Consider the following 115,343-nt stretch of genomic DNA (forward strand, 5'->3'; position numbering starts at 1 on the left):
TTTGCTCTTCTTTCATAGGCATTTAAATACAAGGCCTTTGTGCGTTCCAATTCGCCTTCGGTGAAACCATAGCGTCTCACCCTTTCATTCTCCACCATTGCGGCATGAAGGCCTTCTTTGAACATTCCGTCCTTCACACTTACATAAATGTTATACTCTCTTTTGTACTTACCAATAGCACTTCCGTAGCCGCTATAACTATATAAATAAGGTGGATTGGCGGATCTTACTTTCTCGTTCAAACGCTGGTTAATCATTTGTGAAAAAAGGCCGTTCATCAAGGTTTTTCGATAAGCTGTTTCGGTATTTTGAGGCTTTTCAGTGCCTGGAGTAATGAAACTTACATCAATGGAGTTGCCTGTGGCCTCATCATCAGAAGCGATGGCAATTCGAGTTTCTTTAAAAGAAGGAAGATCATAGTACTGTCGTTCTCTCGGTTTTGATGGGTTTTTAATTCCTCCGAAAAAATCCTTCACCTTCAATTCCATTTCGGCTACATCAAAATCACCTACCGCAATGAGCGCCATCAAATCTGGGCGATACCAATCGCGATAAAATCTTTTAGCAGCATCATATTTGAAGCTTTTTAAAATCGCTTCCTTCCCAATAGGAAGTCTTTCTGCATAATGCGAACCTCTTAAAACGATTGGCCAAGTTTTTTGGCGCATGCGTTCGCTTGCTCCGAGTCTAAGCCTCCATTCTTCCAAAACAACTCCTCGCTCCTTGTCAATCTCCTCATTATCGAAAGTGGCATTATGGGCCCAATCGCTCAACACGGTTAAGGCTTTATCCACATTCTCCTTATCTTCTGTTGGGATGGGCAACATGTATACTGTTTCGTCAAAGCTGGTATAGGCATTCAAATCGCCCCCAAATTCCAATCCCATTTTCTGAAGAAAGCTAACCAGCTCGTTCTTTTCGAAATTCTTGGTTCCGTTAAAAAGCATATGCTCTGTAAAGTGAGCCAAACCTTGCTGGTCTTCATCTTCTAAAATTGAACCTGCATTTACAGCCAACCTGAATTCGATTCTGTTTGCTGGTAGAGGATTACTTCTTAAATAATAGGTAAAACCATTGCTGAGTTTTCCGATTTTAACTGAAGGATCTGTCTCCAATTGTTGAAAGCTGAAGACTGAGAGCGGCAAAAAAATAAGAGCTGCCAGTACTAAGACCTTTTTCATAGCATTTTATTTTGAGTTAGAATTAACTATTGAGATAGTTAATATACCCATTAATATTAAAATACTATTTAAAATTTAAATTTTTCTACTATTAATTTCTGTTAATGTGGCGGAATACGGAAAAATCCGTTACTCAACAGTTGAGATTCTGGCCCTTCTGGTTAAGAAGCGTTTCTGAAAAACTAAAATTAGAGCCACTCCTATGAAAATGCAGGCATCGGCAAAATTGAAAATTGGCCAGAGCGCAATTTGTCTTCCTCCCCAATGAGGAACCCAGTCGGCTATATAGCCTTCCCAAACATCGAGGTAAAACATATCTACCACCTTTCCATGAAACCAAGGAGTTACAGCTCCGTAAGGTGCGTTGTTCAGAAAAACACCGTAAAAAATACTATCGATCACATTGCCTATGGCGCCCCCGAGAATCAAGGCAATGCTCCAAAGCAGGCCAGGGTGAAAATGCTTTTTTGCCATTTTATAGAGATAATAGCTTATGAAAATCATCGCTATCATTCTGAAAATAGTAAGGCCTAGCTTGCCGTAACTAGACCCAAATCGAAGGCCAAAAGCCATGCCTTCATTTAAAATATAATGGAGTTTAAACCAGTCGCCAAAAACTTTGATCTCCCCACGCTCGCCCATTACCATATTGAAATGAACCCAGAGCTTTATTCCCTGATCCACCAGAATTGCAGCTAGCGTGAGGAGGAAGTATTTATAGTACTGAAACTTCAAAGCATTAAGCAACAGTGATTTTCAGTTCAAGTTGCCATTCATCGATTTCGATGCTCTGCGCATCAGAAACGTTGGCCTCAATTTCTAAACTCAAAGCTTGAGTTTCTTCACAGATGTAGGCTTTATTAGCTACCAAAGCTCCATCTACAAAGGCATCCGAAGATTTAACAACGACATTGATTTTATCTTGAACGTCAAGTCCCATGTCTTTTCTCAAGTTCTGCACACGATTAACAAAATCACGCGCTAAGCCTTCTTGACGAAGTTCGTCTGTCAATGAAATATCCAAGGCCACAGTTACTTTACCTTCAGAAGCTACAGACCAACCTGGAATATCTTCGCTGCTGATTTCCACATCTTCTAAAAGAAGGTTTACGGTTTCATTTTCAATGGCAATGTCAATGCTTCCATTTCTTTCAACCTGAGCGATTTGTTCTGGCCCCCAACCCGCTATCGCAGCCGATACAAGTTTTACTTTAGGGCCAAACTTCTTCCCAATGGTTCTAAAGTTCGGTTTTACTTTCTTCACCAAAATGCCTGAAGCATCATCGATATATTCCACAGCTTTTACATTCACTTCCGTCATGATTAAATCCTGAACGGCTTCAATGTATTGCTTCGTTTTTTCGTCTAAAACAGGCACCATCACCTTAGTCAATGGCTGGCGAACCTTGATTTTCTCTTTCTTACGGATTGAGTGTGTAAGCGAAGAAATAGTTTGCGCCAATATCATTTGCTGCTCCAAATCCTTGTTGATGAAAGCCTCATCGGCCACAGGGAAATCGGCCAAATGCACAGACTCCAAATTTTCCTTTCCAGAAACTTCATTCAAGTCTTTATATAGCCTTTCCATGTAGAATGGCGCTACAGGAGCTCCCAATTTAGCCACGGTCAACAAACAAGTGTAAAGCGTTTGGTAAGCCGCCTTTTTCCCTTGGTCGTAATCGCCCTTCCAGAAACGTTTTCTGTTCAAACGCACATACCAGTTACTCAATTCATCGGTTACAAAATCCATCACCATACGCGAAGCTCTGGTTGGTTCGTAATCCGCATAGGCTTGATCAACATCTTGGATCAAACTGTTAAGGCGAGATAGAATCCAGCGGTCACTTTCTGGTCTCTGGCTCAATGGAATTTCTTCACCTTCGAAAGTGAAGCCATCCAAATTGGCATAAAGCGCAAAGAAAGCGTAAGTGTTTTGAAGTGTTCCGAAGAACCTTCTTTGTACTTCGCCTACACCATCAATATTGAATTTCAGGTTGTCCCATGGATTCGCGTTGGAAATCATATACCAACGTGTGGCATCCGGGCCATACTGAGCAATGGTTTCGAATGGATTGATGGCATTGCCCAATCGCTTGGACATTTTATTGCCGTTTTTATCGAGCACCAAGCCATTTGCAATTACGTTTTTGAAGGCCACTTTGCCTTCTAACATAACCGCTAAAGCGTGAAGCGTAAAGAACCATCCGCGGGTTTGGTCTACACCTTCAGCAATGAAATCGGCTGGGAAATTACTTTTGAAAATATCTTGATTTTCGAACGGATAATGCCACTGCGCATAAGGCATGGCTCCGGAATCGAACCAAACATCGATCAAATCCGGCTCACGGAACATTTTCTGACCCGATTCGCTCACCAAAACCACATCGTCTACGAATGGTCGGTGTAAGTCGAAATCATCACCGATGGATTCGGTCATGTAACCAGCCTCGATTGATTTTTCTACTTCAGCTTTAAGTTCAGCCAAAGAGCCAATGCATTTTTGCTCCTTTTTATCTTCTGAAACCCAAATCGGAAGCGGAGTTCCCCAATAGCGAGAACGGCTCAAATTCCAGTCCACAAGGTTTTCTAACCAGTTACCAAAACGACCTTCACCAGTAGAAGCCGGTTTCCAGTTGATGGTTTTGTTCAGCTCAACAAGTTTATCCTTGTAAGCTGTGGTTTTGATAAACCAAGAATCCAATGGATAGTAAAGAATTGGCTTATCGGTTCTCCAACAATGTGGATATGAGTGTTCGTATTTCTCTACTTTAAAAGCCCTGTTTTCTTCTTTCAACTTAATTGAAATTAAAACATCAAGCGATTTTTCAGGTCTTTCTTCGTCAGAGTAATATTCGTTTTTCACGTACATTCCGGCAAAGTCCGTGATCTCTTTCACGTACTTGCCTTCTTTATTCACGATAGGCACATCATTGCCTTCTTCGTCTTTCACAAAAACACCTGGCATGTTGTTTTGCACAGAAGTTCTGTAGTCATCCGCACCAAAGGTTTTGGAAATGTGCACGATTCCCGTACCGTCTTCAGTGGTCACAAAATCGCCCACAACTACGGTAAAGGCAGGTTTTTCCAACGGAATATAAGGCATCAGCTGCTCATAGCTCATGCCTGCTAAATCCTTGCCTTTATAGCTTTCAAGCACTTGGTAAGGAATCAACTTATCACCTGGTTTGTAATCTTCCAGCTTGATGTCCTTAGCCTTAGCGTTGAAGTAGTAAGAGATTCTATCTTTGGCTAAAATGACATTGATTGGCTCAAAAGTGTATTGGTTAAAGGTTTTCACTTTAACATATTCCACACCAGCGCCAACGGCCAAACCGTTATTGGCAGGCAAAGTCCATGGCGTTGTAGTCCAAGCTAAGAAGAAGTCGTTTTCAGTTCCTTCTATTTTGAACATGGCCGTCATGGAAGTGTCCTTCACATCTTGATAAGTGCCAGGCTGATTCAACTCGTGAGAACTAAGGCCAGTACCAGCAGCTGGTGAGTAAGGCTGAATTGTATAGCCTTTGTAGAGCAAGCCTTGATCGTAAAGCCTTTTGAGCAACGACCAAAGGGTTTCGATATATTCCTTTTCAAAAGTGATATAAGGGTCGTCAAGATCTACCCAATAGCCCATTTTCTCGGTAAGATCGTCCCACTCGTGTTTGAACTTCATTACCGCCTCACGGCACTTTTGATTGTAATCTTCAACCGAAATCTTCTTCCCGATATCATCTTTTTTGATACCCAATTCCTTTTCAACCTGAAGCTCAACAGGCAAACCATGGGTGTCCCAACCACCTTTACGTTTTACCTGAAAACCTTTTTGGGTTTTGTAACGGCAGAAAATATCCTTAACCGTACGCGCCATTACGTGGTGAATACCTGGGGTTCCGTTGGCCGATGGAGGCCCTTCATAAAAGGTGAAAGTTGGTTGACCCTCTCTGTCGTTCACAGATTTTTCGAAAATGCCATTCTCTTTCCAGAATTGGAGCATTTCCTCTCCTATTTCGGCATAATTCGGGTTTTTGTATTCGTTGTACTTCTTCACTTTTACTCCTTTGTTATAGGGTTAAGGTGGACTTAACGGTTAGGAATTATTTTCATTTTTGTCTGTTGAACCCAAGAATGGATCGTTGGTTTTGATCAACAGATTTTGAGTGTCAATTTCTTCGTCTTCATCTTCGATATAGAACTCATAATGCTCAATCAAAGGATGGCTGTTTTCGTTCCTCTTACCGCTATCAAAAACCATCAACAGCGCTGGCAGCACGGTTAGGTTGGTAATCATAGCAAAAAACAAGGTCATGGAGGTTAGCAAACCTAAGGCTACCGTACCGCCAAAATCGGAGAAAACGAAAATGATAAACCCAAAGAAAAGGACAATGGAGGTATAGAGCATACTTGCTCCAGTTTCTTTAATACTATTGCTTATGGCAATGGGCACAAAGAATTTATGACTGAACAATTCTTGACGATATTTGGCCAAGAAGTGGATAGAATCATCGACTGAAATTCCAAAGGCGATACTGAAGATAAGTGCTGTACTCGGCTTTAATGGAATTCCCCAATAGCCCATTATTCCTGCTGTAACCAGTAACGGAATAAAGTTAGGGACTAGTGAAATAATGATCATTCGCACATTGGCGAACAGAATGGCCATGATGATAGCAATAATTACAAAGGCCAGTACCAAAGACATTTGAAGGTTTTCTATCAAAAACTTATTTCCTTTTACAAAAAGAAGCGTTGAGCCTGTTACACTGGTTTTAACATCTTCATCTTCACCAAAAACCTGATCGATTTTAGGTTCAATTACCTGCGTAATTAATGAGTCCATTTTTACCGAACCCAAGTCCCAGGTTTTAAGCGAAACTCGCATTACTTGCCCCGTAGAATCTACAAAACTGCTCAGTAGATTATTGCTGTCCTTTTGGTTGCTCAGGTAACCAAGAATCGCAGTTCTGTCACTTGGGCTTGGCAAGCTGTAACGCCTTGGGTCACCATTATAATAGGCCTGACGAACAGCTTTAGCAAAACTCACGATAGAAATAGGCTGCGAAACAAACTCTATCGAATCCAAACCATCTTGAAGTCTCTCAACCTTTCTCAGGTTTCGGGCATTGATACTGGAACGCGGTTTGCCGAAATCGATGATGATTTCCAATGGCATAACTCCACTGAAGTTCTCTTCGAAAAAGTAAAGGTCTTGCTTCAATCTAGATTCTTCAGGAATATCATCGACCATGTAGGCCACAGAATAGAGTTTCGAAATACCTATAACTGAAATAACTACGATGGCAAGCGTAACCACAAAAACACGATATCGGTGTCTGTGAACAAGTAAATCCAAGAGTACAAGGAATTTACCCATCATTTTAAACTCAAGGTGTTTAAGCTGTTTCGGTTTTGGCGCTGGTAAGTATGAGAAAATACCAGGAATTAGCACCATACTCACAATGAAGGTTGCCAGAATGTTGATGCCGGCTACAAGTCCAAATTCCTTCAACAAAGAAATATCGGTAGTTACCAAAACCAAGAAACCAATAGCTGTTGTAGAATTGGTGATTAAAGTAACCAAACCAATTTTTCTGATCATCAAGCTTAGGGCACGCATTTTATTGCCGTGCTTGGCAAATTCTTGATGGTATTTATTCAGCAGATAGATGGAGTTCGGGATTCCGATTACAATTATAATGGAAGGAATAAGCCCAGTTAGAATTGTAATGTTGTAGCCCAATATGCCGACCGTTCCTAGTACCCAGGTAACCACTACTCCAATAATAATTAGAGGGAAAACCACGGCCGTCCAAGAACGGAAAAACAGGAACAGAATTAGTGCTGTAATACCGATGGAAAGCACAATGAATAGCTTCAGCTCTTTGGCTGTGAGCTCTTGCATCACGGTTCTTACATAAGGCATTCCAGAATAATGAAGCTCTATGCCCGTATCGTTCGTGAACTTTGAACCAATATTTTGGATATGCCCAACTACATCATTTCGAAGTTTGGAGTTGAGCACTTCTCTATCCATAGTGATTAAAATGAGTGTAGCGCCATTCTCTACATTCATCATTTGCCCACTATAATATTTTAGGTTGAGCGCATCGGCCAAAATGGAATCGAGCTGGTTTTGATTCTCCGGCCTCGACTTTATCAAGTCTTCAAGCTCAAAACTTCTATCATCCGTGTTTTTGACAATCTTTTTTAATGTGGCTAAGGAAATTACATTGGTAATACCCTCCACAGCCGCTAATTCATTATTCAGATCGATGTATTCCTGAAAATTCTTGAGCTCGTAAAGAGCACTATCTTTAACTCCTAGCACCAGAATGTTTCCATCCTCACCAAAGTTCTTCTTAAAATCCATGAAGTACTTATAGTTCTCATCAGTGCTTGGAACTGCAGTATTAAAGTTGAATGCCATTTTTACATTTCGTGCCATGAAGCCCATGAACACGGTAAAAATGAACAGCGAAATCATCAGGAGGAGCCTGTATTTCAGTACGATATGGGGAAGTTTAGACCACATTTTTAAACAAGACCACAAAGGTAATAGAAATCCGTTCTTAGCGAGATGATTATGACCATTTTATGCCATTCGATCATCTTGCTCCGGGCAGCGAAATGCCCATAATTTTTCGATAAAGGTTAAGCGCGTTGGTGTCTGTCATGCCTGCTACATAATCGAGCACAGCACGAAGCGCCAAATATAAGGAAGAAGCTTCTTTAATTTCGTGTTGAGTCTCTAAAGGAAGTAACCTGAAGTAGGTTTTGTCTCTAGGCTGAAGTTGACCTTGAAAAGAAGCGATTGTAGCCGGAATAAATACGGCCAGCAATCCATTCAAAACTTTGTAACCCGCAGCTTCGGTTTCAACCACCGCTCGGCTTCGGTAAATTTTCTCAACAGAAACGCCAATAATTTCGGCCAAAGCCGCTTTTGAAGGAATTTCATCCGTCAATGAAATATCGAATTCAGCGGAAAGTAATTCCGTTTCTTTCTCCATAAATAGTTTCACACACTCGTCAATCAGTTGATTGATGGCTAAAGCACGTAAAACGCCAATTCTTTCTTTGATTGAAGGGATGGATTCCAGCTTCTCTGGTTGAAATCTATCGCCAATGATATTCGCCAGAAGTGAAACGGTTTGTGAATAATCGACCAAACCCAGATTGCAGCCATCTTCCAAATCAATAATATGGTAGCAGATATCATCAGCGGCCTCTACCAAAAAAGCTAATGGGTGGCGGCACCATTGCTCATCGGCTAGCTTTACAAGCCCTAATTCTTCGGCCAAGGCCTGAAATTCCTCTTTTTCCGAAGTATAAAAACCGAACTTCTTTTGGCTTCTTCTGGCCTTATCTCGATGAGGAATTTTGGCAGGACGTGGGTATTTTGTAAAAGCGGCCAATGTAGGAGCCGTCAACTTTAGCCCTTGATAACCCGATTTGCTCAATAAACGAAAGCCCTGAGCATTACCTTCAAAGTTGATCAAGTCCTCCCACTCGGCTTCATTAAATAAAGGCCTAAAATCTTGTTCATGGATTTTGAAAAAGTCTGAAATGCTTGATTCACCAGAGTGGCCAAAAGGAGGATTGCCAATATCGTGAGCCAAAGAGGCCGCAGCCACTATGGCGCCAAAATCGTGAGGGGTTAGAATTTCCGAAAGATCTTTGTACTTCTCCAACAATTTTGCACCCACCAATCTTCCAAGCGATCGGCCAACACTCGAAACTTCTAAACTATGCGTAAGGCGAGTATGAACAAAGTCTTGTTCGGGCAACGGATGAACCTGAGTTTTATCCTGCAACTTTCTAAAAGGGTGTGAAAATATAATTCTATCAAAATCACGATCGAATACCGTTCGTGTTTGATTTTGTTGAAAATTAGGCGATCCCTGTGCTAAAAGTTGTGTCCATTCCATTGCCGTAAAGCTACACTTTCAAGGTTTTAGTTAAAAGTCAAAAAAACCATCAAAATTCAACTAAGGGTTTCTTCAAGGTATGGTTGTACAATTTTGTGAAGTAGAGCTTTCAAAACTTTACATTTCAAATGTTTTTCAAAACCGAATTATAATCGGATTTCATTGAACAATTACAAATTTTCACTGAATTGATGTGGTCGATAAACAAATAACATTCGATAAAACATGCGAATTTGCAATCGTTTGCGTACATTTTGTTTTGTAGAATACTTGAAAGAAAATCTATAATTGTACTTTGTGCATTCGATTGCACTTTCTGGCCCTTTGCGGGGCTATGAACCGTTAAAATTAAAAATGATTGTATGAAAAAGTTTTTACTAGTGTTGCTAGTGCTATTAGTGGGTTTGCAAGGCTCACTAATGGCACAGCAAAAGACCGTTACTGGAAAAGTAACGGGAGGGGATGATGGCTTAGGCATCCCGCGTGTAAACGTCATGGTAAAAGGCACCACAAGAGGTACCCCTACCGACATTGACGGAAAGTATACCATACAGGTGAGTAACACCGATGTATTGGTATTTTCATTTATTGGTTACATTTCTCAAGAAGTAACCGTTGGTTCCCAAACTACTATTGATGTAACCTTACAACCAGACGTTACATCTTTGGATGAAGTAATTGTTGTTGGTTATGGCCAAGTAGAGGCTAAAGATGCTACGGGTGCTGTTCAGTCTATTAAAGCAGAAGACTTTAATGGAGGTGTTATTGCTTCTCCAGAACAACTAATCCAAGGTAAGTCTGCTGGTGTTCAAATTACTTCAGCCAGTGGTGAACCTGGTTCTGGTGTAAACATCCGTATTAGAGGTACTTCATCTGTAAGAAACGGAAACAACCCTCTTTTCGTGGTTGATGGTATTCCGTTGTCTGGCGGTGATGTAACTCCTGGTGGAGCCAATTTTGGTTCCGGAGGTAGCTCTGCTCGAAATCCATTAAACTTTATTAACCCTAATGATATTGCAAGTATTGACATCCTTAAAGATGCCTCTGCAACTGCTATTTATGGATCTAGGGGAGCAAACGGTGTGGTAATCATTACTACTAAAAGTGGTAAAGGTGCAGCTGCTAAAGTGGAATATTCTAGTTCTTTAAGTATTGGCCAAATTGCAAGAAGATTCGATCTTTTAAAAAGAGATGAATTTTTAGAGAATGTGGAAAGATTTGGAGGAGACCCAAATGCAGTTGATTTTGGTGCTAATACAGATTGGCAAGATTTAGTTTTCAGAACGGCTGCCTCTCATAAGCATGACCTTTCTTATGCAAATAGCTACAACCACGGTGACTTTAGAGTGTCACTTGGCTACAACGACCAAGAAGGTATTATTAACAATTCCAGCATGGAGAGATATAATGCTCGTTTAAACTGGAATCACAAAATGCTTGACGACAAGTTAACTTTAGGTGCGCAGGTTACTATATCAAGAATTAATGATAGAGGTGTAGCCGTAACCAATGATGCAGGATTTGAAGGTGACCTTTTGGGTGCTACTTATTTCTCTAACCCAACTATTCCAGGGTTTGCCGACACTCAAATTTCAGGAGTTGCTAACCCTCTTGCCTTTTTGAAATACGTTGGTGATAAATCTGAAACTGACAGAAGTTTAATTAACCTTTCTGCAGGATATGACATCACTTCAGATTTGAACTTTAAAGTCAATGTAGGTCTTGACGATGCTACTGGTGTTAGAAGACAAGCTTATTCACCAAGATTGAATACGGGTACTTCTGGTGTATTTGGCAACGGTAGAGCTGCCATCAATACTCAAGAGACTTATAGCAGACTTTTGGAAGCTTTCTTTAACTACAGTAAAGAAATTGGAAATGGAAAATTCAGTGCTTTAGCTGGTTACTCTTATCAAAAATTCCATTATCAGAATTCTTATGTACAAGGCTTTGGTTTCTCTGACCCAAGTGCAGACGCTATGATCAACGATCTTCAAAGATCTGCAGATAATGCAAGAGCGGCTATCACTCAACCTTATCAGAATTTTGGTTATGACAATGATGAGTTCTTCATTAATCAACTTTTCCCAACACCACAAACTTTGAATGTTGATGGCTCACCAACCAAATATGTAACTTCTCTTTCTGAAGGTCTTTCAGAAAATGAAGATGAACTTCAATCTTATTTCTTCAGAGCTAATTATAACATTGCCGAAAAGTACCTTCTAACAGCAACTTTCCGTGCTGATGGTTCTACCAAATTTGGTTCTGATAACAAATATGGTTATTTCCCTTCTGTAGCAGCAGCTTGGAGACTTTCTGAAGAAGACTTTATCCCTGAAGCATTCTCTAACTTGAAATTAAGATTAGGATATGGTGTTACTGGTAATCAAGAAATCCCTCACAATGTTCACCAAAACAGACAGCGTTATGGTGGGGTTGGAATTGGAGATGACGGAAATATTCAAAACCGTCCAGCTTTAGACAACGTTGCGAATGCAAACGGAGATCTTCAGTGGGAACAAACTAGCCAAATTAATGTGGGTCTTGACTTCGGTTTCTTCGATGGCAGATTATCAGGAACTGTTGATTACTATAATAAAAATACTACCGACTTGTTGATGTTGGTTATTTATGCCCAACCAGCATCTCAAGCCTTTATCTATAGAAACCTAGACGCGAACGTAATTAATAAAGGAGTAGAGTTAACTCTTGATTATTTACTCATCGATCAAGCTGATGTTTCTTGGAATGTTAATGCCAATGTTTCTTATAATAAGAACATGGTTGAAAACTACAAGGGTGCTGATCTAAATACAGGAGCTATTAGAGGTCAAGGCCTTTCTGGAGCATTCGCTCAACGTGTAGCCAATAACCAGCCTTTATTCGCTTACTACTTAAGAGACTTTATCGGTTATGATCAAAATGGTCTTTCTCAGTATGAAGGCGGTGATGTTCAGCAATTCTTGGGCAAATCACCGATTCCTAAGTATAATGTAGGTTTCTCTACAAGTTTCAAATACAAAAACTTTGATATGGCTGTGTATATGAATGGACAATTTGGTCATTATGTATACAACAATACCGCTAACGCATTCTTTACAGCAGGTGCTCTATCAAATGGTAAAAATGTAACTACTAGTGTTCCTTATACTGGTGAGGCTCCAGTAAATGCACCTGATGTATCTACTAGATTTCTTGAAAAAGGAGATTTCATGAGAGTGCAAAACCTTTCTGCAGGTTATAATTTCAACTTGGGAGCTTCTTCATTCCTTAAGACTGTTAGACTTTCAGTAATTGCTCAAAACTTATTCCTAATCACAGGTTATTCAGGCTTAGACCCTGAAGTAAACACCGATGGAAGTATCAATGGTGTTCCTTCTTTAGGTATTGACTATACTTCTTACCCAAGAGCAAGAACTTTCACTTTAGGTCTTAACGCAACATTTTAATTGATATGAAAATGAAAAAAATAACTTCATTACTTTTGGTAATGCCTCTTTTCTTCTGGGCATGTACCGATTTAGAAGTAGAAGAATTGGATTCTGTTATCATTGAATCATCTTCAGGTGAGTTTAGTGGCGTAGACCCTTCGGAAGGGATTACTTCAGCCTATAACAGAATCAATGGGTTTGGCGATCAAGCTAATTTATACGCTTTATTAGAGGTAACTTCTGACGAGCTTCTTGTTCCTACTAGGGGAACTGACTGGGGTGATAACGGAGTTTGGAGAACTTTACATCAGCATACTTGGGATGCAACCCATGCCCACGTTCTTAGCACTTGGAATAACCTGAACTCTAACGTATTCCAGCTAAACCAAGTATTAGCTCCAGCTAGTGGCGCTAATACTGAACAAATTGCTGCTGCTAAATTCCTAAGAGCATATAATATGTTTTTGATCCTGGATTTGTGGGGTCAAATTCCTTACAGAGATGTTAATGATGGCGTGGATTTCAATCCGATTGTTTATTCGGGACAGGAAGCATTCGATTTTATTCTTAGTGACCTGAATGATGCAATTCCAAATTTACCTTCAGTAGGGCCAAGTGATCAAACAAGATTTGCGTCTAAAGCTTCTGCTCAATTCCTATTAGCCAAGTTATACTTGAATAAAAATGTTTACTTAGGTGGCGAACCTCAAGCGGCAGACATGACCAAAGTAGTTGATGCCGTTGATGCTATTCAGGATGAAGGATTTGGTCTTCATGACGGTTTCTTCGACATTTTTGCTCCAGATGTAAACTCAGAAACAATTTTCTGGGCGGCAACATCTGTAGGTAATAGAATTTGGAACAGCTTGCACTACAATGTGAGACCTCCAGATAACACTGGTGGTGGATGGAATGGATTCAGTACCACTGCAGAATTCTATAACCTATTTGAAGGCCCTTCAGATTCAAATGCTCCAGGAATGGGTCAGGAAGAAAGAAGAGGATTTGTGCCAACGGATAATCTTGGATATGGATTCCTTGTAGGATTACAGTACGATATCAATGGAACAGGTAATCCCTTGACAGATAGATCTGGTAATCCTTTAGTGTACACCAAGACTTTCCCTGGTTTAGCAGGTAATAATGAGAGAAATGGTATTCGTCTTATCAAATACCACCCAGATAATGGTTCTTATGCTTCTCACTTAATTCTATTTAGATATGCTGATGCACACCTTATGAAAGCTGAAGCTATTGCCCGTGGCGGATCAAGTTCTGAAACCGCTTTAGCTTTAGTTAATGAATTAAGAGTATTGAGAGATGCTACGCCTCTTCCAAGCGTAACAATGCAAGATCTTCTTGATGAAAGAGGTAGAGAACTTTACATCGAAGGATGGAGAAGAAATGACCAAATCAGATTTGGTGTATTCGCTGACACTTGGCCAATGAAAGACGTAACAGAGACTTTCAGAACCAAATTCCCAATTCCTTCTGTAGCTGTTAGTACCAATCCTAACCTTGTACAGAACGAAGGATACTAAAAGCGTAATCCTTTAGAAAATTTAATAAAGGTAGTCCAATTGGACTACCTTTATTTTTGCTCTTAGCACCTAGTTTTAATAACTTCAACAGAATCTAAATACCAAAAAATGAGGCTCAAAACTGGATTTTTAATTTGGCCATTACTTTTTGTTTTCTCTTGTCAAAATCAACCCGAAAAGGAAGACACTTCACTTAAACTTTTTGATGTCCTGTCAGAAAAGGACACTGGGGTTGACTTCTCAAACGATATTGAAAACAAAGCCAAATTCAACATTTTTAGCTATAGAAATTTTTATAATGGCGGAGGCGTAGCGATTGGAGATGTAAATAATGATGGACTGCCTGACATCTACCTCACAGGAAATCAAAAACCTAACAAGCTTTACTTAAATAAGGGTAATCTTGAATTTCAAGACATTACTAACAATGCCAAAGTTCAAGGATCAAAAGCATGGAGTACCGGGGTTTCTATGGTAGATATAAACCAAGATGGCTATTTGGATATTTACGTAAGCAACTCTGGTTTTACCGAAGACGGAGACTTAGAAAATGAACTTTTTATTAATAATGGAGATCTCACCTTTACTGAAAAAGCAAAAGAATATGGTTTAAACGACAACGGCCTCACCACACACGCAGCATTTTTTGACTATGATTTAGATGGAGATTTAGATGCCTACATACTGAACAATAGCTTTATTCCCGTAAATACTCTGAATTACCAAAACAAAAGAAATTTATATGCTGAAGATTGGGACGTTAAGGATTTCGTTAAAGGTGGTGGAGATAAACTTATGAGAAATGACAACGGCAAGTTCGTTGATGTAAGTAAAGAAGCTGGTATTTATGGAAGCCTGATCGGTTTCGGTTTAGGCATAACCATAGGAGACGTGAATGAGGACCAATGGCCTGACATTTACATTTCTAATGATTTTTTTGAAAGAGATTACCTCTATATCAATCAACAAAACGGGACTTTTAAGGAAGACATTAAGGAAAGGGTTGGCCATATCAGCTTAGCGTCTATGGGAGCCGACATGGCCGACATTAACAATGATGGACACCCTGAAATATTTGTAACGGAGATGTTGCCCGAAACAGATAAACGACTGAAAACCAAAAGCCTTTTCGATGGATATAATGTTCACCAACTCAAACTTCAGCGAGATTTCTACTATCAATTCATGCAAAACACGCTTCAATTAAATAATAACGATGGCACGTTTAGCGAAATAGCATGGATGAGTGGAGTTGCAGCATCAGACTGGAGCTGGGGAGCTTTACTTTTTGATGCAGACAATGACGGCTACAGAGATATTTATATCAGTAATGGTGTTTATCAGGACCAAACAGACCAAGACTTTATGGACTTCTTTGCAAATGACGTAGTTCAGAAAATGGTTCTCACTGGGGTGAAAGAGAAAATGGAGAACGTTCTTGAAAAAATTCCGTCTAACCCACAACTCAACAAGTTTTACATCAACAATCACGACTTGACCTTTACTTCTCAAGAAGAGAGTCAAGGTTTAGATGTTCCTAGCTTTTCCAATGGAGCAGCATATGCGGACCTTGACAATGATGGCGACTTGGATTTAGTGGTGAACAACCTAAACCAAAAGTCATTTGTAATAAAAAACAACAGTGACCTTTCAGGTAATCACTACTTGAAACTTAAAATTAAGGGTGAAAAACCTAATCTTAATGCCGTAGGAACTAAGGTCTATCTTTATTCTTCAGAAGGAGTCCAATTCAGTCAACTTATTCCAAACCGTGGGTTTCAGTCTTCAGTAGATTTTCCAGTTCTTTTTGGACTTGGTAAAAATCCAAAAGTGGATTCACTTGTATTCATTTGGCCTAATCAAACACAGAGCACCCTGCTTTCCCCTCCTACCGATTCCACTTTGACTATCAATTATGCGTCACTCGAAAAACAAGCACTAAAATCTGCTCCTGCTCATAAAAGTGATCCATTATTTACTGAAGTCAATAATGGTATTGACAAGCACACCGAAGACACTCAAATTGACTTCTATAATGAAGGTTTAATCATAAAAATGCTCTCTAAAGAGGGACCAAAAGTTAGTAAAGGAGATATTAATGGTGATGGTCTGGAAGATTTAGTAATCGCTGGTGCAAATAAACAATTCACCAAAGTTTACTTTCAAAATAGTAAGGGTTTCACTGCTAATTCAGCCATTGAATTACCAGGAAGTGACCTATATGAAGACACAGCCATAACACTTTTCGATGCTGATGGAGATGGAGATTTGGATATTTTTGTAGGCTCTGGGGGAAATCATTTTCAAGAAAACAGCCCACAACTTGAAGATCGACTTTACATCAATAACAAAGGAAGCTTCTCACAAAGAAAAAACACTTTTACCGAAGATAAAGTCAACACAGCTGTTGCCATTGCGCTCGATTACGATGAAGATGGAGATCTCGATCTATTTATTGGTAGCAGAAGCGTTCCTATCAAATATGGAGTAACACCGCGAAGCTATCTATACGAAAACGATGGAAAAGGAAACTTTACAGACGTAACCGTAAGAAGAGCCTCTGAATTTAAAGATCTGGGAATGGTAACGGATGCTACATTCGCAGATATTGATGGCGATAATAAAAATGAACTGATCATTATTGGTGAATGGATGTCTCCTAAAGTATTCAAAGTAGAAGGGAAACAGATTACGTCAGTCCAATCTAACCTAAACGATTATCATGGTTGGTGGTACAGTATTAAAACTGTAGATGTTGATAATGATGGAGATTTGGATTTAGTAATGGGAAATAGAGGTGAGAACTTCTTCTTTACTGCTTCTAAAGATGAGCCTGCTAAATTATGGGTGTCGGACTTTGATGGAAATGGAACCACTGAGAAAATTATGACCAGAACGATTGATGGTAAAGACATGCCATTAACGTTGAAAAAGGAGTTGACCGATCAACTGCCTTTGTTAAAAAAGCAGAATCTTAAGCACGAAGAATATGCTACCAAATCTATTCAAGATTTATTTACCGAAGAGGCTATCAGCAAAGCTGATGTTAAAACTGCCAATTATTTCAAATCAGCCATAGCCATAAATAATGGTAATAATCAATTTACTGTAAAAGCCCTACCAGCACAAACTCAAATATCCAATGTTCAAGCCATTCATTCAGGCGACTTGAATGATGATGGATTACCTGACTTGGTACTTGGCGGCAATTTTACAGATTTTCTTCCTCAGTATTCCAAGCTTGATGCGAGCTACGGACAAGTTCTCATCAATCAAGGAGGAGGTAAGTTTAAATTGATTTCTTCCAATGAATCAGGAATAAAAATAAGAGGGGATATTAAGCAAATTCTCCCTTTAGAGATAAATGGAAACCTACACTTGCTCTTCTCTATTAACGACAAAGAGCCGGTTCTTTTAAAGAAAACTACTAAAATATTGAAAAACGAATAATGGTAAACAACCTTAAAAAAGCTTCAATAGCCCTATGTGCGGCATTTGTACTGGGTTGTAGCACTGATAAGGATGCTCAGTTTGAGATGTTAACATCAAGCAAAACTCACCTGAGCTTTATCAATGAACCCAAACAATCCGGAGAGCTTAATGTGCTTAATTACATGTATTTTTTTAACGGTGGAGGATTGGCTGCGGGCGATTTTAATAATGATGGCCTGATAGACCTCTACTTTACCGCCAATATGGGTGAAAACAAAATGTTCCTGAACAAAGGCAACATGGAGTTTGATGATATAACGGAAAAAGCAGGAGTAAAAGGCACCAACAATTGGACTACGGGCGCTTCAGTAATCGACATCAACAATGATGGTCTTTTAGACATATATGTTTCTGAAATTGGAGACTACGAAATACTTACAAGCGTAAACCAACTTTATGTGTGCACCGGAATAGAAAATGGTATTCCTAAATATGAAAATCAAGCTATTCAATATGGCTTGGATTTGGTCGGTTTTTCAACTCAAGCCACTTTTTTTGATTATGATGGAGACGGAGATTTAGATATGTTCCAACTCAATCATTCCCTTCATCAAAACGGTACTTTCGGGCAAAGAGCAAGTTTCGAAGGTAAAGTTGATCCTAAATCAGGAGATAAATTGCTGCGAAATGACAATGGCAATTTTGTTGATGTTACAACCGAAGCAGGTATTAAAAGTACCGTAATTGGCTATGGACTTGGAGTTGTTACAGGCGATATTAACAACGATGGATGGCCAGATATTTACATTGGCAATGATTTTCACGAGAATGATTACCTATACATAAATCAACAAGACGGGACATTTAAAGAAGTTCTTACCGATCAGATGATGCACACCAGCAGGTTTTCGATGGGTGTAGATATGGGCGATATCAATAATGACGGTCAAACCGAAGTTGTTTCTTTAGACATGTTACCCTCAGACCGTGACATCCTGAAAAAATCTCTCGGAGAAGATGGCTACGATATTTTCCAATTTAAAGTGAGGTTTGGCTATAATCGCCAGTTTGCCAGAAATAATCTCCAACTCAACAATGGGGATGGCACGTTTAGCGAAATAGCCATGTTTTCGGGGGTATATGCTACCGACTGGTCGTGGGCTCCCCTTTTTGCCGACTTTGATAACGATGGCTACAAAGATCTATTTATTAGCAATGGTATTCCTAGAAGGATGAACGACATCGATTATGCAAACTTTCAACTCAGTAATCAAGAAGCTCAAATGAAGAGTCAAACCGGAGAAGCCCTGAATGATGAAGATTTGAAGGTTATTGAGAAAATGCCACAGATTAAAATCCCGAATAAATTCTTCCATAATCAAGGTAATTTGAAGTTTAAAGATATTGCCAATCACATTGCAGGTAATGAGGATAGTTATTCTAATGGAGCCATTTTTGCCGATTTAGACAACGATGGCGACTTAGATATTGTGGTGAATAATATTGATGAGGAACCTTTTGTATACAGAAACCTAAGCAATAAAAAAGAAGGAAATAAAGGCGAAAGTATAATCCTTAACCTAAAAGGATCGGCCAAAAACCTCAATGCTATTGGTGCCCGATTGGTAGTTGTAAAAAAAGACGGTCAAATTCTAAACAGCGAAAACTATGCGGTTAGAGGTTTTCAATCAAGTTCACTAGGATCACTCCACTTAGGAGTTGGCCAAAGCTCTGATGTAGAAAAAGTATATTTAATCTGGCCTGATAGAACTTATCAAGAAATTAAGCCAGAATATAATAAACCTTCATCTTTGGTTTGGAAGGCTGGACTCCCACAATTCGACTTCAGCATTTTCAATTCAAGAGCTAATAGTACTTTTAAATTTGATGATTTAACCGCTAATACAAACCTTAATTTCGAACACAAGGAAAATGATTTTGTAGAGTTCAACAGAGAACCTCTCATTCCTTATATGGTATCCAAAGAAGGCCCTGCTCTAGCAGTTGGCGATATAAATGGAGATGGTACCGAGGACGTTTTCTTTGGTGGAGCAAAAAGAGAAAGAGCTGTATTTTATACTCAAGAAAAAAACGGAACCTTTACTCATCACAACCAAGAATTCTATAAAACGGACAGCATATACGAAGATGTTGATGCCAAATTAGTTGATGTGGACAATGATGGTGATTTGGACTTAGTAATAGCCTCTGGCGGTAACGAATACAGTGGTAAAAGTGAATATTTGCTTCAAAGACTTTACTTAAACGATGGCAAAGGCAACTTTTCACGATCTCAAGATGCCTTTCCAAACGCATATATCACAGCTTCCTGTGTTCTACCAACCGATATCAATAATGATGGACTGGTCGACTTTTTCTTTGGAGGGAGGGCAACTCCTAATACATTTGGTGAAATCCCAAATTCTTACATTTTCATTAACAAAGGAAATGGTAAGTTCGAAGATCAAACAGCCCAAATTGCTTCTGATTTGTCCAATATAGGGATGGTTACTGGTGGCAGTTGGGTAGATGTTGATAATGATGGAGACAATGATTTGATCTTGGCCATGGATTGGGATCATATCAAGCTTTTCACCAATAATGAAGGTAAACTTTCACAGTCGAATATTTCGCTCTCTAAGGGCTGGTGGAACTTTGTAGCTCCAAACGACTATGACCAAGACGGAGACATTGATATTCTGGTAGGCAACATTGGAAACAATAATCGTTTCAACCCCGATAAAGACCATCCTGTAAAAATGTATGTCAATGACTTTGATGGTGATGGTAGAAAAGAGCAAATCATTACTTATTTAATTGATGGAGTAGAAACACCATTTGCCACACATGCCGACCTAACCAAAAGACTGGTTTCACTAAAGAAGAAATACCTATATGCCAAGGACATGGCATCGGCCAGTTTGGAAGAACTTTTCGGAAAAGAAAAGTTAGAAAGTGCCATCAAATATTCCGTTGATAATTCTCAAAGTGTACTACTAGTAAATAATGGTGATGGCACTTTTGAAGAAAAATCTCTACCCGATCAACTTCAATTCTCATCTATAGAAACTTCAGCTTTTGGAGATTTCGATGGCGATGGCAAACCTGAAGTTTTTACAGCAGGGAATTTTTATCCAAACAATATAGAGATGGGAACATACGATGCCGACTTCGGTCATATGTTAAGCATCAACAAGCAGGGTGATATGGCAACTTCTTCTTTAGGTAATTTGAGCATTAGAGGAGAAGTTAGAAAAGTAGCCAAGATTATTATAAATGGAAGAGTTTGTTACATTCTCGCCAAAAACAACGATTTGGCTCAAGTAATTAGTTATAAGGACAAAACTGTTCCGTTGACAGAAGTTAAATAATATAATTTTTTGAAAATCAATTCCTTACACTTGATCTTCTAAGATTGAAAAAGGAAATTTAAATCACAGAATCAAAACCAAGTAGAAATGAAGAAGATATGGATTTTTGTGTTGGTCGCTTGCATTCAAATGGGTTGTTCTGAAGGGAAAAAAGAAGTTTCCGTAGATGCCAATGTTATGCACGACACCATGCAACAAATTACAGATGTAATTGTGCATGATATTTTTTCACCGCCCATAGCGAGCCGTATTTATACTTATTCCAGCATTGCAGGATATGAAATATTGGCCTTAAACAACCCCAATTATAAGTCTTTAGCAGGCCAGCTTCATGGCTTAACAGCTATTCCTAAACCTGAAAAAGAAATCAGCTATGATTTAGCTGCTATTCAAGCAACCATTAAAGTAGGAACCAATCTAATTTTTTCTGAAGAGAAGATGGAAACTTACAGGGACGAGCTTTATAAAGAACTGAAAAAGGGTGTGGACACTGAGTTCTTTGATGCTTCCATAGAATATGGAAATCAAGTTGCAGCTCATATTATGAAATGGTCTTCAGGAGACAATTATAAGGAAACAAGAACATTCCAAAAGTTTTCTGTTCGCGATGAGACTGGTCGCTGGCAGCCAACTCCACCAGCCTATATGGATGCCATTGAGCCACATTGGAGTGAAATAAGAACCTTTGCTATTGACTCGGCATCTCAATTTGCTCCAGAAAAGCCTACAATCTACAGCATGGACAAAAACAGCCAGTTTTATAAGGAGGCTTACGAAGTGTATGAAACAGGCAAAAATCTATCGGACGAACAAGCTGAAATTGCAAGTTTTTGGGATTGTAACCCCTATGTGATGAATGTAACAGGTCACGTGATGTTCGCATCCAAAAAAGTAACCCCTGGTGGGCACTGGATTGGGATTGTTAAAATTGCATCGCAAAAAGCAAATGCCGATTTGGCCAAATCCGCCCAAGCTTATGCATTAACTTCCGTAGCATTGGCCGATGGATTTATCAGCTGTTGGGACGAAAAATACCGTAGCAACCTCATTCGCCCTGAAACGGTAATCAATAAGTACATTGATGAGGAATGGTTGCCTAAATTACAGACCCCTCCATTTCCAGAATATACCAGCGGTCATAGCGTAATCTCAAGTGCCGCTGCGGTAGCTTTAACTTCCATTTATGGCGATAACTTTAGTTTCCACGATGATTCTGAAGAAAAATACGGCTTACCTCCACGCGATTTCACTTCATTCATTCAAGCTTCGGAAGAAGCCGCAATTAGCAGGCTATATGGTGGAATTCACTATCGCCCTGCGATTGAAAACGGAGTGACCCAAGGCCGTGCTATAGGACACTTTATTGTGGACAAAATCAAAATGACGGACACTCAACTCTCGATGAATGAAAATTAAAAATATTCAAACTTACTTAGGGCTCGCGGTCATACTGCTAGCCCTTTTTTCATGTAATTCGCCAAAGGCACCCAAAGCTCCTGACTTTGCCAAGTTCTATGCTTCTGATATGTTTCACGACATTCAGATGGCAAGGATTTTTCCCAACTCAAAAACCTTTGTAGATTGCCGACCAAAAAGTGATTTAGAAGAAATTGAAAAGGCCTATAATGAAGAAAAAGAAAAGGCTGATTTCGATCTGAAAGCTTTTGTCAACGAACACTTTGAATCACCCTATACGTATTCAAAAGACTTTGCTTCGGACACTACAAAATCCATGAAACAACATATTCTGGATTTGTGGCCGGTGCTGACCCGAAAAGCTTCAGATGCTCAATTGCGTTCATCGCTCATTCCTTTACCCAACGATTTCATTGTTCCGGGAGGTCGATTCCGTGAAATTTATTACTGGGATAGCTACTTTACTTTGGAAGGTTTAATGGTTTCCAACCAAGAAGACATGGCCTTAAACATGGTTAAGAACTTTGCTTTTCTTATCGATTCTATTGGCTTTGTACCTAACGGAAACCGTGCCTACTATCTGGGCCGATCGCAACCTCCATTTTTCTCAGTAATGGTGGCCAGAGTAGCCGATAAAGATAGAACTCGCTTCGAAGAATTTCTTCCTGCATTGGTCAAAGAATATGAATTCTGGATGACAGGCTCGGAAGGGCTAGAGCCGGGAAAAGCAGAAAAGAGGGTAGTGAAAATGGAAGATGGTAGCTTGCTCAATCGCTATTGGGATAATTACGCACTACCAAGGCCAGAGTCCTATAAAGAAGATTATGAATTGGCAGAAAAACTGGGCGGAGATAAAGAAATAATCTATCGCCATTTGAGAGCTGGAGCAGAATCAGGTTGGGATTACTCAAGCCGCTGGTTCAGAGATGGCCAAACCATTGAAAGCATCCACACCACTGACATCATTCCTGTAGATTTGAATACACTCCTTTATCATTTAGAAGTTAAAATCGCTCAAGGCTACAACTGGGCAGAGCAATTGGATAAAGCCCAAGAATTTATGGAAAAGGCAACGCAGCGCAAAAATGCCATCATGAAATATCTTTGGGATGAAAACGATGGTTTCTTTGTCGATTACGACTTTGTGGCTCAGCAACCTACGGGTGTGCTTTCTCTTGCAGGCGCCTATCCCCTCTTTTTTAAAATGGCCGATAAAGCTCAAGCGAAAAAAGTAGCTGAACGCCTCGAAAAGGAATTTTTGAAAGATGGCGGTTTCGTAACCACCAATAATGCGACTGGCCAGCAATGGGACGCTCCGAATGGTTGGGCTCCCCTTCAATGGATCACCGTGAATGGCTTATTCTACTATGGCTATGGAAATTTGGGTAATCTGGCGGGCAAACATTGGCTCGATAGAAACAAAGAAGTTTATAAAGCTACGGGCAAAATGGTTGAGAAATACAATGTAATGGACGTCTCTCTTTTAGCCGGTGGAGGTGAATATGCTCTACAAGATGGTTTTGGATGGACTAACGGAGTTGCCGTAGCTTTTCAAAAAATCTTTGAAGATGAAATGAAAGTTGAAGAAATGAAGCGGTAACTTTGCCCAAGGGAGAAGGGACAATACACTAAAATTAGATCACATTATGTACCCTTATATTGGCATTTTACTTTTTGCAATTGGCGCTTTCGCGTTTTTCAGAGCCCTTTTAAAAAAAGGCCCACAAAAAAACGATGGCCGAGCTTCAATCAATAAAACTAGAGATATGGTAGGAGGCTTCTGCTTAATGGCAGCAGGCCTCCTTATGGTTTTGGGCTATTAGCATCCGTCTGAATCTCACCGCTTCTCACTATGAATTCACCCCAATTCTGATTATCATTATACTGAATAGAAATCAACTGAATGTGGCTAAAACAGCCATTTTCAAGTCATTTCAACCCCAGTATTATGAGCCAGCAGAAATTTATCATTGCCCTGGATCAAGGCACAACCAGTTCGCGATCCGTACTTTTTAATGAAAAGGGCCAAATTGTAGATATCGCCCAGAAAGAATTCACTCAAATCTTTCCAAAATCGGGCTGGGTAGAACACGACCCAAAAGAAATTCTTTCAAGTCAAATGGATACACTTTCTGAGCTGATTGCCAAGAATAAGGTAAAAGCAGAATCCATTGCGGGCATAGGTATCACCAATCAACGCGAAACGACAATTGTTTGGGATAAAAATAGTGGCGAGCCAATTTACAATGCCATTGTTTGGCAAAACAAACGCACGGCCAAAATTTGTGAGGAACTAAAAAACCAAGGGCTGGAATCATACATTCGAAATAATACTGGCCTTGTGGCCGATAGTTATTTTTCAGGAACCAAAGTGAAATGGATTCTGGACAATGTTGAAGGCGCAAGAGAGAAAGCCGACAAAGATGAACTGCTATTTGGCACAGTAGATTCTTGGCTGGTTTGGAACCTCACCAAAGGAAAAGTTCACGCTACGGACTACAGCAATGCATCGCGAACCTTAATGTTCAACATCAAAACTTTAAAGTGGGACGATAAAATGCTGAAGGCGCTAGATGTTCCTAAATCCATGCTGCCCGATGTAAAACCCAATGTCAGTGACTTTGGAAGCTATGAATTGGATGGCGTTTCGATTCCCATTGCAGGCATTGCGGGCGATCAGCAGGCAGCGCTTTTTGGGCAAGCCTGTTTTGAACCCGGTATGGCCAAAAACACCTATGGCACAGGCTGTTTTATGCTGATGAATACGGGAGAAGATTTACAACTTTCATACAACGGATTGCTCAGCACCATCGCTTGGGGTTTGGATGGTAAAATATATTATGCACTAGAAGGCAGCATTTTTATAGCCGGAGCGGCCGTGCAATGGCTCAGGGATGCGCTGGAAATTATCGACCATGCCAGTGATTCTCAAGCCATAGCCGAAAAGTTGAAAGATAGCCATGAAGTGGTTGTAGTGCCAGCGTTCGCAGGCTTGGGTGCTCCATATTGGGACATGTACGCGCGCGGGGCCATCTTCGGCCTTACCCGTGATACGGGCAAAGAACACATCACCAAAGCCACCTTGGATTCACTGGCTTTCCAAACCCGCGACATTCTTCAGGCCATGCAAAAAGATGCAGGTTTGGCTTTAAAAGAACTGAAAGTAGACGGTGGCGCAGCAGCCAATAACTACCTCATGCAATTTCAGGCCGATATTTTGGGAACCGATGTAGAACGGCCAGAAGTCATAGAATCCACAGCGCAAGGAGCAGCTTATCTTGCTGGTATTTCAGTAGGCCTTTGGAAGCAAGAAGACATTATTGAAAACCGAAAAGTTGAGCAACTATTTGAACCGAAAATGGGTTCTGAACTCAGAGAAAAGCTTTATGCTACTTGGCAAAAAGCCGTCAAAAGATCTATGCACTGGGTAGAAGAATAATATGAATACAGAATTTCTTTCTTCTCACAAACGAGCAGATTTAATCCATTCCATCAGCTCTCAAACCTTTGATTTATTGGTCATTGGAGGCGGCATTACTGGCGCTGGAATTGCTCTCGATGCTGCTTCGCGAGGCTTAAAAACTGTTTTGGTTGAAAAGAATGATTTCGCTTCTGGCACCAGCAGTAAATCCACCAAACTGATTCATGGTGGCTTGCGCTACTTAAAGCAGTTCGAAATTGCGCTAGTGCGTGAAGTCGGAAGAGAAAGAGCAACGGTTCATCGCTTGATTCCGAATTTGGTCACTTCTGAAAAAATGCTTCTGCCATTGATCAAAGATGGCACTTTTGGCAAGTTGATGACATCTATTGAACTCATGGTTTACGATGTTTTGGCAGGAGTCGAAAAGGTGGATCAGCGTAAAATGCTCAATATTGAAGAAACGCTGGAGAAAGAACCTTTGCTTAGCGAAGACAATATAGAAGGCGGTGGTATTTATGCCGAATACCGCACAGATGACGCGAGGCTTACCATCGAAATTATAAAAACAGCGTCAAAATATGGCGCGCAGTGCATCAATTATGTGCAGGCCGATGAATTCATATACGAAAACGGAATAGTAGTTGGCATAGAGGCCACCGACTTTATCGGCCAGCAGAAGATTTTCATTAGGGCGAAAAACACTATCAGTGCAGCCGGGCCTTGGGTTGACGATTTGAGGAATCTCAACCATTCCATGAACCAAAAACATCTTCACCTTACCAAGGGTGTGCACATTGTAATTCCGCATTATAAGTTCCCTCTAAAACAAGCCATCTATTTCGATTTTCCTGACAAGCGAATGGTTTTTGCCATTCCGCGAGGAAAAATAACTTACATAGGCACAACCGATACGGATTATTTTGGAGATAAGGACCATATTCTAACCTTAAAAGAGGACGTGGAATACCTTATTAACGGAACGAACCATGCTTTTCCGAAGCTGCACTTAAAGGTAGAAGATGTGGAATCGAGCTGGGCTGGCGTTAGGCCTTTGATTCACGAAGAAGGAAAATCAGCTTCAGAGATTTCGCGTAAAGATGAGATTTTCGAGTCGGAAACAGGTCTTATTTCCATTGCTGGCGGTAAGCTCACTGGCTATCGCAAAATGTCAGAAAAGGTTTTGGACAAGCTTTACAAAAGACTTCATGAAGAAGATGGACAGGCCATAATCCATTCCAAAACAGAGCATATTGATTTGGATGGTGGCGCTTTTGAAAACGCAAAAGCCGTTAAGAAATATCGCAAGCAAATTAAAGCTCGCTTAGAAGCCTTCGGTTTGGAAAAATACTACGCCTTCTATTTGGTAAGCAACTATGGCAAAGCCACGGACAGCATAGTAAATGGAATGGAGAAGTATGAAAATGAAGATCCAAAATTGCGATTAATCCGCGCTGAACTAGCCTATTGTTTAGAAAACGAAATGGTTTTCACTCTTCAGGATTTCTATATCCGAAGAACAGGTCGATTGTATTTCGATATCAAGAGCATTCCTGAAACCTTGGATATCGTGATTGCAGATTTTCAAGCCTATTTCGGTTGGAATGATCAACGCATCCACCAAGAAAAACAAGAAATTGCCACAGCAATCCGAGAGGTTTCGGTGTTTGGTTGATTGCTCTTTTCAGTCTTAGCAACAAAGTAAGACATGAAAGAAGTAAACAAGAACTTTTGGAAAGTTCTAAACTTTCCAAAAGCTAACCATTAGATTATTAGACTATTTTTATTCATCAAACTTGAAATTCAAACTGTATCTTAGAAGAAGTTATGAGCCTTTGGTTGCTCATTTCCCTTTGTTGTGATTTGCTTTCAAACTGTATCTTAGAAGAAGAACCAGATCTACTGTAGTAGTGGCGGATGGGTTGTGATTTGCTTTCAAACTGTATCTTAGAAGAAGAGCCAAAGCCTTGATCTTCCCATTCAATCCGTTGTGATTTGCTTTCAAACTGTATCTTAGAAGAAGCAGCCTCAAACCCCAACGGGTATATAAGTGGTTGTGATTTGCTTTCAAACTGTATCTTAGAAGAAGATACCATTTGAGCACAAGCCCTAACCTGGAGTTGTGATTTGCTTTCAAACTGTATCTTAGAAGAAGACACCAAGCCAATACAAGACCGTCACGACCGTTGTGATTTGCTTTCAAACTGTATCTTAGAAGAAGCAGGGGAAAGAAGGCAAAGGAGGTTTGCCCGTTGTGATTTGCTTTCAAACTGTATCTTAGAAGAAGAAATGAAGCCTATCCCTAATATCTCTCACCGTTGTGATTTGCTTTCAAACTGTATCTTAGAAGAAGAATCATTGCAGCAAAACAATATAGAAGAGGGTTGTGATTTGCTTTCAAACTGTATCTTAGAAGAAGATTCTTTCTGCAATCCCATTGCATATGTTAGTTGTGATTTGCTTTCAAACTGTATCTTAGAAGAAGCATGTAATTCTTTACTAAATCAGTATCTACGTTGTGATTTGCTTTCAAACTGTATCTTAGAAGAAGAACATCATAGCCGCTGCCTGCCCCTTCTGTGTTGTGATTTGCTTTCAAACTGTATCTTAGAAGAAGTTGGTTTTGTTTAGCAATGCAACGGCAAAAGTTGTGATTTGCTTTCAAACTGTATCTTAGAAGAAGGATTAAAACGGTATGTTCACTTTGGTAAGTGTTGTGATTTGCTTTCAAACTGTATCTTAGAAGAAGAGTGTTGGTAACTCAACTATCACACAAGATGTTGTGATTTGCTTTCAAACTGTATCTTAGAAGAAGTCAGTTGTCGCTGTTAATCCAAGGTTCTTTGTTGTGATTTGCTTTCAAACTGTATCTTAGAAGAAGTCGGCTATAGTTCAAAAAAGCAGGGGCAGAGTTGTGATTTGCTTTCAAACTGTATCTTAGAAGAAGCTTAGGATCGATATTGGTAAGGTAAGAATCGTTGTGATTTGCTTTCAAACTGTATCTTAGAAGAAGATGTGTTACAGTGTAGGCCTTACCTGCTCTGTTGTGATTTGCTTTCAAACTGTATCTTAGAAGAAGTCCTAAAGGCACTATATGGGTATTGGATAAGTTGTGATTTGCTTTCAAACTGTATCTTAGAAGAAGCAACCTTGCTGAAACTTCTGTGGTGTCCGAGTTGTGATTTGCTTTCAAACTGTATCTTAGAAGAAGTAAAGGGGCTGAACACTGAAAAACTTACAAGTTGTGATTTGCTTTCAAACTGTATCTTAGAAGAAGAGGGAAGGTAACTTGGAAGCTTCTGAACTTGTTGTGATTTGCTTTCAAACTGTATCTTAGAAGAAGGATTAGTATTGGGTTAATATAAGTCCCACCGTTGTGATTTGCTTTCAAACTGTATCTTAGAAGAAGTTTTCCCATTTTATTAGTTTTGTTTTAATTGTTGTGATTTGCTTTCAAACTGTATCTTAGAAGAAGAGGTGGAAGTTCAATTGATCTCACTAGTGAGTTGTGATTTGCTTTCAAACTGTATCTTAGAAGAAGGTTTACGTTATGAAGTATTCCTATTTTAATGTTGTGATTTGCTTTCAAACTGTATCTTAGAAGAAGCTTCTTTGGCTTTTCTGTCAGCCTCTTCTGTTGTGATTTGCTTTCAAACTGTATCTTAGAAGAAGTTTTCCCATTTTATTAGTTTTGTTTTAATTGTTGTGATTTGCTTTCAAACTGTATCTTAGAAGAAGCGTGTAAATCAATTCCTTTAAATCAGGCATGTTGTGATTTGCTTTCAAACTGTATCTTAGAAGAAGTTTCCGAATTTAAACATAATTATATTTTTAGTTGTGATTTGCTTTCAAACTGTATCTTAGAAGAAGTGGTTATGTGATGAATGCACTGATAGCCTTGTTGTGATTTGCTTTCAAACTGTATCTTAGAAGAAGTAAGCTGGCCCTTTGTAGAAGTCCGCAACCGTTGTGATTTGCTTTCAAACTGTATCTTAGAAGAAGATACCTCTCTATAATCCACTGAAAAACTGCGGGTTATAGGGTTAAACCCTGATTGTTTTTTATAAATAATCAGGGTTTTTCTTTGTTCAATACTAAAACCCAAGTGGTTATAATGAGCATTTGATTCTTAAAACAGTTCCAATTGTTGAACAGGTTGAGGAATTTCTTCGGGCTTGGCAGAAATAAATACTTCCATCATACCAAACTGTTTGTCCGTAATATGAATGATTCCCACATGGCCTTTGGGCGGAAGGTTCTGTTTAATTCTTTTGATATGCACCTTTGCATTTTCCATGCTAGGACAATGCCTTAGAAAAATGGAAAATTGAAATCGGCTAAAACCATCCTTTTCCAACACATCTACAAATTTCCTGTAGTTCTTGGTGTCCTTTTTGGTTTCCGTAGGCAAATCGAAAAACACCATCACCCACATAACTCTATATTGATTAAATCTTTCAAAACTGCTCAAAACTCAGGAAACTTAATGCTCTTCTTTTCCTTAGCATAGCACTGGTATAGACTGGCTGTAGTTTGTTGAACCGCCAACATTAAAGGGCTTCTTTGGCCGTTAATGGTCACATCCAAAACAGGTATTTGAAGCAGCTTCTGTTTTAAAGCAGGAGTCAGTTCGGAATAGTCATCATGAGACCTTACAAGCTCTAGAACAAGCTCATCTACAAAAGGACGATAAGGCTCCATTACATCATCTGCTAAGCAATAAGCATTGTATTGGTTGCTATGATGATAACCCAAAGTTGGTAACAGTCCAGAGCCCATAAGCGATCTGGCTACAATAGCACGAAGTATAGAGTAACCATAATTGAGCAAGTTGTTGGGTTCGCCTTCATATCTACCTCGTTTAAAGCTGCTTACCAAATCAGTAAAAATGCACTTCCAATAATAGGCCGCTGCTCGGGCTTCAAAGTTATCAGGATCGCCATTTTGAACTTTATCAGCCCAACGGTTCATATTTTCTACAGCTATGTCGTTTTGAGCCAAAAGTGCAGCTTGGTTCTTGATTTTTGCCTTTATGGTCTGTTTCCACAATCTATCTTTAGCCGCTTGGCTTGCTTCAATTTGAACCCTAAAATGGCCTTGTTGAGTATGGTGAGCATTAAGGTTCAGCATCATGCCTTGAGGCAAATGTTGTGCATCGCAGGTAACTATCGCTACATTATTTCCCAGTAGCAGATGGATCAAATAATGGCTTAAGGTGATTTGATGACTTTCTAAAAGAAGAAGACCTATATCTTCTATGGGCACACTTTTCTCTACTTCTGAATCCGGATATTTAACAATCAATTGTTGCTTTCTGGCACTGAGATATGCTGGCTTAGAAAAAAATAAAGTGCGTTTTATCATGGTTTTTGGGGTTTAATAAAGGTTTCCGAAACCGATAGGTCTATGTAGAGTAGAAAGAATCATCTTTATCATATAAAATTTGAGAATAGGAATTATGGAAATCGGTGTAGGCTTCATTTCCTCCAAACCAAAGAAGAACCTTTTCCTTATCTATTAAAGAAGGTTTTTGAGAGGTAATGGTCGTATAACTTGAAAAAGGCCATTGCTCCAAATTCTGGCAAAAGCCATGGTGAATTGGGTTTGTATGGATATATGCAATGGCATTAGAAATGTATTCAGAAGAGACGATCTCCTTTTTCTTGAAGTTAGACCTAAAAAGATTGCCCTTACGCTGATATTTTTTGTTGAAGGCTTGTGTATAGCTACTGAAAGTATTCGCAAACTGCTTACTGATATGGTACTCTAGCTTTTGGAAAGTTTGAAACTTTCCAAAAGTTCGCTCTATCTCTTCTTCCTGTTTAATTTCAATAAGGAAATGAAAATGGTTGGGCATTAAGGAGTAGGCCAAAGTATGAGCAATTGGTTCTATATATTTCTGCCACTGTTTTAAGAAATACCTATAATTCTCACTTTCAATAAAGAGATTCTCCGAACCATTCGCATGATTATAAATATGGTAGAGTTTCTCTGGTTGCATGGATTAGTATTTATTCGGTTTCAATTGGTTATCAACTTTAGGAAAGCACGGAACTCTAATTAGAGCTGTTTCAAATCCATGCAAGGCACATTTATTAATACCTTGAACCAAGTCATTCATATAGAAATTGATCAAGGCGATACAGAATTCTTCCACAATCAACTTTAGGAAAGTTTCGAACTTTCCTAAAGATCAGTCAGTCCTTTTCACAAAAGCTAATAACCAGATCTTCCCTACAGCATTTTTTCAATTCGACCAAGCTAGAATTCTAAGACTCCATGTTTTCTTACTACCTATCTTCAAACTCTTTATTCAACACATGTTGAGGTTTTAAACACTTCCAAGGTTTAGGCCTCCGCTTTTAATCAAAGCATGTGCTTTACATTAACTTTAGGAAAGTTTCGAACTTTCCTAAAGGCGAGTTAGAGGATGTAACCATTCTATTTTATCCATGAAATACTTCCATCAATTTTTATTTCAAAATCTTCTCCGTCAATAGCAAAATTCCATTGAGATTTCGTTAACCTTAAAAGCGGTTTATATTTGCTAAACGAGAGGCTAGAGACTTCAGGATAAATCTTTTTAGCTTGTGTCAAGTCTCCAGCTAATAGATGATGACGAAACCTTATTCGTCCATCGGATTCAAATTGATACGCTCTATAGAGCCTTTGTAAAAGAACCTCTTTATCTAAATCCCTTAACTCGTCTAAAGAGTCCTTATAAAAAATTACCTTATCTCCACTTTTCAAAACTGTCTTCAGTGGCAAAACACCCTTTCTCAATTCCAGTGTAGCATAGTAAGGAATCTGATAGAAATCTCTTGAGCTTTTTAATCCCAATTTGGAGAGTTCAAAAAGACTAATAATTAAGATTGATCTTTCCGTTTTATTCTTAATTGTTCCTTCATAGAAGAGACAGCATGCATTTTGTTCATTTTTAGAAAAAGTATGTGTTTTATATTCAAACTTGGATGAGAATGAATGTTCATGAACTTCAATAGCAGATTTATGCTTTAGGTTGGTCTCGAAACATCTTACTCTTCTTATTCGATTAACAGGCTTACCTGTTTTGTCCAACATATAGATACCACTCTCTAAAGCATCCTTAAACCCTGTGTCTCCTATTTGTAACTGAATTTGTTCGAATAGAGCTTTATCTACAATTACCTTTTCAAGGTCATCTAAACTCTTAAATCCATCGGTGTCATTAGGGCCTTTAAATTTCAGGTCTCTTCTTTTAACAAGTCTGATTTCATTGTCCAAAACCATTCTATTGCTTTCATCGAAAATGATTTTATTGTGCTGATCTCTTATGGGCTGTTTAACGGCTCCATAAAAAGATTCGCTGTGCAGTTGACCTCGAATGGTATCTCCTTTATCCCATTTAATCCTTCCGTCTAAAGATTTGACAATCTTTCCCCTTCTTCTCGCCTTTTTAAAAGTTGAAGTAAGTGTTCTGTCATCAACAAGGTTGTTAGCCAAGACCTCATTCTCAATATTGATAATATATGAAGCATTGAAATCCTTCCAATTGGCAGGTTTTATATGGTACTTCAGATTCTTCTCTTTTGCCAAATTGTATGCTTCGAGAATTTTTTCTCTCTGATAGCTGCCAGGTATCAGAGTCAGAATAGCGGCATCTACCGCATGATGGGAGTGCTTATTTCGATCTTTTTTCTGATCTAACTGAACTTGAAAAATGTATTTAAAATCATTTACGACCATACCCTTCTCTACACTTACTTTTTTAAATATGGTCTTTAGGTAAGGGAGAGCATATTTTGTTACCGTTTGTGTATCACGCAACTGACTATTTCTCCATTGAGGCTTATACTCCTCTCGAATGAATGTATATAATTTTGCTTTCCAGTAGGCTAAATCAAACTTTATTAAGTGCCTTTTTTGAACTAAAATATCTTTTTGAGCTTTGTCCGTAATGCTTTTGGAAACATGTAAATTTCTTCTCAAAGCTTGGTCTAACTCATCAACCTTGACTTCCATGAATTTGATGTTTCTTTTTACATCATCATAATTAGGTAGTTGTGAGGGCAGTCTTTTTTTCTTGATGTTCCGGTTGAACTCAGAGTTTGCCAATGTTAAGTTTTTTAGCTCAGAGTCAAAACATAAACTAACAGGTATAGTATGTTCTAAATCATACTTATTCCCGTCTAACACATCACAAATTCCAATGGACTCTCCAGTGTATAGACATTTTCGTTTTTGCTCTTCCCAAAGCCTAATCTTGTCTAAAAGCGTTCTGTCCTTTGGATCAAAATCGGTTCCACACTCCTTATTAATCTCTTCAATCTGTTTAGAATATTCTGTGTTCTCTCGTTCTCTTTGATTTTGATAAGTTCTAATAGCCGCACGCATATTATTATCATTAAGTTCTCGCGCGATTTCAACAACAACATGGGTGTCTTCATCTATCTTACCTATCTCAAGTAGATAGTTCAGCAATTGTTTAAGCTTGTGAAGAGATTTAAGAGCCATAGGATTTTTAAAACCTTTGCTTATCGGTTCTGGACTTCCCAAAAGCTTTAGAGAGAGATACTCATTTTGAGCATCTGGATTCCTTTTTTCAAAGGATGGAGTGCTTTTTTCACTAATAAGTACTTCTTGGCCTCTTAGTATGTATTTGTTAAATATCTCTGCATTTGGGTATTTTTCTTGTTCAGAAGGGTGCCACAAATGCTTTATATTTTCATCTGGCAGGTCATATTTAATTTGTAAAGCATTAAACAGTTCCTCGTGAAGTCTAGGTGTCCTAAGAAAAATATGCCGCTTGTTGTGAATAGGTATCTTTAAAAAAGAAAGAAAGTGTTCAGATACATAAGCCAGGTTTGCTTCTCTTTCCTCATCACTTAGGCTCTCCCAATTACGTTCTCCTATGTGTAATTTTAGTTTTTCTAAAATTTTGTTCTTTTCACTTTCATCTAGATCACGATCGTTTTCAATAAAATATCGGTGATCCTCTTCCAAATGCTCTTTTATAAGCCCATTAACTACAGTAATTAGTTGCTTGTCTCTGCTATTACTTGCGGTTAGTTCGTTTAATTCCTCAATAAAATAATCTATGTCACTATCTGAAATTTCAGTAAGGCCTAGAACTTTGGGCATATTGGCTAAGTAAACAGCAGTACTGTAAATAATTCCCTTCTTTAAATAAGGTAGAATTCGTTTTACAGCTGATAAGCCTAAAGTAGCATAGCCGCTCGTCAGTCTTATCTCTGAAAATCTTTTGGCCCCATTTTCATCTAGCCTAAGCTTTATGGAGGCAAACTCATAAAGCTTCTCCTTACTATCGAATGTCAATAAAACATGCCAGAGATCTTCAATTGAATAGCCATTACCTTGCTTAACTTTTGGCTGAGATGGTCTGTCATACAGATCTTCAAATTGTAGTACTTGTCTCCAATCTTTACCAAAGATTTGTTCAAAATCATAGAAGTTGTCTAGCGATACTACTTTAACCTTGTGCATTTTGGGCAAAGCATACTTTGAGTGCATTGAAGCACCATCTTTTTCTAGTTGATCAATAATATGCCTTACTTCAAAGTCCGACTTTCTTATAAAAAGGGGATAGATTTTCTCTTGTAGATATTCAGTCTGATCAATCCCTATCGGTGATTCTATCTTAAGGTTGTTAATAAAAACCCAAGTTTTATATTCTTGATAAAGAGGGTGACTGAGCGCAACTCTTCTTTTATTTTTCTCATAAGTACAAAGACCAATCTGCCCCTTCTGAGTTCTTAAAGGACGCTGCCAAATTATAGCCTTTTGAAGCCGAGAAAACTTGCTTTCATTTAGATTCTGGACTCTACAAATCTCCTTAAGTTCTGCATCATAGTCTTTTCTAAGGTTATATCGTTGTCTAATTCTTCCGCCCTTTTCTTTTTGAAAATGATAAAGTGCAGCACCAAGTGTCTTGTACTCATTAATAAAGTCAGCAATTGAATCTCTTCCAGGCGTATTATTCTTCTTAGAGCCCTCCAACATAGTCTTAGCTTCTTCTTCATCTCTACCCTTAAAGCCTCTACGCTGAACTAGTTGGTAAAACACTCGGCCCAATAGAAGAGGATTATCCTGATAAACCTTTTTATAAGCTTCATTAGCCGCAAATGCTCTAAAAGCATAATAGCTTTCATGCTTCGATTTACCTAATAAGTGGAAATCTGGCTTACCATCACCATCAAAATCAAATCTGATCCAATTAATGAATGCTTCAGAATTAGGATATTGCCGTTTTTCTCCTTTGGTATATTTTCTCCATTTATTCAGCTCTTCGATTGAAAGAGGGCACATTCCTTCTGAAATCAAGAATTCGAGAAGCTCAAATTTTCTATATTTTTCTGCTTGATAATTTCTTCGCTTGCCACGGCTTTCAGTACGCTTTTGAACCTTTGGAAATTCATTTCCCTTTTCTGAAGCTACCCCCTTATCGAAAAGCAACACTCCTTTATCGACTATTTGGTTTCCTTTTTTATGCTCATTTCGTAAAGCGAATCCAATACTGTTTGTACCAAGGTCAATTCCTAAAATCATGATATACTGTTTTTTATAAAAAAATAGGCTGTAAACTAACTTAATAAAATAAATCTAGTATTTTTGTTCAAAGAGAAAAAGAAAATGGTGCACCATTTTTCGAAATAGATGTCCAAAGTCTCTTTCTGGCATTTGCTTATCTCTTTTAAATTTTTAATCAACTACTAAGTTAGTTTGTTGTGATTTGATTTTATTTCTTATCTTTAGATTGAAAGCAAATCATAATAAGGCTATAAGCCGAAGAAAAATCTTAAACCCTGCGTACTCCGTGGGGTTTTCTTTTTTTGGTGTAGATGAGCCTGCAGCTAATTAAAAAATCAAGCTCCTTCAATATAAAAATTATTACTGTTTAATAACTAAAAAATCACATTGAGATGATAGATGGTTTGTTGGCAAACTATTTTAAGAATGCCTTTTTATAAGCTCTAATACTTAAAACAAGGTAGAATAGTGTCTCTGCGGGTGCGTTTTACGATTTTTCCAAAGTTTAAGGTAAAGCTGAATTCGTGTGCCCCACCTGTTGAACCTGCTAATTGAGACACCGTAAAATCATAGCTATAACCGAAGGAAATATTTTGGTTTAGTTCCATACCCAATAGCGCAATTACCGATTCATTTTTTACCAAATTGGAAACCTTCTGAATGGGAATACCGCGATACCACATACCCAACACCAAAGGCTGAAAATAAAACTGCATACCGGCATCTAACTGATTATATCCAGCCTGCTTTTTATAGTTCACCGCAAAGGTTACCGAACGCTGTTGAAACTGATAGGAAACGGTTCTGAGCCTGCGGCCATCGCCAAGGTTGATTTTATAGCCCGCATGAACCGAGTATTTTCTGGATAGCTTGCTTTCTCCCCCAATAAAAGACTGATCGGGCTCATTGATATGATGCACCGCAGCACCAATCCACATATCGTTGGTGTAAATGAGAGTACCAGCAGAAGCACTTATAAAACTCACCATTGCTCCTTTTTCGAAAACTTCACCCGAAGGGCCAACTACTTGCCCATTCGCTATGTCGATTTGGTTTCCAAACACGAGTTTCTCGAAATCAACATCTTTATGAAAGTATGAAAGCTGTATACCCGTACGCATTACCAGCCCATCGGCAATGCGCATTTTATAGCTATAAATACCGCCAATTTCGGTGGACTGATAATTGAGAAAGCTTTCCCGATTCTGGTTTACTATCAGGCCTACACCGCTTTCAATGTCCTTTACAAAATAGTCGACATAAGCTGAAAGTGTAGTAAAGCTGTGCGCAAGCGAAGGCCATTGATTGCGATAGTTTATACCAACCCGGCCCCTATCCATTGCTCCGGTTAAGGCCGGATTTAGATAAATAGGCGAGGCATAAAATTGGGAAAATTGTGGGTCTTGGGCTTGAGCATTGGGGCTTGCCAACAGCCAAAGCCCAAAAATCAGTGCTAGAGGTGAAAGCTTTTTCATGTGGGTAAAGGTTAAGCCTGAGTTTATTTGATCAGCGCAAAAACCCCATCTCTACTTACCGTGAGGCCATTTTGCGTCAATCCTGAAATTTTATATACATAGTTGCCATTTTCGGCAGGAATGCCATTTACCATGCCATCCCAACCTTTGGTGTCCTTGTCTTGCGTACTGAAAACCACTTCTCCCCAAGTGTTGAATATGGAGAACTGAACCGTTGTTAAGCCCAAGAATTCTGGACGGAAGAAGTCGTTTTTACCATCGTTATTTGGCGAGAAGGCGTTCGGCACCATAATGCGGTAGCCTTCTGTAATTTCGATTACCTGAATTTTAGAAGTGGTACAACCACTTTCATCGGTTGCAATAAGCGTTACATTGTAAACGCCTGGCGCATCGAAGGTGTGAATTGGGTCAATTTCTTTTGAATCGAAACCATCGCCAAAGTCCCAACTCCAATCGATGATTTTGCCCAGCGATTCGTCATAGAAATTGATAGGCTCATTGGCTGCTGGTTCTCCGAAATCGCGAATAGATTGAGAATTGTAGCTATAGTCGGCCGTGCCAATATCTGGAATATCGATATCAATGGCTTTGGATTGAAGACAGCCATGGTCGTCTAGCACAACCAAGTTTAGTCTACCCGGTTCCGTTAAGAAAATCTCATTGTTAACGCTACTTCCACGGCTCCACTGATATTCATAATCTCCAAAACCTCCCGTTACACTGGCTTTCACTTTGATGCCCGCCATACGGTTTTCGCAGTCGATAACGCGCTCTGAAGAAAGCCCAATACGCAATGGCTCTGGCTGGTCTACCGAATATGTGCCTTGAACTTCGCAGCCATATTTATCGGTTACGATAACCACATACGTTCCTGGCAACACATTGGTAATTTCAGAAGTGGTAGCTCCATTGCTCCAACGATACTTGTAAGGTTCTCTTCCTCCTGTTACGATTACATTGATTCTGCCACTTTCGGGGTCGTTGCAGCGAATGGCATCTTCTATATACGCATCGAGCATAAGTGGTAATGGCTCAATAATATTGAAGGTTTGTTGAATGGTACAGCCTTTGGCATCGGTAATGAGCACATTGTACTGGCCTGGTTCCAAATCGGTGATTACTTCGCTTGAAGCACCAGTATTCCACTGGATGGACAATGGCTTTACGCCTCCTTCAATATTGAGGGAAATGGAAGCATCATTGGCGCCACGACAGCTGATTTCAGAAACGAACGGATCGGATACAAATCTTTCTGGCGTAGCCAAAGTATAAGTAGCTTCTACTTGGCAACCTTGGGCATCGGTAATTTGAACGGAGTAGGTTCCTGAAGAAATACCAATCAAGTTTTTGGTGGTGGCTCCGTTGCTCCATTGGTAGGTATAAGGGAAGGTTCCGCCTCTTACATCAAGGTCGATAGAGCCATTTCTATCATCAAAACATTGGCTTTCGTTCACTTCCGCATTCGCAATTACCAAGGGTTCTGGTTCTTCAATGGAGAAGAGCCTTTCGGTAACACAACCTTTGGCGTCTACCACCCGAACGGTGTATTCACCAGCTCTCAGATCGGTAATTTTGTTCGAAACACTACCCGTACTCCACAGGTAGGTATAAGGAGCGGTTCCGCCTTCGGCTTCAATTTCGATAGAACCATTATTAGCACCAGCGCATGCAAGTTGCAACACGCCAATAGCATTGATAGAAACTGGTTTTTCTGGCTGAGTAATCTCGAAAGTATGCTGAACCAAACAACCATTGGCATCGGTAATGCTTACTGTATAAGAACCTGCCTTTAAATTCTCTATCTCAGGGGTTCGGGCACCAGTGCTCCAGAGATAAGTATAAGGGGCGGTTCCTCCAGAAGGTTTTGCTTTCGCGAAGCCAGAGTCTTCACCATAACAAGCAAATGAAAGCGTGTGATCTACTTCCACCGCTAAGGCTTTGGTTGGTTCAGAAATCACCACGGTAGCAGTGGTCGTACACCCTTTGGCATCGGAAATCGAAACATTATAAACACCTGCCGGAACGTTTTCCAAAACAGGTTTATCCGAGCCATTGTCCCACATATAGGTATACGAACCACTACCTCCTGTGACAGCCAGCACGATTGCTCCGCTGGCGTCTCCCTTACACAACACGTCCGTTTTCTGAACTGCTACATTCAGGTTTCCTGAATCATTCACTTCTATTGAAGTGGTGATTGAACAATTATTAGCATCTGTAATGGTGAGGTTATATACCCCGGCCGATACATCTGCAAGATCTTTACTGGTAGCACCATTGCTCCATACATAAGAATAAGGAACCGTTCCACCTTTAGGGGTTACCTGAATTTCGCCATCGGCATCTCCAAAACATGAAGCCTGAGAAACGGTGTAATCCAAGTCCAAAAGTTCTGGCTGCTCTACGGTATAAAGCGCGGTAAACTGACATCCTTTAGCATCGGTTATGGTGACTCTATAATCGCCAGCATACATATTGGTAAGGTCGCGCTGTCTAGAACCATTGCTCCAGAGGTAGGTGTAAGGAGCCGTGCCACCCGTTACATTAAGGCGAATGCTTCCGTTAGATTCTCCATAACAAGTGACATTTTCGATGGTTTCTGTGGCTAAAAGCGCTGCCGATGGAGCATCAATCACGATATCTGCTTTGGTGATACAACCATTGGCATCTGTTATGGTAAGGCTGTAGGTTCCTCCTGCCAATCCTGAAAGGTTTTCAGATAATGCGCCATTGGACCATTGATAAGTGTATGGTGCAGTTCCTCCTGAAATTTGTGTAACAATCTTTCCGTCATCGGCTCCAAAACATGTCACATCTACCGCTGTATAGTTGATTTTAAGTTCTAGAGGTTGAGTGATTTGGAAAGATTCTGAAATATTACAGCCATTGGCATCGGTAATGGTCAGTTTGTAGTTTCCTACATCGAGATTCTGAAGGTCTTTAGTGGTTTCGCCATTAGACCAACTATAAGTGTAAGGTGACGTTCCCCCGACCACACTGATGTTAATTTGTCCGTCAGCTGAACCAAAACAGCTTATTTGACGGACAACACTGGTTGAGGTAAGTGGATCGGGGGACGCCACAGTGTATGTTTGCACCACTGAACAACCTTGGGCATCGGTGATGGTAACCTCGTAAGTTCCTGCTTTCAGGTTATACTGATCTTTAGCCGTAGACCCATTGTTCCATTTAAAGTTGTAAGGTGCTGTACCTCCCGTAACAGAAAGTTCGACAGAGCCATCATTGGCTTCGTTACAACTCAGATTATCAATGCTTTCCGTTACAGATAACGCTGCCAACGGCTGAGTAATATTGACAGATAGAGATTCTTTACAGCCTTTAGCATCCATCACCAAAACGGTATAATTTCCCGATGGAAGGTTGAACCTGTCTTTCGTAGAAACTCCCCCGCCCCAATTGAAAGTGTAAGGAGCTGTACCGCCTGAAACCGTAAGCTCAATGGAGCCTGAGCTTTCTCCGAAACATGAAACATCGGTATGGGTGTAGCTAAGCACAAGTGCATCTGGTTCAGAAAGCGTAAAAGTTTGGCTGACTTTGCACCCGTTGGCATCAGTTACTTCCACCGCATAGGTTCCACCGCTAAGCCCACTTCTGTCATCCAAAGAAATTCCACCACCCCAATCGTAAGTATAAGGTGCTGTACCGCCAGTTACAGTAATATCGATATTTCCATCTGCCGCGCCATTGCAGCTAATATTATTTGAAATGGCAGAAAGCTGAAGTTCTTGTGGCTGAGTAATGGTATACTGTTTCGTTATGGCACAACCATTGGCGTCTTCAATCCTAACCTCATAATTTCCAGCTGGCAAATTATAGCGCTTCGCTAAAGAAATTCCACCACCCCAATCATAGGTATAAGGAGCGGTTCCGCCAGTTACAGATAATTCGATGCTACCATTATTCGCATTGTAGCAGTCTAAATGAACAACATCCTCAGTTACCGTCAATGCCGATGCTGGTTCAGAAATAGTAATAATCGCACTATCATTACAGCCATTCACGTCTGTCACCATAACGGTGTAAGTGTCCGCAACAAGATTTTCTCGGTATTTCTCTGTGTTTCCATCGTTCCATACATAGCTGTAAGGGGCAGTGCCACCAGTTACTGTTAGGTCAATGGTTCCAGTGGCATCGCCAAAACATTTCACATCGGTTTGGATGTATGAAACGCTTAATAGATCAGGTTCTGTAATTACCCAATTGTCAGATTTTTCATCGCCATGGGCATCCGTAACCTTCAGGCTATATGAGCCAGCTGGCAAGCCAGAACGGTCTTCCAAAGTGGACCCATCTGACCACAGATAGGCGTAAGGTCCCGTGCCTCCAGTTACCGTAATGTCAATCGATCCATTATTTGCTCCATAACAAGTTAGGTTTGTTTTTATAGAGGAAAGAACCAAGGCATCAGGCTGAGAAATGGTGTATTGAAGATCGATAGAACAGCCATTCGCATCAGTTACCGTTACTTCATAAATGCCCGCTTGAAGATTAGAAATGTCCTCGGTGATTTTTCCATTACTCCATTTAAAAGTATATGGAGAAGTGCCGCCAGAAACCGTCACTCCTATACTGCCGTCAGATGCTCCGTAAACCGTGGCATCATCGGTAATAGCCGTTGCAGAAAGCGCGGCAGACGGTTGGTTGATTGTGATGGTCTCGGGAAAGCTACAGCCGTTCTTGTCGGTAACGGTAACAGAATAGGTCCCCGCCAAAAGGTTCTCCCTGTTGGTGTCCGTGCTCCCATCGTTCCAAAGGTAGCTGTAAGGTGCCGTGCCCCCTGTTACCGTTAGGGTGATCTTGCCTACGGCCTCGCCATAGCATTTTACATCCTCATGGACATAAGCAACACTAAGAACATCAGGTTCGGTAACCGTGAAGGTATCACTTACCGGACATCCATTTTGGTCGGTAACGGTAACGGTATAACTGCCAGCAGTAGCGTTTTCTAAATCTTCCGAGGCGGAGCCTCCAGTCCAGCTAAAGGTATAAGGCCCTGTTCCACCAGTTACCGTAATATCAACTTTGCCGTCCGCATTACTATTGCAGCTCACATCTGTTACAATCCCAGTTATCTTAAGTTCATCCGGCTGGGCAACCGTAAAGGTCTCCGGGAACGTACAGCCGTTCTTGTCGGTGACCGAGACACTGTAGGTTCCTGCCGAAAGGCTGGTCCTGTTGGCATCGGTGGTGCCATCGTTCCAAAGGTAGGTATAAGGTGCCGTGCCGCCTGTTACCGTTAGGGTGATGGAACCGTCACCGGCATTGTAGCAGCTAAGGTCGGTAGGGACACCAGTCACCGAAAGCGCGGCAGATGGTTCGGTGATGGTGATGGTCTGGCTGACACTGCAACTGTTGACGTCAGTGGCCGTTACCGTGTACGTCCCCGCCCCTAGGTTGGAAAGGTTCCTTGAAGTGCTTGTCGTGTCGCCCGTCCAGCTGTAGGTATACCCGCCAACCCCGCCAGTTACGGTTATCCCGATCTCACCTGTGGCATCGCCATAACATTTTACATCCGCCTTGGTGTAGGACAGGCTCAGGGCAATAGGCTCTGTTACCTCGTAGGATGCTGTGGTCAGGCAACCGTTGCCGTCCCTGATCTCAACCCTGTAAGTGCCAGGGCCAAGGTCTTTGATGTCCCTGGTGGTCTCCCCGTTGGACCATAGGTAGGTGTAGGAACCCGTTCCCCCGGTAACCGTGAGGGCGACAGAACCGTTGGCCGCTCCGTTGCAGGTCACATTGCCGATGGCTCCGCTGACCTCGACCTGGGCAGGGCTGCCAACGGTAAACGGCAATATGATCTTGCAGCCCCTTTGATCGGTTACTATTACTTGATAGTTACCGGCAGATAAACCCGTGGCGTCTTCAACGTTCAGGCCGTTGTTCCATTGGTAAATATAGGGAGCTGTTCCACCAGTTACGGTCAGCTCCACCTTTCCGTCAGTTCCTCCAAAGCAAGAAACATCAGTCACCGTTCCCGTGGCCGCCAGGGCAGAGGAAGGCTCATCGATGGTAACCACGACAGGTTCGGTACAGCCGTTGGCATCGGTGATGGTAAGGGTGTAGGTACCGCCAGAAAGGTTGGCCAGGTCCTTGGTGGTCGGGCCATGGGCCCACTTATAGCTCAGCGGGGCTGTGCCTCCCGTTGCCGCAATATTGATCTTGCCATCGGAAGAACCGTAGCAGGTAACATCCGTTTTTGTGAGTGTGACACTGATCGCCAGCGGTTCCACTACCGTGATGTCCTTGACGATCGGGCAGTTTTTCGAATCGGTAATCGTAACCCTGTAGCTTCCTCCCGAAAGGCCCGTCCTGATGGCACCGGTACCCCCGTCACTCCAAAGGTAGCTGTAAGGGGCGGTGCCTCCGATCACGTTGACCTCTATCCTGCCATCGGCACTGCCGTTGCAGGTAACATCGTCAACGGTATAAGTGGCCTCCAGAAGGTCCGGCTGGGCAACCGTAAAGGTCTCAGGGAACGTACAGCCGTTCGTATCGGTGACCGTGACACTGTAGGTTCCTGCCGAAAGGCTGGTCCTGTTGGCATCGGTGGTGCCATCGTTCCAGAGGTAGGTATAAGGTGCCGTACCGCCTGTTACCGTTAGGGTGATGGAACCGTCACCGGCATTGTAGCAGCTAAGGTCGGTAGGGACACCAGTCACCGAAAGCACAGCAGACGGTTGGTTGATTGTGATGGTCTCGGGAAAGCTACAGCCGTTCTTGTCGGTAACCGTAACAGAGTAGGTTCCCGCCAAAAGGTTCTCCCTGTTGGCGTCCGTGCTCCCATCGTTCCAAAGGTAGCTGTAAGGTGCAGTGCCCCCTGTTACCGTTAGGGTGATCTTGCCTACGGCCTCGCCATAGCATTTTACATCCTCATGGACATAAGCAACACTAAGAACATCAGGTTCGGTAACCGTGAAGGTATCACTTACCGGACATCCATTTTGGTCGGTAACGGTAACGGTATAACTGCCAGCAGTAGCGTTTTCTAAATCTTCCGAGGCGGAGCCTCCAGTCCAGCTAAAGGTGTAAGGCCCTGTTCCACCAGTTACCGTAATATCAACTTTGCCGTCCGCATTACCATTGCAGCTCACATCTGTTACAATCCCAGTTATCTTAAGTTCATCCGGCTGGGCAACCGTAAAGGTCTCCGGGAACGTACAGCCGTTCTTGTCGGTGACAGTGACACTGTAGGTCCCTGCCGAAAGGCTGGTCCTGTTGGCATCGGTAGTGCCATCGTTCCAAAGATAGGTATAAGGTGCAGTGCCGCCTGTTACCGTTAGGGTGATGGAACCGTCACCGGCATTGTAGCAGCTAAGGTCGGTAGGGACACCAGTCACCGAAAGCGCGGCAGATGGTTCGGTGATGGTAACTGTCTCGGGGAAGCTACAGCCGTTCTTGTCGGTAACGGTAACAGAATAGGTCCCCGCCAAAAGGTTCTCCCTGTTGGCGTCCGTGCTCCCATCGTTCCAAAGGTAGCTGTAAGGTGCCGTGCCCCCTGTTACCGTTAGGGTGATCTTGCCTACGGCCTCGCCATAGCATTTTACATCCTCATGGACATAAGCAACACTAAGAACATCTGGTTCGGTAACCGTGAAGGTATCACTTACCGGACATCCATTTTGGTCTGTAACGGTAACGGTATAACTGCCAGCAGTAGCGTTTTCTAAATCTTCCGTGGCGGAGCCACCTGTCCAGCTAAAGGAGTAAGGCCCTGTTCCTCCAGTTACCGTAATATCTACTTTGCCGTCCGCATTACCATTGCAGCTCACATCTGTTACAATCCCAGTTATCTTAAGTTCATCCGGCTGGGCAACCGTAAAGGTCTCAGGGAACGTACAGCCGTTATTGTCGGTGACCGTGACACTGTAGATCCCTGCCGAGAGGCTGGTCCTGTTGGCATTGGTGGTGCCATCGTTCCAAAGGTAGGTGTAAGGTGCAGTGCCGCCAGTCACCGCTAGGGTGATGGAACCGTCACCGGCATTGTAGCAGCTAAGGTCGGTGGGGACACCAGTCACCGAAAGCACAGCAGACGGTTGGTTGATTGTGATGGTCTCGGGAAAGCTACAGCCGTTCTTGTCGGTAACCGTAACAGAGTAGCTCCCCGCCAAAAGGTTCTCCCTGTTGGCGTCCGTGCTCCCATCGTTCCAAAGGTAGCTGTAAGGTGCCGTGCCGCCAGTTACCGTTAGAGTGATCTTGCCTACGGCCTCTCCATAGCATTTTACATCCTCATGGACATAAGCAACACTAAGAACATCCGGTTCGGTAACCGTGAAGGTGTCGGTCTTTTTATCGCCATGGGCATCTGTAACCTCTACACTGTACGTACCCGCGGCCAGGCCGGAACGGTCTTCCAAAGTCGATCCATCGGACCAAAGGTAGGTATAGGCTGTGGTGCCTCCGGTCACGGTAATTTCAATACTCCCATCTCTCGCCCCGTTGCAGCTCAGGTCGGAGGCCGCTCCCGTCAGCACAAGCTCATCGGGCTGGGATACGGTATAGCTACCGGCAGCCGTACAGCCATTTGCATCAGTGATCAGCACTTCGTAAGTGCCCGCTGGAAGCCCTGTCCTATCCTCATCGGTACTGCCATCGCCCCATGAATAGGTATATGGGGAAGTGCCGCCAGAAACCGTCACTCCTATACTGCCGTCAGATGCTCCGTAAACGGTGGCATCATCGGTAATGGCCGTTGCAGAAAGCGCGGCAGATGGCTCGGTGATGGTAACTGATGTAGTTCCTTTACATCCATTTACATCCGAAACCTCAACAGAATAGGTGCCAGGAGATAAAGAACTTAAATCTTGAGTGCTTTCACCGTTAGACCAGCTGTAGGTATACCCGCCAACCCCGCCAGTTATGGTCAGGTCGATAGAGCCGTTATTTCCTCCGAAACAGGTGACATCAATCTTTGAAACGCTAAGAACAATGGCTGCTGGCTCTTTAACTTGATAAGTTCCCGAACTTATGGAACAGCTATTATCGTCCCAAATCTGAACAGAGTAATTTCCTGGGGTCAAGCCGCTTATATCTTTGGTAGTTTCACCATTAGACCATAAGTAGGTATAGGAGCCTGTACCACCCGAAACAGCAAGGTTAATGGCACCATTGTTATCACCATTGCAAGTTATACCCGTTACAGTAGCGGTGACCTGAATTTGAGTCGGGCTGCCAATGGTAAAAGAAACCACATCGATACAACCTCTTGAATCTTTAACTTCTACCTGATAATTGCCCGCTGTAAGTCCAGTGACATCTTTGAAGTTGCTTCCCTGATTCCATTTATAAGTATAAGGGGCTGTTCCTCCGGTTACGGTCAGTTCAATCTTACCATCATTGCCTCCAAAACAGGAAACATCAGTTGGTACTCCAGAGGCCGAAAGAGGCGCAGTTGGTTCATCAACAACCTCAGTAACCACTTTAGTACAACCGTTAGCATCGGTAATCGTAAGAATGTATGTTCCTCCTGAAATATTAGGTAGGTTTTTTGTAATTGCTCCATTATCCCATGAATAAGTGTACGGAGCAACACCGCCTGAAACGGATATATTAATCGCGCCATCAGATTCGCCAAAACAAGTAACATCACTTTTGCTTACCGCGGCCACAATGGCTAGTGGTTCAACTACGGTAAAGGTTTTATTTTGAGTACAGCCTCTCGAATCTGTAACATACACCTCATAAGTTCCTCCTGAAATGTTTTCAAGATCTTGAGTCGTTTCTCCGTTATTCCAGCTATAACTGTAGGGAGCTGTTCCTCCGGTTACTGTTAAATCGATTTTACCACTTAAAGCTCCATTACAATTTAGATCCGTTTTAGTGCCTGATAATACCAGAGGATCTGGCATATCGATCGTATAACTGTCGGTTATTGTACAATCATTCGCATCCTTAATGGTGACCACATAAGTACCGGGCACCAGCCCAAAAATATCTCTGGTATTCTTACCATTGCTCCAAACGTAAGTGTAGGGTGCAGTTCCACCAGAAACAGTTAGCTGAACAGAGCCATCGTTTGAGCCGTAGCAACTTAAATCTTTAACAACATCTACCGCACTTAATGGAGCTGAAGGTTGATTTACTATAATATCTTGAAATTCTGAGCAGCCTTTGGCATCGGTAACGGTAATTCTGTACGTTTGTGCTGTTAGGTCAGAAATATCGTCTATCACCTCACCATTGCTCCAACTGTAGGTGTAAGGTGCTGTTCCTCCTGTCACCGAGACTGCAATACTTCCATCGTTTCCACCAAAACATTTAACATCTACAGTGGTGTAAGCAATATTGAGTGCGCTAGGCTGAGTGATTTCAAAGCTCGCGGTTTTAACACAGCCACGACTATCTTGTACTGTTACCGTATGCGTTCCCGGAGCAAGGCCTGAAACATCCTCCGTATTATCTCCCGTGGTCCAAGTGAAAGTATATGGCCCTTCACCTCCTGTTACCGTTAAATCAACCGAGCCATTATCCGCTCCAAAGCATGTAATATCTGTATCAATACCTGAAACAGAAAGCACAGGAGGGTCGGTAATGGTATATGAGCCCGTTACGGCACATAAATTGGCATCTCTAATCGTTACGGAATAGGTTCCGGGCGCTAATCCTGACAAATCTTTGGTATTTTTTCCATTCGACCAAGAATAAGTGTAGGGGCTAACTCCTCCTGAAACATTTAAACTGATTGCTCCATCTGCTTCTCCATTACAAGTAATTTGACCAACACTTGGCGTAAAAGATAAGGCCGAAGCAGGCTCTGTGATGGTGATTGTTTTGCTATCTGTACAAGACTTGGAATCAGTAATATCAACTGTGTAAGTGCCGGCTGGTACGTTATTCAGATCCTCACTAGTTTCACCATTCGACCATAAAAAAGAATAAGGTGCATTTCCTCCTGAAACGGTAATGTTGATTACACCCGTAGATTCACCAAAACACTTTACATCGCTTGTTACATAAGTAGTAGAAAGAACATCTGGTTCTTTTATGGTAACAAATTGCACATTAGGACAACCATTGGCATCGGTAACGGTAACTGTATAATTTCCTGCGGAAAGGTTAGTTCTGTCACTGTCAGTACTTCCATCATTCCACGAATAAGTATAAGGAGATGTACCTCCACTAACACTCAAAGAAATTGAACCATCATTTTCTCCATTACAAGTAATATCTGTTCCAGAAGCATTTACCGAAAGGGCAGCAGGTTCTGTTATGGTGAAGGATTTGAACTTTTCGCACCCATTGGCATCGGTTACTTTTACAGTATAAACACCAGGCCCAATATTGATGAGATCATCGTTTATGTCGCCTGTGTTCCATTCATAAGTATAAGGACCATCACCACCTGTAACCGACAAGTCAATGCTTCCATTGGCAGAACCATTACAGGTTACATCCGTGGATATGCCACTCAATTCTAAAACCGTAGCGGGTTCATCAATCACAATGGTTCTTTTAATCCAACAGTTTGATGCATCTGTAATGCGAACGGTATATGAACCTGCTGGAATGTTAATTCTATCTTCAGAAGTAATACCGGGATTATCGGACCAAATAAAAGTATAAGGAGCCGTTCCATCAAAAGGAGTCAAGTGAATCGAACCAGTGGATTGGCCTTTACAGAATACATCTTGAGAATTAATTGTAACCTGAAGAGGGTCTGGTTCGGTAATGGTAAATGAAGTGTATACTTCACAACCGCTGCCATCCTTTATTTTAACACCATAACTACCTGCCGTTAAGCCTGAAATATCTTTGGTTGTTGGGCCATGATCCCAAACGTAGGTATAGCCTCCAGTTCCACCTGTTGGTGCTAATGAAATACTTCCATCAATTTCACCATTACAGCTAATATCATTCACCACAGCGTTTGAAACGATCAAAGTCGGTTCAGAAAGTGAGATGAATTCCTCCACAACACAGCCCAAATTATCGGTTACCGTTACCTTGTAAACGCCAGCCGGAACATTGCTCAAAGTTGGTCCCGAAGCACCTGTGTCCCAATCATAGGTGTAAGGAGCTGTTCCGTTTGAAGCACTAACCGTTAAGCTTCCATCTGCCATTCCATTACAGGAAGGTTCCGTGGAAGAAACCGTAGTAACGGCAATTTTAGGTGGATCGGTAACCGTAAAGGATTGTGTAAAATCGCAATTCTTATCGTCCTTAACAGTCAAAATGTAAGTTCCTGCAGAAAGTCCAGAAGCTGTAGAAGAATTGGAACCACTTCCCGCCCAAGAATAAGTATAGGGAGCTGTTCCTCCCTGCATTACAACACTGATAATACCATCATTACCCCCATAACAAGTTGGGCTTATGTTAGTAGAGCTTTGAATGGAAATAGCAGAAGGTTGATTGATAGTATAAGTTCCGGTTTGTGTACAGCCGTTTTTATCTGTTACGGTGACCATGTAAGTTCCCGCTACAACGCCATTTAAATCCTGAGTTTTTTCGCCCGAACTCCAAGAATACTTATAAGGTTTTTTACCTCCAGAAACACTTATGTTAACTGAGCCAGAATTATCACCAAAGCAATCCACATCAGTAATCGTAGAAGAAATAGAAAGCGCGTTGGGTTCATCAACAGTATATGAAGCAGTAGCCGTACAACCTGCAGCATCGGTAATGGTAACGTTGTATGTTCCTGCAGAAAGGCCAGTCAAGTCTGATGAGGTTCCATATGCTCCCCAATCGTAAGAATAGCCTCCTGTACCCCCTGTTACTGTTAATTCAATAGAACCGTCATTACCGCCATTACAAGATACATCCTCAAGTTTTCTCGAAATAGAGATGGGTGTGGGTGAATCCACGGTAAAAATTGGTGAAACCACACAACCATTTTTATCAGTGATATAAACACGATAATCACCAGGAAGTAGATTGGTTATAGCAGCTGTATTGCCGATATAAGTACCACCTGGGAAAGTATACCACTGGTAAGCATAATCTCCCCAGCCTCCAGTTCCTGTAACCTCTAAACTTCCACTTGCTGTATCGCTACATGTGGCATCAGTACTAGAAACCAAGCTGGAACCCAAATAGTCCGCAGGTTCTGTAACAGAAAAATATATAGTTCCAGTACAGGTATAGGTATCTTCTACTCTTAACTCATAATCATTAACACCAAGACCATTAATAGTAATTCTTGTGCCTGTAACACTACCTGATGAAACCGCACTACCCCCAGTAGTATATAGCTGCCAATTAAAACCTGCTTTTCCATTCGCCATGTCAATTATAACTTGGGCATTACTATCTCCTTTACAGGTTACGTCATTTACGGTAACCAATCCTACTAGGTCTGGCGGATCGGTTATCGTATTTGTAGAACTAGCTGAATCTCCGTTTTTGTCAGTAACTACGACCGTATAAACTCCTGGCGGGGCATTTTCCAAGGTAGTTTCATCGTATTCAACTAGATTTCCATCACTATCAAACCATTCATAGGTCAAAGGGAGAACTGATACATCGGCAGAAGCTGAAATCGAAATTTCGCCAATACAGCTATTAACAGAGACGGAGGTAATTGTAGGTCCTTGAGAAAACGCAGTGACGTTAAGGCAAAAAATAGCTACGAATAATATAATTATTCTAATTAACCACTTTTTACTAACAGTGACCTGCATTTTTCTTGGTGTATAGGTTGAAATCCCGAATTATCGCTAATTCAGACCGAAAATATGGGCTTATTTTCTAAAAACAAAGGTCATTAGCGTAAACCACTCTCTTGAAAAAGTACAAAATAAGCAAAACACGTAGATAGGTAAATCTCTTAGAAATATAATTATTTTAATATGTTTGACAGAAGGAGAAATGTCAAGTGCAGAATGTCGTATCTAAGTAGATTATTAAAAATTGAGGTTAGACTTTGACAGATTTTACAAATGCACTTGAAAAAAATTTTCTTTGCGGTTAATTATTGTTAAAAGCCTCTGCCTAGGCTGCTATAAAGTGATAAATGACCGATATTCGCTTCATTAGACCAACGCTGGAAAACTTTCTCATCTCGTGTGAGTATTAAAGCCAGTAATTGATCAAAATTTCTAATTTAGAGCCCTTTAAATAAATTAAAGTTGACAATGGAAGCGGTATCAGCAGAATTGGCGAAAGAACATCAGGAAAAAATCAGCAGAGTTGCCTCTGAAGTAAGCAAAATTGTAGTAGGCCAGGAATATATGGTGAACAGGCTAATGATTGGCTTATTTACCAACGGACACATTCTTTTGGAAGGTGTACCTGGAATTGCAAAAACCCTGACCGTAAACACATTGGCCAATGTGCTTCACCTCGATTTTCAAAGGGTTCAGTTTACGCCCGACCTTCTACCAGCCGATTTGATCGGTACCATGATTTACAATCAGAAAAAAGCAGAATTTGAGGTAAAGAAAGGTCCAATTTTCACCAACGTGGTTTTGGCCGATGAAATTAACCGTGCACCAGCCAAGGTTCAATCTGCTTTGCTAGAAGCCATGCAGGAAAAAACAGTAACCATTGGCGAAACCAGTTACAAACTCGATAGACCTTTCCTTGTTTTGGCCACTCAGAACCCAGTAGATCAAGAAGGAACTTATAGCCTACCAGAAGCTCAGATTGACCGTTTTATGCTGAAGGTTAAGGTGGACTACCCTACTAAGGATGAAGAGCTGGAGGTAATGCGTAGAATGTCTAACATGAGCTTTAAACCCGAACTTGAAACGCTTTTGACCAAAGAAGATATTTTCAGCATTAGAAATGAAGTAAACCAAGTGACCATATCTGAGTCGCTTGAGAAATATATCATAGAATTGGTTTTTGCTACCCGTAATCCAAAAGATTTTGGCTTAGATGAGGAAGCATACTATATGCAATTTGGAGCTTCTCCAAGGGCTAGTATTAACCTTAATTTGGCTTCTAAAGCGCTAGCGTTTATGAATGGCCGTGATTATGTATTGCCAGAAGATATTAAAGAAATTGGCAAGGATGTATTGAACCACAGAATCATTCTGAACTACGAAGCAGAAGCTGACGGTATTACCACAGAACATATTATTGATAAGCTCTTGAAGAAAATCCCAATCAATCACTAATCAATACATTAGCTAAAAAATAAGAAAGGAGCCAAATGGCTCCTTTTTTTATGCTTAATCTTTAAAAGGAAAAGGCGTAAAAAAAGGCGCCCCTTGCTGAGGGCGCCTCCGTATGAGATATGCTTAAATTCAACTATTAGTTGAAAGAAAAGCCAGTCCAAGAAAAGATGCTTGTATCTACAGAAGGAGTAGTACCAGCAGTCAAAGTTACAGTACCAGCACTTGTAGCATTGGTTCCTACGTATTTGATGTCACTAATATCTAATCCGTTAGCAGTATTAGCAGTACCTGTAATTGAGGTAGCATCAATAGCCACACCTTTGTCATCTGTTAAGTCAACTACATCACCAACTGTTGCACCAGCCCCAAGAGCCATATATAGGTTGGTAATTACTGCCCCAGAACCTCTTCTGATTTTCACAAGGTCAGAAAGCTCAACAGCAGCATTGTGAATAATAGTGATACCGTCAATTTTTGGGTTAGATTGACCAGAATCATCAGGAGAGTTACCATCAAGGTTACCATCAGCTTCGATACCTCTTGGGTCTTCAGTTACTGCCGTGAAACCAGAAGTTCTGATACCATAGAAGTTAGTATTAGCTTGGCCAGTCCATCCTTGAGTCCAGTCGAACATATCATCTTTAGCATTTACAACCAAAAGGTTAGTAACACTTACAGCACCACCGAAGAATTCAACAGCGTCATCATCACCGTACAATACAGCAAGATTCTTAACAGAAGTTCCAGAACCTACACCGTAGAAAGTAACACCGTTAAATTCTTTATCACCGTTGATTCTAGCACCTGTGTACTCAACGATCATATAATCGATATCTCCTGAGTCATCACCAGCCTCAGTTCCACCGTAAGTGAAGTCAACAACTTCAGTAGTAGCGGTTCCACCACCAGAAATAGGAGCTTTACCGATCAACAATAATCCACCCCAGTCACCAGAAGCAGGGCTAGCAGCGTTAGAAGTCAATTTAATTGGAGAAGAAGCAGTACCTACAGCTTTGATTTTCGCACCTTGGTCGATAGCAATGAATACGTTAGTTCCACCAGCAGTAGCTTTAATAGTAGTACCTGGCTCGATAGTCAAAGTAGCTCCAGAGCTAACGCTCAAAGGACCAGTCAAAATCCAGTTTTCGTCTGCAGACAAAGTGATGCTTGCAGTAACTTCACCTTTAAGGTCAGTAGGGTCTAAATCGATATCGCTTTGAGAAGAAATAACGCCATCCTTAGTTTGTGGAGGAGTATCATCATCGTTAGAGCAGCTGAAGATAGCGGCACAAAGGGCAGCCATCATAAAATAATTCTTAATTGTTTTCATAATGTGAAATGGGTTTTTGATTAGGTTTTACTTTTTAAAATGTATAGTTAATTCCGAAGGAAACATTTAAGCCTTTTTGATAGCTTCGGATGATGGCCTTGCTACCATCGTTAAGTTCTTTTGTTAATTGGAACTCAGGGTTGAGAAGGTTTCTTACGCTTAGGTTTACGCCCAAATGCTCACCAATTTTTGTTCTTGTTACAAAATCCAAGGTTGGAATTCCTTTTTCAACAATATTTTGGCTCCCTGCTGTACCTAAAGAGAAGATTCTTTCACTGAAGTAATTCAATACTACTGAGCTGGTAAGGTTAAATCCGCCATTGTCTATTTCGTAGCTCAAATCACTGTTGATCAAAATTGGAGAAGCGCCTTCAAGTTTATCTTCAGTGTTCGTAAAACGCACTGTTAAAGCATCGTTTGGATTATCCACCAACTTTTGGTTTGAGTATAAGTAAGATAGGTTGAAGCCAAAGTTCAAGTTTCTAGCGTTGTCGTTTTCATCATAATTCTGGAAAAGAGACTTTCTGAATTCTAACTCGATTCCGCTTACGTGCGCATCGCCAGTATTTACATAAGAAAGTTCGTTAGCTGCTGAGTTTATTTGAACTCTGTTCAATGCATTCTGAACGATTTTATAGAAACCAGTAACAGATATTAACTCTGAATTGCTAAAGAACCAATCGTATTTTAAGTCAATATTGTAGTTGTCTGAAGACTTTAAGTAAGGGTTACCCTGACTCGCAAAGTTTACTTCTTCATAAAGGAAAGGTGCAACTTCTTTAAACTGAGGCAAGGTGTAAGTTTTGCTTGCTGCAAATCTTAAGATTTTATCATCAGTGAAGTTATACTTCAAGTTGAAACTTGGAAGCACAAAGAAGTCATCAATAGTGATGATGTTATTTCCAAAAGTGTTTGGATCAAGGTTAGTATCCCAAATAACTTCTTGATTATAATATTCACCTCTTACTCCTAGATTTAATAATAAATCCGGAGTTAATTCAGCGGTGTAATTCCCAAAAGCAGCTCCAATTGTTCTCTTTCCATTATAGGTTTGCGGAATAAATGCATTTGAACCACTAGAACCTCGGCTGGTTATTAATTTGAAAACTCCATTATCTAAAGACTGTTGATTGAATAAAGCATCTGGGTTGTTAATATCTACCACAGTTGGGCTTGCAAAGTCGAAGTTGAATTGAATGGCTTCGAAATCTCTTTGAGTATTTCTGAAGTTACCACCAAACTGCAATTGACTTAATGACTCAGCACCGTTCAATTTTAAAGTTCCTAAAACTCTTGCTGCAATATCATTCTCGCTAAGTTCAGAGAAAAATCTGTGGTTGTAAGAAGCAGAACCTGAAACCGCTCTGTAATCTGTACCTTTAAAAGAGTAGCTGTTCGTTCTTCTATCTGGCTCGTTTCCACGAATCATATTGTAAGAAACATCTGCATTCAATTTGAAGCTTGGGCTAATTTCAAACTGAGAAAGCAACTGATTAACGTACAGCTTGTTATTGTTCTCCTGCTGTCTTCTGATAAATGACTTTCTAGAATCCGGATCCGTTCCATCATCATTGATGCTTTGGCTAAACCCATGATAATCGGCAACACCTTGGTTGTTATCGTGGATGTACATTCCGTTGTAGGTAATGTAGTTGTTGTCAAAATCTAATCTCAAGTTGGCCATTGCCGACTGAGAAACGGTATATTCTGATTTTTGGAAAGCTAAATCTTGTCCTGCACCACCTTCTGGAGTTACTTGGCGAGAAACACCTTCTTGATAAAAGAACTTAGAGCTATGATTTGCCACCACAAAGGCACTTAGTGTATTGCCATTTGAAAGCTCAAACATTTTACCTCCGTTCAAATTCAAACCGAAGTTTAATGGTGTTCCTAGGGTATTTGGCTTGAAGCCACTATTGAAAGAATATTTTGAAAGATCAGTGATTGGGTCTTTTGAATCACCAATAGTTCCCATTCTGTTTGTGCCGTCAGCACTTAAAAGATCTTCTGAAAGGGCTTGGCTATTGAAACCAGAGGTTAAACCGATCTGTAGGTAATCCTCATTGCCTTGTTGTTTAGAAATGATGTTGATATTAGCTCCACCAAGGTCACCATATAAATCGGCACCGAAAGCTTTGTTTACATCGATGCTGTTGATAACATTTGAAGAGAAGAAGCTAAGTGAAATGTTTTTGTACTCAGGATCTTCAGAAGGAAGAGGCAAACTATTAAGAGAAGTACTGTTGTATCTATCTCCTAAACCACGAACAAAAACGTTTTTCGCTCCTTCTTGCTTACTTACACCGGTTACTTTTGTAACAGCGCCTTCTGCATTGGTAACGCCTTTTTTGTTCAATTCTTTAGATCCAATAGACTGAAGCATTTGAAGCGATTCTCTTTGCGCCATGATTAAGGCAATTTCTGAATCACGTTCTGCTTTTGCAGTTACTACTACATCTTCTAAGCTCGTTGCGCCAGCGCTAAGGCCAGCAGTAATTTCAGTTACTTTACCAGCTTCAACTACAATGTTTGGAAGCTCCAAAGTTTCATAACCTACAAACCTTACCTCTAAAGTGTAAGTGCCAGGGGTTACGTTGTCAATTCTAAAAAGACCGTCAAAATCCGTGTTGGCTCCTTTTTGAGTTCCTTTAATAAGAACGGTAGCGAAAGGAAGCGGATCGTTGTTCGAGTCCTTGTCTGTAATCTTACCGGCAATGATACCAGTATCTTGTGCCATCGTTATAAACGACAACCCTAAACCAAATAAAAGCAATAATAATCTCATACGTACTGTGCTATAAATTCACAGTGCAAAGAACGCTTTCTAGGGTCAAGTGTAAGTTACATCTGTATTAAACGTTTATGAGACATATGTTATATTCCCGTGTTAAAAGTTAACATTGGCTTAACGCATATTGGCAAACAATTGGGGAGTTTTCAAAACTCAATAATTGGCCTAAAGGCCTGATTAGCAAAGATTATTCTGAATGATGAAAACAAACCAAAGTAGCTTCAAACCATTCCTTTTATACATTGGTTCTTTATTCTGGTATATTGAAATCGTCATTTCCGATTTATTCATTTGAAAAAGCGCATAATGCCTAAAAACATATTAATAACAGGAGGAACAGGTTTAGTAGGTTCCGAGCTTATTCCGGAGTTGCAAAAGGAGCAACATCAAGTAAAATTGTTGAGCCGATCGAAGGGAGAGAAAAACGGAGTAAGAGCTTATGAATGGGATTACCACAATGACTATATAGAAGAAGGAGCCTTTGATAATGTCGACACGCTGGTTCATTTGGCTGGAGCAGGAGTTGCCGATAAACGCTGGACCCACGATCGCAAAGAAGAAATACTAAACAGCAGAACCAAAACTTCGCATGTTTTATTCGAAACCCTGAAAAAGGGAAACCATCAGGTTAAAACTTTGGTGGCGGCTTCGGCCATTGGCTATTATGGCTTAGATACGGGAAATGCCATTATGAAAGAAGGTTCGCCCGTAGGGCATGATTTTCTAGCGCATGTAGTAGACGCATGGGAAGCCTCAACCCGCAGGTTTGAACAATTAGGCATTCGCGTTGTGCAGATTCGAATCGGGATAGTGCTGAGCAAAGAAGGAGGTGCTTTGGAAAAATTGCTAGAGCCTCCTGTTGCAGCACCTTTATCCAAAGGAAATCAATACATGAGCTGGATTCATTTAGATGATGTTATAGGCATTTTAAAAAAGGGCATTGAAGATGAGGCAATGAAAGGTGTATATAATGCTGTGGCGCCTTATCCTAAAACCAATAAAGAACTCACCAAAGCTGCTGCCAAAGCCTATGAAAAACCATTTGTGCCAGTGCCAGTGCCTAAATTGGCTTTGAAACTCCTTTTAGGCGAAATGGCTGGAATTGTAACGGGAGGCAATCGCGTGAGCTGTGAAAAAATAATGAGCGAAGGCTATACCTTTAAATACCCTAAACTAGAGCCCGCTCTTCAAGACTTGGCAAATAAAAACTAAACCATAACTTCACATTTGTCAGAAATATTAAATAAACCTTCAAGTACGTGAATCGTAAAACGTATTTCTGGGTTTTAAATTCGTGTCCGTTCTATCAAAATGGAATTTCTCTACTAACGGACACATAAATTATGTAAGCTATGACCAACGAGGACAGAATTAAGCAAGCGTTCCAAGACAGAAACTGGAACGAGATAAAAACCAATGACTCTTGGGTAATTTTTAAAGTGATGGCCGAATTTGTAGACGGCTTCGAAAAACTAGCAAAAATTGGCCCTTGCGTTTCAATTTTCGGTTCGGCCAGAACCAAGCCAGACAATAAGTATTACGAAATGGCCGAAGAAATAGCGGCCAAATTGGTTCGCCATGGCTACGGTGTAATTACAGGTGGTGGCCCTGGAATTATGGAAGCCGGAAATAAAGGCGCTAAAAAACAAAACGGTAAATCGGTTGGATTGAACATTGAGCTTCCACACGAACAAGGCAGCAACATTTATATAGATCCTGATAAGCTCATCACCTTCGATTACTTCTTTGTAAGAAAAGTGATGTTCGTAAAATACTCTCAAGGATTTGTAGTGTTGCCTGGCGGTTTTGGAACGCTAGACGAACTCTTTGAGGCGATTACACTGATTCAAACCAATAAGATTGGCAAATTCCCGATCGTTTTGGTAGGTAAAGATTTCTGGTCGGGCCTAATTGGCTGGATCAAAGATGTAATGCTTCACGCGAAAAACATTAGCGAACCCGATTTGGATTTGATCAGCTTGGTAGATACGCCTACCGAAGCCGTTCAAGTGATTGACGATTTCTATTCTAAATACTTGCTTTCACCTAATTTCTAATGGCACAACACATTATTTTCGACTGCGATGGTGTTTTAATCGACACCGAAATTGTGGCGGCTGAAGTTGTTACCAACTGGATGCAATCTGAAGGCGTCAATGTTTCGGCAGAAGAATTCATCAAAGTTTTCACAGGAAAGACTTTTACCGACATTATCGGTATTCTGAAAGCTGAAGGAAGAATGCGCGCAGACTTGGACACCGTGAGCATTGTGCCTGAGCTTGACGATGAAATTCGCAAACAAGTTAGGCCTATAGCAGGTGTTCAGGAAATGCTGGAATCCATTCCCTTACCGAAATCTGTCGTTTCCAATAGTGCTGCAGATTACGTAGCTGAAGCCTTGGAAAAGCTCAACATCAGTCATCATTTTGAAGGCAGAATCTTTTCTTCGGAAATGGTGGAAAAGGCCAAACCAAGCCCAATGGTTTATCAATTGGCGCTAGACACCATTAAAATTCCGAAAGAACAGGTGATTACGATTGAAGACAGCTTAACAGGCGTTTTGGCTTCTACTGGAGCTGGCATTCGCACCCTAGGTTTTTTAGGAGGAAGCCACATTATGGATGGACATGGAGAAAAGCTTAGAAACCTTGGCGTTTTCGATTTGGCCAATAGTCACAAAGAATTAAGCGAGAAACTAGGTTTGGTGGCGAGCTATTAAATAAAGAATAGCGAGTCAAGCTTTAAAATAACACCCTCCAAATCCTTCTTAAAAGAAGAGTTTGGAGGGTTAACATAGTCTGAAGCTGATTACTAAGGTTATTTTTCCTTCTGAGTTACTTTAAAATCGTAGTTGATTCTTCGTTTCAGATAATCTTTCAAAGGTTCTAAGCCAATTGCCTTCCTTCGTTGATCTACGTATTCAGGGTTTTCAATTTCGATGGGCTCTAATTCCCGATTTTCATTGTATTGAAATTGCATGCCATAAAGCTGAGGCTTTCCATCATTCACCAAAATCCGATCGTGAATTTTGGCATATTCCACACAACTACCCTCTCCTGCTTCACATGCCTCTTTGATCATCGACAAATAATCCTTTCTCACCTGATCGTCTGGGTGATGATTGATTACCAAAAGTGGTGCATCAGCAGCCAATTCGCCCACCATTGAATAGGTTGGCCAACCATGTTTAGCAATCAGGTTCTTCATTTCCTGAAAATTTTCATTCACAATAAATTCCCCTTTCAAAAAACTCAAAGGGTAGAAATAATGCGGAACATGGCCATTTTTGCTGAAATCCGCTCTCGCTAAATCGATGTAGTAATCCAGCGATTGATCTTTCATAATCATTGCCAGAAGGGCTTTGGCATATGTTGGGTTTTTGAGTTGACCATGGGCTCGTTGAAATTTTTCCATTTGCATATCCTCAATTTGCTTCCATTTTGGGCTACGGCTCATCATATACAAATTGAAGTCTGCTAACCGATCTAGACTGTTGTCATCCTTCAGCGCCACTTTTAGAAAAAAGAAGGCCGTATCCACCTGATTCATTAAGGCAAGGGTTTTGGTCAATTGATAGGCACTTTCCGTATCGCTCGGATTTGCCATAAACGCCTGCCCGAAAGCTGCCATTGCGCCATCGAGATTACCCTCTTTCAAAAATTTCTCCCCTTCATTTTGCGCAAAGCCTGCTGAAGCAAAGAAGATTAAGAGCAGAAGTACTTTTAAAACTTTCATGTGATTGTTGTTAATTTTTGCTCAAGTTGAAGGCTAGTTTTTAGAACCTTTTCGAAAGCTCAGCATTCAACCAAAACAGAATCGGCTATGACACAGCCGTTGCCCATTTTGGTCAAATCCCGTCATTTTTTGGTGAAAAGCGACATGCATTGGATTTAGAAGTAAGATATTAACAGATTGCGTTACGATTAATTTCGCTAGTCATGGAATCAAGCATTCATCAGAAAAGCAGCTTCAACTTCTACCTCATTTTTGGGGCAGTGGTATGGCTATTCTTTGCCTTGATTTTCAGCCTTGGCACTGACGGCATCTTGTTTCCATTTTCGTTTGCTGGCCTATTTGCGCTCATGGCGGTTTTCACGCTTTGGTTGTTCGTTCAGTTTTCACTGCCCCATTTATTAGAAAATCAATCCACATTAAGCTTCGTCAAAAGTGCAGGTTTACTGGTATTTGGCAGCGCCATTGCCGTTTTACTGATCAATATTCTCAGCATTGGTTTTATTCCCGGAATGAGGGCTGAAACTATGCCTATGATCTTGAGAAGCTTTTACGCAACCTTCTTTCTGTTTTTGCTGGCTCTGGCTTGCGGAGCCTTTGTCAGAATATTGCAACATCAGCTTTATGCTCAAAAGCAACTTCAACAATTCAAAGAAGGAGAGTTGGAAAAGCAGGTGAACGCGAAATCTCAGGAATTGAATTACCTGAAATCTCAAATTCAGCCACATTTCCTTTTCAATACCTTGAATACGATTTATGGCATGTCGCTCACCAAATCGGAAAAGGCTCCGGAAACGATTCTGAAGCTTTCATCTCTACTCGATTACATTTTGTATAGCGTAAACAAAGAAAAAGTGCCTTTGGCTAACGAGCTGAAACATATTGAACAGTACATCAGCCTGGAGCAAATTCGCTTTGCTGATAGTTTAAAAATTGAGGCTGATTTTGCCTCTATTGACGAAAATCTAATGGTTCCACCCATGCTGTTTCTTCCCTTTGTAGAAAACGCTTTCAAACATGGAACTAGAGAAAATGGAGTTCTTTCGGTACGAATGAGTGTGAATATTATGGCAAATCAAATTCATTTTTACAGCGAAAATTCCGCAAAGCAAGCAGCCGAAAACCAAAACGGTATCGGCCTAAAAAACATCAAAAGCCGATTGAATTTGCTTTATGCTGATGCTCATGAATTGACGCATGCTTTTGAAAACGGAAAGTATATCGTAAACTTAAAACTGGACAGAAATTAAAAGCGAATGGTGAATTGTGCCATACTTGATGACGAACCTACGGCAAGGCAAATTATGGAAATCCATATTCAGGAAATCCCAGTTTTGAAGTTGGTTGGCCAATGCAGAAATGCAGTAGAATTACTCAATTTAATGGCCAAACAACCGATAGATCTGCTCTTTTTGGACATCAACATGCCCGATATTTCTGGCATTTCGCTGGCCAAGAGTTTAAGCAAAGATGTGAAGGTGATTTTCACAACCGCACATCGCGAATATGCTGTTGAAGGCTTTGACTTACAGGCGGTAGATTATTTGCTGAAGCCCATTTCGCCTGAGCGATTGAAGCAAGGAGTTGAAAAATTTTTGAGAGAGCATCAGAATTCCAAAGAGCAAACTCAGTCGATACCAGAATTTTTGGATGTAATGTCCAATCGGGTCAATGTCAGAATTCCCTTTGATGAAATTCTCTACATTGAAAGTTTGAACGAGCAGTTGATCATTAAAACCGAAAAGGATCAAATTCCTTCGCGTAGCAATATTTCAGCAATAGAAAAGGCTTTAGAGCGTGGAGATTTTCTGAGAATTCACCGTTCCTTTATTATTGCGAGGCAAAAAGTCAGTTCTTATACCAAAGAATATGTTGTGATTGAGGGAGAACAAATCCCGATCAGCAGATCTTACAAAGCCCAAACCGCCAATGCGCTGGCGAATAAATAGAGCTCCAAGATTTTAAAACTTTAGAGCTCTAATAAGTTACAGATAGTACTTTTTCTTCAGCCAAAAGGCTACTTTAACTAAAAGAATTAAGGCAGGAACTTCTACCAAAGGCCCAACAACTCCGGCAAATGCCTGACCTGAATTCAGTCCAAACACCGCAATGGCTACAGCAATGGCCAATTCGAAATTGTTGCCTGCTGCAGTAAAGGCAATTGAAGCGTTTTTGTCATATTCTGCACCCATGGCTCTGCTAAAAAAGAAGCCAATAATGAACATTAAACCAAAATAGATAAGAAGGGGAATGGCAATCCTCAATACATCTAAAGGAATGGTAACGATCAATTCTCCTTTTAATGAAAACATGACCACAATGGTAAATAGCAAGGCGATTAAAGTTAAAGGTGAGATTGTGGGTATGAATTTCTCTTTATACCAATCTTCTCCTTTCAATCTCACGAGTATCGCTCTGCTTAACATGCCCGCTAAAAACGGAATTCCTAAATAAATGAACACGCTTTCGGCAATTGTAGCAATTGAAATATCCACAATAGCTCCTTCAAAACCGAAATACGGAGGCAATACTGTAATGAAAATCCAAGCATAAAAACTGTAAGCAAAAACTTGGAAGACGCTATTTAAGGCCACCAAGCCTGCACCATATTCACTACTTCCTTCTGCAAGATCATTCCACACCAAAACCATGGCTATGCATCGGGCTAAACCAATTAAAATCAAGCCAACCAAATATTCAGGATAATCCTGAAGGAAGATCAGCGCCAAAACAAACATAAGAATTGGACCAATAATCCAGTTGAGAATTAGCGAAACTGAAAGCACTTTTACATTTCTGAAAACTGCTGGTAACAGTTTGTAATTCACTTTAGCCAAAGGCGGATACATCATCAAAATCAAGCCAATAGCAATAGGAATATTGGTTGATCCGTGACTGAACGAATTGATAAAATCTCCGCTGGAAGGAATAAAGTAGCCGATAGCTACTCCTGTAAGCATTGCTAGAAAAATCCAGAGGGTAAGATACTGATCTAAAAAACCCAGTTTTTTAATTTTCTTGGCCATGCTTATTTCACTTTAGAAAAAACATAGAACATTTCCGTAGCGATTTCTAAAGAACGTTTGTCATACATGGTTTTTTCTAAAGGTGAATCATCGTATTCCTTGGGGTCGTTATAACGAACAGGTAGACGAACTTCCGCACCAGGAATATACGGGCAGTTTTCATCGGCATGGCTGCAAGTCATGATGGCAGCAAAACCAGAGGCCAAAGTTTTGTCGTGGTCAAAAAGCTTGGAAAATGCGATAACAGGTTCTGCATCTTCAGCAAAACGAACCAATACCTGAGGATTTTCTCCTTCACCAACGGAAACCTGAAAGCCCATTCTTTGAATTGATTCAACCGCTCTTGCATTGAAAGCGGTCACTTCCACACCTCCTGAATAGCATTTTGCATCTATGCCATAATAATAAGCTGCAGTTTGGGCCCAAATCTGTGAAAATTGGCTTCTGCGGGAATTGTGAGTGCAAATAAAGTTTAGCCTTGGAATTGCTTTTTCCTTCAGCTTCCTTCGTACATAGTCGATAAACGGTCGAAGAACATCCTTTCTTTCAGCAGAAATGGTCTCGAAATTGAGTTGTTCAACGGTTTGTTGTAATGGATTGATGAGTTCCATGCTTTTGATTAGGTTTTTGAATGAGAAATTGACTTAACAACAACCAGAACCTGGCGCACAACTAGGAGCAGAATTCGACCCTAAAGTCGCCAATTTTACTTTGGGTTTTTGCGCTGGAATTTCGCAGTTATCTTTAGCTAAGCAATCGGTGAATTTTGAAGCAAGGAAAAACTCCGTTCCGTTAAAATCAAGTCCGTATTTGCCGATGGTTTCGCCTTGATATTCAACTTCTACCTCGTGATTTCCCAAAGCCAATTTATCTTCAGAAAGCTTAATAATCTTCAGTAGTTTTTCCACGCTCAAGCGGTGGTCGTGATCATCGGCAGTAAAAAGCTGAAAACTGATTACAGATTCATTGCGAAGTGTACCTCCGCAATCAATAAAATGCTTGTTGATTTGCCCAATTTCGGTAACATGAAAATGAGAAGCTACTTTTTGGCCCGATGGCAAAACAAAATTCACCTGATCGACTTGGGTAAGGGCTTGTTTAATGTCAGAAAGTTTCATTGCAATATTACGATTAATGGTTTCAAATTTTTTTAACAGCAAGAAGAGGGAGACTTGTAGCGATCGAAAATACCCAAAAACTGATTTTTTAAAGCTTCCCAACGATCGGGATTAATGCAGTAGCTCATGCTGGTGCCTTCAATAGTGCCTTGGATCAAACCAATTTCTTTCAACTCACGCAAATGCTGACTGATCGTAGCCTGTGCCAAACCTAATTCCTGAACCAAATCGCTGTTGATACAGGCTTTTGCGCTTAGCAAATGTTCTAAAATGGCGATACGTGCAGGGTGGGCTAAAGCCTTTGCCGCCATGGCCAGTGCATTTTGTTCGTCAGTAAATAAATCGGTTTTGGTAATTCCCATTCTCCAAACACTATATCGCAATATTACGATTAATAAAATCATATACAAAATTTAAGTTGAAGCAGGCTATGCCTCCCCATTGGTAAGATATGCTGTATAGGCAATGAAACTTGCTAATAAAAACCCGACTTCACAGCGATCAAGTCATTTTCGCTTACCCATAAACATGACAACAAAAATGCGACATGGTTCCAGCCCCCAACAAATAGAGGTCTTAATTAAAAATAGGATTGTAAAGAATTGGGTGAATAAATGGACTGACAGCCAGAACAAGAAAAATATTGAAGATGTTGGAACCTATGATATTGCCAAATCGCTATACCGCTGTTTTTTCTGAAGGCAGCCACAACAGAAGTAGTGAGCTCGGGCAATGGGGTACCGGCTGCAATAATGGTCAATCCAATTACTTTTTTACTTACGTCAAAAGAGGTCGCAATTTCTACCGCTTGGCCATCATCAATCGACCGCCAAAAACCAATCCTGCCAAACCTAACAGAATAAACAGCCAAATCTTTCCATTCGACATTCCCTCCACCTTGATGGCTTCAAGCGAAGGTTCAGGCCGCAGTTGCTTATACACATAGTATAAAAAGCCAGCAAAAAGGGTGATTAATACCAGTCCATCCCAGCAATTGATAGTAACGCTTTCTCTGAAGAAATTATCCGCGAGAAAATAAAGGGCAAGAACGGCCAAAAACGAGATGGGAATTTCCTTCCAAACATACATTAGGAGAAATAAGCCCAACAATGCCTAAAATCATAAACAAGTTAAAATTGTTGCTCCCGATAATGTTACCAAAAACGATATCGGCATGACCTTGATAAGAGGCAATGGAATTGACCACCAACTCAGGTGCGGAAGTACCAAAGGCCACAATGGTTAAGCCAATGGCAAAATCGGAGATATTATTTTTTTGGTCAGGGCCGAAGCTCCCGTTACAAGCCAGTCCGCACCTTTGATTAACAGTGCAAAGCCTAAGAGAATCAGAAAAACAGAAAAGGTCATTTCATTAATTGGAATTCAAATTTGTAAAGAGTTGAGGAAAAATGAGCACGGCAACTACCATTCACAGATTCCTGATTTTCTCTCATTGAGGTAGGTACGGCTGGAAGAATTAAAAAGATCCATCACGCTTTTATCGAAGCGAGTAAGTTCAGGAGGCATGTCGTCTAAACAAGTAATGATCAATTTATCATTGACATAAAGACTTTTGGTAATGCCATCACATATAGTACGAAAGCGAAATTCATGCGGTAGTCTTTCTATTTCTACGCTGCTGGAAATGTCGTTATAAATTTGGGGAGAAATCTCAAACATATGATTGATGAACCAATACACGGCTCCTTCAGTACTTACTTCAAAAAACCTTTCACCAATTATGAAGGTTTGGCTTCCATGATTGAAAGAATGGTGATAACGGAATATAAGCTTTTCATTCTTCATCTTTAATTTTCTCTATGGTTTTATCTGGTAACCATTTAATCATTTCTTCAATTCTCTTTTTATCGTCCTCATGATTTGTCCAACCGAAATTGTTGACCATTTCAGTAATAATAAATGGATCATATACCTTTTTTAGTTGCCAATTTTTGATATAACTCGCTTGAGTTACCACCCTTATCATTGACTTACGCTTTCTTGGCTTTCCTATAACTTGTATATTTTCATAACCGTCACCTCATTGCATAGGAAAACAATAAACCTTTGTATCCGGAGCAAATTGTTTAGTACCGCGAACAACCCCTAAATCCTTTCCTACCACATGTTTGTCTACAATATTGCCGACCAAGCAATAAATAAACTCCATATTATAAGGACTGGCAGGGCGCAAAAAGGCCAATTGAAATCTGGTAATCATTTCATCAACCTCCTTTTTGGACCAATTATCACCCGGTGAAGTAGAAGATAATTACCGCCAGATAAAACGGAGGTGAGGGAGATTATTGAACGGGAGATGGAACTCATTTACAACAGCCCTGAACTAGGGCATTTGATCATTGAAGCTGAGTAGCGGTAAATCTTCAGCTTAATATACGTTTTACGGAAGTATAGGTATAGTATCTAGACATTCGCTTTGCTGTATAATATCAGCCATAATCTCCAGGATTACTAAGTAATAAAATTGAATATCAGAGCACTTTTCTTGACCTTCTTTCCAACTATAATTGCGACTATTTAGAAAATAAAAACACAAAAAAGATTGTGTTTTAAAATATTAATTAGTTAATTAAAAATTAGATATTATACATAAAAAATTATATTATTAAATTTTTACAAAAAAATAAATATCCTAAACAACTTTAATTATTAAGTATTACAATCTATTAATTCATATAATTAAAAACTTCAAAGATTTTTTAAATCTGTTTCATACTATTTAAATACTTTGTATGTCTTGGATTATTATCCTTTTAAATAAAAATTCAACTTAAAGGGGCAACTGCTGAAAACCTTATAGAGTAGGCAACTTATTAAAACAATAAAACCATGAGAAAAAAAGTCATGAATTACTTGAGCGCTTTTATGCTGCTGTTATTCGGTCTCACACTAGCCAACAACGTTGCAATATCACAGACGGGGCCCTGTCATACATCTGAGGATGGAACCTTTGTTATCTTTTGTGAAAAAAAGAAAAAATGGTTCAGTTCCAATTGTAAAGACAAGCCGGGAGCTACCTGCAAAGTGCAACAAAGCACTTGGCCCGACCTTCCGGATATCAATTTAGAGTAATACTAAAAATAAGTGAAGTCAAAGTGTGCTGAGTGTAAAGGCTCAGCACTTACTTAAAATCTATGAAAAAATATCCCCCATTGACAATGATACTTTTGTGGCTAGGTTGTCAAAGCACTCCTGAAACATTAAATATACCCACCATCCAAGTGAGCGATAATGGTCAGAAGGTAGCCTATAATCAGGTTATTGACAGCCTCATTGTTCTTCCTCTCGACCATCCGGACACTGTCTACTTTGGAAATATTGATGTAATCAAAGTGTATCAAGGGGAATACTACCTGATGGATGCTTATCAAACAGGAACCATCACCGTTTTTAACAAAAACGGTTTTTTTGTCAAACAACTTAATAACAAAGGAATAGGCCCTAAAGAGTACAAAAGTCTGGAAAGCTTTTGTATAGACACAAAAAGCAGGGAACTAATTGTAAACGACAGAGGTAAGATGCAATATGTATATTATGATCTGGAGAATTTTAATTTTCTAAGGGCACAGCGCATGGAAGGTGTGGCAATGAATATTGAAATGATAAATAATAGCCAGAACCTACTTGTCTTTAGCGATAAACAAACCTCGGAAGACGAATATGGAGGTTTTCAGATCAAGGATAAGTCATTGAATACCCTGGCCAACTTTTTTAAATCCCCCATTTCTGCTATGGAACTCTCTTTTCCTGAAACCCTGAGCAAAGTGGAAAAAGAAAGCTATTATGCCCGCCCTTTGGAAGATATAGTATATAAAATAAGCGGTCAGGACATGAAACCTTTTGTAGCCATTGATTTCGGAGATAAGCGTGTTCCAGAAAGCCTTTGGCCGGCCACTGAAGCTGAGAAATTTGAAACAGAGGTGATAAAAAACCAATATTATATGGGACCACATCTATACGATCGCCAAGAAGGGTTGCAAAGTTTTTGGTACAGAAAAGCAGGCTTAAAGAAACAACTTGTCCTATATACCAATGAATCTGAGCAAAGCAATAATATTACGGAACTGACCACAGATTTTGGATCTGGTTTGTTAATCCCACCTCTAACCTTAAACGATCATTTTTACATCAGCTATTATTCAAATGAAGAATTGGCGTTACCGGAGGGACACATACTGAACAAAGGTGTTTCTTGGCCTTCCAGAACGTCTGATGAAACCCCTGTATTATTACTTTATAGGTTTGGGAGGATGGGAGGTCAAAATGATTAAGAAAATATTTACCTGGGCGGCCTTGTTGCTCATCATAATTATGGCCGTATTGTACTTAAAAATGAAAAATGAGACAGAAGCTTTAGATATTCATTTGAAAAATAATCAAGCCCAAGTAGAGAATCTTAGATACCTGTTGACAGAGGCCTATGACCTACAACAATATAGTTGGTCTCTGGTGGGCACTCAGATTGGTGGTATCACCATAAAGAACAAAAACAGGGAAGAACTACAAATTAATGAGATAATAAGTGATAAAAGCCTGATCTACTTTTTTGAGCAAGAAAGTTGCTGGGACTGTATTCACCGGGATTTAGAGTTTTTGAATGAACTTACCACAGTGATTGGAAAACAGAATATCATAATCCTTGGGAAGGATATTAAGCCCGGATATCTATATGGAGACAAGAACCTAACCCAATGGCAAGATCAAGCGTACTATACTAGTGAAGACCTCTATGGAGGCACCCAGCAAGTACTCTACCACTCTTCTTACGTAATGGTCGATAGGGATGGTACAATAAAGATTGCCCTGTACTCCTCGAAAAACGTGGACAAAAACAACAAAAATTTATTAAGGCATTTAAAGACCTATGGACTCTGACCAGAGAAAACTCTCCTTTATAAAATTTTTAGCCGTGACTGCCTTTTTTCTGACTGTCACAAACCTTAGTGCGTTTGAGCAAAATCAAATACGGGGTAGGCTCTTAGGTTTGAATGACAAAGCGCCAATCACCAATGCATCCGTTCTAAATATAACCAGTAAAAAACAAGGTACCACAACAGCTGAGGATGGTAGCTTTATGTTGAAGCTAGATAGTATTCCTCTGAATCATAAAATTCTTTTTTCATCCCTGGGGTTCCATGATACTACTGTCGTGTTGTCCGAACTGGTGAATAAAAACATAACATTATATTTAAGAGAGAAAATCTATGTATTACCTGATTATGTGATAAGTGAAGAGGGTGAAAGGCAAGGAAAGATCGGAGATGAAACCATACCCGTACGAAGCGAAATATCTGGAGCAAGTGTGTCATCACCAGGCTATGCACACGGGGTATATATACAACCCGAAGGTAAGAAAGAGCAAGGGGTTTTACAGTCACTAAAGGTTTACGTAACAGGTGAGTTATACAACACTCCTTTCTACCTTAGAATACTGCAACCTCAAAAGAAAGGACAGATTAGGGAAACTAAACTCTACGCAATTAGTAGCTTTTCCGATCTTCTTACAGAAGAGGAGCTTCATATACCAGCAAAACAGGGTTGGTACGATATTGACCTAAGTAGATACAAAATCCCCATAGAAAAAGAAGGCCTTTTCGTTCTATTTGTCCAGATTGACAAAGGTGAAAAGTTCTATAGAAAAAGCAACTGGAGCACATCACCCAATGAGAGCATTTCCTATCGCTTGTACGGTCATGAGATTGCTTCACAGAAACTGGAAAAGGAAAAGATATTCACTGCAATTTATACAGGAACCTCGCTCGGAATAATTGAAAAAAGTGATTTCTCTTTAGCGGTTGTGGTAAATTACATTTATTGATCTATTCATTAGGGGTCAGACATTCCCGAAAAAGTAGAAGAGGCTAGTCACAAACTGGCTCTTTTCATTGAACTCAATACAATTCTTTTTTATTCTGATGACCAAAGGTATACACCTGTTTATGTTCTCTAAACCATTCAGCCAACAAGTGGTAGCGCTGAAGCTGTAACTCAGAAGGTCTTACACCCGATCCATAATGAATTTATATGGCATTGTCTTTAGCCATGGCCGTAATCATAGTAAACCAATCAACTACTTCTTCCAATATGGGAGCATATGATTTAAAGGTATTCAAAACTAGATTAAAACCATTTAGCATTCGGAAAATCAGACTTTATCAAAACCTGCCGAATTTCACTGTAATGCCTCCTGTCCAGCCATTTAGGGTTCCTGTAGATAGGATTGGATCGCCAGATTGCTGATAGTTTAAGTTTGAATTGCTGACGAAACGGTACGTACCATCTAACGAAACTTTCATAAACTTTAGAATATTGACTTCTACACCAAAGCCAGGTTCGGCCACAAAAACGAGTTGTGAATCTTCCGCAACAGGATCAAAAGTTCCGATGTTTGAAATGTCAAATTTCTGGGCATATCGCATTTCCCCTCCACCAAGCATCAACGGAAAGCGCACATGAATCATTTTATCGGGAAAGGCAATGTATTCCATTTTAATGCCTCCATAGCCTCCCGCAATGCGATAATTAGCCGACAGGACTTGATCCATTTTTGGTGAATTTTGAATGGCATAACCAGAAACGCCCAAACCAATCGACTTGGATTTGAGCCACATTACACTTCCGCCCATTTGTATACCTGAACGGTCATCCAATGGCGTATAGGCCGTTTTAGAACTTCCGTAGAAACGAAAACGCTTGTCTTCTTCCTCCTCCTTTTTGTTCTTTTTCATTTTAGGCCTTTTACTCGTCTGTTTCATAGTAGGCGGCACATAAACCACCGAATCCATGCGAGGCATTGCCGGAAAATCTACCAAAGTCGTTACCAACTCAGCAGATATAGGATACTTGAAAAATCTATTCTCTGAGAAAATCAATTCAGGAATGGGCTCGCGGGTTTTGATTTCCAACTGCGCATCATCTTTAGAATAGCTAGAAAGCAACTCTATATAATTTCCTCCTTGAGCTGCTACTGGTTCACTTTCTGTTATTGTCGAAGTCTCCTTTGCTTCTTCTCTTACTGTTTTGGTTCTCTCTGCCTTTTTTGGCGTTGATTGTGGCTTTAGCGCTTTTGGTTGATCAGCTTTGGATTGCTGATTTTCAGGGATTTGGCTACTTTCTTTAACTTCTGTTGTTTTCGAAATTTCTGTTCCTTTTGGTCGTTTCTTTTTAATGTAGATGCGGTCATCCAACTCTTGAAACTCCAATCCTTGATCTTCAAAAATCAGTTCCAAAATTCTCTTTACAGATTTTTCTTTCAATCGGAAATAGACTTTTCTATTCACATTAAAAGTTTCGGGAGAATAAACGAAAACAAATCCACCAGCTTCCTCCTCAATTCTTTCCAGCGCCTTTTCCACCGGAACATTGTCCAGAGTAACCGTGATTTTTTTCTGAAGCCATTGTTCATCGGCCTGTAAAAGCATTGTGCTTAAAAAGGTGATCAGAAGAGTTTGGAACAATGGCTTCATTACTATGGGAAACTAATTATGAATTCTCGCTTCTATTCAAATTTACGCAATGCATTAGTTCTTTTACTCGGATTTCTAAGAAGTAATGCATTGATAATAAGTTATTTAATCTAGAATTTACCGAATTTAAAAGTGATTCCACCGGAAAAGCCTCGCAGTACATCGCTGCTCACAATGGATTGTTGATTGTCGTAATATTCTAAATCGATATTTGAGGTATAGCGATAACTAACTCCAAAAGCCAAACGCATAATTTTAATCACGTTCACTTCTAGTTCAACACCCGGTTCTACCACAAAAAACGCTTGAGAATCTTCGTTGAATAAGTCATAATTCGGGCCGTTTACAAAGCCGCGTTTTACATAAGACATTCCTCCTGCGCCCACAGTTACGGGAAAACTAAGGTGAATTGGGCTTTTAGGCATGGCGATAAATTCGAACATAAGCCCACCATAACCCCCGGCCAGTTGATAGTCAGCTCCTAGAGATTCATCTAACTTAAATTCTGAAAGAAACCCATGACCAGCGAGTCCCAAACCGAAAGAATGATTAATGAGCCAAGCGCCTCTACCTCCAATTAAGATGGCGTCTCGGTCGCCAATTTTGGTATATCCCGTGCTAACTGCTCCATAACCACCATTGGATCGTGGTGCACTATTTCCGAAAAGAGTTTTTATTTCATTGTCTTGCTCTTGACCAAAAGCAGAAACGGTTGCGATGAGCAGAATGATAAGAATTGCTGTTTTTTTCATGACTTTTAATTTTTGTTGTTTGAGGCGAGCCTCGATATAGATTGAGTTTAATTTTTTATAGATTGAAAGACTTGAGTTTCTATAGACCAAGCTGGTGAAGAGGTGAACTTTTCCCTGAGTAAAGGCCCCACTTCTATGATAATAAGTCCGACAGAAATGAGCATAGCTATGGCTGTAAGTGTTGTTTTGAACTGCATATTTTCTTGAGTTTTTAAGCTTTGGGCTTCTTGCTATTGGACCATTTAGCAACCCTGCGCATCGATAATATATGTGTCGTTTACTTTTTCAATTGTTGCGTTGAATAGTGTTTTGAAAGCTTTGAGAACATCATCTAAGTTTTCGTTTTCAAAAGTTGTGGTAATAGGGCATGTCGCGAATTCTGCATTTTTAATTTCAATTTTCACTCCATATAGCGATTCTACATCTTGAATTGCCTGAGTCATTGGCGTGTTTCTGAATTCTAACTTCCCTGTCTTCCACGATAAAAAGTTTCGGTTTTCGTTTGGCTGCTTGGTAAGATTACCCGAACCATCCAGCTTAACCGTCTCTCCTGGCAACATAATCACCTTCTGTTCACCAGCAGAAAAACTGACCTTTCCCGTAACCAAAACCAATTCCAGGGCCGAAGCTTCCATTTCACTTAGGTTGAAGGATGTCCCTAAAACCTCAGTGAATGTACCATCAGCTTCAACTTTAAAAGGTTTTGAAGGATCGTGAGCCACTTCAAAAAAAGCTTCTCCTTTCAAAGAAACATTCCTGCCTCCGCCAACAAATGTCTCTGGATAGCTAAGTGTTGCTCCTTTGTTGAGCCAAACCTGAGAACCATCCGGCAAGTCAACCTTAAGCTCTTCTGCCAAAGCAGTGACTTCAATCATTTCAGGCTGAGCTAAAAACTGGAGTGCCAAATATCCAACCGCTGATATCAGTATCACTGCTGCCGCGTAACGCCAAATTGCAGGTCGCCAAAAATGCTGTTTTGCTTTTGGAGCATCGAGTTGAAGCTTTTGCTTAAGCTGCTGCCAGTTCGCTTCCACATCAATGGCTTCAAAATCGGCCACGGCATCTGAATGAAACCAAGCACTTTTAAGTTTTTCAAAATCCTTCTGATTTTGTTCGCTACATGACAGCCACAACTCTACCTGCTCAATTTGAGATTGATCGGCTTCTCCTTTCAGGTAAGCAATCAGTAGGCTGTCTTCTATGGTGTGCTGGTTATCCATGCTTTCAATTTAATGACGGGTGGGCATCAAAACACACGTAGGTGGTTTGAAAAAAATTATGAAATATTTTTTAACGCAATCATAATCAGCACTTTGAGATAAAGAAAAATATCCTTTCTCAAGCGCTTCAAGGCATTGCTAATCTGCGTTTCGACAGTTCTTTTTGAAATATTGAGTGCTTCGGCAATCTCCTGATTTTTCATTCCATCAATGCGGCTCATTTTAAAAATGAGTTGACACTGTTCAGGTAAATCGGCAATGGCCTGGTAAATTTTTTCTTCCAGCTCGGTTTGTTCCACCCAATCGGTATGATCTTCATCTTGGCCTAAAGAAGCATTCAAGATTTGCTCGTGGTGTTCCGAACGTGTTTTCTGGCTTCTCAAATAATCCAAACAACGATTACGCACCGCCTGATAGAGCAAGGCTTTTAGAGAAGTATGTACATGAAGCTTTTCACGCTGTTCGTAAAACTTAACGAAAACCTCTTGCACAATATCCTGAGCAAGATCTAAGTCATTTAGAAATCGCTTAGCGTAAACAGAAAGCACTTTGAAATACTGTTTAAACAGCGACTCAAAGGCTTGATGATTACCCGTCTGAATTTGTTCGATAAGAATTGAATCGGTCAAAAAAAATACGCTTTAAAGTGATGAGCTTTCTATCACGTTCCAACAATTCTTTCCTCAAGCCCTAAAATCGCAGCAAAGCTATGACAAATTTTTCTGAGCCAAGCGTTGTATTCTCAGTTTTGCTGATCTAATTCCGAAGTAGCCTCATTCAATAAAGCACCTTTGGTTTCTTCCAAAGGGTGCGAGCTAATGCCACGAATTGCTTTTGGCCACCAGAAATATTCACTCCTTCCTTAACTAAGATGTTATTTCGAAGCCCCATTAGAATAGTCGTCTAATACTTCGATATGAAACGAAGGAAACAAGAATCATTATAAACAAGAAAAAAATTAGTAGAATCATCTTAATAATACCTTTTTCTGTTTGGAAACTCGAATAGTTATTAATCAACCAGATTAAAACAAATATTACTGATAGGTTTAGTAGACCTATCAGTAATATTAAAATCATGCGAAAGTCCTTGCTTCTCATTTTAGTTCTTATTAAGGCAGCCTTCAAGCATTCCAGCTCCTACACCTATGCCAATACCGGCAATACCAGCTCCAATATAATTTGCAGCAAACGTTCCCCATCCCCATGCGGCAACAACAGCGACTATGTCAGCGATAATTGATGCAGCTAAAATAGCACCTCCAAGGAGCGCCATTCTCAGCAGAAACCCATCTGCGATACAATCACTATCAACGTGTACATTCTCCATCTTCTCTAAAGTTAAACTTTTCATTTTTGTGAAATTTTAATATTAAACTCAACGCCAGCCTCAAATGTAGAGTAGCTTCTTATGGACAAGTTTAGCGTTGCTAACTGAAATATGATTGTGGTGCATAATGATTTATAGAGAAAATACAATTCTCCTTAATCGTAGACATGGCATATTCTTTCAAAGATGAAAACCCATATTCCATACAAATTCATGTTGATAATGGTAAGAGTGTAAGATAATGAAATATTGTGCTTTTCAAGATCAATTGAATAAATTTTAGAGTTGAAATATTCTATTTTAATCACTACTTCATCATAAATGAATTCGGACATGGGTAATTTGTTTTCGGGGTTGACGGAATAAAGTTTGGTCCTTATAATCAGTCTACCATATGTCTCTTTTTTCGGCTGAATGCTGGGATTTCGATGGACAAAATGGTCGAACCTTCAGTGTATTTATCCTCAGGCATATAGAGAACAATCTGCATTTGCTCTGCTATGTTGATAGTATAATTAGATTTTCGAACTAGATTCCTTACTCTGTATGGTTTAGCCTTTCTGTTGGCAAGAGTTAAGACAACCGTTTCATGAGCCCTTGTTTTTTGTGTGAGATATATGGTATTGTTAAGAATGGAATCTCTTATAAAAACAGCGTGGCTTCCATAATTTACGTGGCTCACGGTGATAGAATCAGATCCAGAGATTTCGAAGCTTCCGTCAAAGTCAGAATAGGGGAAGCCACCATTATCTCCTACAATTGTGGCATAGGTTATTGGCTCTTTGCTTTCGCCATCCTTAAGAATTAAGTGGAAGTGCTGAGCCAAAGACGACTCTGCAAAAAAAGCAGAAAGCAAATAATTGGAAATACGGGTATGAATGTCCTATACATTAATTCCTCCTAATCTCGTTCAAACCCTCTCTAATCAACTCAGTATTTGAGTTATTCTTGACCCTTACATGCCCAGTGTATATGCTAAGCCTGAACTAATCCAAAGTCTTTATAAAAATCACTATAAAAATTGTCAAACTCAAGGAGTGCATTGGGATTCCCGAAATTGGTGATTTCACCTTCTTCTAAAATATAGATTTTGTCAGCTTGAGAAGCTGTGGTGATTCTATGAGTGACTAAAAGGATGGACATCTCTGCTTTTAGGCTTTGAAGGAGGTTCAGTACGAATTTCTCGGTTTTTCGATCTAAGGCCGAAGTAGCCTCATCCAATAAAAGCACCTTTGGTTTTTTCCACAAGGCACGAGCCAGAGCGACCAATTGCTTTTGCCCACCAGAAATATTGACTCCTTCTTCACCTAGAATCGTAGCATAACCTTGCGGAAAATTTCTAAAGAAAGGATCGAGCCCGTAAGACTCAAAAAAGGCTTGCAGCTTTTCTGGAACAACTTCTGTTTCCCCTAGTAAAATATTATCCAATAATGAACCATTGAAAATCTTGGTTTCTTGCGGTACAATTCCAATAGAATCCCTGAGGGTCTTAGGATGAACTTTTGCCCAAGGCTGCTCATCTACCATTATTTCTCCTGATTCGAACCCATAAAACTTTTGAAGTACCTGAATAAAAGTACTTTTTCCACTACCGCTTTCGCCCAACAAACAAACCATTTCTCCTTTGTTGATTTCAAGGCTAATGGACTTAAGCAATTGCTTTCTTCCAGGAAAGCGAAAAGACAGATTTTTGACTTTAATTGAACGGATATCCAAAGCTTCAGACTCCGTTTCAAAAGGAGAATACTCAGACTCAATGGATGTAAATTCATACATTCTATCAAAAGCAATTTTGGCCTCCCTAATTTGAATATTCGCTCTTGCGATGGCTTCTATTGCTGGAAATAAACCTCCCGCCATAGATAGAATGGCAACTAATTCACCTACCTGAAGTACCTCTTGCAAAACCAAATACGAAGTAAAAGATAGAACGGAAACAATGGCCAATACTCCGGTAATCTGTGCCCATACTCCATACTTAGTACCAATAAGCCCTAATCCATATGCTTTTTCTTGAAAATGACCGTAGATCACTTCCGTAGCTTTACCAAAAATGGCCTCTTTGTTTTGGTTCTTAATAACCTCAACCCCTTGGATGGTGTCTACATAATTACTTTCATTCATTGCATAGGCTTGCATAGCTTCTTTTTGGCCCGCAGTAATGGGTTTGTTAAAGCGCAAGACTACCCATACATAAATGGGCACGAAACCTAGTAATATAAGCCCAACCCGCCATGAATATGTAAACACAAAAACCAAAGAGGTAACTCCCACCAAGAATTGAATAACAATATCTCCTAAAACAAAGCTAATGGTGCGTTGTATCCGACCTGTATCATTCATTCTTGCTATCAGCTCTCCTGTTTTTCGTGAGTCAAAAAATCGCTTTGGCAAGTGCAGCAGTGCATCGTAAAACTTTTTAATGATGCGATTGTTAAAATCTTTTGATTGCCTTAAGAGTAATAGCGTGCGTAAGTAGCCAATGCCTGAACGTGCCATAAGTAGTATGGCTAAAAGTACCAACCCTAAAACCAGCCGTTGCATGTCTTTTTCTGGAAGAATTACATCAATAAGTTTTTGAGAGAAAATAGCAGTACTGATGCCTAAGACAGAAATAACGATGCCTAAAAATGTAGCAATTCCTAATAAACCAAAATCTTCCCTGGCGATATCAACCAACCATTGCTTTTGCTTACCTTTTTTAACTTGTTTGAGCTCCAGTTTATCAGTAGGCTTTACTAAAAGTAGTGCCTTTGATTTCCAAATTTCTTCTAGCTCAGCTTCTTTAAGTTTTAATAAGCCCAGAGCAGGATCACTGATGATAAAATGATCATTCTCGAATGCATATAGAATTACGTAATGCTGTAGTTTTCCCTCCAAGATTACATGTAGAATGGCAGGATATTCTAAATTCTTAAGGTGTTTGATTTCTGCCTCAAAACCTTCTGCATTGAGACCAATTTCATTAGCAGCTTGGTATAAACCCAGAAGTGTGGTGCCTTCCTTTGACGTGCCACTTACTTCCCTAAGCCTTTCTAATGAAATATCACTACCAAAATACTTTATTAATGAAGCCAGACAGGCGACACCACAATCTGATTGATCTTGTTGCTGAATATGGTATTGTTGATATATGTCCTTTTTGGCCATTGAATTTTAACTTGGATTTTTATAAGAAGAGGATTTTGCAAGTTTTGATTTGACAAAAAACAGCGATAAGCAACATTGCAAAGCCCAATACATACAAGACTGAGGAATCATTCTGTAAAATATTTATGGCAACCCAAGTGAGCATAAGGGATATAAGCTCTAAGTAGACAATAAGAATGATATGTCTTTTACTCTTAGTCATATAATGAGAGTAATACTTCTGGTTTAGTAATCCCGACAAATTTCTGAAGCAACGCTCCATTTTTATAAGCGAGAAAGGTTGGGAATTTTACATTGCCATACCTTTCAAGCATCACTTCAATCTCCATATAAGAGAAATGAATATTTTCATAGCTATTGAGCTCATAGGTTTTGGAGAATTGATCAATGGAATCTTTATCATCGTAACTCAACCAGATTAAATCTATATTTTTGAACAGGTCAATGTGCTCCTTTACCATTTTAGCATCAGCTTGGCAGAAGTCACAGGAAGGGTGGAAAAGGGCAATGATAGCATTTTTCTTCTCTGGTAAAGAAGCACTTAAATATTCTACACCATTTAAATTGATGGCTTGCTGCTTCTTTTCTAAACTATCTTTCTGCTTGAGTTTTGAGATAAGGCCAATAACCAAAATGGTCGTGACTAAAACTAAAGCTCCGATAATCAACTTTAAAATCACTTTCTTACTCATCGCTAACTGTTTGACACTAAAAAGAAAGTAACGGCAACTAGCCAAAGTGCGAAAGCTGGGATATAGGAACTTACCACTATTTTAAGCCCATCATTGAAGGTGCCTTTAAGTTCTTTTGAAAGGAAATAGGCTAATAAAAACCAATAGGCTACTTCAAAGAGGTTTAGAGATTGAAGTAAAAAGCTCCAGTATCCCGGAATATTTTCAGTGTCAAAAAGTCCCGCTAATGACAGTGGGTGAAATGTTTGTAAGTGGTCTAAATTGAAATCTGAAGTAAAAATTAATTTGACCATTAGAATGTAGCTTTTCAAAGCGAATATTGCTTGAGCTACTATTGTAACTTTCCAAATTTTTTGAAATGATTGTCGCTCATTCGAGAGATAAATGCCAAGCCAAATGAAACATGAAATAATTAGTGTTTTAAATATTATGATCAAAACCGTAATTAGATAAGCTAACCACTTCCATTTTAATGATTCTTTAACAAAATCATCAAGAATGTCAGCGGGTAATCTTTTTGCAAAATAGTTTATATAGTCGGTTTCGCTAATAACCAGTAAGTCTAATACTAAAGATGGTAATAAGAAAATAATTAGTATTAAACCCAGAGTGGCATAAACTTTCATTTCGAAATAATTATTTTTTATCGTTTGCTAGGGTTTATTGCCTCTCAAAATTTTTCATAAAGAAAAGTGCTTATCATCTTTTTCAAAACAGCAGTACATCATATGAAAGAATCATTTACAGCATTAATTATATTTCTTTTTAATATGAGGGAAAACTATAATATACAAAAATACTAGGATTGGAATCATCCGCTCGGCATAGTACAACTCCTTAAAGCCTACTGCATAACATCTATATATAAAAATTATAATAGAGACAAGCATTGTAAATGATAACAACCTTAGTATTTTATATTTGCACATTTTATTTTCAATCTAAAATGATAAATAAATTTTACATCAGGAATATCCACCTCCAATAGCAAAAACTGTACACCCGACATTCATGACTGTTGCTGCCGTACCCGTTATCGGATTAGAATATGCTATTAAATTGATTATTTGAGCAGCGCCCCAACCTGCACATACACCGCCAATGAAGGATGTAAACCATCCTTCAGCTGCTATTAACTGCATTTCTTTTGGTTCTAATTTTTTCATAGTATTTTAATTTAATCCATACAAGCAACAACTGTCGCAGCAGAGCCAATCCAAGCCCATGCTAAACCTGCAACGGCAAAGGCTATTCCCCCTGTTAATGCACCGGCTACGACTAAACCAACAGCAATTCCGCCAGAGAACGCCATTTTCTCCGTTAAGCAGTCTCCACCTTCAACTTGCTCCATCTTCTCTAAACTCAAACTTTTCATTTTTGTGAAATTTTAATGTTAAACTAAAACTCAAAGCCAGTCCCAAATATAGAGTAGCTTCTTAGAAACAAGTTTAGTAGCGTTCACTGAAATATAGTTGCAGTTGACAATAGTTTATAAAAAAAATTCCATTTGCTTTTATTTTAGCCATTGAATTCTCTCCTAAAGATGAAAAACCCATACTCCATGTAACTTCATATTCATAATGGTAAGAGCACAAAGTAATAGAGTAAACTATCGGAGCGCCTAACTCTTTCATTAAGTCCAGCAGGTTATAGAGATGTCTTTCGCTAATGCTTAAACGAGAGGCTAGCTCTTTTGGGGAGCCAGTAGCCTTTCTTTTGATTAACTCATGGATTCTCTGAATCCGCTCTGCTTGTTTTAACATTATATGATTATCTAGAAATAATTAATTACAAATACATACATGGCAATTATAAATATAATTTTTGATTTATAATTAATAATTTATAAAAGAAATCTGATTAGAGGGGATTTTTTTCGAAAGAGTGTTGCACCATCAAAACAAACTAATTACTTTGCATCACAAAGTACTTTTATAATGGAAAAAGATTACTTAAAAGATCTGTCAGAGATTCGCTCCATTATGGAGAAGTCCTCGCGCTTTATTTCGCTGAGCGGATTATCTGGAGTTTTGGCAGGTATATATGCACTTATTGGTGCGGCTGTAGCTTATAGACTCATTTATGTGAGTGACGAGTTGATTTACGACTTGGTAAGCAAAAGGCAAATCGCTCAAAACCTTAATTTACTCATTCTGGACTTGGTTTTGGTATTTGTTTTAGCTGTGGGTACAGGCGTGCTTTTCACTACCAAAAAGGCGCGGAAGCATGGTGTTAAATTCTGGGACGAAAGCGCCAAAAGAGTGGTTTATAATCTTATGATTCCATTGGTGATAGGTGGTATCTTTGTAATCATTCTGTATACTCGCGGTAATATTTCGCTAATGGCGCCCTCAACGCTAATCTTTTACGGTTTGGCTTTGGTTAACGCCAGCAAATATACCTTCCGTGATATTCGCTATTTGGGATTAACCGAAGCTGGACTTGGTCTTTTGGCTTGCGCTGTTCCAGGTTATGGTTTAATCATTTGGGCTGCAGGCTTTGGCGTAATGCACATTGTATACGGAGCATTGATGTACTTTAGATACGAACGTTGAAAGTAAACATACATAAACTTAATAAGGCCTTTGAAAACAGGGTTCGCCTAGGCATTATGTCTGCTTTGATTGCCGGTGAAGAAATGGACTTCAACCGGTTAAAGGAGGTTTTGGATGTTACTGACGGAAACTTGGCAAGCCATTTAAAAGCCTTGGAAAAAGAAGTATATATAGAAGTAGAAAAAACATTTGTGGGCAGAAAACCCAATACTAAATATATGGCAACTAAAGTAGGAAAACAGGCCTTTGCAGAGCATATAGATGCTTTGGAAGCCCTAATTAAAGAACAAACAGGGAGAGGGTAATATTTTTTTATTCTTTCACTTTGAAATACAAAGTACTTTTAAAAATCAATTATGGAAAACAGAGAAGAAACGGTGTTCGAACGCATCAACAACAGTTTCAAAAATTCGGTAAGCATAAAGTTGCTCTCCATGGGCTTTCTTATAGCTATTTTGCTCATTCCCAATTCAATGATTAAGTCATTGATAGCTGAAAGGCAGCTCAATCAATCCGAGGCCATTCGAGAAGTATCGGAAAAGTGGGGTGCACCGCTTGAAATAGCAGGCCCAATTCTTACCATTCCCTTTGAGCGAACATTGAAAGATGAGGGCAAAGTATACACTACAAAGCATTTTGCTCATTTCTTGCCCACTACGCTGAAAATCGATGGAAATCTAAATTCAGACCTGCGCAAAAGAGGCATTTATGAAGTCATTGTTTATAACTCAGAACTCAAATTAGAGGGCAATTTCGATGAAATAAGTTTTGAAGATTTCCATATAGATGAAAACAGAATTCTTTGGAATGAAGCTTTCGTTTCTCTCGGAATCCCAGACATGTCGGCCATTCAAGCAGATATTCCCATTACTTTCGGAGATAAAACCTATAGAACTGAATCTGGTATTCCAACTTCTGACATTATAAACTCGGGGGTAAATGCCAAAGTGAAAATAGATAAGTCAAACAAGCCAATCCCCTTCTCTCTTAAAATCAATGTAAACGGAACAAAGTCATTGAGCTTTCTTCCCTTAGGCAAGCGAACAACAATTCAATTAACATCCAACTGGCCACACCCAAGTTTCGATGGCCAATTTTTGCCCGATACTTATGAAATTCAAAATGATGGCTTTCAAGCGAAATGGTCTGTTTTCGATCTAAACAGAAACTATCCACAGCATTGGGAAGGCAAAACGCATAAAGTTCATGCGTCAAGCTTTGGTGTGGAGCTTTACCAACCTGTCGATAACTATCAGCGCAATACGCGTTCAGCGAAGTATGCTGTGCTTATTCTGTTTCTCACCTTTATCACTTTCTTCTTTGTTGAAATCCTAAATAAAAAGAGAATTCACCCTGTTCAATACATTCTAGTAGGTTTGGCCCTTACTGTTTTCTATACATTACTTCTTTCCCTTTCAGAACAAGTTGGCTTCAACTGGGCCTATTTAATTGCCTCCGTCATCATTGTGGGAATGATTTCGCTATATGCCAAGTCCATTTTGGACAGCAATAAATTAGCCTTCGTCCTCTTCGCTTTCTTCTCCCTGATATACACATTCATTTTCGTCATTCTTCAGCTTGAAGACTTTGCTCTTCTGGTAGGCAGTTTTGGCTTAGTTCTGGTACTCGGCCTTTGTATGTATTTATCTCGAAGAGTGGATTGGTATGGTATTAAACCCAAACAGACAGTTGAACATGCGTGATCGAAAACTCAAATTTATACTGAAAACAGGGCTCTTAATCTTAAGAGCCTACTGCTTATTTCGGCAGCGAAAAAATCAGGAGCGTATTATCGCTGCTTTTCTTCTCATACCCGCTTTGCTGCTTCTGGTGCCTACCTATAGTTTCAAATTGACGCTGCTGCAATCCTTTCTTTTTCAAGCACTTTTGGTTTACGGAAGCCTGAGTGTCTTCTGGATTGTGCGTTATCATTATAGGCTTTCGGGTATCAATTTTATGATTTTCATTCTGCTTTTGGCCAAAGTCAATGGCCCAATTGACATGAGCTATCAAATACAGCAGGGTCAAGAAGAATTGAAAGTTCTTCAATTTAATGTTTTGGCTACGAATGAAGCCTACCAACCCACTATTGAAAGGGTTCTTCAGCTCGATCCTGATTTTGTTTCTTTTCAGGAAGTAAGTGAAGCCTGGGCCGATTCATTGGAAGCTGGCCTTTCGGAAGCTTTTCCTTATTCCAGAGTGGTAAGGCAAAAAGACGCTCATCAGGGTATCGCGGTTTTTAGCAAATATCCGCTAGAAACAGAAGCTCTTTTCTGGAATGGGACAGCCAATATTAGCGGAACCGTAAAAATGCACGATGAGGACATCAACTTCTTAGCCATGCATACGCGCTCTCCAACGAATAGAAATAAATGGAATGCCAGAAATAAGCATATTCAACTGGCTAAAAAATACGTGAGCGAACGCAAGGGTGAGTTTCTGGTGCTCGGAGATTTCAATACCGTGCCTTGGGACAGAAGATTGCTCAATTTTAAGTCGAGTACGGCTTTAAAAGACAGTCGTAAAAAACTAACGCCAACGTATCCTACTTGGAATCCCTTTATCGCTCAAATTCCGATCGATTATATTTTCCATTCGCGGGGAATTGGTTGTCAGTCTTTGGATTCAGTTGAAATTACATCCGATCACAAAGCGATTATGGGCACGTTTCAGATTTCGAAACTTTAGGAATGCTTCCTTTTTTCACCCGAAGAGCAACGAAGGGGTTAAGTATAATTGATATTTGGCCCCTTCGTAGCTCTAGGAAAGAAGGAGAAATTTACAATCCCTTCGTTAAATTGAATCTTTTATCCCATTGTGTTTTTCATCCTGAGCACAGCGAAGGAACCTAAACAGAAGTCAGTAGCTCTTTATCTTGATGCCAAACCAAAGCAGCAGCTCCTAAAATAGAAGCCGATGAGCCTTGTAACAGTGATGGTTCAAGTTTGACTTTATTCTTAAAAACTGGGTGAATATTCCCTTCCATGGCTTGGCGGGTAGGCTCAAAAATGTACTTACCTGCTTGCGAAAGTCCACCTAAAAGAAATATGGCTTCAGGATTGGTGTGGTGTATGGTCTCAGCCAGTTTTGAACCTAAAACCCGACCTGTCATCTCAAAGGCTTCCAAAGCAATTTTATCACCTTGATCGGCAAACTTGGTAATCATATCAGTGGAAAGTTTATCGAAGCTGATGGTTCTCAGCTTGCTTTCTTCCAGTTTATCTGCCAAAAGCTTAAAAATGGTGCGTTTGATTCCGGTGGCTGAAACATAAGTTTCCAAACATCCTGTTCTTCCGCAACGACAAGCTCTCCCATGAGGATCATAAATTACATGACCCAATTCTCCTCCGAAACCATCGTGTCCTTCTACCAATTTCCCATTCGCAAAAATGGCGCTCCCTAAACCTGTGCCTAAGGTGATCACCACAAAATCTTTCATGTCCTTCGCTCCACCGAAAATAAGTTCGCCAATTGCCGCAGCATTCGCATCATTAGTCAGGGTGACTTCAACACCCATAATCTCCTTCATGCTTTTGGCTAGCGGAAGAATTCCCTTCCAAGGCAGGTTGCTCGCATGGTCAATAATTCCCTTTTTTCTAACGCCATGCGGTGTTCCAATCCCAATGCCCACAACTTCCATATAATTGGTGCCTTCTTCCAATTCCTTCTTTATACAGCGTGAAAGTACTTTTATATACGTTTCGAAATCGCCATAACAGCCTGTAGAAATTCGGCCTTGAAAATGAATTTGGCCAAACTGATCCACTGCACCGTATTTGGTGGAAGTCCCTCCTATATCTATTCCTATGGCTACTTTTCTTTTCATCATTTCTTATTTAAGGCGTTTCCATAGTTTGATAAGCGCAAAACCACTCGCAAGAGCGATTGCAGCCAAAACTGCCGCGAGGGACACTTTTCCGTAGATCCAACTTCCCAAACCAAAAAGCGCAGCATAAACCGCAATACAACCAATAACCATGGCTAAGATTTCTCCTGATAGATTTTCTCGCGTCTGAGAATGATCAATTGAAATACCTGAAGCTTCTGCTTTTCTAAAAAAGGTTTTCCAACCTAAAGAAGCAGGCTTAATTTTCTCATAGAAGTTTTTGAGCACTTGAGCATCTGTGGGGCGCGTGAGTAAGGTCATTAGCAGCCAAACCACCGTAGTAATGGCCACACTGATCACCAATCGGTAAGCGTCTTGAATAGGTTCAAACCCAAATCTTTCGTGAAGAACTTCGAAATACACTGCCACCAACAGTGAAATAACCATTCCTGTGATTTCAGTATAGGCATTAATACGCCACCAGAACCATCGTAGAATAAAAATTAAACCTGTTCCTGCCCCAATAGACAACAAAATCTGAAAAGCCTGCACTGCACTGTCGAGAAAAAGAGCTAGCACAGCTGAAAAAACCATCAGCAGCACGGTACTGATTCGGCCCACGGCTACCTGTTCCTTTTCGCTGGCTTCTGGTTTTACAAAGCGTTTATAAAAATCATTAACAATATAACTCGATCCCCAATTGAGATGAGTGGAAAGCGTGGACATAAATGCAGCAATCAGTGAAGCGATTACCACCCCGAGTAAGCCCGTTGGCAAATGGCGCAGCATGGCAGGGTAAGCCATGTCATCATTCACCAATTTAGGGTCTACATGTGGAAAGGCCGATTTGATACTTTCCAAATCAGGGAATACAATCAGAGAAGCTAATGCTATCAAAATCCACGGCCATGGCCTTAGCGCATAATGAGCAATATTGAAGAACAGGGTAGCGCCAAGTGCATTTTTTTCGTCTTTTGCAGAAAGCATGCGCTGAGCGATATAGCCTCCTCCACCAGGTTCAGAACCCGGATACCAAACGCTCCACCATTGCACAGCAATCGGAATAATAAATACCATAAGAAGCGCTTCGCTATTGTTGAAATCTGGGAAGAAATCGAGCTTTGGGATAACAGCTTCATTCGCAATCAGATTGCTTATTCCTCCTACTTCAGGCATATTTACGATTACAGAACAAGCCCAAACAGAACCCACCATTGCAATAAAAAACTGGAAAAAATCTGTGATAAGAACCCCCTTCAGTCCGCCTAAAGAACTATAGATTACCGTAACAATACTAGCCGCCAAAAGTGTTTCGATAGCGGTAAGGCCAAGCATTACCGAACCTAACTTAATAGCAGCCAACGATACCGTTGCCATGATCATTACGTTGAAGAAAACGCCCAAATAAATGGCCCGAAATCCCCTAAGAAAGGCGGCAGCTTTACCGCTGTAACGCAGTTCATAAAACTCCAGATCAGTCATTACTTCTGATCTACGCCATAATCGGGAATAAACGAAAACGGTTAACATACCGGTTAGCAAGAACGCCCACCAGCTCCAGTTGCCTGAAACCCCATTTTTACGAACGATATCGGTTACTAAATTCGGGGTATCGGCTGAAAAAGTAGTAGCGACCATGGAAACTCCCAAAAGCCACCAAGGCATATTTCGGCCGGAAAGAAAGAAGTCCGCAGAAGAAGCTCCTGCACGTTTCGCAATTACAATCCCGATGAGCAGGGAAACTAAAAAGAAGGCGATGATTACGCCCCAATCGATTAATTCTAACTCCATTTTATTCTTCGTTGCTAGCCGTTAATCGATTCACAAGCTGTTCTATATATTCAATTGGCCTTAATTCGGTTCTCCCAACTTGCTCTTTGGCTAATGCTAAAGTCTGTTTTGCACTTTCCAGCCATTTTGAACTTGGCCGTTTGCCTTGATCATAATATTTGATTGCCTCTTGAGCCACTGATGCCGCCTTATTCAATTTTATAGAAAGCTCATAAGCTGGTTGAGCCAAAGGTGCCTTAGCAACTATTTCTGCTAGTTTTGCGTGGTTTTGAGCCCAAAGCTCTAGTGTTTCTTCTAAATTTTGTTTGGCTTCAGGCGACCTGTTTTCTATGAATTTCTCCATAGCAAATCTGAAATCGTTAGAAGTTTTCGTGTCAGCAATACAGGCATCGGCCCACAAGGTGAACGGGCTATATGATTTGTACATAGTACCTCCTGGATTTCGGGTATAGCCCTGCAATGGTCCTGTTAAATCGCTTATCAATTTGACAGATTCGGGATTTTGGCCGTTTGCCAATTTTCTCAAAATCATATTTCGGCCAGCGATATGTAATAAGCCCAGCTCTTCCAGCTGAAGGCTGATAATATCCATTCTTCGATATAAATCTTTTAAATCCTTAACCGATTGAGGGCTCCATAGACGCTCTGCAATGGCAGCAGTCCGTGGCCAAATTCGACTATCAACAGTTTCAGGAATAACCAATTCGGCCCACTGCGTAGCCTCACCCCCAACAATGTTCGCAGCTTGTTCTGGGGTTAAATCGTTTCCTTCAGGCAGCGGATCTACAAAGTAATGATCCTCCACCGAATGCATTAAATCTATATAGTATCCGTTTGAAAGAAAGGTTTGATAGCCTTGCTTGGCCGTATTTAGCAAGGTATCAATACCCCTCCACGATTGTATGACAGCAGTTTTTGGAAGACCTTCTTGACGAATTTCGTCCCAGCCCACCATTTTCTTATTCAATTTTGTAAGCACCTTCAACAATCGCTTATTGAAGTGATTTTGAACTTCGTGATTGGTTGTATAACCATGTTCCTTTTTGAAAGCCTGAATTTTAGAATTTGCGTCCCAATCCTTGCCCTCGTTTTCATCTCCCCCAATATGAAAATATTGATCGGGGAAAATCTGAGCCATTTCCGTAAAAACAGCCTCCAAAACTTGATAAACTTTTTCGTTGGTTGGGTCTAATGTAGGGTCGAAAATTCCAGCATTTCGCTCTATATCATAAGCGTCAACTTGCATGTTGCTGCCTAGCTCTGGCATGGCCGTTAACCATGAGGTAGCATGACCAGGCACATCAAATTCAGGCACAACCCTGATTCCTCGTTCACCCGCATAGGCAATAATGGTTTTCAGCTGCTCTTGAGTAAAATATTGGCCGTCCGAGCCCTTTTGATATAGCTGAGGATAGGATTTGGTTTCCACTCGGAACCCTTGATCATCGGTAAGGTGTAAATGAAGAACATTCATTTTAACCGCGGCCAGCCCATCAATATTTCGCTTGATTACCTCTATAGGCTGAAAATGTCTGGCAACATCCATCATAAGGCCGCGCCAAGGAAAACGTGGACTGTCCTTGATTTCTCCATTAGCTAAAACCGGTTTTTGACCTTCAAAAGCCAACAACTGCAAAACGGTCTCGAGACCATGTATAGCCCCGAGGTCCGTATTTGCATGAAGAAATACTTGATCACTACTTATTTTCAGTTCATAGCTTTCATCTTCTCCCAAAACCAACTTACCGGGTCGGTCTACTTGGATGATGAAGTTGCCCTTTGAACTAATATTATCTTCTGTTACGTATCCAGAATTTAAGAAAACGCCTGTTCTGCCACTTAATCTCTTCAAAAATCTAGTTCCTGCTCCAAAAAGCCTATGATCGGGAGAACCTTGAATGCTGATTTTAAAGTTCTCATCAACCACAAACACTCCAGATTCAGCCTTTACCGACTGAGGTACAGGAATTATATCTTGATATTTTTCTGCCTGAAAGGCATTTAAAAGAAAAGTGTTTACCAGCAGAATCAGCAAAAGGGCTGTCCTGAAATTGCGTTTCAATATGGTCATGGATAAATTTTAAAAGTTGAAGCGCTTAAAGGCTTCCATTGCCTCGTATTCCGCTAAACCCAGCTCGTTGTATTTATGAGCTGTTTCCTTATTTCTGTCTTCGGCTCTTTCCCAAAATTCCCGACTATCGTTGCCTTGGAACATAATACCGTCTTTTTGAGACTGATGCCTGAAAATAGCTTCACGCTTTCTCAAAACTTCATCGGGACTCAATGGAACCGCCATTTCAATTTCATCAATCGGGTATTCGTGCCAAGCGCCTCGGTAAAGCCATAGCCAACAATCTTTGATAGCCTCGTTTCCTTTCAAATTTTGAAGCGCACCCAAAATAGCATCGAAGCAAACTTTGTGGGTTCCATGCGGATCGGCCAAATCTCCCGCAGCATAAATCTGATGCGGTTTAATGTCTTCAATTAGGTTTTGAATTATAGTGATATCCTCTTTTGCTAAGGAAGATTTTTCAACCATTCCTGTTTCGTAGAAAGGCAAATCCAAATAATGAACTTTCTTTTCCGGAAGGCCATAGTAACGGCAAGCACTCATGGCTTCTCCTCTTCTGATTAAGCCTTTGATTTTTCTGATTTCTTCAGGAATTACCTTGAAATTTCTTTTGCCTTTCAGCAGCTTTATCGATTTATCGAAAAACGAAGTGTCTGCATCTTTGGCGTTTTCCATAAGCAATGCCTTTGCAAATTCAGCATACATTAGTGCTTCGTGGTCGCTCACTGCAATATTTCCTGAAGTTTGATAGGCCACATGCACATCGTGACCCTGCTGGATGAGTTGTAGGAAAGTACCGCCCATGGATATCACATCGTCATCGGGGTGAGGGCTGAAGATCAACACTCTTTTTTTGGCTGGTTCCGACCTTTCCGGACGTTGGGTATCATCAGCTTTCGGCTTTCCGCCAGGCCAACCTGTTATGGTATGCTGAAAGTGATTGAACATACTGATGTTTACATCATAGGCTGTTTTTTCCTCAAGTAAATCAGACATGTTGTGATCGTTGTATTCACGATCGGTAAGTTTTAGAATAGGCTTTTTCAGCTTCTGACTTAACCAAACTACCGCCTTTCTCGACATTTCTGGAGTCCAATCGGTATCGCCAACAAGCCAAGGAGTTTTAAATCGGGTAAGATCGGAAGCTGCCAATTCATCCATCACAAAAGTGACATCATCGTGTAGCTGAAGGAAAGTTGCGGGAATATCTGTAGACATTTCTCCTTCAATCGTTTTCACCACGATATCAGATTTTTTAAGTCCCCAGGCCATGATCACAATTCGTTTTGCCTTAAGGATTGTACCAACCCCCATGGTAATGGCCTTTTTAGGAACTTCTTCCATTTGGTCGAAAGCAAAAGCATTGTCGAGCCTAGTAAGGTAATCTAGGGTAACCAATCGGGTGGTTGAAGATTCTTTGGAACCGGGCTCGTTAAAACCAATGTGGCCCGTTCTACCAATTCCTAAAAGTTGAAAATCTAAGCCGCCAAAAGATTCGATGCGCTCTTCGTAGTAAGCGCAATAGTTTCCAATTTGATCATATGGCACCGTTCCGTCAGGAATATTGATGTTTTCAGCGGGAATGTCTACATGATCGAAAAGGTGATAATGCATAAAATAGACATAGCTCTGCACATCTTCTTTCCCTAGGCCATAATACTCATCGAGGTTAAAGCTGACCACATTTTTGAAAGATAAATCCTCCTCTTTGTGCAGCCTTACCAATTCTTGATAAACCTTAATTGGAGATGAACCGGTAGCTAAACCAAGAACGCATTGTTCGTTTCTGTTGGTTTTGTAGCGAATAAGAGAGGCTATTTCTTTTGCAACAGCTACTGCTGCATCGGAAGATTCTTTAAATACATCGGTATGGATTTTTTCAAATTTGGTTTCTTCCAAAGCCGACCATTGTCTTTTGCTTAACCGTGAATTTTGGATACTCTTGGCAATCATATTGAGAAGCGTCTAGTTACGGGTTAGTATACGTTCAAGGTACAATAGGTGATAAGCCTTTTTAAAAAATTTAGCCTAAACGCAGGCTTTTTAAGCCCAATGGAGAGCAGGCCAATTGCCTGCGTTTCAGCTGGAAAAAAGCGCTGATCTTTTATTGACCAACGCCTTTTTATGAATTAGGATGATTGTTTGATTCTTATTTGGCCCACCAAAGAACGGTTCCTTGAGAATCAGCGCCTTGACGCGAAACAGATTCGCCTAAGCTGGCTCCGTTTTTATCTCGTTCGCTGTTTCCATATCTCATTCTTTGAGGGTAACCCCCGTTAGTATCTCCCATGCTGTAGATATCGCTATCGGTAACCCCTGCTGCTAATGAAGCTGGATATCCTGTTTTTCTAACAATAGCCCAACCTTCAAATCCATTAGTATAATTAGCTATCCACCGTTGCGTGTTAATTTTCTCAAGCATTTCATCGGTAGTTCCTGTTAAAGATCCCATTGGAGAAGTTGTAAGGAAAGTAGCAATATCTCCCGCGGCTACACCCCAAAATTCCATTGATTGGGCGATACCTTTCTGATACATATCATTAGCATCTCCAGCAGAAATACCCTTTACAATGGCAAGAGCTCTCATTAAATAAGCATCGGCCGAAGTTAGAATTAGCTCAGGCTTAATAGGAAGACCACTGTTCTTAGGGTTAATAATCCAATCTGCTGGAGTAGAGAAAGTATCCCAACCAGCAAAATCATAAGCAACGCCATTCAATCTTTCTGGCTGACCTATATAATATTGGTTTTCTGCAAAGCTAAGTTCAACTATATCATTTCCTGAGCCATCTTGTGCATCAGCTGTGGTGTAAGCCACGCCTGCATCATCTAAAGTCTGTAGCATTAGATTAAAAGACTTGACCTCCGCTCCTGAAACTGGCTTACGGAATGTCATTGTTCCACCAACCGCTGGTTTAGCATATTTAGAAAGGCGAGGATCATCATTATCTCTTAATAATGAAATCATGGTTTCCGAAACGTGCCATTTAGAGCCAGTTCCACCGAAGTTGTGCCAAACGTCACCATAAGCGCCTGATCTAAACTGATCTATGCCTAAGTCCTTTTCAAGAAGTGCATCTTGATCCGAAGACTCCATTAAAGGGCTAGCTAGCGCTTCAGTTATTGCGGTTTGAGCAAAGTCAGAATTTGGTGCTCCATATGCTCTTGTTCCTAATTTCAGTTTAAGAGTGTTGGCCAGTGTTTTCCATTTCTGAAGATCACCATTAAAAATTACATCATTTGGTGTAATATCTTCCTCAAATTCTCCGGTAGCAGTAGCAGCACCAATGGTTGCCATTGCTTCGTCCAAATCATTGATAAGCGTTTCGTAAATGTATGCCTGTGAATCAAACTTAGGTGTTAAAATATCCAAGCTGCCTGCTTCCGAAAAAGGAATCTCTCCGAAAATATCAGTGAATTTGCTGAAATAAAGTGCTCTTAGAATTCTACCTACGGCATGAGTATACTGATTTTCTCGTCCCCCTCCTTCTTTCGTAAGATTCAGTAAAGAATTGACTGTTCCCAAATAAGGAGACATCCAATCGTAAGTAGCATCGGTATAACCGCCATCATAGGTATATCCTAAACCTCCAGTCCACCAGCAGCCACTAAAACCAAAAGTGAAGTAGCCGGCAAATCGATCTCCATGGATTAAAGGCCCTCTCCAATAAGGGTATCGATCCGGGGCAAAAAGTTTGAATTCAGCGTTGGTTACAAAATATTTGGCCAAAGCCTCATCTGGTGAAATAGCATCTGGTTTTTTATTTATCTCATCAAAATCTGATGTACAAGCGGCCAGTCCGAGTAAACATGCTGCCGCAAGCGATCTATATATTTTTTTCATTGTTTTCTGTTCTGGGTTTAGAAACTCAAGTTGATATTAAACCCTATACTTCTTAAAGAAGGCAGGTTATAATAAAGCACTCCTTGCGCGAATGCTGTTGTACTATAGCTTGACTCTGGATCAAAATTTTGGATCTCCTTTTTCAAGAAAAACAAGTTTCTACCTACCAAGCTAATGGAAGCACTATTCAAGAAAGTGTTGCTCAGTTTAGAGCCAGGGATTCTGTAGGAAACAGAAAGTTCTCTAAGTCTAATATTGGTTTGGTCGTAAACATATGGTGCTGCAATAGACGATAAAGCCCCAAAATATTGCTGCGCTGTAATTTGCTTAGTGTTTGCTGTCCAAACCGGTTCGGTCTCAGTTCCTGTGTTTACTACCCCATCGATTACTACTCCGCCTTCTCTATATTGAAGACTCCTTGATGAAACTCCTGAACCATCAAGACCAGCATCTGCTCCAGAATACACTTCTCCACCAAATCTAGCATCTATCAAAACTTTCAATCCAAAGTTCTTATAAGAGAAAGAGTTGGTAAATCCACCAACCCAGTCTGGCTGATAATTTCCTAAAAGAGATTTGTCAGCAGTCGCCTTTGGTGTTCCATCAGCAGTTACTACCAATTGACCTTGGTTATTTGTTTGCCAAGTGGTTCCATAAATATCACCATAACCTCCACCAACAGTTGCCTGAACAGTTACATTACCGCCATTGGTGCTCGTAAACTGAAAATTGTTAACATCTTCAAGCAAAGACACCAATGTGTTTTTGTTATGAGCTATGTTGAAAGAAGCGTCCCAAGAGAAGTCTGCTGTTTGAATAGGCACTGCACCAATCAAAAGTTCTATACCCTTGTTATTAATCTCGCCCACATTGGTGTTATAGAATTGATAACCTGTGGAAGCAGGTAATGGTACACCCCAAATCAAATCTTTTGAAGTAATATCATAATAGGTAAAATCACCATAGAATCTACCTTCTAACATTTGCCATTCTAAACCTGCTTCGAATGTAGTTACTTGCTCAGGCTTCAGGTTTTCATCAAAAACGGTTTGAGAATTAGAAAGAGAAGTTTTTCCTAAATAAGGCTGGTTATCCAAAATATAATCATTCTGGAGCTGGAATGGTCCTGTATCGTTACCCACCTTAGCAACGCTCACACGAGCTTTGGCCATATTTACAAGTGAGTTGTCCAACGTAAGAATCTCATTTATCAAGAATGACAAACTAGCCGATGGATAGAAGAAAGACCTGTTAGCTTCAGGAAGTGTAGAAGACCAATCGTTTCTACCTGTAATATCTAAGAAAACAATGTCCTGATAGGAAAGTTGGGCAGAAGCGTATAATGAACTCACCTCTTTTCTTCTTTCAAAAGAATAAGAAGGAGTTACAATAGTAGCACTAGCAACAGTGGCTTTTGTAGGAATACTAAAGTTCTGACCAAAAATAGATGATGTTATAGAAGTTGAAATTCTATGGTTTCCTCCCATATTAGCAGAGAGATTAAAGTTTCCTCCCAACTGTTTTGAATAGGTAGCTAAGAAATCGGTATTTAATTCGCTTGCTTTATTATCTGAATAGTTGAATCGACCTCCTCCATAGAACCAGTGACCATAGTTGTTCACCGTTTCAATTTTCTGTTGAGTAATATCCGCTCCTACACGTCCGAAGATTGAAAAGTTGTCAGTTATTTGATAATTCAACTTAACAAAGCCTAAAAGACGATTTCTGGTATCGTCATTTTTATCATTATACATTACCCAATAAGGGTTAGGAGCTCCAGTATTATACGTTCTAACCGAAAGATCATCATTTTGATAATTTCGCAAATCGCTCAGTTGTAAGTTTCTAGGTATTCTATACAAATCAGCAATTACACCTTCTGTTCCCAATGCTGCTCTGTTATTACCTTCCGTTACAGAGTAGCTAACTTTAGAGTCCAATGAAAACTTGTCCGTTAATTGAGTAAAGGCTCTAAGGTTGAAGTTGTTTTTCTGAACATCAGAATTAGGAAGAATAGACTGGGCATCGGTGTTTGTGTAAGAAAAACGAACATTTGAAGTGGCATTTCCGCCATCAATCGCCAATGTGTTGGTAAAAGTTGAACCCGTTCTAAAAAAGTTCTCAATGTTGTCTGACTGAGGAGAGTATGGTCTATTCTCTCCGGTATAATAATATTGATTCGATCCATCAAGCTTAGCTCCCCAAGAGGTGCCTGAAATTGTTGCTTCAGAAATTGCATTTCCGTTTGATCCTTGTCCATATTGATTTTGGAATTCAGGTAACAACATTGGTGTTTGTGTCATATAACTACTGCTAACACTTACTCCAAGCCCTTTTCTTGATGTTCCTTTTTTGGTGGTAATAAGAATTACACCATTACTGGCTCTAGAACCATAAAGAGCTGCCGCATTTGGCCCTTTCAATACCGAAATAGAAGCTATATCGTCAGGGTTGATGTCTGAGATTCCATTTCCGTAGTCATTTCTCGAAAACTCACTAGCAACATTAGAATTTGAAGAACCGAAACCAGAATCGTTCATAGGAACTCCGTCAATAACATATAAAGGTTGGTTGTTTCCTGAAAGCGAATTATTACCACGAATAATAACTCTGGTACTACTTCCAGGGCCAAAAGTTCCTGGAGAAACCACCATACCTGCTACTTTTCCCGCAAGAGCATCAACAGCATTATTTGCCTTTACTGTAGAAACTTCATCGCCCGAAACGGCTGTCATGGCATAACCAATTGCCTTTTTCTCTCTTTCTACACCAAAAGCCGTAACTACAACATCTTCCAGTGCCGTAGATTCTGGAACCAGTGTTACGTTAAGAGTTGTTTGATTGCCAACCGCTACCTCTTTAGTAGTGTAGCCCACAAATGAAAATACCAGGGTTGCTTCTGGCGAAACACTGATTTGGTAGTTACCGTCAGCATCACTGATGGTTCCTTTCGATGTCTCGCCCTTTACCTGGATGTTTACGCTGGGTATCCCCAGACCGTCATCGCTACCGGTAATTTTACCGGTTACCGTTACTTGCTGCGAAAATGCTGTTGCTCCCGAAAAAAGGAGGATCAGCACAACAAGACTTTTAAAAAGTAAATTTCTCTTCATTGAAATAGGTTTAAGATTTTGTCTTTGCTTGAGCATTAACCTTTCAATATTTAGTCGATATCTGCAATTGAGGAAAAAAATTAGCCGAATGGGGATATTTCGTATAAGTTTGGCATTTCAAAAACCGCAAACGTTTGCTTCGATTCAATTAAGAATTTTACAGATGAATAAGCTCCATTGAGCGAATATTCTATGGAATTAGAAAAATATAAGTTGTTTAGTTGGGCAAAAAACACCAACTACATTGAGCAGGTCTGGTCATGCATTTCATTTAGATGCTTTTAACATGAATACCTTATTTTCTAAGCGATATTCCTATGCTCAATACCCCGCCCTTTACCATGGGCTTTTCTGGTTGTGCTATTTGCTCGTCAATATTTTTCGCTGGGGTTATTATTTCAACGACTATAAGTACTCCATAGAATCAAACTTGGTGGAATTTCCGCTTCACATGATTCTGGTGTACTTCACCCTATACTACCTCATGCCCAATTTTTTGCCAAAAAAGGTAGGGCGCTTTATCATACTGCTTTTCGTAGCTACACTCATAGTCACCTTTATTAGGATTATTCTTACCTATGAATTGGTAACTACAGAAGTGTTTAAAGAATCGGGCCGCGAAGAAGAACTGTTTGGAATCAATTATATAGCTGCTGCATTTTTTGGCGAGCTTTATGTATTGGGTGTAGTAACGGCCATTAAAATCACCATCGACTATATCAAATTCAAAAACAAAGCTTCGGAATTACAGAAATCGCAGTTGGAGACAGAGTTGGCTTATCTGAAGTCTCAAATTCAGCCGCATTTCTTTTTCAATACGCTTAACAATCTTTACTCTCTAACCCTTGATAAATCGGACAAAGCCCCCGAAACGGTAATTAAGCTTTCGGAATTAATGAGCTACGTAATTTACGACAGTGCCAAATCCATGGTACCGTTGGAAGATGAAGTCAGCCATATTCAGAATTATATGGATTTGGAAAGGCTCAGATTTGGAGAAAGATTGGATCTTAGGTTCAGTGTTGAAGGCAATATCTCAAATATTGAAGTTCCTCCACTTCTCTTTATTCCTTATATAGAAAACGCCTTTAAACATGGTTCTTCTACCCGAAAAGAGCGGTTTCCAATCTTAATTGCCTTTAGTGTGGAAAACGAAGAATTGGTGTTTCGATGTGAAAACAATATTGCAGAAGAAGAACAACTTTATCCTAAAATGGTGAAGCGTTCTCACTACGGAATTGGCCTTAAAAACACTGAAAGAAGGCTAAAATTGAGATACGAAAACAATTACTCACTTAGGGTAACCAGCCAAAAGGATGTTTATAAAGTAACACTAAAACTACCTATAAAATGATGTACAGAGTATTGATTGTAGATGACGAACCGCTGGCCATCAATGTTATAAAAAGGTATTTACAGGGCTTTCCTGATTTTGAACTTGCGGCCACGGCCCGAAACGCAGTAGAAGCATTCTCAATCATCTCAAAAGATCATATTGATGTGGTTTTTCTAGACATCAACATGCCAACCATGAGTGGTTTGGACTTAATCCGAAACTTAAAAAATCCTCCTTTGGTGGTTATGACCACCGCCTTTAGAGAATATGCCGTAGAAAGTTTTGAATTAGAAGCTTTCGATTATTTGGTAAAACCTATTTCTCTAGAACGTTTTATGAATTCAATTGCCAGAATCAAAAAACGTTTGTCTCTGGGTACTCAGCCCGAAAACATAACGCTCCCTCAATCTACCCCAACCGATAAGGATCACGTTTTTCTGAAAGTGGATAAACGCATGGTGAAAGTTCAGTTTGATGATATTATTTACATCGAAAGTTTGAAGGACTATGTGTGCATTAAAACCAAAACCGAAAAGCTGATTAACCACAACAATTTGGTGAGCATCGCAGAGCATCTTCCGCCAGAACAGTTTGTTAGAATTCACCGCTCATTCATCATAAACCTCGATAAGGTAAAGGCCATTGAAGGCAACTGCATTGAAATAGACGGCAAATTGTTGCCTATTGGCAGAAACTATCAGAAGTCGATCAAAAAGCTGATTCTTGACGAAGAAGATTGATTTGCCCATTGTCTTTATGCATAGTTTCAGACTTCAATTATCCGCTCATTATCAAACTTTAATCTTCGTGAGCGTGTTGTAATTCCATTCGTAAATCCTGACCTTTGCCAATTGTTCATTTTGGCCACTTCTTCATGGAAAAACTTAAGGAAAACACCCCTATAAATCCTGCGCCTATAGACCTTTCTGGCCATGAAAACATTGAGATTTTCGGAGCCAGAGAGCACAACTTAAAAAACATTGATGCGGTAATTCCACGCAATAAGTTGGTGGTAATTACTGGTATTTCCGGTTCAGGAAAATCATCATTGGCCTTCGATACCATTTATGCTGAAGGTCAGCGCAGGTACATGGAGAGCTTTTCTGCTTACGCCCGTTCCTTTATTGGCGACATGGAACGCCCCGATGTGGACAAAATCAACGGCTTAAGCCCAGTTATTTCCATCGAGCAAAAAACAACTTCGAAAAACCCGCGCTCTACTGTGGGTACGCTTACGGAAATTTATGACTTTTTGCGCCTTTTTTATGCGCGAGCAGGCGAAGCTTATTCTTACAAAACTGGAAAGAAAATGATTCGCCAATCGGAAGATCAAATCATTGATCATCTGATTGAAAATTTCGAGGGCAAAAAACTCATTCTTTTGGCGCCTATTGTAAAAGGTAGAAAAGGCCATTATCGCGAACTGTTCGTTCAAATCCGAAAAATGGGCTTTACTCGCGTTCGTGTAGATGGCGAAATGCTTGAAATGGAGCCAAAAATGCAGGTCGATCGCTACAAAACCCACGATATCGAAATCGTGGTCGATCGTATAATTGCCAAGCCAGAAGACCGCTATCGCATTGCTCAAAGCGTGAAAACAGGATTGAATCATGGAAAAGGAGTAATCATGATTCAAGATGAAGCAGGCGATATCCATCACTTTTCAAAGTACCTGATGGACCCTGAAAGTGGCCTTTCTTATGATGAACCTGCTCCAAATTCATTCTCTTTCAATTCTCCTTATGGAGCTTGCCCAACTTGTAATGGTCTGGGTCAAATAGAAGAAATTAGTCGCGAATCGGTAATTCCCGATGATTCGCTGAGTATTAGCCGAGGAGGCATCGCGCCTTTGGGTGAATACCGCGACATCTGGATTTTCAAAAAAGTAGAGGCCATTCTCAAGCGATATAAAATCAACTTGAGTACGCCTATTAAAGATATTCCTGAAGAAGTAATGAGCACCATTTTATATGGTGACGATGTTCCTGTGGCCGTTAGCTCAAAAAAATATCCTGGCACCGAGTGGAACACGAAGTTTGAAGGAATCATCAGCTTTTTGGAAAAGCAGAAAGAGGAAGGCACCGAGAAAACCCGCAAATGGATTGAAGATTTTATGTCGGTTAAAACCTGCCCCACCTGCGATGGTGCCCGACTGAAAAAAGAATCGCTTCACTTTAAAATTGCTGACAAAAACATTTCTGAACTGGCTCAAATGGACATTGATACCCTTTGGGAATGGTTCGAAAATTTGGAAAGCCGACTTACCCATAAGCAACAGGTTATTGCTACGGAAGTACTGAAGGAAATCAGAAAACGAATCGGGTTTTTGCTCGATGTGGGCTTGAATTACCTGATGCTCGACAGACCTCTGAGAACGCTTTCTGGAGGAGAAGCGCAACGTATTCGTTTGGCCACTCAAATTGGTACGCAGCTGGTTGGCGTGCTTTACATTATGGACGAACCGAGTATCGGTTTGCATCAGCGAGACAATGTAAAGCTGATCAAAGCACTAAAAGATCTTCGCGACATTGGCAATACGATTATTGTGGTGGAACACGATAAAGACATGATGCTCGCTTCGGACTACATTATCGACATTGGGCCTGGCGCAGGCCGCCATGGTGGTCAAGTGGTGGCAGCTGGCGATCCCGATAGCTTCCTAAGCCAAGGCAGTACTACTGCGGATTATCTTAAAGGTGAAAAGCGAATTGCTATTCCTGAAAAAAGACGGAAAGGCAACGGAGAAAAGATTGTATTGAAAGGTGCTTCTGGAAATAACCTGAAGGACGTTACCCTAAGCTTGGATTTAGGCAAAATGATTTGCGTAACTGGGGTTTCAGGAAGCGGAAAATCAACCCTGATTCACGACACGCTCTTCCCTATTCTAAACCAACATTTCTACAATTCGAGAAAAACTCCGCTAGCTTATAAGTCTATCGATGGACTTAAACATGTGGATAAGGTTATTGAAGTGGATCAATCGCCTATCGGCAGAACACCACGCTCAAATCCAGCCACTTATACTGGCGTTTTCAGCGATATTCGCACACTTTTTACCGAATTGCCAGAAGCCAAAATCAGAGGTTATAAACCTGGCCGATTCTCTTTTAATGTGAAAGGAGGGCGCTGCGAAACTTGTGAAGGTGCGGGAATGAAGCTCATAGAAATGGACTTTCTACCCAATGTTCATGTGCCTTGCGAAACCTGTAAGGGCAAGCGCTACAACAGAGAAACGCTTGAAGTGAGATTCAAAGGAAAATCCATTTCCGATGTATTGGACATGACGGTTGAACAAGCAGTTGAATTCTTCGAAAACCAGCCGAAAATCCTTCGCAAAATTCAAACTTTGAACGATGTTGGGCTGGGTTACATCTCACTTGGCCAACATGCCACTACGCTTTCCGGTGGAGAAGCCCAAAGGGTAAAATTGGCCACGGAACTTTCTAAGAAAGACACGGGTAAAACGCTTTATATTTTGGATGAACCAACTACTGGTCTTCATTTTCAAGATATTCAGCACCTTTTAGATGTGTTGAACCGATTGGCAGATAAGGGGAATACGGTTTTGGTTATTGAGCACAATTTGGATGTAATCAAAGTAGCGGATTATATTATCGATTTAGGCCCTGATGGAGGTGATAAAGGAGGAAATATCATTGCTGAAGGAACCCCAGAGCAAGTAGCCCAAACTACGGAAGGTTTTACAGCCAAGTTTCTTAAGGAAGAGCTCCTTAACTAAAATAATCCTTCATACTTAACTCGTTTCAACATCCGCAAATTGAGAGACCCTGAAACGAGTTCAGGGTGACAGAAAAGTAGATATTGTAAGTTAAAAGATACTCTCCCTAACTTCGGAGTAAACGGAGAGTACGCTATAGAATATTACGTTAAACTGTCATGCTGAACTTGTTTCAGCATAATAAGCATTTTATAAGACGAGCTATAGTAGGCTAGCACCAAAAGTTAGATCCAACCCCCAACTTTTGCGGTGTTTTCTCTTTGTCTCCGAGTTTCTTGTATCGCTTCAGGGTGACTGCAGAGATTTGATAGCATTTTAAACCGTCATGCTGAACTTGTTTCAGCATCCTTCAGAAATGGGCAGAAAGTTCATTCATCCATCTACACCTATACTCTTTGATAAATCTAACAGGTTAGGGTTCTCAGTTCTAATCAAGTTCCATTTCCATTCACGATGCCAGTTTTTCAGTTGCTTTTCTCTGGCAATTGCTGCTACAATACTAGCATGATACTCAAAGTAAATAAGGTCAAAGCAGTTGTATTTCGAAGTGAATTTAGAACCATTACCACTTCTATGTTCAAGCACTCTTGCCGTCAGATTTGAAGTGACGCCAATGTAAAGTACTGTTCGGTTTATATTAGACATGATGTAAACACAACCTGAATTCATGATACATCAATTTATAAAATCAGCGTAACATTTAGATTTTGAAACAAGCTCAGAGTGAATTGATTGATAAGAGCTATCACTAATTTTCATGAAGATTTGTATTCGTTATTATGATTTAAACAGCTTGAAGAAAACCATTCAGAATTTTTTAAATCAATAGGCTCTAAACCGTCATGCTGTTCCGAAATTTTTCAACATCCGCAAATTGAGAGGCCCTGAAACGAGTTCAGGGTGACTGCAGAGTTGATATAATCAGTTAAAAAGGGCATTTCACAACACCTGAACTTTTCTATATATCGGTGTATATCACTAAAATTGATAGATATTGCGATTCACTCAGGGTGACTGGCTTTAGGAAAACAACAGCCCAAGGCTATTTATACAAAGACAAAACCTTAATTTAATCGGTAAGTTTATACTCATAAATTATTGCCATGTCTGTATTCTCCAATCTCCGCAAATTCGGAAAAGTTCTTTCCCACATCGATGTTTCCGAAACCTTGGAGGCCATGGGTAAACTCAATCAAACTGAGCTTTACCAAATCATGAAAATTATCAAGTCCAAGGGAAAAACTTACACTCCACCCGAAATTGAAGGCGATTATTACAACCTCAGTCGCTTCCTTTCTCCCGAAGAAAGAGAAATCCAGCTGAAGGTAAGGGAGTTTATGAACGAGCATGTGAAGCCCATCGCCAACGACTGTTGGAACAAAGCCAAATTTCCGATGGAGCTTATTCCAAAAATGGCTGAATTGAATATCGCTGGCCTCACTTATCAGGGTTACGACAGCCCAACAGGAAGTTATCTATTAGAGGGTTTCATTACCATGGAAATGGCAAAAGTCGACACTTCAATTTCCACATTTTTTGGCGTTCAAAGTGGTTTAGCCATGGGTAGCATTTATTTCTGCGGAAGTGAAGAACAGAAATGGAAATGGTTGCCACCGATGCAACGCATGGAAAAAATTGGAGCTTTCGGCCTTACAGAGCCCAATGTAGGTTCGGCTGTGGCTGGAGGTTTGGAAACTACTTGTAAGCGAGAGGGAGACACCTGGATTTTGAACGGCCAGAAAAAGTGGATTGGCAATGCCACTTTTGCCGATTTAGTCATCATTTGGGCAAGAGATTTAGAAGATAATCAGGTTAAGGGTTTTATTGTAGAAAAGGGAACCAAGGGTTTTAAAGCCGAAAGGCAAGAAGATAAAATGGCGCTTCGCACGGTACAAAATGCCCTAATCACTTTGGAGAATTGCGAAATAGCAGAAGAAAACAGACTTCAGGAATGTCACTCTTTTAAGGATACTTCCAAAGTATTGAAAGCTACGCGAGCTGGTGTGGCTTGGCAGGCGGTGGGTTGTGCCCGAGGTGCATATGAATGCGCTGTAGATTATGCTACCAAACGCTATCAGTTCGGAAAGCCCATTGCCAGTTTTCAGCTTGTTCAGGATTTACTGGTTCAAATGTTAACCGACTTAACCGCTATTCAAAGTATGGCATTTCACCTTTCAAAACTACAGGATGAAGGCAAAATGACCGACCAACAGGCTTCTTTAGCCAAAGTGGCTTGCACCAAGCATACTAGAGAAATTGTGGGCCATGCACGCGAAATTTTTGGTGGAAATGGAATTTTACTCGAACACAACATTGCCCGATTTGTGGCCGATGCTGAAGCTATTTATACCTACGAAGGCACTAAAGAAGTCAATTCGCTTATTGTAGGTAGAGACATTACAGGCATTAGTGCATTTATTTAGGTTGAAAATAACCGCTAGTTCATCTGACAGGCCTGAGACTTCCGTAGCTAGAATCTTCAACGTTCATACACATTAATAGACAGACCCTGAAACAAGTTCAGGGTGACTGTAACTTTGGGCTACGCCTATTCAAACAGTCATGCTGAACTCGTTTCAGCATCCCTTGGGTTACAGCCGTATATGCGCGGACAAGCCCTGAGTTCGAACTCAGGGTTGACTGCTGTTGTGAGCCCGCCTACACGAACGACAGGCCATGGAACAGTAAACCTTAACCCTAATAACTAATTTCTGATAACTGACAGACCTTGCTTCTTAAGCCTTAATAGCGGAAGTTTGTATCCTGATAGCACGGCATGAAGAATTACGCGGAAGAACCTGAAGAACAAGACGAACTTTTTGAGCACCACAGAATTGTTTGCGATAAAGGTCAAGAACCTTATCGCATTGATAAATTTCTGATGGATCGCCTGCCTAATGTTACCCGCAACAAGGTTCAGCAAGGCATAAAAGACGGCTTTGTGCTTGTGAATGGAGAAGCCATAAAACCCAATTATAAGGTTCATCCTAATGATGAAATTGTAGTAGCATTACCCGAACCTCCTCGCGATACCGAACTAATTCCAGAAAATATTCCTCTAAATATTGTTTTCGAAGACGATCACCTGTTGGTGGTGAATAAAGAAGCCGGAATGGTGGTTCACCCTGCTTACAACAACTGGTCGGGGACCTTGGTAAATGCGCTTACCTACCACTTTCAGCAATTGCCAACCATGAAAGACAATGAAGGTCGCCCAGGTTTGGTTCACCGAATCGATAAAGACACTTCTGGCTTGTTGGTAATTGCCAAAAGCGAAAAAGCCATGGCCGGTTTGGCCAAACAGTTCTTTGACCACTCGATTGAGCGAACTTACTATGCTCTTGTTTGGGGCGAGCCAAAAGAGGAAATGGGCACTATTGATGTAAACCTTGGCCGTAGCGAAAAAGACAGAAGAATTACCGTAGCCATTGAAGATGGCAGCAGAGGCCGAAATGCGATTACTCATTATAAAGTGCTTAAAAAGATGAGGTACGTTACCTTGATTCAATGCAATTTGGAAACAGGCCGTACGCACCAAATCAGAGCGCACATGAAGCATTTAGGTCATCCGTTATTTAACGATGCCACCTATGGCGGAGATAAAGTTTTGAAGGGAACACAGTTTTCTAAGTATAAGTCATTTGTAGAAAACTGTTTCAAATTGATGCCTCGCCAAGCGCTACACGCAAAATCTTTGGGTTTTGTACACCCAGTTACCGGCATGTTCGAACAGTTCAATTCAGAACTTCCTGAAGGTTTTAAAGCTGTTATCGAAAAGTGGGAACATTACGTTCAGCATAACTAAACTCGTTTAGGGCTGAAAAGGCAAAACGTATAAATACACTGCCATAAAGTGGAAAATGCTTCCGCCCAAAACAAACAAATGCCAAATGGCATGATGGTATTTTAGCTTGCGCATAAGGTAGAAAACCACACCTCCGGTATAGCACAGTCCACCGTAAAGCATAAGATTCACGGCTTCAGGAGAAATCAATTCGGAAAGTCGTGAAAACATGGTAAAACCTAGCCAGCCCATTCCTAAGTAAGAAATTAGGGAAATGGCTTCGTATTTTCCAGTAAAGAAGATTTTGAAAACGATACCTGCCAAAGCTATCAGCCAAACTCCAATCAAGACATTAATGCCCAACGATTCGCTTCTGAGCACCACCCAACAAAAAGGGGTAAAAGTGCCGGCAATGAGCAAATAAATGGCAATGTGATCGAACTTCTTAAAAAGGAATTTCCGCTGTTTGGATTTAACCGAATGATAGCCTGTTGAAGCTGAATAGAGCGTGATCAACGTTAGGCCGAAAACCAAAAAGCTCCAGAATTTATTCCAATCGCCTTTTGGGCTGTTCATCAATAGCAAAATGGTGCCTAATAAGCTGAGCAAAATCCCCAGCCCGTGAGTCCAGGCATTTGCCAATTCTTCGTCAGGAGCATAAGCTTCCTTTTCAATCTTTTCCACTTTCAAAAACTAGAGTTTTCCCCCACAATATTTACAGAATCCCGCATCGGCATCGTGGCCTGTTTCCTTACACGTTGGGCATTTCATCCTTTTCCTTTCTTGATTATCCTTGCCCAATTCAACCGTCACAATTCCTGTAGGCACAGCGATAATGGCATAACCCATAATCATAATAAAAGATGCCAATGCCTGCCCAATTACGGTTTGTGGCGCTATATCGCCATAACCTACGGTGGTCAGCGTTACAATGGCCCAATACATACTTTTGGGAATACTGGTAAAACCATTTTCACTGCCTTCAATCATGTACATGGCCGTACCCATGATCATCACCAAAGTAAAAACCGAACCTAAAAAAACGATGATTTTATGCCTGCTGGCTTTGAGGGCCCTAGCCAATTGCTCTCCTTCGCCTACAAACCTTCCCAGTTTCAGAATGCGGAAAACCCTGAGCAAACGAAGCGCGCGTATAATCAGTAAATATTGTGTTCCCGTAAACACCAAGCTGATATAAGCAGGAATTACAGCCAGAAAATCGATGATTCCATAAAAACTGAAAACATATTTATGGGTTTTCTGTGAAGCGTAAATTCTGAGCAAGTATTCAATAGAAAAGCCAATGGTTAATATCCACTCCACGGTTTTGAAAAGCTGGCCATAATGCTGGTTTATGGAACGAACACTTTCCAGTATAACGGCTAAAATACTGAAAAGAATGGCCCAGAGTAAAGCCACATCAAAAGCTTTTCCGGCCGGAGTATCCGACTCGAAAATTATGATATAGAGTTTTTGCCTAAGCGATTGAGCCATAGCCAAAAGTAGCAAATTATTATGAGCACTAGCCTTTGGCTATGGCTTGGTATTTCCGCTTCAGTTGTATTGATGATGAGGCGTTATGATAAAAAAACCATCATTGCCGAGTTTCTGATATAATGGCATCAAAATTCTTCCATTCAAATGGCACTTGATTTCTTCTCCATTTTCGGTTGCCAGCACTTCTCCCATTTTTACTTTTTGAAAGTTTACATAGCCGGGTTTCATTTCAAAAACCTCTCTGTCTTTCAAATGATGGCGATAATCTATTTTGAAGATTCCTGAACCATCGGGAGCGTATTTGGCTAAAACCCTTCGGCAAACATCATGGTCTGTCTGTTCATCCTCATCATTTTGAGGTAGAAAACCTGCTTTGGCCAGAAAAAGCCACATCATGGCTTCTTGGTTTTCCATGGAAGTAAAAGCATGATGATGGCCTGCTTCAAAGGTAAAACCTACAAATCCTTGGCTTCTGAAGAAATCGTCAATGGAAGAAGGAATGTAATTTGAAAAGCCCAAAACCGTGTGTACAGGAAATTTCTGAAACAAGTTGAACTTCATCATAGAATCATCGGCACTGATGTAAGGCATGGTTTCCGCTGAAGTCGTGTGGCAATCCAGAAAATATAAGTGATTGTAACCCTTCTTCTCCTTTACAATGGTGTCATAAAGCTCTTTAGCTTGATGTTCTTCATGAGTTTTCGGGTTTTTAATAAAAGACTGAATTCGCTCGTTGGTCCAAACTCTGTTTAAATCTTCATCAATGTACCTTTCATCTTCCTTTAGGCCATCCAGATTGCCAGCCAAAACCAGCAAGGTGCCCTTCAGCTCAAGTTTAGAAAGCTCTATTTTTCGCAACAGCTTTCTAGCGGCAAACAATCCGCTCGGTTCGTTGCCATGAATCCCCGTTGAAATAATCAAAAGGCGATCTAAGTCCTTATTTTCAATCTTTCCAACAACTCTTTCTATTTCAATATCTTCAATTAAAGGGGCAAAATGAATGTTATTCTCATTGTAACTGCTCATGTTTTTTCCTTTTTTCTGTGGTTTGAAACTTACTCAACCGGCTCACATCATCTTTTAAAATAATACCGGCCAAGACTCCTTTTACCATTACCGGCAGGCAATGTATTTTGTGTTTAGTCATCAATTTTTTTGCTTCTGAAAATGTAGTTTCAGGAGATACACTCTTGAAATTTTTCAGCATTACATCCTGCACAAAAAGGTCGTCATCGATTTCTTTGGGAATATCAGCTTGCGCCAAAATCCCACAAAGCTTCCCTTTTTCGTCCTCCACAGGAACGTGCGTCAGATTCTTCCATTCCATCACCTGCTTTCCTAAATCCAGCAAGTCGTTTTTACGAACCGTTATGATGTCCGAATCCATAAAATCCTCCACGGTTTTATCTTTGGTTTGGCCTATGTAAATGTGCTTCTTCTCCAGAATAGGCCATTCATGGCCAGGTGTTTCGCCCAAGCCGTTTTCTTTACAGAAAGAAGTGAGCGTTAGAATGGAATCGGAAGGCGATAAATCTTTTCTCAGATTTTGAAAACTATCGAGCATCCAAAAAGAACCTGTTTTAAGCATGGAAACCCGTTGTTCAATGATTCCCAGATATTTTTCAATGGTTTTCTCCGAGACACCTTTGCTTTGAAGCCCTTCTTTCGACATAGGCAAAAGCTTCTCCAGAATGAGTTCTTGAGCCGATATACTTTTTCCATCGAACCAGCGAAATTGAACTTCCAAACCCCATTGCGCAGCCTTTATAAAATTGGTGCGAATGTCATTAAAGGGAATAAGCTGCGAGAAATCCTGCACATCCTTCGGCTTGCTTTCCATGAGCCCAATCCAGAAAACAGCATTGGCAATTTCATCAACCAAAGTTGGGCCAGCCGGAATGTATCGGTTTTCAATTCTTAAATGGGGCTTTCTTCCATCGGTCCCCAAACAAGGTCTATTCCAACGATAAATGGTTCCGTTATGGAATTTCAAGGAATGTAGAGACGGCATTTCGCCCTTTTTAACCTTCTCTAAAGAATCAAACTCGCAGTCCGTCATTACAAACGCCTTGTAATTACTGATGTCTCTTTTAAAGAGATCGACTATTCCTTTAGTAACATAATCGTCTCCAAAATTGGCTCTTGGACGTTCATTTATAAGGTTCTGATAAGGTCGTCTGGTATCCGTAGTTTGACCAAAAAGGGCAATTCGGGTTTCGTGCCAAAGGCGTTTTCCAAGAAATATGGGGCTGTTGGTACTGGCAGCCAAAACTGGCGCGGCAATGATTTGAGCCCAGTTGTAAGCCTGCGCAAATTCGTTCGATGAAATCTGTAAATGAACCTGAAAACTCGTAAAGGAGCCTCCATACACTGTCGGATTTTCTCTGCTAATCAACTGGTCGATTCCTTCGATATGAAATTCGTAGTTCCAGCCTCTTCGCTGATTAATCAGCTTCAGCATAGTTTTATAGCGCTGACTTGGGGAAAGTGCACCCAAGTTGAGATCTGATTTTCTGAGTGTTGGCAAAATGCCCGTTAACAAAACCGAAGCGTTTTTTTCGGTTACTTTATGTTGAATAACATGCAGTTTATCTTTTAACTGCCGATGTAATTGATCGAAACACGATCCATGAAGTTCTATAGGATCGCTATTGATTTCGAGATTGAAACGGGCGTATTCTTCCACCACATCTGAGCGATCCAATTCACTCACCACATCGCTACCTATAAGCACAGGCCTGCACAATTCATTCACAATGTGCATTTCTTGTTCAGAGCCGATTCGCTGAATGTCGTTTTCGAACCAATCTTCGCGAAGCATAAATTTTAATGCCTCAATATCGTCTAAAACGCTCTTTTCAAAAGCCTTATGCTGCTCTGGCGTTTTTATAGGTTTTAAGTGATGTTTATCCATGGGTGGGTTTTTCCTTTATGCGGAAAAATCCATTCCAAACGGATAAAACAGTCCTATCTCATTCAGATGCGTAATTGCCTCTATTTGAATAGAAAGTTTGGGCTAAAATATCCTCAACAAAATGGGGAAATAAAGAGACAGTTTTATTCTGGCATGAAACGGAGAATCGTTTAAACCAGCGCGTTTTATTACTTGGGTTGATCTTGACCAGGAATTCTAAACCAAGGTGCTTGATAATCCTTCGGCAAATAATCCGCTGGAATTGTGGTTTGGTTGCCATCGCGATGCGCCCCATAATGTGGAGACATAATTTCAACGCCAGCCTCATTAAAAGCATCTTGAATATTTTGATGTAAGTCAGAATAGATCTTTGCCATTTTATGCACTTCTCGGGTTCGCACATTCAACTGATAGCTTACATAAAAGTCATCTAAGCTGGTTTGAAGCACATAAGGTTTTGGCAATTTCTTTACAAACTCGGTTTTTAAACCAGCATCAATCAACAGCTTATGAACATCGCGCCAAGGCACATCGTAACCAATGGTAACTGTGGTATGAAGAATAAGGCCATCTTCATCGTTAGCGGTGGTGTAATTGATGGTATGGCTCGTTAATAAATTCGAATTGGGAATGGTAATAATTTCGTTCTTAATCGTTTTGATGCGGGTGTTCAGCAGAGATTTTTCTTTTACATCACCTACTACATCTCCAATTCTCACTCGATCGCCCACTTTGAAAGATCTCATGTAGGTTACCACGATTCCCGCAATGATATTACTGATGGCCGAAGCACCTCCCAAAGCCACCAAAAGACCAAAAAAGGCAGAAACACCCTTAAAGCTTTCAGAATCGCCAAAAGGCAAAAGAGGAAAAATACCGATAAGCAAAAGTGCCAAAATGATACTTTTCAGAATATTATAAGTTGGCTTGGCCCAATCGGGGAAAAAGCCTGGCAACACCAACCTTCCCTTTTCAATTTCAACTTTAAAAAACTGGATCAGCTTTAAGAAATAATGGGTCACTACCACCGCCACAATAATCTTCATCAGTTTGGGTAGGTAATCCAAAAACCCTTGCCCCATAGATTTGAGCGGATTCATTATATAATGAAAAAGCGTGTTGGCAATGCCTTGGGTCCATGGGAAAAGACTGAAAAGAATAGGCAGAAGCAAATAGATAATAAAGATTAAAATGGCTACCCGAATTCCCTTTACGAGATAGATGAGCACCGACACTTCCATTTCTGGAGTAACCAGTTCGTAGTTTTTAATTTTTATGCCTTTGAGTCCATTTCCATTTTGGCCATGAATTTTAATGTAAACAGCCCTAAAAAACTTGTTGTAATACTTTAAACCGAAAACGAAGGTTCCTAAAATGAGAATAGCCAAGGCAATATTGAATGCCAGACGCTTAAGGCTAAAAGGTCTTGTTTTATCGAGGCCTGTTTTTAATAATTCGAAATAGTACTCAGCAGTTCTGTCTCGGCTAAGGCCTAAATTAGCAGCATCGCGATCGTTGATGCTCATGATCATCAGCTGATTTGCAACAATGTCGTAGGTCAAGCCATTTTTTACGATTTTGAGAGAATCGCCTACCTGGTTTTCATTGGCCAAAAAGTCTTGAATTTTCCTGTTGATTTGGCTTACGCGCTGTTCTGCAGAAAAAGGACCAATACCTTGATCGAGAAAAAAGAGGGTATCCTTAGCGACAACGGGGTAGCCATTTACCTTTTCGGGTAAGGTATCGTTTTGCGCCAAAAGCCCATTTAACGAACAAAGGATAAAAAGAAAGCTGAAAACTAACTTCATAATACAAGCAAGGTAACTGCTATATTATGAATAGTTTTCAGCTTCAGCAAAAATATGTTGCAAAGCCTTAAAGGCTCATCATCTCTTTAAAACGAGCGGCTTGTCTTCGGCTAACCTCAACTTTATCGCCTCCACGCAGCACAACCATAAGCCCGCCATTGAACCAAGATTCGATGCTTTCGACCCACGTTAGGTTGATGATATGCTTACGACTAGCTCTGAAGAATGATCGATCGTCCAAACGCTCATCTAATGCATTCAGTGATTTATGGATCATTGGCTTATAGTTATCGAAGTAGATTTTGATGTAGTTTCCGTCCGACTCGAATAAGCGAATGTTTTCCAACTTCACAAACCAACACTTGTCGCCATCTTTAACGAACACACGATCGTTTGGCCCAAGCTTTTTGTCATCTTCTTCACTGGCCTCTTCAATATGCGTACGCTTTAAAAGTTTGTTGATTGATTCTTTCAAGCGGTCTGGCTCAATCGGCTTCAGTAAATAATCTAGCGCATTAAAATCGAAAGCCTTAAGTGCGTACTCGTCATATGCGGTAGTGAATATTACCTCTGGAACAGAATCTAGCGATTGAAGCAAATCAAAGCCGGTTTTTCCAGGCATTTGAATATCAAGGAAAAGTAGGTCTGGTTTTAATGAGGCAATTTTTTCCTGGGCGTCTTCAACATTCACCGCCTCTCCCACAATGTCGATTTCAGGGTATTCCTGAAGCAAGTTGGTTAACTCCTTACGAGCTAATCTTTCGTCATCTATTATCAGTGCTTTCATATGTATTAGGATGTTGAGGCGCTAAAATCCTTGCGGGATTTTTACCTCAGTAATTACAAACTTATCATTTTCATTATAAATGTTGAACGAAGCTTCAGATCCGTAAATCAATTTAAGTCGCTCTCGCGTATTACTCAAACCATAACCGCCCTTTTTACCGGGTTTTTTGGGGTTATTGATAAACTGACCACTGTTTCTGATCTTTAGGTTCAACACGGAATTTTCTACCGTTGTCTTGATCTCAATATAGCCACCTTCTACCAAATTCGAAATACCATGCTTAATCGCATTTTCAACTAGGGTTTGAACCATCATAGGTGGCACCTGAAATTGACCCGAAGAAGGATCAACTTTATAGCTCACTTTCAGCCTTTCTTCAAAACGGATCGACTCCAGCGCCAAATAGGCCTTTACGGTTGTCAGTTCATCCGTAAAACTGATTACCCGCTTTTTGTCCATAATTAAGGAGTTTCTCAATATGTTAGAAAGCTGAGTAATGGCAATTTTGGCTTTAGCGGGCTCTTCATCCACCAAAGCTCTTACGCTGTTCAAAGCATTGAAGATAAAGTGAGGATTCAGCTGAGATTTTAACTGGTTGAGGTGCATTTCGTTAATGGCAGCCTCGTATTTCAAAGATCTATTGTTGCTCTCCAAATAGTGGTAAAGAAAGTAAACTGTAGACCAAATGATGAACAACAAAGTAACGGTGAGCACATCGAAAATCAGCTGAAGAGCAAAAGTATTATCGAGCTCCGTATGTCTGAATGCCAGATAGGAAAGCTGATAAAGCAGGCTCGAGAAAATGGCCAAAACCAAAATCAAACCGAGTATTCTTGGAATGATTCGGGGCAAATCTACCTTAAGCCAGTTTCTTTTGATTATGGCCCTTCGCAAGAAGAAATGCGAAACCAAAAAGGGAATAAAGCTTTGGGCGATAGCTTCGAACTGCTGCCTGTGCATTTCGTCTTCGCTTTCTTCCAAAGCTGAAATAAATACCAGATTGATTAAAGCTGGCAACGACCAGCCAATGATCTGCAAAATCCAGTATAACCTCTTTTTTCTCACCGCCAAAAATTAATAAGATTTGGCCAGTATGAAGGCCAGCTTTTTACAAATGGCAGAAAGCCTGGATATTTATAAGGTTTCTCCGGGTTTATACTTATCGTTTCGAACAAAAGTTCTGATGATCAACCTCGTGCCTCTATCGTAGGTAAAGTAGTTCCAAATCCAGTTGCTGAGCACTACCAACTTATTTCTGAAACCAATTATGGAAAGCAAGTGGACGAACATCCAAACCAGCCAAGCGAAGAAACCGCCAAAGGTGAATTTTGGCATATCCACAACCGCTCTATTTCTACCCACAGTTGCCATAGAACCCTTATCTACATATTTGAAAGGCTTAGGTTCTTCATTTTTTTCTAATCGGGTTAAATTCTTGGCGAGTAAATCTCCCTGTTGAATGGCCACTGGCGCCAACATTGGATGGCCATGAGGATTTTCTTCGGTTTTCATAAAGGCGATATCGCCAATGGCGTATACATTTTTGATTCCCTTTACTTGCATGAAATTGTCCACAAGAACTCTTCCTCTTTCCAACGAAGTTTCAGGCAAACCATCAATGATATTGCCTTTAACGCCAGCCGCCCAAATCACGGTTTTAGAACGAATTTCCGTTCCATCAGAAAGCGTTACGGTTTCACCATCGTAATCTTTCACTTGCGTATTGAGCTTCACATTCACATCAAAGCCTTTCAAATATTCATGTGCTTTGGCGCTGGATTTTTCCGACATGCCTGCGAGCAATCTTGGCCCAGCATCAATCAAATGAAGGTTCATAATGCTGAAGTCGATATCAGGATAATCCTTCGGCAAAACGTGTTGCTTCAGTTCGCCCAGAGCACCCGAAACCTCTACTCCTGTTGGTCCACCACCAACCACTACAAAGTTGGTAAGCTTGTCTTTGTCCTTTTCCTCTCGGGTCAAAACCGTTTGCTCAAAATTTTGTAGCATGTGGCTTCTCAAATTGAGCGCCTGAGGAATTTGTTTGAGCGGAAAAGTACGGTTGTACATATCTTGATTTCCGAAGTAATTCGTTTTTGAACCATTCGCTATAATCAAGGTATCGTAGTGCAAATCTCCAATGAGGGTGCTTATTTTTTGATCTTGTGGATGAATGGCCGTTACTTTCGCCATTCTAAAATAAAAATCAGGGTAATCATTAAAAAGCTGCCTTAGTGCACCTGCAATGGAATCGGGCTCTAATCCTGCTGTAGCTACTTGATAAAGCAATGGCTGAAAGGTGTGGTAATTGTGCCTATCGAGCATTACAACCTGAAAGCCGCGCCCCTTTATTCCCTTGGCTACGTGAATTCCGGCAAAGCCTCCTCCAATAATAATTACTCTCTTTTTATCTGTTTCGGGAATGTCTAGGTGAAGATTTTCGAATGGACTCATTATGTTAAGAATGGTTAATGGATGAACGATTTGCACCAGCCCTGAGTTCTGAATATGTCTGGTTTTTAGAAAAAAGATTGCCTAAGGGAAATACAAAATCAGGCGCGTTCGTTGAATAAATGCAAGCAAAGAAATTTAAGGCTAAAGGCAAGAAAGATATAATGTTAAAATCATGTTGGTAGCTATTGTTAGTGTTAGGTAACTCAATAGTTAAAAGTGAAGATTGATAGTTGATTTAGATTTTAATGTTTTGGTTGAAGATGGTGTTGTTGCGTAAGCAGCAGCACCTTTTCTTTTAAAAGCCTATGAGATTACGCTTATCTTTGCGCTGTGGAAGCGCGTCCAACCCCCATTCAAGAAATTACAGATGCTAGAATAGAAAAGACTGGTGTTGGCCTGTTGATTA

General features: G+C 40.4%; 80 protein-coding genes and 1 CRISPR repeat array (2 of these 81 running past the window's edge). Of the genes, 28 read left to right on the plus strand and 52 right to left on the minus strand.

All coding sequences use genetic code 11. The features are described from left to right. From ACXACJ_RS18940 to ACXACJ_RS18960, 5 genes are all read right to left on the minus strand, one after another. Window positions 1–1,181, minus strand: the start of a protein-coding gene (locus tag ACXACJ_RS18940) for a M16 family metallopeptidase (protein ID WP_475135989.1). 1,657 nt of this gene lie to the left of the window's left edge; only the first 1,181 of its 2,838 coding nucleotides appear in the window; it begins with the start codon at window positions 1,179–1,181; its stop codon lies off the left edge, out of view. A gap of 129 nt (window positions 1,182–1,310) precedes the next feature. Continuing rightward, window positions 1,311–1,916, minus strand: coding sequence for a lipoprotein signal peptidase (locus ACXACJ_RS18945; protein WP_475135990.1), 606 nt, complete (start codon window positions 1,914–1,916; stop codon window positions 1,311–1,313). 4 nt (window positions 1,917–1,920) lie between these two features. Next, window positions 1,921–5,226 (minus strand): isoleucine--tRNA ligase, encoded by a 3,306-nt coding sequence (gene ileS, locus ACXACJ_RS18950; RefSeq protein WP_475135991.1) that lies wholly within the window; start codon window positions 5,224–5,226, stop codon window positions 1,921–1,923. Between the two features lie 39 nt (window positions 5,227–5,265). Further along, a complete protein-coding gene (locus ACXACJ_RS18955) occupies window positions 5,266–7,707 on the minus strand; it encodes an efflux RND transporter permease subunit (RefSeq protein ID WP_475135992.1) in 2,442 nt (813 codons plus the stop codon). A 73-nt stretch (window positions 7,708–7,780) separates the two neighbouring features. Next, window positions 7,781–9,100 carry a deoxyguanosinetriphosphate triphosphohydrolase gene (locus tag ACXACJ_RS18960; RefSeq protein WP_475135993.1) on the minus strand — a complete coding sequence of 440 codons (1,320 nt, stop codon included), beginning with the start codon at window positions 9,098–9,100 and terminating at the stop codon, window positions 7,781–7,783. A gap of 362 nt (window positions 9,101–9,462) precedes the next feature. On the opposite strand from ACXACJ_RS18960, the gene ACXACJ_RS18965 reads away from it, so the two are divergent. The 9 genes from ACXACJ_RS18965 to ACXACJ_RS19005 all read left to right on the plus strand — a co-directional run bounded on the left by ACXACJ_RS18965 (window position 9,463) and on the right by ACXACJ_RS19005 (window position 27,387). After that, window positions 9,463–12,552: a SusC/RagA family TonB-linked outer membrane protein gene (locus tag ACXACJ_RS18965; RefSeq protein ID WP_475135994.1), complete on the plus strand. Its 3,090-nt coding sequence runs from the start codon at window positions 9,463–9,465 to the stop codon at window positions 12,550–12,552. Window positions 12,553–12,563: 11 nt separating this feature from the next. Next, a complete protein-coding gene (locus tag ACXACJ_RS18970) occupies window positions 12,564–14,075 on the plus strand; it encodes a RagB/SusD family nutrient uptake outer membrane protein (protein WP_475135995.1) in 1,512 nt (503 codons plus the stop codon). A gap of 108 nt (window positions 14,076–14,183) precedes the next feature. Next, window positions 14,184–17,525: a VCBS repeat-containing protein gene (locus ACXACJ_RS18975; protein ID WP_475135996.1), complete on the plus strand. Its 3,342-nt coding sequence runs from the start codon at window positions 14,184–14,186 to the stop codon at window positions 17,523–17,525. Then, the gene (locus tag ACXACJ_RS18980) at window positions 17,525–20,878 is read left to right on the plus strand and encodes a VCBS repeat-containing protein (RefSeq protein WP_475135997.1); all 3,354 of its coding nucleotides are present in this window, start codon (window positions 17,525–17,527) and stop codon (window positions 20,876–20,878) included. The genes ACXACJ_RS18975 and ACXACJ_RS18980 overlap by 1 nt, the downstream gene beginning before the upstream one ends. 87 nt (window positions 20,879–20,965) lie before the next feature. Next, window positions 20,966–22,294, plus strand: coding sequence for a vanadium-dependent haloperoxidase (locus ACXACJ_RS18985; protein ID WP_475135998.1), 1,329 nt, complete (start codon window positions 20,966–20,968; stop codon window positions 22,292–22,294). Then, entirely contained in the window at window positions 22,284–23,894 is a 1,611-nt protein-coding gene (treF, locus tag ACXACJ_RS18990) for an alpha,alpha-trehalase TreF (RefSeq protein WP_475135999.1), read from the plus strand. The genes ACXACJ_RS18985 and treF overlap by 11 nt, the downstream gene beginning before the upstream one ends. 46 nt (window positions 23,895–23,940) lie before the next feature. Further along, window positions 23,941–24,117 (plus strand): hypothetical protein, encoded by a 177-nt coding sequence (locus ACXACJ_RS18995; protein ID WP_475136000.1) that lies wholly within the window; start codon window positions 23,941–23,943, stop codon window positions 24,115–24,117. Window positions 24,118–24,242: 125 nt separating this feature from the next. Next, window positions 24,243–25,733 carry a glycerol kinase GlpK gene (gene glpK, locus ACXACJ_RS19000; protein WP_475136001.1) on the plus strand — a complete coding sequence of 497 codons (1,491 nt, stop codon included), beginning with the start codon at window positions 24,243–24,245 and terminating at the stop codon, window positions 25,731–25,733. 1 nt (window position 25,734) lies between these two features. Continuing rightward, window positions 25,735–27,387, plus strand: coding sequence for a glycerol-3-phosphate dehydrogenase/oxidase (locus ACXACJ_RS19005; protein WP_475136002.1), 1,653 nt, complete (start codon window positions 25,735–25,737; stop codon window positions 27,385–27,387). A gap of 180 nt (window positions 27,388–27,567) precedes the next feature. After that, window positions 27,568–29,714: a CRISPR direct-repeat array (repeat unit 36 nt; unit sequence GTTGTGATTTGCTTTCAAACTGTATCTTAGAAGAAG). 127 nt (window positions 29,715–29,841) lie between these two features. Here the strand turns inward: ACXACJ_RS19005 and cas2 are convergent. From cas2 to ACXACJ_RS19035, 6 genes are all read right to left on the minus strand, one after another. Continuing rightward, on the minus strand, window positions 29,842–30,183 hold the full coding sequence (cas2, locus tag ACXACJ_RS19010) for a CRISPR-associated endonuclease Cas2 (protein WP_475136003.1): 342 nt from the start codon (window positions 30,181–30,183) through the stop codon (window positions 29,842–29,844). Continuing rightward, a complete protein-coding gene (gene cas1 / locus ACXACJ_RS19015) occupies window positions 30,180–31,076 on the minus strand; it encodes a type II CRISPR-associated endonuclease Cas1 (RefSeq protein WP_475136004.1) in 897 nt (298 codons plus the stop codon). The genes cas2 and cas1 overlap by 4 nt, the downstream gene beginning before the upstream one ends. A 40-nt stretch (window positions 31,077–31,116) precedes the next feature. Next, the gene (locus ACXACJ_RS19020; RefSeq protein ID WP_475136005.1) at window positions 31,117–31,713 is read right to left on the minus strand and encodes a transposase; all 597 of its coding nucleotides are present in this window, start codon (window positions 31,711–31,713) and stop codon (window positions 31,117–31,119) included. Between the two features lie 440 nt (window positions 31,714–32,153). Beyond that, window positions 32,154–36,257 carry a type II CRISPR RNA-guided endonuclease Cas9 gene (gene cas9 / locus ACXACJ_RS19025; RefSeq protein ID WP_475136006.1) on the minus strand — a complete coding sequence of 1,368 codons (4,104 nt, stop codon included), beginning with the start codon at window positions 36,255–36,257 and terminating at the stop codon, window positions 32,154–32,156. A gap of 425 nt (window positions 36,258–36,682) precedes the next feature. Next, window positions 36,683–37,714 carry a PorP/SprF family type IX secretion system membrane protein gene (locus tag ACXACJ_RS19030; RefSeq protein WP_475136007.1) on the minus strand — a complete coding sequence of 344 codons (1,032 nt, stop codon included), beginning with the start codon at window positions 37,712–37,714 and terminating at the stop codon, window positions 36,683–36,685. Between the two features lie 23 nt (window positions 37,715–37,737). Next, window positions 37,738–51,351, minus strand: a complete 13,614-nt coding sequence (locus ACXACJ_RS19035; protein WP_475136008.1) for a PKD domain-containing protein — start codon at window positions 51,349–51,351, stop codon at window positions 37,738–37,740. A 453-nt stretch (window positions 51,352–51,804) separates the two neighbouring features. Here ACXACJ_RS19035 and ACXACJ_RS19040 point away from each other — a divergent pair, with 453 nt between their 5' ends. Next, entirely contained in the window at window positions 51,805–52,791 is a 987-nt protein-coding gene (locus tag ACXACJ_RS19040) for an AAA family ATPase (RefSeq protein ID WP_475136009.1), read from the plus strand. A gap of 136 nt (window positions 52,792–52,927) precedes the next feature. Here ACXACJ_RS19040 and ACXACJ_RS19045 read toward each other — a convergent pair whose 3' ends face one another. Both ACXACJ_RS19045 and ACXACJ_RS19050 read right to left on the minus strand, forming a co-directional pair. Further along, entirely contained in the window at window positions 52,928–54,121 is a 1,194-nt protein-coding gene (locus tag ACXACJ_RS19045) for a hypothetical protein (protein WP_475136010.1), read from the minus strand. A 34-nt stretch (window positions 54,122–54,155) separates the two neighbouring features. After that, window positions 54,156–56,858, minus strand: a complete 2,703-nt coding sequence (locus tag ACXACJ_RS19050) for a TonB-dependent receptor (protein ID WP_475136011.1) — start codon at window positions 56,856–56,858, stop codon at window positions 54,156–54,158. Between the two features lie 360 nt (window positions 56,859–57,218). Here ACXACJ_RS19050 and ACXACJ_RS19055 point away from each other — a divergent pair, with 360 nt between their 5' ends. From ACXACJ_RS19055 to ACXACJ_RS19065, 3 genes are all read left to right on the plus strand, one after another. Next, window positions 57,219–58,124 (plus strand): TIGR01777 family oxidoreductase, encoded by a 906-nt coding sequence (locus ACXACJ_RS19055; RefSeq protein WP_475136012.1) that lies wholly within the window; start codon window positions 57,219–57,221, stop codon window positions 58,122–58,124. 140 nt (window positions 58,125–58,264) lie between these two features. Then, complete coding sequence (locus ACXACJ_RS19060) at window positions 58,265–58,969, plus strand: LOG family protein (protein ID WP_475136013.1); 705 nt, start codon at window positions 58,265–58,267, stop codon at window positions 58,967–58,969. Beyond that, on the plus strand, window positions 58,969–59,631 hold the full coding sequence (locus tag ACXACJ_RS19065) for an HAD family hydrolase (RefSeq protein WP_475136014.1): 663 nt from the start codon (window positions 58,969–58,971) through the stop codon (window positions 59,629–59,631). Before ACXACJ_RS19060 ends, ACXACJ_RS19065 begins: the two co-directional genes overlap by 1 nt. A gap of 98 nt (window positions 59,632–59,729) precedes the next feature. Here the strand turns inward: ACXACJ_RS19065 and ACXACJ_RS19070 are convergent, their stop codons facing one another. Beyond that, window positions 59,730–60,647 (minus strand): DUF6624 domain-containing protein, encoded by a 918-nt coding sequence (locus ACXACJ_RS19070; RefSeq protein WP_475136015.1) that lies wholly within the window; start codon window positions 60,645–60,647, stop codon window positions 59,730–59,732. A gap of 203 nt (window positions 60,648–60,850) precedes the next feature. Here ACXACJ_RS19070 and ACXACJ_RS19075 point away from each other — a divergent pair, with 203 nt between their 5' ends. Together ACXACJ_RS19075 and ACXACJ_RS19080 are read left to right on the plus strand one after the other, a co-directional pair. Beyond that, window positions 60,851–61,894, plus strand: a complete 1,044-nt coding sequence (locus ACXACJ_RS19075) for a sensor histidine kinase (protein WP_475136016.1) — start codon at window positions 60,851–60,853, stop codon at window positions 61,892–61,894. Window positions 61,895–61,900: 6 nt separating this feature from the next. Further along, window positions 61,901–62,593, plus strand: a complete 693-nt coding sequence (locus ACXACJ_RS19080) for a LytR/AlgR family response regulator transcription factor (RefSeq protein ID WP_475136017.1) — start codon at window positions 61,901–61,903, stop codon at window positions 62,591–62,593. 36 nt (window positions 62,594–62,629) lie between these two features. Here the strand turns inward: ACXACJ_RS19080 and arsB are convergent, their stop codons facing one another. The 9 genes from arsB to ACXACJ_RS19125 form a co-directional block, all read right to left on the minus strand. Beyond that, window positions 62,630–63,670 (minus strand): ACR3 family arsenite efflux transporter, encoded by a 1,041-nt coding sequence (gene arsB / locus ACXACJ_RS19085; protein ID WP_475136018.1) that lies wholly within the window; start codon window positions 63,668–63,670, stop codon window positions 62,630–62,632. Window positions 63,671–63,672: 2 nt separating this feature from the next. Further along, window positions 63,673–64,281 (minus strand): low molecular weight phosphatase family protein, encoded by a 609-nt coding sequence (locus tag ACXACJ_RS19090; RefSeq protein WP_475136019.1) that lies wholly within the window; start codon window positions 64,279–64,281, stop codon window positions 63,673–63,675. Between the two features lie 33 nt (window positions 64,282–64,314). After that, entirely contained in the window at window positions 64,315–64,788 is a 474-nt protein-coding gene (locus tag ACXACJ_RS19095; RefSeq protein WP_475136020.1) for a DUF6428 family protein, read from the minus strand. Between the two features lie 32 nt (window positions 64,789–64,820). Then, on the minus strand, window positions 64,821–65,150 hold the full coding sequence (locus ACXACJ_RS19100) for an ArsR/SmtB family transcription factor (protein ID WP_475136797.1): 330 nt from the start codon (window positions 65,148–65,150) through the stop codon (window positions 64,821–64,823). Window positions 65,151–65,368: 218 nt separating this feature from the next. After that, the gene (locus ACXACJ_RS19105) at window positions 65,369–65,659 is read right to left on the minus strand and encodes a hypothetical protein (RefSeq protein ID WP_475136021.1); all 291 of its coding nucleotides are present in this window, start codon (window positions 65,657–65,659) and stop codon (window positions 65,369–65,371) included. 150 nt (window positions 65,660–65,809) lie between these two features. Then, complete coding sequence (locus ACXACJ_RS19110; RefSeq protein ID WP_475136022.1) at window positions 65,810–66,025, minus strand: hypothetical protein; 216 nt, start codon at window positions 66,023–66,025, stop codon at window positions 65,810–65,812. Window positions 66,026–66,210: 185 nt separating this feature from the next. Further along, the gene (locus tag ACXACJ_RS19115) at window positions 66,211–66,594 is read right to left on the minus strand and encodes a hypothetical protein (RefSeq protein ID WP_475136023.1); all 384 of its coding nucleotides are present in this window, start codon (window positions 66,592–66,594) and stop codon (window positions 66,211–66,213) included. Continuing rightward, a complete protein-coding gene (locus ACXACJ_RS19120) occupies window positions 66,584–66,775 on the minus strand; it encodes a hypothetical protein (protein WP_475136024.1) in 192 nt (63 codons plus the stop codon). Before ACXACJ_RS19120 ends, ACXACJ_RS19115 begins: the two co-directional genes overlap by 11 nt. Before the next feature lie 54 nt (window positions 66,776–66,829). Continuing rightward, window positions 66,830–67,009: a hypothetical protein gene (locus tag ACXACJ_RS19125; RefSeq protein WP_475136025.1), complete on the minus strand. Its 180-nt coding sequence runs from the start codon at window positions 67,007–67,009 to the stop codon at window positions 66,830–66,832. A gap of 934 nt (window positions 67,010–67,943) precedes the next feature. Between ACXACJ_RS19125 and ACXACJ_RS19130 the strand changes: the two genes are divergently transcribed. From ACXACJ_RS19130 to ACXACJ_RS19140, 3 genes are read left to right on the plus strand one after another with little or no spacing between them, the layout of a single operon-like run. Next, window positions 67,944–69,080 (plus strand): 6-bladed beta-propeller, encoded by a 1,137-nt coding sequence (locus tag ACXACJ_RS19130; RefSeq protein ID WP_475136026.1) that lies wholly within the window; start codon window positions 67,944–67,946, stop codon window positions 69,078–69,080. After that, window positions 69,073–69,684: a hypothetical protein gene (locus tag ACXACJ_RS19135; RefSeq protein ID WP_475136027.1), complete on the plus strand. Its 612-nt coding sequence runs from the start codon at window positions 69,073–69,075 to the stop codon at window positions 69,682–69,684. The genes ACXACJ_RS19130 and ACXACJ_RS19135 overlap by 8 nt, the downstream gene beginning before the upstream one ends. Then, window positions 69,674–70,627 carry a peptidase associated/transthyretin-like domain-containing protein gene (locus ACXACJ_RS19140; protein ID WP_475136028.1) on the plus strand — a complete coding sequence of 318 codons (954 nt, stop codon included), beginning with the start codon at window positions 69,674–69,676 and terminating at the stop codon, window positions 70,625–70,627. Before ACXACJ_RS19135 ends, ACXACJ_RS19140 begins: the two co-directional genes overlap by 11 nt. A gap of 337 nt (window positions 70,628–70,964) precedes the next feature. Here ACXACJ_RS19140 and ACXACJ_RS19145 read toward each other — a convergent pair whose 3' ends face one another. From ACXACJ_RS19145 to ACXACJ_RS19210, 14 genes are all read right to left on the minus strand, one after another. Next, a complete protein-coding gene (locus ACXACJ_RS19145) occupies window positions 70,965–72,275 on the minus strand; it encodes an STN domain-containing protein (RefSeq protein ID WP_475136029.1) in 1,311 nt (436 codons plus the stop codon). Window positions 72,276–72,385: 110 nt separating this feature from the next. Next, window positions 72,386–73,027 carry a hypothetical protein gene (locus tag ACXACJ_RS19150; protein ID WP_475136030.1) on the minus strand — a complete coding sequence of 214 codons (642 nt, stop codon included), beginning with the start codon at window positions 73,025–73,027 and terminating at the stop codon, window positions 72,386–72,388. Between the two features lie 242 nt (window positions 73,028–73,269). Beyond that, the gene (locus ACXACJ_RS19155) at window positions 73,270–74,247 is read right to left on the minus strand and encodes a FecR domain-containing protein (protein ID WP_475136031.1); all 978 of its coding nucleotides are present in this window, start codon (window positions 74,245–74,247) and stop codon (window positions 73,270–73,272) included. A 56-nt stretch (window positions 74,248–74,303) separates the two neighbouring features. After that, a complete protein-coding gene (locus ACXACJ_RS19160) occupies window positions 74,304–74,876 on the minus strand; it encodes an RNA polymerase sigma-70 factor (protein WP_475136032.1) in 573 nt (190 codons plus the stop codon). Window positions 74,877–75,024: 148 nt separating this feature from the next. Beyond that, window positions 75,025–75,138 (minus strand): ATP-binding cassette domain-containing protein, encoded by a 114-nt coding sequence (locus ACXACJ_RS19165; protein ID WP_475136033.1) that lies wholly within the window; start codon window positions 75,136–75,138, stop codon window positions 75,025–75,027. A gap of 210 nt (window positions 75,139–75,348) precedes the next feature. Beyond that, window positions 75,349–75,600, minus strand: a complete 252-nt coding sequence (locus ACXACJ_RS19170) for a hypothetical protein (protein WP_475136034.1) — start codon at window positions 75,598–75,600, stop codon at window positions 75,349–75,351. A 131-nt stretch (window positions 75,601–75,731) separates the two neighbouring features. Next, a complete protein-coding gene (locus ACXACJ_RS19175; RefSeq protein ID WP_475136035.1) occupies window positions 75,732–75,911 on the minus strand; it encodes a hypothetical protein in 180 nt (59 codons plus the stop codon). A 47-nt stretch (window positions 75,912–75,958) separates the two neighbouring features. Continuing rightward, window positions 75,959–76,432, minus strand: coding sequence for a peptidase associated/transthyretin-like domain-containing protein (locus ACXACJ_RS19180; protein WP_475136036.1), 474 nt, complete (start codon window positions 76,430–76,432; stop codon window positions 75,959–75,961). Window positions 76,433–76,551: 119 nt separating this feature from the next. Then, window positions 76,552–78,726 carry a peptidase domain-containing ABC transporter gene (locus tag ACXACJ_RS19185; protein ID WP_475136037.1) on the minus strand — a complete coding sequence of 725 codons (2,175 nt, stop codon included), beginning with the start codon at window positions 78,724–78,726 and terminating at the stop codon, window positions 76,552–76,554. Between the two features lie 194 nt (window positions 78,727–78,920). Next, window positions 78,921–79,418 (minus strand): hypothetical protein, encoded by a 498-nt coding sequence (locus ACXACJ_RS19190; protein ID WP_475136038.1) that lies wholly within the window; start codon window positions 79,416–79,418, stop codon window positions 78,921–78,923. A gap of 2 nt (window positions 79,419–79,420) precedes the next feature. After that, window positions 79,421–80,044: a hypothetical protein gene (locus ACXACJ_RS19195; RefSeq protein ID WP_475136039.1), complete on the minus strand. Its 624-nt coding sequence runs from the start codon at window positions 80,042–80,044 to the stop codon at window positions 79,421–79,423. A 339-nt stretch (window positions 80,045–80,383) separates the two neighbouring features. Next, window positions 80,384–80,560, minus strand: a complete 177-nt coding sequence (locus ACXACJ_RS19200) for a hypothetical protein (RefSeq protein WP_475136040.1) — start codon at window positions 80,558–80,560, stop codon at window positions 80,384–80,386. Between the two features lie 35 nt (window positions 80,561–80,595). Further along, entirely contained in the window at window positions 80,596–80,793 is a 198-nt protein-coding gene (locus tag ACXACJ_RS19205) for a hypothetical protein (RefSeq protein WP_475136041.1), read from the minus strand. 73 nt (window positions 80,794–80,866) lie between these two features. Next, on the minus strand, window positions 80,867–81,181 hold the full coding sequence (locus ACXACJ_RS19210) for a DNA-binding protein (protein ID WP_475136042.1): 315 nt from the start codon (window positions 81,179–81,181) through the stop codon (window positions 80,867–80,869). 174 nt (window positions 81,182–81,355) lie between these two features. On the opposite strand from ACXACJ_RS19210, the gene ACXACJ_RS19215 reads away from it, so the two are divergent. Genes ACXACJ_RS19215 through ACXACJ_RS19230 form a run of 4 tightly spaced genes read left to right on the plus strand, consistent with a single transcriptional unit; the run spans window position 81,356 to window position 84,661 of the window. Further along, window positions 81,356–81,973, plus strand: a complete 618-nt coding sequence (locus ACXACJ_RS19215) for a hypothetical protein (protein WP_475136043.1) — start codon at window positions 81,356–81,358, stop codon at window positions 81,971–81,973. Then, the gene (locus tag ACXACJ_RS19220) at window positions 81,970–82,278 is read left to right on the plus strand and encodes a winged helix-turn-helix domain-containing protein (RefSeq protein WP_475136044.1); all 309 of its coding nucleotides are present in this window, start codon (window positions 81,970–81,972) and stop codon (window positions 82,276–82,278) included. The genes ACXACJ_RS19215 and ACXACJ_RS19220 overlap by 4 nt, the downstream gene beginning before the upstream one ends. A 51-nt stretch (window positions 82,279–82,329) precedes the next feature. Continuing rightward, window positions 82,330–83,676, plus strand: a complete 1,347-nt coding sequence (gene creD, locus ACXACJ_RS19225; RefSeq protein WP_475136045.1) for a cell envelope integrity protein CreD — start codon at window positions 82,330–82,332, stop codon at window positions 83,674–83,676. After that, window positions 83,669–84,661, plus strand: a complete 993-nt coding sequence (locus ACXACJ_RS19230; protein ID WP_475136046.1) for an endonuclease/exonuclease/phosphatase family protein — start codon at window positions 83,669–83,671, stop codon at window positions 84,659–84,661. The genes creD and ACXACJ_RS19230 overlap by 8 nt, the downstream gene beginning before the upstream one ends. Window positions 84,662–84,821: 160 nt before the next feature. On the opposite strand, the gene ACXACJ_RS19235 is transcribed toward ACXACJ_RS19230, so the two are convergent. The 6 genes from ACXACJ_RS19235 to ACXACJ_RS19260 form a co-directional block, all read right to left on the minus strand. Continuing rightward, window positions 84,822–85,802, minus strand: coding sequence for an ROK family protein (locus tag ACXACJ_RS19235; RefSeq protein WP_475136047.1), 981 nt, complete (start codon window positions 85,800–85,802; stop codon window positions 84,822–84,824). Between the two features lie 3 nt (window positions 85,803–85,805). After that, window positions 85,806–87,590 (minus strand): sodium:solute symporter family protein, encoded by a 1,785-nt coding sequence (locus ACXACJ_RS19240; RefSeq protein ID WP_475136048.1) that lies wholly within the window; start codon window positions 87,588–87,590, stop codon window positions 85,806–85,808. A gap of 1 nt (window position 87,591) precedes the next feature. Beyond that, window positions 87,592–89,661: a beta-N-acetylhexosaminidase gene (locus ACXACJ_RS19245; protein WP_475136049.1), complete on the minus strand. Its 2,070-nt coding sequence runs from the start codon at window positions 89,659–89,661 to the stop codon at window positions 87,592–87,594. Window positions 89,662–89,670: 9 nt separating this feature from the next. Further along, complete coding sequence (gene nagB / locus ACXACJ_RS19250; RefSeq protein WP_475136050.1) at window positions 89,671–91,614, minus strand: glucosamine-6-phosphate deaminase; 1,944 nt, start codon at window positions 91,612–91,614, stop codon at window positions 89,671–89,673. A gap of 196 nt (window positions 91,615–91,810) precedes the next feature. Continuing rightward, a complete protein-coding gene (locus tag ACXACJ_RS19255) occupies window positions 91,811–93,505 on the minus strand; it encodes a SusD/RagB family nutrient-binding outer membrane lipoprotein (protein ID WP_475136051.1) in 1,695 nt (564 codons plus the stop codon). A 17-nt stretch (window positions 93,506–93,522) separates the two neighbouring features. Beyond that, entirely contained in the window at window positions 93,523–96,618 is a 3,096-nt protein-coding gene (locus ACXACJ_RS19260) for a SusC/RagA family TonB-linked outer membrane protein (RefSeq protein ID WP_475136052.1), read from the minus strand. 286 nt (window positions 96,619–96,904) lie between these two features. Here ACXACJ_RS19260 and ACXACJ_RS19265 point away from each other — a divergent pair, with 286 nt between their 5' ends. The 3 genes from ACXACJ_RS19265 to uvrA all read left to right on the plus strand — a co-directional run bounded on the left by ACXACJ_RS19265 (window position 96,905) and on the right by uvrA (window position 101,693). After that, entirely contained in the window at window positions 96,905–97,972 is a 1,068-nt protein-coding gene (locus ACXACJ_RS19265; RefSeq protein WP_475136053.1) for a sensor histidine kinase, read from the plus strand. Then, entirely contained in the window at window positions 97,969–98,694 is a 726-nt protein-coding gene (locus ACXACJ_RS19270) for a LytR/AlgR family response regulator transcription factor (protein WP_475136054.1), read from the plus strand. Before ACXACJ_RS19265 ends, ACXACJ_RS19270 begins: the two co-directional genes overlap by 4 nt. Before the next feature lie 134 nt (window positions 98,695–98,828). After that, window positions 98,829–101,693, plus strand: coding sequence for an excinuclease ABC subunit UvrA (gene uvrA / locus ACXACJ_RS19275; RefSeq protein WP_475136055.1), 2,865 nt, complete (start codon window positions 98,829–98,831; stop codon window positions 101,691–101,693). A gap of 372 nt (window positions 101,694–102,065) precedes the next feature. On the opposite strand, the gene ACXACJ_RS19280 is transcribed toward uvrA, so the two are convergent. Further along, a complete protein-coding gene (locus ACXACJ_RS19280) occupies window positions 102,066–102,362 on the minus strand; it encodes a GIY-YIG nuclease family protein (RefSeq protein WP_475136056.1) in 297 nt (98 codons plus the stop codon). Window positions 102,363–102,796: 434 nt separating this feature from the next. Here ACXACJ_RS19280 and ACXACJ_RS19285 point away from each other — a divergent pair, with 434 nt between their 5' ends. Both ACXACJ_RS19285 and ACXACJ_RS19290 read left to right on the plus strand, forming a co-directional pair. Next, a complete protein-coding gene (locus tag ACXACJ_RS19285) occupies window positions 102,797–104,116 on the plus strand; it encodes an acyl-CoA dehydrogenase family protein (RefSeq protein ID WP_475136057.1) in 1,320 nt (439 codons plus the stop codon). 353 nt (window positions 104,117–104,469) lie between these two features. Further along, window positions 104,470–105,498 (plus strand): RluA family pseudouridine synthase, encoded by a 1,029-nt coding sequence (locus ACXACJ_RS19290; RefSeq protein ID WP_475136058.1) that lies wholly within the window; start codon window positions 104,470–104,472, stop codon window positions 105,496–105,498. A gap of 6 nt (window positions 105,499–105,504) precedes the next feature. On the opposite strand, the gene trhA is transcribed toward ACXACJ_RS19290, so the two are convergent. The 8 genes from trhA to ACXACJ_RS19330 form a co-directional block, all read right to left on the minus strand. Continuing rightward, window positions 105,505–106,161, minus strand: a complete 657-nt coding sequence (trhA, locus tag ACXACJ_RS19295) for a PAQR family membrane homeostasis protein TrhA (protein ID WP_475136059.1) — start codon at window positions 106,159–106,161, stop codon at window positions 105,505–105,507. Window positions 106,162–106,170: 9 nt separating this feature from the next. Beyond that, window positions 106,171–106,971: an ion transporter gene (locus ACXACJ_RS19300; RefSeq protein ID WP_475136060.1), complete on the minus strand. Its 801-nt coding sequence runs from the start codon at window positions 106,969–106,971 to the stop codon at window positions 106,171–106,173. A 60-nt stretch (window positions 106,972–107,031) separates the two neighbouring features. After that, window positions 107,032–108,000: a hypothetical protein gene (locus ACXACJ_RS19305; protein WP_475136061.1), complete on the minus strand. Its 969-nt coding sequence runs from the start codon at window positions 107,998–108,000 to the stop codon at window positions 107,032–107,034. Beyond that, complete coding sequence (locus ACXACJ_RS19310) at window positions 107,984–109,888, minus strand: CBS domain-containing protein (RefSeq protein WP_475136062.1); 1,905 nt, start codon at window positions 109,886–109,888, stop codon at window positions 107,984–107,986. Before ACXACJ_RS19310 ends, ACXACJ_RS19305 begins: the two co-directional genes overlap by 17 nt. 188 nt (window positions 109,889–110,076) lie before the next feature. Continuing rightward, window positions 110,077–111,696, minus strand: coding sequence for a mechanosensitive ion channel family protein (locus ACXACJ_RS19315; protein WP_475136063.1), 1,620 nt, complete (start codon window positions 111,694–111,696; stop codon window positions 110,077–110,079). Between the two features lie 67 nt (window positions 111,697–111,763). Further along, a complete protein-coding gene (locus ACXACJ_RS19320) occupies window positions 111,764–112,483 on the minus strand; it encodes a LytR/AlgR family response regulator transcription factor (protein WP_475136064.1) in 720 nt (239 codons plus the stop codon). A 21-nt stretch (window positions 112,484–112,504) separates the two neighbouring features. Further along, window positions 112,505–113,548, minus strand: coding sequence for a sensor histidine kinase (locus ACXACJ_RS19325; protein ID WP_475136065.1), 1,044 nt, complete (start codon window positions 113,546–113,548; stop codon window positions 112,505–112,507). Between the two features lie 69 nt (window positions 113,549–113,617). Further along, complete coding sequence (locus ACXACJ_RS19330) at window positions 113,618–114,937, minus strand: NAD(P)/FAD-dependent oxidoreductase (RefSeq protein ID WP_475136066.1); 1,320 nt, start codon at window positions 114,935–114,937, stop codon at window positions 113,618–113,620. A 330-nt stretch (window positions 114,938–115,267) separates the two neighbouring features. Here ACXACJ_RS19330 and ACXACJ_RS19335 point away from each other — a divergent pair, with 330 nt between their 5' ends. After that, window positions 115,268–115,343: the beginning of a 1-aminocyclopropane-1-carboxylate deaminase/D-cysteine desulfhydrase gene (locus ACXACJ_RS19335; protein ID WP_475136067.1), read on the plus strand. 812 nt of this gene lie beyond the right edge of the window; 76 of the gene's 888 nt are visible here — the first part of the coding sequence; it begins with the start codon at window positions 115,268–115,270; its stop codon lies off the right edge, out of view.

The sequence above is a fragment of the Roseivirga sp. AWQ4_251 genome, assembly GCF_056158225.1.

What these genes read in the sequence shown, in the direction of transcription:
- ACXACJ_RS18955 (WP_475135992.1), bottom strand. Translation starts at nt 7,707, where the DNA reads ATGTGGTCTAAACTTCCCCATATCGTACTGAAATACAGGCTCCTCCTG.
- ACXACJ_RS18960 (WP_475135993.1), bottom strand. Translation starts at nt 9,100, where the DNA reads ATGGAATGGACACAACTTTTAGCACAGGGATCGCCTAATTTTCAACAA.
- ACXACJ_RS18965 (WP_475135994.1), top strand. Translation starts at nt 9,463, where the DNA reads ATGAAAAAGTTTTTACTAGTGTTGCTAGTGCTATTAGTGGGTTTGCAA.
- ACXACJ_RS18970 (WP_475135995.1), top strand. Translation starts at nt 12,564, where the DNA reads ATGAAAAAAATAACTTCATTACTTTTGGTAATGCCTCTTTTCTTCTGG.
- ACXACJ_RS18975 (WP_475135996.1), top strand. Translation starts at nt 14,184, where the DNA reads ATGAGGCTCAAAACTGGATTTTTAATTTGGCCATTACTTTTTGTTTTC.
- ACXACJ_RS18980 (WP_475135997.1), top strand. Translation starts at nt 17,525, where the DNA reads ATGGTAAACAACCTTAAAAAAGCTTCAATAGCCCTATGTGCGGCATTT.
- ACXACJ_RS18985 (WP_475135998.1), top strand. Translation starts at nt 20,966, where the DNA reads ATGAAGAAGATATGGATTTTTGTGTTGGTCGCTTGCATTCAAATGGGT.
- treF (WP_475135999.1), top strand. Translation starts at nt 22,284, where the DNA reads ATGAAAATTAAAAATATTCAAACTTACTTAGGGCTCGCGGTCATACTG.
- ACXACJ_RS18995 (WP_475136000.1), top strand. Translation starts at nt 23,941, where the DNA reads ATGTACCCTTATATTGGCATTTTACTTTTTGCAATTGGCGCTTTCGCG.
- glpK (WP_475136001.1), top strand. Translation starts at nt 24,243, where the DNA reads ATGAGCCAGCAGAAATTTATCATTGCCCTGGATCAAGGCACAACCAGT.
- ACXACJ_RS19005 (WP_475136002.1), top strand. Translation starts at nt 25,735, where the DNA reads ATGAATACAGAATTTCTTTCTTCTCACAAACGAGCAGATTTAATCCAT.
- cas1 (WP_475136004.1), bottom strand. Translation starts at nt 31,076, where the DNA reads ATGATAAAACGCACTTTATTTTTTTCTAAGCCAGCATATCTCAGTGCC.
- ACXACJ_RS19020 (WP_475136005.1), bottom strand. Translation starts at nt 31,713, where the DNA reads ATGCAACCAGAGAAACTCTACCATATTTATAATCATGCGAATGGTTCG.
- cas9 (WP_475136006.1), bottom strand. Translation starts at nt 36,257, where the DNA reads ATGATTTTAGGAATTGACCTTGGTACAAACAGTATTGGATTCGCTTTA.
- ACXACJ_RS19030 (WP_475136007.1), bottom strand. Translation starts at nt 37,714, where the DNA reads ATGAAAAAGCTTTCACCTCTAGCACTGATTTTTGGGCTTTGGCTGTTG.
- ACXACJ_RS19035 (WP_475136008.1), bottom strand. Translation starts at nt 51,351, where the DNA reads ATGCAGGTCACTGTTAGTAAAAAGTGGTTAATTAGAATAATTATATTA.
- ACXACJ_RS19040 (WP_475136009.1), top strand. Translation starts at nt 51,805, where the DNA reads ATGGAAGCGGTATCAGCAGAATTGGCGAAAGAACATCAGGAAAAAATC.
- ACXACJ_RS19045 (WP_475136010.1), bottom strand. Translation starts at nt 54,121, where the DNA reads ATGAAAACAATTAAGAATTATTTTATGATGGCTGCCCTTTGTGCCGCT.
- ACXACJ_RS19050 (WP_475136011.1), bottom strand. Translation starts at nt 56,858, where the DNA reads ATGGCACAAGATACTGGTATCATTGCCGGTAAGATTACAGACAAGGAC.
- ACXACJ_RS19055 (WP_475136012.1), top strand. Translation starts at nt 57,219, where the DNA reads ATGCCTAAAAACATATTAATAACAGGAGGAACAGGTTTAGTAGGTTCC.
- ACXACJ_RS19060 (WP_475136013.1), top strand. Translation starts at nt 58,265, where the DNA reads ATGACCAACGAGGACAGAATTAAGCAAGCGTTCCAAGACAGAAACTGG.
- ACXACJ_RS19065 (WP_475136014.1), top strand. Translation starts at nt 58,969, where the DNA reads ATGGCACAACACATTATTTTCGACTGCGATGGTGTTTTAATCGACACC.
- ACXACJ_RS19070 (WP_475136015.1), bottom strand. Translation starts at nt 60,647, where the DNA reads ATGAAAGTTTTAAAAGTACTTCTGCTCTTAATCTTCTTTGCTTCAGCA.
- ACXACJ_RS19075 (WP_475136016.1), top strand. Translation starts at nt 60,851, where the DNA reads ATGGAATCAAGCATTCATCAGAAAAGCAGCTTCAACTTCTACCTCATT.
- ACXACJ_RS19080 (WP_475136017.1), top strand. Translation starts at nt 61,901, where the DNA reads ATGGTGAATTGTGCCATACTTGATGACGAACCTACGGCAAGGCAAATT.
- arsB (WP_475136018.1), bottom strand. Translation starts at nt 63,670, where the DNA reads ATGGCCAAGAAAATTAAAAAACTGGGTTTTTTAGATCAGTATCTTACC.
- ACXACJ_RS19090 (WP_475136019.1), bottom strand. Translation starts at nt 64,281, where the DNA reads ATGGAACTCATCAATCCATTACAACAAACCGTTGAACAACTCAATTTC.
- ACXACJ_RS19095 (WP_475136020.1), bottom strand. Translation starts at nt 64,788, where the DNA reads ATGAAACTTTCTGACATTAAACAAGCCCTTACCCAAGTCGATCAGGTG.
- ACXACJ_RS19100 (WP_475136797.1), bottom strand. Translation starts at nt 65,150, where the DNA reads ATGGGAATTACCAAAACCGATTTATTTACTGACGAACAAAATGCACTG.
- ACXACJ_RS19115 (WP_475136023.1), bottom strand. Translation starts at nt 66,594, where the DNA reads ATGAAGAATGAAAAGCTTATATTCCGTTATCACCATTCTTTCAATCAT.
- ACXACJ_RS19120 (WP_475136024.1), bottom strand. Translation starts at nt 66,775, where the DNA reads ATGATAAGGGTGGTAACTCAAGCGAGTTATATCAAAAATTGGCAACTA.
- ACXACJ_RS19125 (WP_475136025.1), bottom strand. Translation starts at nt 67,009, where the DNA reads ATGATTACCAGATTTCAATTGGCCTTTTTGCGCCCTGCCAGTCCTTAT.
- ACXACJ_RS19130 (WP_475136026.1), top strand. Translation starts at nt 67,944, where the DNA reads ATGAAAAAATATCCCCCATTGACAATGATACTTTTGTGGCTAGGTTGT.
- ACXACJ_RS19135 (WP_475136027.1), top strand. Translation starts at nt 69,073, where the DNA reads ATGATTAAGAAAATATTTACCTGGGCGGCCTTGTTGCTCATCATAATT.
- ACXACJ_RS19140 (WP_475136028.1), top strand. Translation starts at nt 69,674, where the DNA reads ATGGACTCTGACCAGAGAAAACTCTCCTTTATAAAATTTTTAGCCGTG.
- ACXACJ_RS19145 (WP_475136029.1), bottom strand. Translation starts at nt 72,275, where the DNA reads ATGAAGCCATTGTTCCAAACTCTTCTGATCACCTTTTTAAGCACAATG.
- ACXACJ_RS19150 (WP_475136030.1), bottom strand. Translation starts at nt 73,027, where the DNA reads ATGAAAAAAACAGCAATTCTTATCATTCTGCTCATCGCAACCGTTTCT.
- ACXACJ_RS19155 (WP_475136031.1), bottom strand. Translation starts at nt 74,247, where the DNA reads ATGGATAACCAGCACACCATAGAAGACAGCCTACTGATTGCTTACCTG.
- ACXACJ_RS19165 (WP_475136033.1), bottom strand. Translation starts at nt 75,138, where the DNA reads ATGGGGCTTCGAAATAACATCTTAGTTAAGGAAGGAGTGAATATTTCT.
- ACXACJ_RS19170 (WP_475136034.1), bottom strand. Translation starts at nt 75,600, where the DNA reads ATGAAAAGTTTAACTTTAGAGAAGATGGAGAATGTACACGTTGATAGT.
- ACXACJ_RS19175 (WP_475136035.1), bottom strand. Translation starts at nt 75,911, where the DNA reads ATGTCCGAATTCATTTATGATGAAGTAGTGATTAAAATAGAATATTTC.
- ACXACJ_RS19185 (WP_475136037.1), bottom strand. Translation starts at nt 78,726, where the DNA reads ATGGCCAAAAAGGACATATATCAACAATACCATATTCAGCAACAAGAT.
- ACXACJ_RS19190 (WP_475136038.1), bottom strand. Translation starts at nt 79,418, where the DNA reads ATGAGTAAGAAAGTGATTTTAAAGTTGATTATCGGAGCTTTAGTTTTA.
- ACXACJ_RS19195 (WP_475136039.1), bottom strand. Translation starts at nt 80,044, where the DNA reads ATGAAAGTTTATGCCACTCTGGGTTTAATACTAATTATTTTCTTATTA.
- ACXACJ_RS19200 (WP_475136040.1), bottom strand. Translation starts at nt 80,560, where the DNA reads ATGCAGTTAATAGCAGCTGAAGGATGGTTTACATCCTTCATTGGCGGT.
- ACXACJ_RS19205 (WP_475136041.1), bottom strand. Translation starts at nt 80,793, where the DNA reads ATGAAAAGTTTGAGTTTAGAGAAGATGGAGCAAGTTGAAGGTGGAGAC.
- ACXACJ_RS19210 (WP_475136042.1), bottom strand. Translation starts at nt 81,181, where the DNA reads ATGTTAAAACAAGCAGAGCGGATTCAGAGAATCCATGAGTTAATCAAA.
- ACXACJ_RS19215 (WP_475136043.1), top strand. Translation starts at nt 81,356, where the DNA reads ATGGAAAAAGATTACTTAAAAGATCTGTCAGAGATTCGCTCCATTATG.
- creD (WP_475136045.1), top strand. Translation starts at nt 82,330, where the DNA reads ATGGAAAACAGAGAAGAAACGGTGTTCGAACGCATCAACAACAGTTTC.
- ACXACJ_RS19230 (WP_475136046.1), top strand. Translation starts at nt 83,669, where the DNA reads ATGCGTGATCGAAAACTCAAATTTATACTGAAAACAGGGCTCTTAATC.
- ACXACJ_RS19235 (WP_475136047.1), bottom strand. Translation starts at nt 85,802, where the DNA reads ATGATGAAAAGAAAAGTAGCCATAGGAATAGATATAGGAGGGACTTCC.
- ACXACJ_RS19240 (WP_475136048.1), bottom strand. Translation starts at nt 87,590, where the DNA reads ATGGAGTTAGAATTAATCGATTGGGGCGTAATCATCGCCTTCTTTTTA.
- ACXACJ_RS19245 (WP_475136049.1), bottom strand. Translation starts at nt 89,661, where the DNA reads ATGACCATATTGAAACGCAATTTCAGGACAGCCCTTTTGCTGATTCTG.
- nagB (WP_475136050.1), bottom strand. Translation starts at nt 91,614, where the DNA reads ATGATTGCCAAGAGTATCCAAAATTCACGGTTAAGCAAAAGACAATGG.
- ACXACJ_RS19255 (WP_475136051.1), bottom strand. Translation starts at nt 93,505, where the DNA reads ATGAAAAAAATATATAGATCGCTTGCGGCAGCATGTTTACTCGGACTG.
- ACXACJ_RS19260 (WP_475136052.1), bottom strand. Translation starts at nt 96,618, where the DNA reads ATGAAGAGAAATTTACTTTTTAAAAGTCTTGTTGTGCTGATCCTCCTT.
- ACXACJ_RS19265 (WP_475136053.1), top strand. Translation starts at nt 96,905, where the DNA reads ATGAATACCTTATTTTCTAAGCGATATTCCTATGCTCAATACCCCGCC.
- ACXACJ_RS19270 (WP_475136054.1), top strand. Translation starts at nt 97,969, where the DNA reads ATGATGTACAGAGTATTGATTGTAGATGACGAACCGCTGGCCATCAAT.
- uvrA (WP_475136055.1), top strand. Translation starts at nt 98,829, where the DNA reads ATGGAAAAACTTAAGGAAAACACCCCTATAAATCCTGCGCCTATAGAC.
- ACXACJ_RS19280 (WP_475136056.1), bottom strand. Translation starts at nt 102,362, where the DNA reads ATGAATTCAGGTTGTGTTTACATCATGTCTAATATAAACCGAACAGTA.
- ACXACJ_RS19285 (WP_475136057.1), top strand. Translation starts at nt 102,797, where the DNA reads ATGTCTGTATTCTCCAATCTCCGCAAATTCGGAAAAGTTCTTTCCCAC.
- ACXACJ_RS19290 (WP_475136058.1), top strand. Translation starts at nt 104,470, where the DNA reads ATGAAGAATTACGCGGAAGAACCTGAAGAACAAGACGAACTTTTTGAG.
- ACXACJ_RS19300 (WP_475136060.1), bottom strand. Translation starts at nt 106,971, where the DNA reads ATGGCTCAATCGCTTAGGCAAAAACTCTATATCATAATTTTCGAGTCG.
- ACXACJ_RS19305 (WP_475136061.1), bottom strand. Translation starts at nt 108,000, where the DNA reads ATGAGCAGTTACAATGAGAATAACATTCATTTTGCCCCTTTAATTGAA.
- ACXACJ_RS19310 (WP_475136062.1), bottom strand. Translation starts at nt 109,888, where the DNA reads ATGGATAAACATCACTTAAAACCTATAAAAACGCCAGAGCAGCATAAG.
- ACXACJ_RS19315 (WP_475136063.1), bottom strand. Translation starts at nt 111,696, where the DNA reads ATGAAGTTAGTTTTCAGCTTTCTTTTTATCCTTTGTTCGTTAAATGGG.
- ACXACJ_RS19320 (WP_475136064.1), bottom strand. Translation starts at nt 112,483, where the DNA reads ATGAAAGCACTGATAATAGATGACGAAAGATTAGCTCGTAAGGAGTTA.
- ACXACJ_RS19330 (WP_475136066.1), bottom strand. Translation starts at nt 114,937, where the DNA reads ATGAGTCCATTCGAAAATCTTCACCTAGACATTCCCGAAACAGATAAA.